81 protein-coding genes and 3 pseudogenes are annotated in these 91,903 nt (G+C 48.6%); 46 read left to right on the forward strand and 38 right to left on the reverse strand.

What is annotated here, in order from left to right; translation table 11 throughout:
• The coding region (locus tag S7335_RS23775) for an RICIN domain-containing protein (RefSeq protein ID WP_038020049.1) at positions 1-465 on the forward strand (465 nt) is incomplete at its 5' end.
• Between the two features lie 196 nt (positions 466-661).
• Here S7335_RS23775 and S7335_RS23780 read toward each other — a convergent pair.
• Entirely contained in the window at positions 662-1,318 is a 657-nt protein-coding gene (locus tag S7335_RS23780) for a hypothetical protein (protein ID WP_006458597.1), read from the reverse strand.
• A 269-nt stretch (positions 1,319-1,587) separates the two neighbouring features.
• Here S7335_RS23780 and S7335_RS28190 point away from each other — a divergent pair, with 269 nt between their 5' ends.
• Both S7335_RS28190 and S7335_RS23790 read left to right on the forward strand, forming a co-directional pair.
• Positions 1,588-1,845: a hypothetical protein gene (locus S7335_RS28190; protein WP_006458611.1), complete on the forward strand. Its 258-nt coding sequence runs from the start codon at positions 1,588-1,590 to the stop codon at positions 1,843-1,845.
• Positions 1,846-2,430: 585 nt separating this feature from the next.
• A complete protein-coding gene (locus tag S7335_RS23790; RefSeq protein WP_006458519.1) occupies positions 2,431-2,682 on the forward strand; it encodes a hypothetical protein in 252 nt (83 codons plus the stop codon).
• Between the two features lie 343 nt (positions 2,683-3,025).
• Here S7335_RS23790 and S7335_RS28195 read toward each other — a convergent pair whose 3' ends face one another.
• Positions 3,026-3,343, reverse strand: a complete 318-nt coding sequence (locus S7335_RS28195; protein WP_006458645.1) for a hypothetical protein — start codon at positions 3,341-3,343, stop codon at positions 3,026-3,028.
• Positions 3,344-3,349: 6 nt separating this feature from the next.
• Here S7335_RS28195 and S7335_RS28200 point away from each other — a divergent pair, with 6 nt between their 5' ends.
• The 4 genes from S7335_RS28200 to S7335_RS26445 all read left to right on the forward strand — a co-directional run bounded on the left by S7335_RS28200 (position 3,350) and on the right by S7335_RS26445 (position 5,601).
• Positions 3,350-3,484, forward strand: coding sequence for a helix-turn-helix domain-containing protein (locus tag S7335_RS28200; RefSeq protein ID WP_227500114.1), 135 nt, complete (start codon positions 3,350-3,352; stop codon positions 3,482-3,484).
• A 120-nt stretch (positions 3,485-3,604) separates the two neighbouring features.
• Positions 3,605-4,312: an SDR family oxidoreductase gene (locus tag S7335_RS23800; RefSeq protein WP_006458506.1), complete on the forward strand. Its 708-nt coding sequence runs from the start codon at positions 3,605-3,607 to the stop codon at positions 4,310-4,312.
• A 74-nt stretch (positions 4,313-4,386) separates the two neighbouring features.
• Positions 4,387-5,055: an NADPH-dependent F420 reductase gene (locus S7335_RS23805; protein WP_006458565.1), complete on the forward strand. Its 669-nt coding sequence runs from the start codon at positions 4,387-4,389 to the stop codon at positions 5,053-5,055.
• Between the two features lie 201 nt (positions 5,056-5,256).
• Positions 5,257-5,601 carry a hypothetical protein gene (locus S7335_RS26445; RefSeq protein WP_006458529.1) on the forward strand — a complete coding sequence of 115 codons (345 nt, stop codon included), beginning with the start codon at positions 5,257-5,259 and terminating at the stop codon, positions 5,599-5,601.
• Between the two features lie 122 nt (positions 5,602-5,723).
• Here S7335_RS26445 and S7335_RS23815 read toward each other — a convergent pair whose 3' ends face one another.
• Positions 5,724-6,509 carry a filamentous hemagglutinin N-terminal domain-containing protein gene (locus S7335_RS23815; RefSeq protein ID WP_006458568.1) on the reverse strand — a complete coding sequence of 262 codons (786 nt, stop codon included), beginning with the start codon at positions 6,507-6,509 and terminating at the stop codon, positions 5,724-5,726.
• Positions 6,510-6,721: 212 nt separating this feature from the next.
• On the opposite strand from S7335_RS23815, the gene S7335_RS23820 reads away from it, so the two are divergent.
• The 4 genes from S7335_RS23820 to S7335_RS23835 all read left to right on the forward strand — a co-directional run bounded on the left by S7335_RS23820 (position 6,722) and on the right by S7335_RS23835 (position 9,806).
• The gene (locus S7335_RS23820; protein ID WP_006458528.1) at positions 6,722-7,939 is read left to right on the forward strand and encodes a hypothetical protein; all 1,218 of its coding nucleotides are present in this window, start codon (positions 6,722-6,724) and stop codon (positions 7,937-7,939) included.
• A gap of 103 nt (positions 7,940-8,042) precedes the next feature.
• The gene (locus S7335_RS23825; protein WP_157620712.1) at positions 8,043-8,525 is read left to right on the forward strand and encodes a hypothetical protein; all 483 of its coding nucleotides are present in this window, start codon (positions 8,043-8,045) and stop codon (positions 8,523-8,525) included.
• Between the two features lie 133 nt (positions 8,526-8,658).
• The gene (locus S7335_RS23830) at positions 8,659-9,369 is read left to right on the forward strand and encodes an IS6 family transposase (protein ID WP_006458525.1); all 711 of its coding nucleotides are present in this window, start codon (positions 8,659-8,661) and stop codon (positions 9,367-9,369) included.
• A 68-nt stretch (positions 9,370-9,437) separates the two neighbouring features.
• Complete coding sequence (locus S7335_RS23835) at positions 9,438-9,806, forward strand: hypothetical protein (RefSeq protein WP_006458685.1); 369 nt, start codon at positions 9,438-9,440, stop codon at positions 9,804-9,806.
• Between the two features lie 7 nt (positions 9,807-9,813).
• On the opposite strand, the gene S7335_RS29065 is transcribed toward S7335_RS23835, so the two are convergent.
• A complete protein-coding gene (locus tag S7335_RS29065; protein WP_006458539.1) occupies positions 9,814-10,893 on the reverse strand; it encodes a hypothetical protein in 1,080 nt (359 codons plus the stop codon).
• Between the two features lie 208 nt (positions 10,894-11,101).
• Between S7335_RS29065 and S7335_RS23845 the strand changes: the two genes are divergently transcribed.
• Positions 11,102-11,368, forward strand: coding sequence for a hypothetical protein (locus S7335_RS23845; protein WP_006458673.1), 267 nt, complete (start codon positions 11,102-11,104; stop codon positions 11,366-11,368).
• A gap of 14 nt (positions 11,369-11,382) precedes the next feature.
• Here S7335_RS23845 and S7335_RS23850 read toward each other — a convergent pair whose 3' ends face one another.
• The 3 genes from S7335_RS23850 to S7335_RS26455 all read right to left on the reverse strand — a co-directional run bounded on the left by S7335_RS23850 (position 11,383) and on the right by S7335_RS26455 (position 17,081).
• The gene (locus S7335_RS23850) at positions 11,383-14,061 is read right to left on the reverse strand and encodes a CHAT domain-containing protein (protein ID WP_006458648.1); all 2,679 of its coding nucleotides are present in this window, start codon (positions 14,059-14,061) and stop codon (positions 11,383-11,385) included.
• A 183-nt stretch (positions 14,062-14,244) separates the two neighbouring features.
• Positions 14,245-14,694, reverse strand: a complete 450-nt coding sequence (locus S7335_RS28210) for a hypothetical protein (protein WP_227500115.1) — start codon at positions 14,692-14,694, stop codon at positions 14,245-14,247.
• A gap of 329 nt (positions 14,695-15,023) precedes the next feature.
• Positions 15,024-17,081 carry a S8 family peptidase gene (locus S7335_RS26455; RefSeq protein ID WP_006458601.1) on the reverse strand — a complete coding sequence of 686 codons (2,058 nt, stop codon included), beginning with the start codon at positions 17,079-17,081 and terminating at the stop codon, positions 15,024-15,026.
• Positions 17,082-17,396: 315 nt separating this feature from the next.
• On the opposite strand from S7335_RS26455, the gene S7335_RS23865 reads away from it, so the two are divergent.
• From S7335_RS23865 to S7335_RS23885, 5 genes are all read left to right on the forward strand, one after another.
• The gene (locus tag S7335_RS23865; protein ID WP_038020057.1) at positions 17,397-19,559 is read left to right on the forward strand and encodes a filamentous hemagglutinin N-terminal domain-containing protein; all 2,163 of its coding nucleotides are present in this window, start codon (positions 17,397-17,399) and stop codon (positions 19,557-19,559) included.
• Between the two features lie 149 nt (positions 19,560-19,708).
• Positions 19,709-21,382, forward strand: coding sequence for a ShlB/FhaC/HecB family hemolysin secretion/activation protein (locus S7335_RS23870; RefSeq protein ID WP_038020059.1), 1,674 nt, complete (start codon positions 19,709-19,711; stop codon positions 21,380-21,382).
• Positions 21,383-21,448: 66 nt separating this feature from the next.
• Positions 21,449-22,111, forward strand: a complete 663-nt coding sequence (locus tag S7335_RS23875) for a response regulator (RefSeq protein ID WP_006458543.1) — start codon at positions 21,449-21,451, stop codon at positions 22,109-22,111.
• Between the two features lie 128 nt (positions 22,112-22,239).
• Complete coding sequence (locus S7335_RS23880; protein ID WP_006458691.1) at positions 22,240-24,192, forward strand: CHASE2 domain-containing protein; 1,953 nt, start codon at positions 22,240-22,242, stop codon at positions 24,190-24,192.
• 99 nt (positions 24,193-24,291) lie between these two features.
• Complete coding sequence (locus S7335_RS23885; RefSeq protein ID WP_006458515.1) at positions 24,292-25,113, forward strand: DUF928 domain-containing protein; 822 nt, start codon at positions 24,292-24,294, stop codon at positions 25,111-25,113.
• A gap of 1,004 nt (positions 25,114-26,117) precedes the next feature.
• On the opposite strand, the gene S7335_RS23890 is transcribed toward S7335_RS23885, so the two are convergent.
• Positions 26,118-26,606 (reverse strand): hypothetical protein, encoded by a 489-nt coding sequence (locus S7335_RS23890; protein WP_006458554.1) that lies wholly within the window; start codon positions 26,604-26,606, stop codon positions 26,118-26,120.
• Between the two features lie 150 nt (positions 26,607-26,756).
• Here S7335_RS23890 and S7335_RS23895 point away from each other — a divergent pair, with 150 nt between their 5' ends.
• From S7335_RS23895 to S7335_RS23905, 3 genes are all read left to right on the forward strand, one after another.
• Entirely contained in the window at positions 26,757-27,653 is an 897-nt protein-coding gene (locus tag S7335_RS23895) for an IS6 family transposase (RefSeq protein ID WP_006458584.1), read from the forward strand.
• A 161-nt stretch (positions 27,654-27,814) separates the two neighbouring features.
• Complete coding sequence (locus tag S7335_RS23900) at positions 27,815-28,774, forward strand: ParB/RepB/Spo0J family partition protein (protein ID WP_006458651.1); 960 nt, start codon at positions 27,815-27,817, stop codon at positions 28,772-28,774.
• A 732-nt stretch (positions 28,775-29,506) separates the two neighbouring features.
• The gene (locus S7335_RS23905) at positions 29,507-30,316 is read left to right on the forward strand and encodes a matrixin family metalloprotease (protein WP_006458495.1); all 810 of its coding nucleotides are present in this window, start codon (positions 29,507-29,509) and stop codon (positions 30,314-30,316) included.
• Between the two features lie 243 nt (positions 30,317-30,559).
• Here S7335_RS23905 and S7335_RS23910 read toward each other — a convergent pair whose 3' ends face one another.
• Complete coding sequence (locus S7335_RS23910) at positions 30,560-31,912, reverse strand: hypothetical protein (protein WP_006458562.1); 1,353 nt, start codon at positions 31,910-31,912, stop codon at positions 30,560-30,562.
• A 414-nt stretch (positions 31,913-32,326) separates the two neighbouring features.
• Between S7335_RS23910 and S7335_RS23915 the strand changes: the two genes are divergently transcribed.
• Positions 32,327-32,563 carry a WGR domain-containing protein gene (locus S7335_RS23915; RefSeq protein ID WP_006458618.1) on the forward strand — a complete coding sequence of 79 codons (237 nt, stop codon included), beginning with the start codon at positions 32,327-32,329 and terminating at the stop codon, positions 32,561-32,563.
• A gap of 311 nt (positions 32,564-32,874) precedes the next feature.
• Positions 32,875-33,033: a ParA family protein gene (locus S7335_RS23920; protein ID WP_006458590.1), complete on the forward strand. Its 159-nt coding sequence runs from the start codon at positions 32,875-32,877 to the stop codon at positions 33,031-33,033.
• A gap of 52 nt (positions 33,034-33,085) precedes the next feature.
• Here S7335_RS23920 and S7335_RS23925 read toward each other — a convergent pair whose 3' ends face one another.
• Positions 33,086-33,835: an IS6 family transposase gene (locus tag S7335_RS23925; protein ID WP_227500116.1), complete on the reverse strand. Its 750-nt coding sequence runs from the start codon at positions 33,833-33,835 to the stop codon at positions 33,086-33,088.
• A 12-nt stretch (positions 33,836-33,847) separates the two neighbouring features.
• On the opposite strand from S7335_RS23925, the gene S7335_RS28645 reads away from it, so the two are divergent.
• From S7335_RS28645 to S7335_RS23940, 4 genes and pseudogenes are all read left to right on the forward strand, one after another.
• The gene (locus S7335_RS28645; RefSeq protein WP_198011496.1) at positions 33,848-34,027 is read left to right on the forward strand and encodes a hypothetical protein; all 180 of its coding nucleotides are present in this window, start codon (positions 33,848-33,850) and stop codon (positions 34,025-34,027) included.
• A 208-nt stretch (positions 34,028-34,235) separates the two neighbouring features.
• Positions 34,236-38,153: a calcium-binding protein gene (locus tag S7335_RS23930; protein WP_038020068.1), complete on the forward strand. Its 3,918-nt coding sequence runs from the start codon at positions 34,236-34,238 to the stop codon at positions 38,151-38,153.
• 148 nt (positions 38,154-38,301) lie between these two features.
• Positions 38,302-38,727, forward strand: a pseudogene (locus tag S7335_RS23935) (IS6 family transposase); the annotation flags it as partial.
• Positions 38,728-38,864: 137 nt separating this feature from the next.
• Entirely contained in the window at positions 38,865-39,407 is a 543-nt protein-coding gene (locus tag S7335_RS23940) for a hypothetical protein (RefSeq protein ID WP_006458609.1), read from the forward strand.
• 111 nt (positions 39,408-39,518) lie between these two features.
• Here the strand turns inward: S7335_RS23940 and S7335_RS29635 are convergent.
• Positions 39,519-39,623 (reverse strand): annotated as a pseudogene (locus S7335_RS29635) (IS6 family transposase); the annotation flags it as partial.
• Positions 39,624-39,730: 107 nt separating this feature from the next.
• Positions 39,731-41,602 carry a DEAD/DEAH box helicase gene (locus S7335_RS23945; protein ID WP_006458552.1) on the reverse strand — a complete coding sequence of 624 codons (1,872 nt, stop codon included), beginning with the start codon at positions 41,600-41,602 and terminating at the stop codon, positions 39,731-39,733.
• Between the two features lie 187 nt (positions 41,603-41,789).
• Here S7335_RS23945 and S7335_RS23950 point away from each other — a divergent pair, with 187 nt between their 5' ends.
• The 4 genes from S7335_RS23950 to S7335_RS23965 all read left to right on the forward strand — a co-directional run bounded on the left by S7335_RS23950 (position 41,790) and on the right by S7335_RS23965 (position 43,907).
• Positions 41,790-42,134 carry a hypothetical protein gene (locus S7335_RS23950; protein ID WP_006458531.1) on the forward strand — a complete coding sequence of 115 codons (345 nt, stop codon included), beginning with the start codon at positions 41,790-41,792 and terminating at the stop codon, positions 42,132-42,134.
• A gap of 625 nt (positions 42,135-42,759) precedes the next feature.
• On the forward strand, positions 42,760-43,308 hold the full coding sequence (locus S7335_RS23955) for a hypothetical protein (protein WP_006458602.1): 549 nt from the start codon (positions 42,760-42,762) through the stop codon (positions 43,306-43,308).
• The gene (locus S7335_RS23960) at positions 43,301-43,642 is read left to right on the forward strand and encodes a hypothetical protein (protein ID WP_006458555.1); all 342 of its coding nucleotides are present in this window, start codon (positions 43,301-43,303) and stop codon (positions 43,640-43,642) included. The genes S7335_RS23955 and S7335_RS23960 overlap by 8 nt, the downstream gene beginning before the upstream one ends.
• The gene (locus S7335_RS23965; protein ID WP_050766052.1) at positions 43,635-43,907 is read left to right on the forward strand and encodes a GIY-YIG nuclease family protein; all 273 of its coding nucleotides are present in this window, start codon (positions 43,635-43,637) and stop codon (positions 43,905-43,907) included. Before S7335_RS23960 ends, S7335_RS23965 begins: the two co-directional genes overlap by 8 nt.
• A 462-nt stretch (positions 43,908-44,369) precedes the next feature.
• Here S7335_RS23965 and S7335_RS23970 read toward each other — a convergent pair whose 3' ends face one another.
• Positions 44,370-52,583 carry an Ig-like domain-containing protein gene (locus S7335_RS23970; protein ID WP_006458659.1) on the reverse strand — a complete coding sequence of 2,738 codons (8,214 nt, stop codon included), beginning with the start codon at positions 52,581-52,583 and terminating at the stop codon, positions 44,370-44,372.
• Between the two features lie 707 nt (positions 52,584-53,290).
• Between S7335_RS23970 and S7335_RS26460 the strand changes: the two genes are divergently transcribed.
• Positions 53,291-55,792 (forward strand): DUF6851 domain-containing protein, encoded by a 2,502-nt coding sequence (locus S7335_RS26460; RefSeq protein WP_006458665.1) that lies wholly within the window; start codon positions 53,291-53,293, stop codon positions 55,790-55,792.
• A gap of 472 nt (positions 55,793-56,264) precedes the next feature.
• Entirely contained in the window at positions 56,265-57,761 is a 1,497-nt protein-coding gene (locus tag S7335_RS23980; protein WP_006458697.1) for a peptidoglycan-binding protein, read from the forward strand.
• An 81-nt stretch (positions 57,762-57,842) separates the two neighbouring features.
• On the opposite strand, the gene S7335_RS28215 is transcribed toward S7335_RS23980, so the two are convergent.
• The 6 genes from S7335_RS28215 to S7335_RS24000 are packed head-to-tail and all read right to left on the reverse strand — an operon-like array spanning position 57,843 to position 59,878.
• Complete coding sequence (locus S7335_RS28215; protein ID WP_006458623.1) at positions 57,843-58,016, reverse strand: hypothetical protein; 174 nt, start codon at positions 58,014-58,016, stop codon at positions 57,843-57,845.
• A 32-nt stretch (positions 58,017-58,048) separates the two neighbouring features.
• Complete coding sequence (locus S7335_RS23990; protein ID WP_006458603.1) at positions 58,049-58,711, reverse strand: hypothetical protein; 663 nt, start codon at positions 58,709-58,711, stop codon at positions 58,049-58,051.
• Positions 58,704-58,994, reverse strand: coding sequence for a hypothetical protein (locus S7335_RS29070; RefSeq protein ID WP_227500118.1), 291 nt, complete (start codon positions 58,992-58,994; stop codon positions 58,704-58,706). Before S7335_RS29070 ends, S7335_RS23990 begins: the two co-directional genes overlap by 8 nt.
• 29 nt (positions 58,995-59,023) lie before the next feature.
• The gene (locus tag S7335_RS29075; RefSeq protein WP_227500119.1) at positions 59,024-59,242 is read right to left on the reverse strand and encodes a hypothetical protein; all 219 of its coding nucleotides are present in this window, start codon (positions 59,240-59,242) and stop codon (positions 59,024-59,026) included.
• Between the two features lie 6 nt (positions 59,243-59,248).
• Positions 59,249-59,632 carry a type II toxin-antitoxin system death-on-curing family toxin gene (locus S7335_RS23995; RefSeq protein WP_006457785.1) on the reverse strand — a complete coding sequence of 128 codons (384 nt, stop codon included), beginning with the start codon at positions 59,630-59,632 and terminating at the stop codon, positions 59,249-59,251.
• A gap of 18 nt (positions 59,633-59,650) precedes the next feature.
• A complete protein-coding gene (locus tag S7335_RS24000; protein WP_006458091.1) occupies positions 59,651-59,878 on the reverse strand; it encodes a hypothetical protein in 228 nt (75 codons plus the stop codon).
• A gap of 414 nt (positions 59,879-60,292) precedes the next feature.
• Between S7335_RS24000 and S7335_RS24005 the strand changes: the two genes are divergently transcribed.
• The 3 genes from S7335_RS24005 (at position 60,293) to S7335_RS24015 (ending at position 62,247) form a co-directional block, all read left to right on the forward strand.
• Entirely contained in the window at positions 60,293-60,541 is a 249-nt protein-coding gene (locus tag S7335_RS24005; RefSeq protein WP_038020071.1) for a hypothetical protein, read from the forward strand.
• 4 nt (positions 60,542-60,545) lie between these two features.
• On the forward strand, positions 60,546-61,049 hold the full coding sequence (locus S7335_RS24010; RefSeq protein ID WP_006458585.1) for a hypothetical protein: 504 nt from the start codon (positions 60,546-60,548) through the stop codon (positions 61,047-61,049).
• Between the two features lie 178 nt (positions 61,050-61,227).
• Positions 61,228-62,247, forward strand: coding sequence for a tyrosine-type recombinase/integrase (locus S7335_RS24015; protein ID WP_006458663.1), 1,020 nt, complete (start codon positions 61,228-61,230; stop codon positions 62,245-62,247).
• 91 nt (positions 62,248-62,338) lie between these two features.
• Here S7335_RS24015 and S7335_RS24020 read toward each other — a convergent pair whose 3' ends face one another.
• From S7335_RS24020 to S7335_RS24035, 4 genes are all read right to left on the reverse strand, one after another.
• Positions 62,339-65,398: a pentapeptide repeat-containing protein gene (locus S7335_RS24020; RefSeq protein ID WP_006458698.1), complete on the reverse strand. Its 3,060-nt coding sequence runs from the start codon at positions 65,396-65,398 to the stop codon at positions 62,339-62,341.
• Between the two features lie 116 nt (positions 65,399-65,514).
• Positions 65,515-65,871: a CU044_2847 family protein gene (locus tag S7335_RS24025; protein ID WP_038020074.1), complete on the reverse strand. Its 357-nt coding sequence runs from the start codon at positions 65,869-65,871 to the stop codon at positions 65,515-65,517.
• Positions 65,872-66,161: 290 nt separating this feature from the next.
• Complete coding sequence (locus tag S7335_RS24030) at positions 66,162-67,271, reverse strand: ParB/RepB/Spo0J family partition protein (RefSeq protein ID WP_006458629.1); 1,110 nt, start codon at positions 67,269-67,271, stop codon at positions 66,162-66,164.
• On the reverse strand, positions 67,264-68,067 hold the full coding sequence (locus tag S7335_RS24035) for a ParA family protein (protein ID WP_006458500.1): 804 nt from the start codon (positions 68,065-68,067) through the stop codon (positions 67,264-67,266). Before S7335_RS24035 ends, S7335_RS24030 begins: the two co-directional genes overlap by 8 nt.
• A 287-nt stretch (positions 68,068-68,354) precedes the next feature.
• Here S7335_RS24035 and S7335_RS29080 point away from each other — a divergent pair, with 287 nt between their 5' ends.
• Complete coding sequence (locus tag S7335_RS29080; protein WP_006458499.1) at positions 68,355-68,777, forward strand: reverse transcriptase domain-containing protein; 423 nt, start codon at positions 68,355-68,357, stop codon at positions 68,775-68,777.
• Between the two features lie 8 nt (positions 68,778-68,785).
• Here the strand turns inward: S7335_RS29080 and S7335_RS29640 are convergent, their stop codons facing one another.
• Entirely contained in the window at positions 68,786-68,920 is a 135-nt protein-coding gene (locus tag S7335_RS29640) for a hypothetical protein (RefSeq protein WP_369791698.1), read from the reverse strand.
• Positions 68,921-69,166: 246 nt separating this feature from the next.
• Between S7335_RS29640 and S7335_RS24045 the strand changes: the two are divergent.
• Positions 69,167-69,876, forward strand: a pseudogene (locus S7335_RS24045) (IS6 family transposase).
• On the opposite strand, the gene S7335_RS26465 reads toward S7335_RS24045, so the two are convergent.
• Positions 69,841-72,327, reverse strand: a complete 2,487-nt coding sequence (locus tag S7335_RS26465; protein WP_050766053.1) for a M12 family metallopeptidase — start codon at positions 72,325-72,327, stop codon at positions 69,841-69,843. The pseudogene S7335_RS24045 and the gene S7335_RS26465 overlap by 36 nt on opposite strands.
• Before the next feature lie 308 nt (positions 72,328-72,635).
• Between S7335_RS26465 and S7335_RS24055 the strand changes: the two genes are divergently transcribed.
• Positions 72,636-73,835, forward strand: a complete 1,200-nt coding sequence (locus tag S7335_RS24055) for a transposase (protein WP_006458635.1) — start codon at positions 72,636-72,638, stop codon at positions 73,833-73,835.
• Positions 73,836-74,494: 659 nt separating this feature from the next.
• Here S7335_RS24055 and S7335_RS24060 read toward each other — a convergent pair.
• From S7335_RS24060 to S7335_RS24100, 9 genes are all read right to left on the reverse strand, one after another.
• Complete coding sequence (locus S7335_RS24060) at positions 74,495-75,181, reverse strand: class I SAM-dependent methyltransferase (protein WP_006458624.1); 687 nt, start codon at positions 75,179-75,181, stop codon at positions 74,495-74,497.
• A 110-nt stretch (positions 75,182-75,291) separates the two neighbouring features.
• On the reverse strand, positions 75,292-75,936 hold the full coding sequence (locus S7335_RS24065; RefSeq protein ID WP_038020076.1) for a VOC family protein: 645 nt from the start codon (positions 75,934-75,936) through the stop codon (positions 75,292-75,294).
• Between the two features lie 6 nt (positions 75,937-75,942).
• Positions 75,943-76,563 carry a class I SAM-dependent methyltransferase gene (locus tag S7335_RS24070; RefSeq protein ID WP_006458684.1) on the reverse strand — a complete coding sequence of 207 codons (621 nt, stop codon included), beginning with the start codon at positions 76,561-76,563 and terminating at the stop codon, positions 75,943-75,945.
• A gap of 48 nt (positions 76,564-76,611) precedes the next feature.
• Positions 76,612-77,571 (reverse strand): NAD(P)-dependent oxidoreductase, encoded by a 960-nt coding sequence (locus S7335_RS24075; RefSeq protein WP_006458610.1) that lies wholly within the window; start codon positions 77,569-77,571, stop codon positions 76,612-76,614.
• Between the two features lie 67 nt (positions 77,572-77,638).
• Complete coding sequence (locus tag S7335_RS24080; protein ID WP_006458542.1) at positions 77,639-78,166, reverse strand: hypothetical protein; 528 nt, start codon at positions 78,164-78,166, stop codon at positions 77,639-77,641.
• Positions 78,167-78,185: 19 nt separating this feature from the next.
• Entirely contained in the window at positions 78,186-78,830 is a 645-nt protein-coding gene (locus S7335_RS24085; protein WP_038020078.1) for a class I SAM-dependent methyltransferase, read from the reverse strand.
• 65 nt (positions 78,831-78,895) lie between these two features.
• A complete protein-coding gene (locus S7335_RS24090; protein ID WP_006458677.1) occupies positions 78,896-79,330 on the reverse strand; it encodes a DUF6326 family protein in 435 nt (144 codons plus the stop codon).
• On the reverse strand, positions 79,327-79,593 hold the full coding sequence (locus tag S7335_RS24095; protein ID WP_050766054.1) for a hypothetical protein: 267 nt from the start codon (positions 79,591-79,593) through the stop codon (positions 79,327-79,329). Before S7335_RS24095 ends, S7335_RS24090 begins: the two co-directional genes overlap by 4 nt.
• Positions 79,594-79,727: 134 nt before the next feature.
• Positions 79,728-82,502 (reverse strand): LuxR C-terminal-related transcriptional regulator, encoded by a 2,775-nt coding sequence (locus S7335_RS24100; RefSeq protein ID WP_006458530.1) that lies wholly within the window; start codon positions 82,500-82,502, stop codon positions 79,728-79,730.
• A 452-nt stretch (positions 82,503-82,954) separates the two neighbouring features.
• Between S7335_RS24100 and S7335_RS28220 the strand changes: the two genes are divergently transcribed.
• Entirely contained in the window at positions 82,955-83,104 is a 150-nt protein-coding gene (locus S7335_RS28220; protein WP_157620718.1) for a hypothetical protein, read from the forward strand.
• Complete coding sequence (locus S7335_RS29335) at positions 83,097-83,225, forward strand: hypothetical protein (protein ID WP_006458572.1); 129 nt, start codon at positions 83,097-83,099, stop codon at positions 83,223-83,225. Before S7335_RS28220 ends, S7335_RS29335 begins: the two co-directional genes overlap by 8 nt.
• A gap of 160 nt (positions 83,226-83,385) precedes the next feature.
• Here the strand turns inward: S7335_RS29335 and S7335_RS24110 are convergent, their stop codons facing one another.
• Positions 83,386-84,063, reverse strand: a complete 678-nt coding sequence (locus tag S7335_RS24110; RefSeq protein ID WP_227500121.1) for an NAD(P)-dependent alcohol dehydrogenase — start codon at positions 84,061-84,063, stop codon at positions 83,386-83,388.
• A gap of 55 nt (positions 84,064-84,118) precedes the next feature.
• Between S7335_RS24110 and S7335_RS29645 the strand changes: the two genes are divergently transcribed.
• Positions 84,119-84,301, forward strand: coding sequence for a hypothetical protein (locus tag S7335_RS29645; protein ID WP_369791700.1), 183 nt, complete (start codon positions 84,119-84,121; stop codon positions 84,299-84,301).
• Between the two features lie 42 nt (positions 84,302-84,343).
• On the opposite strand, the gene umuC is transcribed toward S7335_RS29645, so the two are convergent.
• A complete protein-coding gene (umuC, locus tag S7335_RS24115; protein ID WP_006458524.1) occupies positions 84,344-85,621 on the reverse strand; it encodes a translesion error-prone DNA polymerase V subunit UmuC in 1,278 nt (425 codons plus the stop codon).
• Between the two features lie 392 nt (positions 85,622-86,013).
• On the opposite strand from umuC, the gene S7335_RS28225 reads away from it, so the two are divergent.
• Entirely contained in the window at positions 86,014-86,625 is a 612-nt protein-coding gene (locus tag S7335_RS28225) for a thermonuclease family protein (protein ID WP_157620720.1), read from the forward strand.
• Positions 86,626-86,726: 101 nt separating this feature from the next.
• On the opposite strand, the gene S7335_RS24125 is transcribed toward S7335_RS28225, so the two are convergent.
• Positions 86,727-87,872 carry a transposase gene (locus S7335_RS24125; RefSeq protein WP_038020082.1) on the reverse strand — a complete coding sequence of 382 codons (1,146 nt, stop codon included), beginning with the start codon at positions 87,870-87,872 and terminating at the stop codon, positions 86,727-86,729.
• Between the two features lie 274 nt (positions 87,873-88,146).
• Between S7335_RS24125 and S7335_RS24130 the strand changes: the two genes are divergently transcribed.
• Positions 88,147-88,683, forward strand: a complete 537-nt coding sequence (locus S7335_RS24130) for a GNAT family N-acetyltransferase (protein WP_006458574.1) — start codon at positions 88,147-88,149, stop codon at positions 88,681-88,683.
• Between the two features lie 155 nt (positions 88,684-88,838).
• On the opposite strand, the gene S7335_RS24135 is transcribed toward S7335_RS24130, so the two are convergent.
• A complete protein-coding gene (locus S7335_RS24135) occupies positions 88,839-89,465 on the reverse strand; it encodes a hypothetical protein (protein WP_006458650.1) in 627 nt (208 codons plus the stop codon).
• Positions 89,466-89,830: 365 nt separating this feature from the next.
• On the opposite strand from S7335_RS24135, the gene S7335_RS24140 reads away from it, so the two are divergent.
• From S7335_RS24140 to S7335_RS24150, 3 genes are read left to right on the forward strand one after another with little or no spacing between them, the layout of a single operon-like run.
• On the forward strand, positions 89,831-90,217 hold the full coding sequence (locus tag S7335_RS24140) for a MerR family transcriptional regulator (protein WP_006458191.1): 387 nt from the start codon (positions 89,831-89,833) through the stop codon (positions 90,215-90,217).
• Complete coding sequence (locus S7335_RS24145; protein ID WP_006458384.1) at positions 90,201-90,644, forward strand: carboxymuconolactone decarboxylase family protein; 444 nt, start codon at positions 90,201-90,203, stop codon at positions 90,642-90,644. The genes S7335_RS24140 and S7335_RS24145 overlap by 17 nt, the downstream gene beginning before the upstream one ends.
• A gap of 14 nt (positions 90,645-90,658) precedes the next feature.
• Entirely contained in the window at positions 90,659-91,636 is a 978-nt protein-coding gene (locus tag S7335_RS24150; RefSeq protein ID WP_006458179.1) for an aldo/keto reductase, read from the forward strand.
• The last annotated feature ends 267 nt before the right edge of the window (positions 91,637-91,903 follow it).

Consider the following 91,903-nt stretch of genomic DNA (forward strand, 5'->3'; position numbering starts at 1 on the left):
GTAGTCAACAAATCCTTTAATCCGAGTCCCGCGCCGAGGTCTGGTATCTATCGTGTTCTACAAGAGAGTACGGGTCGGTATCTAGATGCTCACGAATCATCCGCTCATGATTTCTCAGCGGTACTTCGACCATTCCAGGATAACGATACCCAGCGGTGGGTGCTGCAAAAGGAAGAGGACGGTGAGTACACCATCCTTCAAACGAGCAGTGATCGCTACTTAGATGCCCATGAGTCGTCGGCGAATGACTTCTCAGCGGTGACTAGACCGATGCAAAACAACGATACTCAGCGATGGGTGATTGTACCGCAGCGCTTTGCTGGCCAGTTTAGAATCAGGCATAAAAGCAGCGGTCGTTACCTGGATGCGCATGAATCGGCAGCGAATGACTTTTCTGTCGTCACACGCATCGCTCAATCAAACCTAACGCAGATATGGCGACTGGAAGCGGTTCGCTTCTTCTAGAGAGAAAGTTAGGAGTTAAGATAGACAGAAAGCTATCAGTAGCTAGCATAGTGATAACTTTCTGTCTGAACAATCATCGATTGGTTCAGACGATTCCCCACCTCTGATGAATGTAAGTTACGCTGCTCACCGGCTTAGCCAGTCGCCATACGTCTAGCTGCGGAGCTTAGGACCTGCAAACATCCTAGTTAGAGAGTCACAGCAGCAGCTGTAGCTTATCGAAGCACTTAGGACAGCTGAAGTCAGACGGGTCACAGGTGCGCCAGCCCCAGCTACCGGCTTTGGGCTGCTCGCCGCAGAGAGCGGGTGCATACCATCGCCCCGACTTTGGTTCAGCTTGGGCAATCGCATGGACCTTACGATTGATCACCGTCGCATTGCTAGCATCCTTGAGCACGTACTTGATAGTCAGCTTAGGCTTCTTGCTGGCCGCGCTCTTATTCTTTGCCCGTTTGGGTTTAGTTGTAGCGTCAGCTTTCTTCGACTTCCTTTTGGTGAACCTCTTCTCTTTTTTCACCAACTGCCTATTTGCTTCCACTTCCCAGATGATAGAACTCGCCACATCCGCTGCCTGCTGAACCAGCAATAGACACTGCGCTACCCTGGCCTTCTGGTTGCGAGCCGATATCTTCTGCTGCCATTCCACTACTTCCTCCTCGCCTAAACGCATGGTGCGATTGCCGTTAGGCAGCGTCATGCCTTTGGGCGCTCGCAGCCTGGTGTAGGTACTGCCGTTGCCAGGACTGTGCTGCTCAATCGTCAGGCCCAGCGCCTGCTCATCGACTGGGATAGCGTCACGCAGTGCTTCCAACTGTTCGACTAGGTGAGACAGCTGCTGTACTAAAGAAGGCATATCTACTATCAGACAGTTTGGTGAACACTTTCAATGCTAACACCCATATCGCTAGGTGGTGAACAAAACTAAAGTACACACCAAAATCGGCAGTGATAGGGCTACCAAGCTTCCGACTATCCTCCGTGTATCAAAAAAAAGGATAGCTTAGAGCAACCAGAGATTTCTCTCTAAGTCAACAGCAGACGGTCAGTTCGCTTCACTTTCTTCACCGACTTGGTATACTACTTTGGCAACAACTTCCTCTCGAAGCAACGAGGAGCAAACCAGTGGAAGAACACGCGAGTATTGAACAAGTGGATAAAGCGATCGCCTGGTATCGCCAGCATAAGGATGAGATCGTTCGTTTGCTTCCTCTTTCAGTACCTGGCCTAACGTTTAAGAAGGGATGTATCGATAGTTTGGAACGACAGATCGAACGGTGGGAAGATCCGAGTCATCCAACTCCTTTGAATCTGGCTTTGGTATACATTCATCGTCCAATACGTATATTTAGAATGGCACTTAAAGCGTCAAGGCATACATAGAGATAGAGCGAACGAGTAGGAAAGTTTTTCATGATCATAATTGAAACTTTGGAAGCGGAAGACGTATGCTCACAATTGCCTGGGGCCTTCAGGATTGGCCGAAAAATTGTGGTGTATCTGCGTGGAGATCTTGCTGCCGCAAAGTTAGCGCTAGCGCTAACAAATGATCAAAATTCAAAGCGGAGGATTTTTGATTATAGTTCAACGAGGCTGATCGCAATTCTCTTTATAACGTTTGTATATCTAGTTTCATTTAATTCCATTATTCGCTGGTACAGTGTAATTCTACAATTAGAGATAACGCCGGAAATCCAATACTCGCGCTCGGCTATAGCGTCGCTTTGGCTGTTTCTCTTATTGTGGAGTGTATTTGTCCGCACGTTACAGGTAGCACACTTATCTCGCATAGCTAGATTCGTGTTGCTGGGACTTTCTGGATGTACATTTATCCTAATTGTTAATTTCTTTGTTTTATCTGTCTTATCGATTTCTACTTGAAGCCGAGCTAGCAGTAGTTGACGCGACGGGCCTGGTCAATATTCGATATCTGCTGTAGAAGGGAGTGGTTGATTATTCATTCACGCAATGCCCAGCTCGATACGCAGACCGACCTATAGATCGTTTATCCCAGCGCCGCCGACAGCTATTCCTGTAGGTAAAACGACAGCGCCTTACTCGCAGTCAGCTTTTAGCCGCACAGGACAGCCTGGTAACTCTCGACTGGATAACCCCAACTGGAAGCCCTATCGCAATAGCCAGGAGTTAGCGCTAAAGGTCTACGAGATGACCCATCCGCAACAGCCTAGTGTTGACGACAATGGTGTGGGGCTATCCTAGTCGGTTGAGGAGACCGTTGAATGTCCTAGATATCGACCTCCTGATGCAGCAATCACTGCAGTACGCTGTTGGTATGCAAGCTTTCGACGTGATCGCTGCATCAGGGGGCTATTGAATTCGGCTTTTTACCAAGGTAGCTTTTTCTCCCATATCAGTTAGTTCGCTACCGGATATTCCAGCCATCGAGTTCTGGGCTGTTGATGGTAAGACTGTGCCATCCTACTCAAAGCTAATTGTGACTGTGGCTTCGATTACTCTGAATGGGAAGGAAGAAAAGCCACAGATGCAAAAACAGATCTTTCCCAGTACCTGAATAAACCTTACGATCAACTTAAGCATCAACTTAGTCTGAAGTATCCTCATCAGACCAACCTAATTTTTGAGCGATCGCTTCCAACAGCAAATGCTTCTCGGCCATCATCCGCCCGAACGAGCGAGAGCACATGATGTTTTTCTTGGGCTGGATCTCTTCTAGTCCCAGACAAGCGGTTCCGCGTAGTTCATGAACAATACGCTCTGCAACAACGTTGAACACCTGGCGAATTGTCCTTGGCTCAGCGGCTCGCAAGTCAGCAGCAGTCTCAATACCAATCGCATTGAGCTTGAGCGTCCACCGTCTACCGATGCCCCAGATATCCCCAACTGCAATAGTAGGAAGCACCTCATCTTGGAGAGTGCGATCGCACTCGCAGAAGCGGGCGAGCTGACGATCAATGAAATCTGCGAGCAGGTGGGTTGTAGTCGTTCTACTTACTATCGGCAGGTTGCGTCGCGTCTTGACTCTAGCAGGAATAGTAACTGAGTTGACTTTGGCGTAGCGCCAGCGCGGTTGTGGATAATAAAAATTAGTAGCCCGCTGATACGATGCAAATGGCTGTAGAAGGTTCTCTTAGCCAAGTTGCAAACAAGGGCATAAGGCTGCATGAAAGATAAAAAAGTAGTAATCGTCGGTGCCTCTTCAGGAATCGGAAGATCGCTCACTAAAATGTGTTCTGAGCAAGGCGCTATAGTTCATCTACTGAGTAGAAGTGAGGCTAAGCTTGTCCAGGTACAGAAAGAGTTGAACGCTCCATCATATGTACACGAAATGAATATGTTAGATGAGGAATCTGTTAGTCAGACATTTGCTGATATCGGAGAGTTTGACTACTTATCTTTTACAGCGGTAGCTGATGAGCTGAAACTGATGTCACCAGTCGAGTCGATGACGACCGAAGTCGCACATCGGGGCATGGAAAAGTTTTGGGGCACGTTTAACTGCTGCCGAGCAGCCACACGAACAATTTCAAAAGATGGTGCGATGGTTGTCACTTCGAGTATTGCTATTGATCGTCCGGCAAAGAACGCCTCTATCATGAACGCTGCAAGCGCGGCTGTCGTCTCCTTTGCGAAAGCGCTCGCCTTAGAGATTGCGCCTACTCGAGTCAACATCATTGCGCCGGGTGTTGTCGGGACAGGTGTCTGGACTGAAGAGCAGAGAAAGGAGAACGAGTCGTGGGCCGAAAAGAAACTGCCGGTCGGACATCTGGGAACGGCTGATGAACTGGCCCAAGCTTATTATTCGGTTCTAACTAATTCGTACATGACGGGCAGCGTGGTCTCGGTTGATGGTGGACTTACGCTGGTGTGACTAGGACTGCTTGCTCCATCAGTTTCGGACATATACCCTACAATCATGACGAACATGACCTGAGGAAATTGACTGTGAAGATAGGCTTTTGGGGCAGTGGCAATATGGCTCGATTGGTTGGCGGGGCCTGGTCAGTGACAGGGCATCAGGTCATGTTCGGCTCGCGTAACTCCGATAAGTCTCAGAGTATCGCTGAGGAAATCGGCTCTGGTTCAACTGGTGGAACAAACGATGAGGTTGCATCAGTTTGTGAAGTCATCGTCAGCACTGCGCGAGCAGTGCCTTCTAGCTTCCTCAAATCAACTTCTCCACTGAAGGATAAAGTTGTGATTGATTTGAACAATAGGGATTTTCCTCGGGATTTCAAACCAGACGAGTTTTTACAGTCTTTAGCAGAAGCGACTCAGCAAGATATACCTGAGGCTAAGGTTGTTAAAGCTCTGAATAATCAGGCGATGCAGGTTTTTAATTGTGATGCAGCGGCGTTGAGAGAAGCCGGTATACAGTCATTCATCGCAGGAGACGACGATGGTGCCAAAGTCATCGTCAGCGAGTTGTTAGGTGATATCGGCCTGAAAGCAGTTGATTTTGGCGCGCTATCCAACGCATGGCTACTGGAGCTTCAGGCCGATATCCTGAGAACTTATATGTTTGCTACTGGGAATGCGCTAGTGACGCCAGCCCTGATTGAAGCGCCTAAAGCTGAGCCAAGGTTTGGTGAGCGTAGAAAGGGTACTTACTAAGTCTCGATAATAGCTATGATCGCTGCCTCACTGTATATGTTACCTACGCTATGTAGAGGTTTTGGACATCAGACCGTTTGCGCCCCCGGCAACTAGGCAAGCGGCATCAAGGTTTTGTCCGCAACGTTTGTGGATATACTGGCTACTTCAACTCTCTTTACAGGGCTTGTGATTTAGTTCTCTTTGGTTGAAACCTCCAACATGTCTTTTGAATCAAAGCGACTTGCCTACGAAACAGTTAACAAGAAACATGCAGCTGAGGTGGAAGGCATCTTGTGCGACCCAGCCATCTATACGCATGTTGACGATGGTATTGCACCTTCTTTGGCTGAGCTAACAAAAGACTTTGCCTCAAGCGAGAAAGCAATGTTACATCCCAAAGATGATGAAGTTTGGTTAGACTTCATCATCAAAGTAAAGGCGCTGAATAGGCCCTTTGGTAGTAATGGAACAGAAACGCACGCTAAGGCTGAAAGTATTGCTATACAAGCTTTTTGCTATAGGTCTTTTGAACTACCGTTGAGACGCTATTTCTGTACCAGTTGATCCTTTCTAGCGGAGGATGAGTGAAACCCTTGATATACCGTTCCAAAATCTTGTACCAATTAGGGTAAGGTTCAACTGGTACAGCCCCCTATGGGTGCTTAGCGTGCGATCCTGTTCCGATGCTACTGATACCCCTTATCCTCGACTAATCTTACAGCGCCCACTGTTCTTAGTCCGCCGATATCAATCCGGCCACCAAACGCCGCGAGTCCACTAGAGGCAGCTTTCATATTGATATCGCCGCCGACCAGTAACAAATCTTCCCCGTCGGGGACTCGTAAACCGGCTGTCGAAATGTTGTTGTTTGGGTCGGTAGATAGGGACTGAGACTGGTTGGTAATGGCTGCGCTTTCAGCCTCATTGAACAGTAAAACGGATGGTGCAACCGACAACAAAGAAGAGACTGCTGCGGGATTGGTTGCACTATAGTTTCCAGCGTTGCCGAAACCAATAGAATTGGCCGTAGAGATTACCAGCGAACCACCCACATCCAGACTAGACTGTGGCCCTAACAAAACCCCGTTGGGATTGATAAAAAACAGACCGGCGCTGCCGTTAGTGGCCAATGTCCCCAAAATATTAGAGCGAACACCCCCCGTAATTCGGGCAAAGATATTGTTGATAGCGGCTGGGTTGTCGAAAGTTGCTCGCCAGCCTTCATCAATGTTGAACGTCTCAAAGCTATGAAACAAATTTTGACTGCGGATAGCGCCGCCAGTAATCAGCTCAGCGTTGGGGCCGTCCGAAGCGACTTGCGATCGCTCCACACCCCCCAACGTATCATCCGCCACAACTTCGTTCTGAGCTCGCGTCGGCAGCTCCCATGCCAGTAACGCGCTCATCATCAACGCAGCGCTAGAGAGGCTTTTGGCCCAACGACAGAAAGAGGTTAGAGAGTGTGATCGCATATGGCCTCCTTCAGTGATGAAACCCTTAATTCATCAAAAATACTTCATTACAACGTAACCGATCACAGCAAGGTAGCAAAACGAAAACTTTAACTGTGCACCTACCGAAAACGGCAGTGGTTTATACCAGAACTACTCTCGTGTGCACCAACAAAGCTGAATACGATAATCCCAGCGTCCAATAAAACTACTAACGTTAAGAGGACATCCACATGGAAACATTTACTTCTACCAGAAGCACTGACTCAAGTGCTGCATCAGGGCTTAGCAACGATCCGGCTAGCTACGGTAACATCGCACTGTCTGATTTAGAAAAGTTTTCTAGTATCAGAGACCATCTGGCTGGCAGTGGCGTTGATTTCTCCTCTCTCTTAAGGTGGGTAGAATCGATGAAACAAACCATTTCGGAATGGCCTTCTGAATGGTCTGAAATGCGAGGTGATACGGCGCTAAGTGACTTTTATACTGCCGTTCGCCAGAATTTTAGTGCGGACAACGGGTCATCGGCAGATACAGAAAGGGTTTTGGATGCGATCACCGCCATCGACAGCATTACCGGACAGCCTACCCAGACAACAGCTACAACGACTAGCACCCCCTCCCACTCGACAGTTGCCAGCTGGTCGCGCCGAGCGTCAAACCTAAGCACCATCGCCGAGGCAGTGTCCATTGCCACCGACGAACTCACCGACTTTCGAGGCAGCGCTGATTTCTACGACGATATGACCACTGCCTTTGGAGAAGGCATCACTCGAACGGCGGCGCTAGACGCTATTAATAGCATTATTGAGGACACCGCTGACATTAGCTTTGAAGTGGCTGATATTGATCAGTATGGCGCTGATGCAGCCTATGCAGCTGCGACAAGCACTATCTATCTGTCAGAAGATTTCTTGAGACAGAATGAAAACAATCTAGACAACATTGCTAACGTGATTATAGAAGAATGGGGTCACCACGTTGACGAAGTACTCAACAGCGCCGATACCGCTGGCGATGAAGGCGAAGTGTTTATGAGTTTGGTGAAAGATTTCAACTTCGATTTGGCTGATCTTAGAGCAGAAAACGATCAAGCCACTTTCGAGGTCAACGGACAGAGCGTTTTGGTAGAACAAGCCTTTGGTACAGTTAGTTTACCAACCACCTGGGTGATTTTTCGTAGCGATCGCGGGAGCATTCTGGCCTTTAAGCGAGATGCCACAGTCAGTGCCCTGACTGACGTTTACTTCCGAGACGCCAGTTCTCAACAGGGCAGAGTATTCGAAAATCTACAGTCACCGCTGAATATCTTTGGTGGGCAATTTAGCGTCACCACCCGAGTCAACAACCTCACACCCAGAATAAGACCCGACGGCACAATTGGATTTAGGTCTGGATTCATTCAGCCTCGCCTGCGGATGAATGCCCCTCAGTGGACACGCATTCGATAGAAACCGTCAGGACTGAGTAGCCAAAATTGGGAGCGGCCATTGGCTGATAGGCTAGGTGCGATCATCTCGTTCAACCGCCTCCTGACAGATTCCTATTTTCTAGTTGAAAAATGTCCAAGCAGAAAAGAAACGAAAAGCAATGAAAACACAATTAACCTTTCATCGAATCTCAAAATATTTTTCAACATTGATTTTTGCATTGTTGATCTCTATTCTACCTACCTCAAAAGCTCAAGCAGGAGCTTATGGAGATACTATCTCTCATCCGTGTAGTAGTGCTCTTGGTTACGGTTGTGGTACTCCAGTGAGCCCATATACCGACATGCCTGCGATATATTCTGATATGCAAAGCGCGATTAATTCTATTCACAATGCCTATCGTGAGAGCTATGGACAATCTATTCCTCTTACAGATCACAACATCAATGAAGTGATGCGAGTAGTAGGTGCACAGTCCTCTGACCGCCCTTTTGTCGTTAATCAACTTCGTGGTCTGGCAAGTCTTGATAATGATCTAGCAAATACATTGCGAATTCTTGAATGCACTGATGCCTATGGAAATCCAATTAATTCGCCTAGCTGCTGATTAAAAGGCTTCATAGGGTTACCTTAGAAGGTTGTATTCCTCTTCCTTCTAGACTTGACATGATATTTGGCTGTGTTGCAAAAAAGCGTAGGCTTTCCTTGGTATTCTAAAATGCCTGGTTCGCAGACTCGCTATGTCCTCCTCAAACCCGTTCAAATGGCGTCACTTCCATTCAGGCATCATCTTACTGACGGTACGCTGGTATCTGCGCTATGGCCTAAGCTACCGGGACATAGAAGAAATGATGCAAGAGCGGGGCGTTAACGTAGATCACACGACCATCTACCGCTGGGTGCAGGCTTATAGTCCGGAGCTGGACCAGCGGTGTCGCCTCCACCTGAAGCCGACCAATGACTCGTGGCGGACTGACGAGACATACGTAAAAGTCCGAGGAACGTGGAAGTATCTCTATCGTGCGGTCGATTCTGAAGGCAATACGCTGGACTTTTTGTTGAGTGCCAAACGTAATACCAAAGCAGCCAAGCGGTTCTTTAAGAAAGTACTCAACGCCTCTCATACGATTGAACCGAGAGTGATCACTGTCGATAAGAATGCGGCCTATCCGCCTGCCATCAAAGCCTTAAAGCAAGATAAATCTTTGCCTAAAGCGACGAAAACTAGGCAAATAAAGTACATGAATAATGTAGTCGAGCAAGACCATCGCTTCATAAAACGCCGCACCAAGCCTGGACTTGGGTTTGGCTCATTCAACACGGCTAGGCGCACGCTCAAAGGGTACGAGGCAATGAACATGATTCGTAAGGGACAGGTTGAAGGAGCTGAGAAAGGAGATGTCATGGGACAGATCTCATTCATCAACAGAATCTTTGGTGGGGCGGCATAATTGAGGGCGGATGGATAGAGAATCTCTCTTCGATTACTTTTTGCAACAGAGCCGCTGGTACGATTGCTTTGCTCAATGATGGCGATATTACAACAGATAGTTTGGGCGACGGTGGCAATATTACGCTCAATGCTGTTGTCATTGCGCTAGAAGATAGTGATATTTTGGCGCGCTCTGAAGATGCTAGAGGCGGCAACATTGCCACTGGTCCATTTTTTAGTGCTACCCTTCCTATTGGTGCTGAGTTACCACCTGACAACAATGGCCGGGTGAATGTAAGTGCGGATGGTGCGATCGCTTCTGGCAACATCATCACGCCCGATACTCGCTTTTTAGAAAGCAGCTTGACCCAGCTGCCTGACGTGGTTATAGATACAACAAGATTAGTCGCCGGTAGCTGTATCGCTCAGCGCAGTGAGTCGGACCTGATTGGCTGACAAAAGTTTAGTCAAGGAGAAACTTGACGGTGATCACCATGAAATCAAGGCGATCGGCTTTTTGATGGTGTTGCATCCTGGAAGCCATCGCCGGTTCAAGGTCAATGTGAGAGGTAAAACAAACCTGTTGAATCACCTGCCAGCCATTGAGCAGGGCCGCTTTCACCCACTCTAATCCGATGCGGAAATAGCTGTTGCCCCTATCCCAGTGGGTATCAATGCATCGTCTACGACCTGATTGGACAACCTCTACCCCTTGAGCGGTGACGTAGAGGGTTGCCACTGCAAGAACAAACCATAGCCGAGAGAGATCAGTAACGCAACGAATCTCAGAGCGCTGTAGATTCCAACCGCCCGATTGGTCATCTAAGAATCCTTCCTCAATATCAAACCTCAAGGCGTATTCGATAAAGGTATACGGGCTAGTTGGCTGGTCACTGACAACGACCCAAAACTCTCCATTGATGTTGTTGCGACCGATAATGATATGCACAGGGCCGTACTTTTCTCGACGATGCAATCTGACGTTGTGGAAACATAGTGCTTTGCCCCGCTCTAAGTGGAATGAGGTCGGTTGACACCAACCGGAACTCGGTCGCCGAAGCCATGCGTCACTTTTGAGGCGGATGCGATACTGCCAGCCAAGGTGCTGCATGAGCAGCATCGCACGGGTATGCACAAAGCCCCGGTCAGCCAACAGAATCACCTCTACGTTTGAAGGCAAGTAGTGAGCGGCGTGCTTGAGCATCTCTTCGTACGCTTCAAACGCAACCGAGGCCCTGCTATGCTCTATCACACGCCAAGCTAGCGGAATAGAGCGGCCTCGATAGACCACGGCTAATCGGATTAAGCAGTACTGCTCCCAAAATAATGAGGTGTCTAAACAAAGATAAAGACGCTCGGCTTCCCAAGTCGATAAGGCTGCTTGAATCAGCGGTTTATACAAGCGGTGAATGTTGATGCGGCTATTGCCTAGCCAGCGCCGTACCCGTCTTTGTTTGCTCTGGGCGTAGAGACCTCGACAGGGCAAGTAAGTTGTCCATTTACTCAAGCTGACGCTGCCGGTTTGAATCAGCGCAAATACCATCCAGCAGCAGGTCGTTAGGTGGCTTAGATGGGCCCATGGGCAATCTTGACCTAGCCAGACTTTCAAGGCATCGTAAAGGCGGGAGTTTTTTTCACAGCGTTTCTAGGGTTTGAGTGGAATCTAATTTTAGAACGCTGGCTCCCACTTCTTTCCTAAAGGCTCTGAATCCCACTATCCACATCGGTCTGACAGCATCTGAACATATGTTTTGTCAGCCAATCAGGAGTCGGACAGTCGCTTCATCATCACCCGTGCAGACAGCTTGCCACAGCAGCCGAATAGCTCAGCCCAATCGCAATATGCCACTGACACAGTGCGTTCTACAAACCGCTCTACTACGAGCCACTCTATACGGCATGTTGAAGACACCAGCGATCCTGCGGCGAGCTGGCAGCTAGGAGAACCCATTGCAGAGCCAGCTGGCATCTATCAGCTAGCAGGCGGGCGAGTCGTCCTCAGTCATGAGTGCTCGTAAAGACAACAGAACAGCTACTGCCAGTTGCCGACTAAAATCAGCGGTGCCCAGGTGCCAGGATTGGCGTTTCTGTCTCGCTCAATAGCACTTATCTGAGCCTGCTGAAGAGCCTGTGCTTTACTGAGTTCTGTGTCTTGCAAATTGCGGTAAAACGCGTTGACAAGTTCTGCTGAACTATTGTCGTCGAGCTTCCATAAAGAGGCGATCGCACTGCGAGCTCCAGCGCGAATAGCAACGCCTGCAAGCCCTAACGTCGCACGATCATCGCCTTTGGCAGTTTCACAGGCCGTTAGGGTAATCAGATCAATCGACGCTGTGTTAGAAGAGGCCTGTTGAATAATAGTTTCGAGTTCACCAAATGTGAGCTTTCCTGAAACACCATCTTCGCCTGAGCCTGTAATGATAAAGGTCTCTTCTGGAAGGGTACTAAACTGCCCATGGGTGGCAAGATGCAAGATAGAATAGCTCTCTTCTTCTAGCGCGTCGCTCAGCGTTTCAGTCGTAAAGTCTTCATTGAGCAAAACTTTGCTGCCTGGAAGCTGGGCATAAACAGAGTCTAGTTCATCAGGAACGGCGAGAAGTGCTGGAAAGTCTCGACCGTTTTCAATCACGGCCTGCTGGCTTAATCCAACAGCCAAGGCTCTGGGAGTGGCTTTGTTACGCTCTGAGGTTGCGGTTAAATTGAGTGAAGGGGTAGTAGCGATCGCATAGCTTTCAATCAGGTAGCGATCACCGTTTTTGAGCGCGGCCATTGGAATGTTGCGTAAGAATCCGTCTTGAACAAAGACCAACGTTTGAGTATTCGTTCTAGCCAAGCCAGATTCCAAAGGTTCAATCAACTGCTGATAAAGTGCCTGAGCAGGTGCACTGTTGTACTCTCGGACAATATAACGTTTGAGCCCGCTACGAAACTGGTCTGCGGTTTCTATGATCCGGTCTAAGTCTCGAATGTAGACTACTTCGGTGGTGTCGTCGGGAAAGGTAGCCAGTAGAACAACCGAGTCTGACAATACCACAGAGCTAATCACTGTGGTGAAAGGATCGTTGGTGAGTAGGCGATCGCGCGCGCCTTGTGAGGCTACCAGAACGCAGTCGTTGCCAAAAAAGTTTTGCAGCTCTGCCAGCCGTAGTACGTCCACCGTTTTGAGGATTTCGCTGACGTTGCGATCGGGTAATCTTTGCGTTTGCTTGATGGCGACTTGATTGGAGGGTTCTTGGAGCTGTAGCGTAATGTATTGGCGGTAAACGGGTTCTACGGTGTCGCGAAAGTCGAACTGTAGATCGCGATCGGCAGTTAGGATGTCGCTACGAATAGTTTCAAGTGTGGTGATCGCCTGCGTATAAGCGGCCTTAGCTGATTCCAAATTGCCTTGCGCCAGGTGAATGCGACCCATCTGCCATTCCCATAGGTAAAGACTATCGGCAGATTCTAGGGCATCTCCGGCAGCGAGCTGTGCCTGCTGCGTCAGCTGAGTGGCCACGTCTAACTGACCTCGGCATTCTGCTAAATTGCCCAGCTCTCCGAGTGCGAAAGATTCTGCCCTGGCATCTTGGATGGTTGCTGCGATCGCCTGACCTTTCTCTAACCAAATCTGTTGCTGGGCAACGTCTTGATACCCTTTGCAGCTAAAGTCTCGCTGTGGCACACTGTACAATTTGGCTAACGTGACCGCAGCATAGGCACTCTCGCGGCTTGCAGGCAACTGTTCAATTAGAGCCGCCACTCGCTGACGCACGCGGCGTACTTGAATAGAGCTACGCGGCGTCGAGTTTTGTGGTGTCAAGTTCTGTTGAGACAGTAACAACAAATTCAGCTGTGCTCGCAGTTCTGACACATTGTCGTTATTCTCGCTGGCGATGGTGGCCGCTTTGTCGAAGGACTGACGGGCGAGGGTGTTTTGTTCTGTTGCCTCATTTTGTGAGTCGGTTTGTTCTTGTGTGAGGTTAAACAGTGCAGCTGACTCGGCTCGTCTAGCGGCAATGCTAGAGAGTTGCTTGTGTACACTGCCCAAACTGTTTCGCATGGCAGTTTCAAACTGGGTCAGATTGTTGTTTTTAACTAGCTTAATGCCGATGGTTAAAAGCTGCTGCGCTTCTAAATAGCGACCCCGCAGCCTTTGGGTTTCGGCCAGACTGCCTAGCGCAGCTGCCTGACCGGTGATGTCTTGGGTGGTGAGTGCGATCGCATATGCCCCCCCGTCACAGGCTACCGAGCCACTTTTTTCGACGTCACTCTGTTCGCCTGGTTCAACGGTTGGTTCAACAACCGGTTCATTGCGACACAGCAGGGCAATGGCCCTTTGGTGTTGCCCACGACTGATATAAACCTGGGCCTGTTCACTTAGCATCCGCCCAAATTGGGTGGCATTGCCGCTGGCTTCGTAGTCTGTCGCCGCCGCCGCCCAATAGTTAAGCGACAAAGCCGTTTCGCCAATTTGCTGCTGCGCTCGCGCGATATTTTCATTGACCAAGGCCCGTTCAGACAAGGCCTGCTCAGACAAAGGACCAGGATCATATTGATCCAACGCTTCGGTCCAGTAGGTAATGGCCTCCTGGTAGCGACCTTCGTTATAGGCGTTGACGCCGCTTTGGATAGGGGTCTGTGTCTGGACCGAGGCTTGTGCCTGTATCTGAACCTGCTGCTGTGGAGCTGGGCGACTAATAGAGGGGCTAGGAGACCCTGCCAGCAACACGAGGGATAGCCCGAAAATGAACAGGGCTTTATAGCAGTGTCGGCTGTTTAAAGGTCGACTTAAAGGTTGGCTTAAAAGGCGACGTAAGGGGCGATACATCGGCAGCACTCTGTGAGTTGATCATTCGCCTACCAAAAGAGGTTTTGCTATCACCTCATGGCAGATCACAGTTATGAAAATAACCTAAAAGAAAGCCTGCTCGATGTGCGTTAAATCAAACTCTATAATTTGTTCTGGCGCGACAGTGATTGACCGATAGCTGCCATCACCCTGAAAGGAGTTAAGGTATAGGGATTCGTCATACTGTGCGAGGACGGTGTATTCGCTGGGGGGCAGCTGAATTTGGTAGTGGCCTGCTGCATCGCTTTGGGTAGTGCATACCAGGTTGGGATGCTGCTTGGCTTCAGCGATGGGCCAGTAGGGAGAGCCGGGGCCGGGGATGCGATCACTAAACACCCAAACCGTCGTTGAAACGGGTTCTTCTGTGGCGCTAGGGTTGGGGCTATTGCTGGGCATTTGATTGCCGCTCAGCTGACTGATGGTGCCTTTGATTCCCTGTGAGAGGGTGGCTGGGGCTGTTGAGTTTGTTGCTGTTTGGGGAGGTGTCATGGTGGTTGCGGTGGTAGAACACATCGCAGTTTCTGGATACGCTGCGCATCCAACAAAAATGAACAAAAAAGAAACGATGCCTAAACGCGTTGTCCAACGTGAATAGCAGCTGCTCACTGTACGATTGCTAATTATATGATTGCTCACTGCACTGTTGTTGGTTTGCATAAGCGTTGAGGCTAACGATGTGAGTTGATGACAGCAGTCGAGGATATCGAGAGAAAAAGCTGATCGAGCATATGGTATTAAGCGGTTGGCCACCGAGCGATTGGGAGTCTTCTGGGAGCCTTCTCCCATCACTCGGTGGCCAGTATTGTACAGCTTGTAGCCTGATGTTAGAGGCTGTGGGAGATTTATGCGATAGCAGGTGCTAGCAAATCATCCGCGAATGAATTTTCTAGCTGAGATCTCCAGCTATCGATAGACTGGCTGCCGCTGGTAATGTAGTCGCTATACATTGAACGACCAGCCAACAGTCGCTCGATTGAGGTGTCAACATCCTCTACAGCCTCTTCTACTGCGTCGGTCACCTCACTGGCAGTATCTGCATCGATAGTGCGAAGGGTCTCACTGAGCCCTGCAAATGTCTCGGAAAGATCAACGCCGAGGTCCTGCCACTGCTGGGGAACGTACCCGCTAACACTATCTGTGCTGCTGACTGATTGAGTAGTCTGAGTACTAAAGGAGGTACTGGTATTGACAGAGTGGGTGCCGTTAAGGACTGCTGTGCTGGTGAGGATTTGGCGTACCTGAGCGTGGGTCAGGTTGGGGTTTGCACTGAGCATAAGTGCGACAACGCCGGCGATATGTGGTGCGGCCATTGAGGTTCCGGGCATGTAGTCATAACCATTGTTAGGCATGGTGGAGTAGATCGCTTCACCTGGGGCCATGACGTGCTGCATCCGGCGATCGCTACCTGCGCGGTTAGAGAAGCCTGAAATTCGACCAGTTCTACCGACCGCGCCTACAGAGATACCGTAGTCTGTGGCATAGCGAGCGGGTGTGCCAGGGATGGGTTGTGTATTGTTACCCGCTGCGGAGACGGTGATGACATTGCGAGACGCCGCATATTCGAGAGCTTGTTGGACTCTGCCATCAGGATCACCCCCGCCTATGCTCATATTGATAACGTCTGCGCCATTGTCTACTGCGTAGCGAATAGCGCTAGCCAAATCACCCCCATTGGTAAACTGACCTGTGCTATTAACGTTGCCCAATCGAATGGCCATAACGTCAGCGCCATGTGCAACGCCAGTCATTCCAAAGCCGTTATTCCCGGCTGCGATAGTGCCTGCTACATGGGTGCCGTGACCCTGAGCAGAGACGGTAGTGCCCGGTAAAACGTTGTTGTTGTTTTGCCCACGGCCAAAGTTCCAACCGTAGCGGTCATCGATGTAGCCGTTGCCATCATTGTCGATGCCGTCGCCCAGGATTTCGTCAGTGTTTTGCCAAATGTTGTTGCGCAGGTCTGCGTGATTGATATCGACGCCGGAATCGATCACTGCGACTGTTACGCCTCGACCGGTGTAGCTGCGAGCCCAGACTTCTGGGGCGTTGATCATGTCGTTGTTCCATTGATTGCCGCCAATGTCTTGAACGTTGGAGAAGCGCGATTGCCCTATTGCAGCCGCGACAGCCGCCGCAGCATCTACCTGACCATAGCCGTAGAAACTGCTGTAGCGGTTTGGTGTGGGTGTGGGTGTGGGTTGCGGCGGCGGTTGGCTAGCGCTAAATTCAGCAGAAAAGCTGTAGCTGCCGGTCGCAAATTGGTAGTAGCTGGTAGCTCTGACGATGTAGCGGGTGTTGGCAGTGGCATTAAAGCTGATTTGAGCGTTGGTGCCAGGACCGCCGTCGTCATCATAAGCCAGTACTCTGCCAGTTCTAGAATCGATGACTTGTAGGTAGGCATCAAAAGCCGAAGAATTCAGATTGAGCTGAACGCGGCCAGACGTTTGTCGGGTCAAAACGTAATCGTCTTTGTAGGCGCCATTGCGAGTCGGGTTATGAGCATCGAAGCGACTTAATTGACCATAAAGGTTTGAGCGGCTTTGAGTGGAACCAGATTGAAGTACGCGAGCTTCTGTGTCTCCTAACCCGGTAATCTCGTCTGTGTCTGTTGCGGTGCTACTGGTAACTGTGTTAGATGAATGGCTGTTATTTTGAAATATAGTGGTGATAATAGATTCTGATAAACCAGCAATCGTAGGCTGTGCGTTGCCTGATACAACATTGTCAACGCTGGTAATATTTGCGATTTCTGAAGACTTACTAATGGCCGCCGTGGCAGAGGGTGCGCTACTGTTTGTCTCTAGGCCATAAGCAGTTGCGGGTGTTTCAAAGTTGCTGCTGATGGCGTCTAAACGTTGGGTGCTGAAAGTCTCTAGCTCATCTGTTGACAAAATGGTAGACATAGTAAGTCTCTCCTAAGCTTTTAGTGAAACCGTTTGAGGGCTTGATTAAAAGATAAGATTTTCGATTTATGTAATCACTCGTACTTTCAGACAAGCTGATTGATCTTTTGTCGGTCGTTTTTGGCATGAACTGATTATCCAAGGTATCGGTGAGTGGCAGGTGGGTCTGCCGTTTTCTGCAAGGTGAAGTTGCCGCTTTTTTCTGCAATGCGGTTTTTGCAATGCAGTTTTTGCAAGATGGTTTTTCGCCCATCAAAGTGGGGCGAATTTCAAGCTGGACTTGGTTTATGATGGTCAAAATTTTGGGTCAGTCTTATGAGTCGTCACCCTTGGTTCGTTGCGATCACGCTCCTGCTGCTCAGTGCCAAAGCTTCAGCACAGCCCGTTCCAGACGCAAATTTGGGCAATGAGAGCTCAACGGTGAGCAGTGATTTTGTCGGTGGATTGCCTGCCACTGTGGTGAGTGGGGGGGCGAGGCGATCGCAAAACCTATTTCACAGCTTTCGTCTTTTTGACGTTGAGGCCAGCCAGCCAGTGTACTTTGCCAATCCTGTGGGTGTGGACAATATTCTCGCGCGCGTGACCGGTGATCAGCGCTCTGACATTAATGGTACGCTGGGCGTCAATGGCACTGCCAACCTGTATTTTCTCAATCCGAATGGTGTCGTTTTCGGACCAACTGCCCGTTTGGATGTAGCCGGTTCAGTGCTTGTGAGCACTGCCGAACGTCTGAGGTTTGCTGACGGCAGCGAATATTCCGCTAACCCTACGCGGGTTTCGGACGTATTGACGGTGAGCATTCCGCTGGGCCTGCAACGACTAGAGCCATCAGATTTGCCCCAGCAAGGCCGCATAGAAAGTGCTGCTGATTTGTTGCTCGCTACTCAGCCGTCTTTCACGCTATTGGGTAATGAAATAGACATAATAGGTTTTGGGTCGCCCCAAGCCCCCACCAATATTAACTTTGTTGCCACAGAAAATATTACGTTACGCGGTGCAAATACCTCTGTTCGATCTGTGGGAGGCGATGTCACTTTGCAAGCAGGCAATCTAATTTCTTTAAGCGATGCGGCTCAGGTTGATACCAGCGCACTGTCAAGTGGCGGTAGGCTGTCTGTCGCGGCTGATCAGCTACAGCTGACGGGAGGCTCGCAGCTGCTGGCGGGGTCTTTTTTGGGTGGCAGTGAAGGTACTTTGTCTATAGTAGATACCGATCAGATCACGCTATCTGGCGAAGCGACAAATATTTCTGGCCGCCAGATAGAGATTCGCACACGACGCTTGGCTTTGACCCAAGGTGGATTTCTAATAAGTTCTATTTTGCTAGGGGAGGGGACGGGTGCTGTAGATATTAAAGCAACCGAAAGTATTGAGATTGGTCGTGGCAGCTTCTTAACGTCGGAAAGCTTTAGTCCAACGGCTGCCGGAACCAAGGTTGATATTCGCACTGGGCAGCTGACAGTCGATGGGGGCTTCATTTCGACCACGAGTTTTGACGCGGTGCGCAGTGGATCGCTAGACATTCGCGCAGACGCTGTAAATATACTGCGTGGTGGCTCTATTAGCACAGGCTCACAGCTGAGTGCGAGAGAAGGCGGACCGCTGACCATTAGCGCCTCCGAGATTTTAGTCGATGCTGGCATGATTACGGCCAGTTCTGTGGGTGACGGGGGGGCTGGCAGTGTGACTTTGCGAGACGTGGATACGCTGACTGTGCGCAATCGGGGTGAGGTGAGCGCCAGCGGAGTGTTAGAAACCTCTGGTGCCGGAAATGTGGTGATTGATGCGAATTCTATTTTGTTAGCAGATGCTGGCGAAATTACAACGGTAGCGCCGTCTAGCAATGGTGGCAACATTTCCCTGACAGCTAACCAAAATTTGGCCTTGCGGAGGGGATCGTTGATTTCAGCAGAGGCGGGTACGGCAGAGACCAGCGACCTGCGGAACCCGACGGCTGGGCTGGGTGACGGGGGCAATATCACAATCCAAACGCCGTTTGTGGTAGCGCCTGCGGATGAAAATAGTGATATTAGTGCCAACGCGTTTGTTGGAGATGGCGGGGCGGTGCAAATTTCGGCGCGAGGGATTTTTGGCCCAGCGTTTCGAGATCGTCGTACACCAGCTAGCGACATTACTGCGAGTTCAAAATTTGGTGCGGATGGACTAGTGGATTTGCAGGTACTAGATACAGACTTTGTGCAAGATAGCGTCGTCGCTCTGCCAGAAACGCCTGTGGACACAGCGCAGTTGCTGGCGGGTAGCTGTTTAGCTCGCAGTGGTGATGACGATGGCTCGTTTGTCATTAGTGGCGCGTCGGGAGTGTCTGCCTCGCCTGCTGAAAGCTCGACGGCGGTGTTTGCAACGGACACAGTGCGTGAGTCTAATCAGCCGGGGGCAGCGCAGACCAGCGTTACAGAACCCTCGGGTCTGTACGATTTGGGGGGAGGCCGCCTAGTCCTTAGCCGTGAGTGTTCCTGATTCAATATTGTCTATGCAATGCAGTTTTTTATACAATCTTTTGTTGATTTTTCCGTCAGTTTGGTTGGCCAAGTTTGGTTTTTTTGTTTGCTTAAAGCCTTGTTTTCGCTAAGCCCCGTTTTTGAATAAAGCCCTAGCGAGTTGTGGTTATGAGATGTGCTTCTATCGTTCGTTGGTTATTGCTCGCGAGTTCGTGTTTTTGGGTATCGCTGCCTGCTCGGGCGCAGCCACTACCTGATCCTGTGCAGGAAAGTTTGCCAGGAACGGTTGAGCCTATCCCGGTGCCAACCCCTGCGGAAGACCCGATTGAATTACAGGAAGAACCGGTGCCTGCGTCTGATCCGTCTAGTGATATTCCGACAGAGACTTTCCAAGTACGCGATATCCAGGTAGTGGGGAATACGCGCTTTGAGAATGAAATTGAAGCATTGGTCTCGCCGCTGGAAGGTCAGGAGATTTCGCTGGCTGATTTGTTGAGTCTGCGTACTGATATCACTAATTTATATCTTGAGGCGGGCTATCTTTCTTCTGGGGCGTTTGTACCTAACAATCAAGATCTGACAGATAGTACGGTTCGGATTCAGGTGGTAGAAGGGGCCGTTGAACAGCTACAAATTTCAGGATTGGGGCGGCTGCGAGAGGGGTATGTGCGAGATCGAATCAACCGTGCGACCAAAACACCCTTAAACATAGAACAGTTAGAAGTAGGACTTCAGCTATTACAAACGGACCCGCTACTGCAAAGCGTCGATGCTGAGCTAACCGCAGGCAGCGGCCCCGGACAAAGCCTGTTAATTGTAGAGCTAGAAGAAGCCGATCCTTTTTTCGCCACGCTCTCAACCAACAACTACCGCGCCCCCAGCATTGGCTCTTCTCAAGCTAGCGCCGGGTTAACTCATTTGAATGTGCTGGGGATCGGCGATCGCCTCAGCGTGGGCTACAGTTTTACCGAAGGTCTTAATAACTACCAGGCCCACTACACCCTGCCACTCAACGGGTTGGATGGCACGCTTCAGCTCAGCTATCAAAATTCTGACAGTGACATTGTTGAGGAGTTGTTTGCCGATGCGGGCATTCGTAGCGAAAGTGAAACCTGGTCAGTGAATTTGAAGCAGCCACTGGTGCGCTCTGTAGCTCAGGAGTTTTCGCTGGGATTGGGGCTAGACGTGCGAGAAAGTCGCAGCTTTATTTTGGATGATATTCCATTTTCTTTTTCGGTGGGGCCTGAAGATGGGGTGTCTAAGGTGAGCGTGCTGCGGTTTTCTCAGGAGTGGGTGAATCGAGATATTGATACGGTACTGGCGTTGCGATCGCAGTTCAACGTAGGGCTCGATATCTTTGATGCCACAGTCAACGATACTGGTACAGACGGTCGCTTTTTCTCCTGGCTAGGTCAGTTTCAGTGGGTCGAACAATTTTCGGCAGGTAAACTGTTGTTAGCCCGGCTAAATGCCCATCTGACGGGCGATTCTCTTTTGCCGCTGGAGCGATTTAGTGTGGGTGGGATTGACACCGTGCGAGGCTATGCCCAAAATCAGTTAGTGACCGATAATGCGGTCACCTTTTCAACAGAAATGCGTTTCCCCATCTTTGCAGACTTTCAGCTAGCGCCCTTTGTCGATACTGGGGGCGGATGGAATAATAGAACGGCTAATCCGGAGACCTCTTTTTTGTTGGGCACAGGTTTGGGGTTGCGCTGGCAGCCCAGCGATACGATTAACTTTCGCCTTGACTACGGCATTCCGCTAATTGACGCTGGCGACGAAGGCAATTCTTTACAAGAGCATGGGCTGTATTTTTCGATTAATACCGTACCGTTTTAATAGACGCTTTTTAGTAGACCTTGTTCTAGGGCATCTCTGCTTTTAGACACCTTTTTAGACATCGCGATGAAGAAAATGACCACTCCACTCAGACTGTTGGTTGTCGATGATCACGAAGCTGTTTTAGCTGGCTTAGTGAGCAACTTGCAGGCAGAATATGAGACCGCAGATATTCGCCAAGCAACCACTACGCAAGCGACGCTAGATCAGCTAGCTGATACGCTGCCCAACGTTCTGGTGATTGATTTGGCACTACCAGAAAATCCGGGCGATCCGTCTGAAGTCGATACTGGGATTAATTTGCTGCGGCAGCTTTTAGCGCAGTATCCTGAACTGAATATTGTGGTACAAAGTGCCAACATAAAATCGCTGGTACGATTAAAGCCCGCGATTGATAGTCACCAAGGCGGATTTACCATTATTGACAAGCGGCTGCCGATGAAGGAGCTGCTTGTCAAGGTAGATTGGGCGCTTCAGGGGGTGATTTATACGCCGCGTGATATGCGCAATGGTGTAGAGGTGCGGCCAGAATGGTTGGATGTTTTGCAGCTGGCCTTTAAAGAAGGATTACAAGATAAGGCGATCGCAGAGCGCATGAGCGTCGCTGAAAGAACGGTTCGCTACTATTGGAGCAAGCTGCAAAATGCGCTGGATGTATATCCAGAAGCTGGCAAGAATGTTCGCATTCAGACCGGGATTAGAGCCCGAGAAGAAGGATTAATTGATTGAACCAATTAACCCATTGATGGCGGGTTAAACCGTTTGAGTTACTCTTGAGTCACTACCACAGGGACGCCATAGAGGCACTATTGAGACGCCACCATAGAGACGCCACAGAAAACCATAGAGACTTTACTATGAAAAAGAATCAGCTGGCCCGGTTGGCCTGGAAACAATTGCAGCAGCCGGTATCGGGCGTGTATTGGCGACGACAGCTCTTTCCTGGGCTGACGGTTGTAGGTTTGGTATTTCTGGTTAGGCTGTTGGGTCTTCTTCAGGTGTCGGAATGGAAAACGTATGATAACTTTTTGCGATCACGCCCCGCAGAACCCACCGAAGACAGAATTCTCATTGTTGACGTCACCGAAGACGATATCCAACAGATGAGCACCTATCCCATTCCAGACAGAACCATCTCGGCGCTGTTAGAAGAACTATCGCAGGCAAACCCTCGGGCAATTGGGGTTGATATTTATCGAGATTTACCGGTTGAGCCCGGTCACGATGACTTAGTAGCAATGCTATCAGGCTCAGATAATATTGTTGGAATCGAGTCAATTACCGGTGCGCTTGTGTTGCCGCCGCCTGCACTACCACCAGAACAGGTTGGCTTTGTGGACTTTCCATTAGATGCCGATGGCTTTGTGCGGCGCGCATACTTGGGGGCACTGCCACCAGAAGGGTATTTGGGACCTTCAGATGATTTTCGATTTTCTTTTGCCTTTACCCTGGTAGAGATTTATCTGGCGGAAGAGAATATTCTGTTGGAAAACGGGCTCAAAAATTCTGACAATATGCGATTGGGAAAAACAGAGTTTTTTTCACTCTCGCCCAATGCGGGTGGCTATGTAGGCACTGAAATCGGTGGAGAACAGATTTTACTGAATCCGCGCAGTGGGCGATCGCCCTTTGAACGGGTGTCGATGGGGGATGTGTTAGCCCAGCGAGTCCCTGCCGACAAAATTGAAAATCGGGTGGTGTTGGTAGGTGTGACTGCCTCGAGTATTAAAGATGTGCTGAACTCTGGGGCGGTCAGTACGGCAAATCCTGGACTGGTGGATGGGGTAGAGATGCACGCCCATATGGTCAGCCAACTGCTGAGTTCGGTGCTGGGTGATCGCCCACTGATAAAAGTATGGCCTGAGCCGGTTGAATACCTTTGGATTTTGATGTGGGGCGGGGTGAGCGTAATACTGGTGCGCTGCATTCCCAGGCCCTCTTGGTACATGCTAACGGTGGGTGTGATCAGTCTGGGGCTGGTGGGAGTAAGCTTTGGTTTGCTGTGGTGGGCGTGCTGGTGGGTACCTGTGGTACCTGCGCTAATTGTCTTTAGCGTAAATGGCTGGGTGCTACCGGCTTTTTATCTGTACGATCAGGCGTGGCGGGCACGTGTGGATGAGCATCAGCGGGTGATCAAACAAACCTACGATACTATTCACAACGGGCCGTTGCAAATGCTGGCGCTGCTGCTTCAAGACAAGCGCAGCCTAAAACCACAGACGGCGGTTCAGTTAGAACAACTCAATGACGGGCTGCGCCAAATTTATGATCGACTGTTGCAAGAAACGCTGTCGCCAACCGACAAGATTCTGCTGGGTAATCAAAGTGTGGTTGACCTGCGCAGTCCGCTACATGAGGTTCTATACCAGGTTTACAAAGAGACGTTGACCCGCTCATTTCCTGGCTTTGCTGCGCTGACAGTGAAAGTGGTTCGCTTTGACCCGTTTCAAACTGGCCAGCTGTCTTCGGATCAAAAGAAGGGACTCTGTCGCTTTTTAGAAGAAGCGCTTTGCAATGCGGGCAAGCACGCGGTGGGTGCCAAACGGCTGTGTGTGACCTGTCTAGCAACTGAAACTGAAAATTTGATTCGTGTTGAGGATAATGCGCCTGCTGGTAAAAAGGGTGGTGTGCTAGCGGGTGGGCGTGGTACTCAGCAGGCCAAGGCGCTGGCGAGACAGCTGCAAGGGTCGTTTCAGCGCGTGGCGGATAATGCAGGCACTCGCTGTGAGCTGCGCTGGCCGCTAAAAGGGAAAAGAAGTACGATCGCATTGCCGAAACTGATAATGACTTCGTCTGATAAACGCAGCTAGTTTTGCTCGGAATTATAGATTATCAATAGTAGTGATCCAGTAGGATATGAACTATCGAATTGAAGTATTGATGACGTATTCGACGACAGATATCAAGCGATGAATTTACTCTCTCAGCAGCGATCATTTGGCCCTATCTGCAAGTTTGCATGCGTGGGGGGTATCGCAATGACAACTGCAATGACAACAGTGTTGTTATCTCCGAATCATGTGGCGGCAAAACAGCTCAACGTGGTGGATGCCGTTCAAGCAGATGTGGCTACGGGTGATCTTCTGTTGGAGTCAACCTTGCTCTCACAGCACCGTCGTCGCCGGAGGTCGTATCGGCCGCCTGCGGACTCTCGGATTCCCCGTCGTGACCATTCTGGCGGTGGGGTTCGTGGCTGCGGGGAAGATATTGCTGCGATCGCGCCTCGCTTAAGCGGCATTGGTCAAACGGTTTCAACCCATCCGACGCTGGTGTGGTACACCGCAAGCGACATTCCTTCGGCCTTAGAACTTCATCTCTATCGCTACACCGCTGATGATCGGCTAGAGACCGTTTTCATTAAGTCAATTGGAGACAGTCAAAAAGGCTACATGGCCTACACGCTACCTGAAGATGAGCTGGGGTTACAACCGGGCGAAACCTATCTGTGGCAAGTGGTGCTTTTCTGTGACGAGAACAGAGAAGAAGTGGGCATGTGGACCGCTGCTGATATTGAACTGGCACCGTCTGCGGTCGCGGTAGAGCCTTCGATGATAGATCCTTCACAAGATTCTCTGAGCATTGCTGAAACCTATGCAAACTTAGGAATTTGGTACGATGCGCTCGCTCAAGTATATGATGCAACCTCTGTAGAAGAGAAAGAATTTCTCCAGACACTGCTGCTTGATCTCGCTGAGTTGGAAGAAAGTGTGGAACGCAAAGAAGACTCTTAAATAGAAGATCCTCAAATAGAAGATTAATTGTCAGGACTCAGTAGCCGAAATCAAGCAGTGGCCAAGCTGCTGCTAGGCTAAGACGGCCGCCCTTTAAGGGAGAGTAGAAAAAAGTGGGGGAAACGTTGAAAACTCGTACGGTAGCATGAGAGCATGACCAACGCACTGCCCCCAATCACCTACCAGTTCAAGGTTTTCCTCATGGGGCTTTTTGCATAACCCCCCGAAAAGGCGCAATCCAGATCGAGACACTTAAGACTCAGAGCTAAAGGCAAGTTTATTAGTGCATTTGTTCTTTGTCATATTTTGCTGGCGCAGAGTATAAATAGTACTCTGTATGAAAAGTCATGTTCGGCAAGAAGTATACTGTCTTTACAAGCTTTATTATCGACTCTTAGAAACGTATTTTGAGATACCGCTTTTGGTTGCTTTTAACGGCTTATCGATAGGCTTAGATTCTTGCCAGAGGCAATTTTTTTATCTACTCGTAGCTTTTTCCAGCTCTGGAAAAACACTATGATATCTGCTGTTCAGTAACTTTATGAAAGTATTAAGAGAGTTCTTTTGCCGATAGTAAGTTCCGAAAACTGAGGCAAGATGCTATCGAAGAAACCCTCTATAGTTCTGCGCTCACACAACTCAGATTCATTTAGCTATCGCATTAGCTGAGCGAAAGCATTGATAGATAGTGATCGAATCTTATCAATACTTGAATAAGGATTAATGGCCTATCGCCTTGGTGAGTGGCGCATGATCGCATTCGGCACCAGAGTACGCTCAATATGGCTAGCTTAGTCCCAAGTGCGTTGGCGGATAGGAGATGAAAGCTCATGGCGCTCAGTCAGACGAAGCCTGAACATGCTGCTGTCAAAGAAGTCCTGAACTAAGTCTCAAACGTATTAATGTGGAATATACCTTTTCGGGGGGTTATGCAAAAAGCCCCAACACCTGCTGCTCGACAAACTGCTAGAGCGCTGTCAAGCACCTGATTGGCTGACAAAAGTTTAATCAGGAACAAACTTAACGGTAATCACGCTGAAATCGAGCAAGCGCCCGGACTTCTTGTTGTGTTGTGGCCTAGAAGCCATCGCCGGTTGCGGATCAATGTGAGAGGTAAAACAAGCCTGTTTAATCACCTGCCAACCGTTGAGCAGAGCCGCCTTAGTCCACTCCAATCCGATGCGAAAGTAGCTGTTGCCTCTATCCCAGTGTGTGTCAATCCATCGCCTACGGCCTGATTGCACAACCGCTACGCCTTGAGCCGTGACGTAAAGCGTGGCTACTGCCAGAATAAACCATAAGCGAGAGAGGTCAGTGAGGCCTCGAATCTCAGAGCGTTGTAGATTCCAACCGGCGGACTGGTCGTCTAAAAATCCTTCCTCGATATCGAAGCGCAAGGCATATTCCATAAAGGTTTGCGGGCTAGTGGGCTGGTCGCTGACGACGGCCCAAAGTTCACCATTGATGTTGTTGCGCCCGATGATGACATGCACTGGGCCGTACTGTTCGTGACGATGGAGTCTGATGTGGTGGAAACAAAGTGCCCGACCTCGTTCTAGGTGAAACGATTTAGGTTGACACCAGCCGGAACCGGGTCGCCAAATCCAGGTGTCACTTTTGATACGGATGCGGTAGTGCCTTAAGTGTCAGGACTGAGTAGCCAAAAAGGGGCTCAGCAAACTGATAGGGTAAGTGCGATCAGCTCATTTCCCCGCCGCCTGATGGATTGCCCGCATTGCCAATCGCCCCGCGTCTCTCTGCTCCAGCGAAAAACCAATCTGGGCTATGACATGTTCCGCTGCAAGCGCTGTCGCCGGACTTTCAACGAGCGCACGGGCACACCGTTTAATTTTATCGAAGTCCCTACCGACATTATCTTTCAAGTGTTGCTTTGTCGTGTCCGTTACAAGCTCAGCTACCGGGATGTTGCCGAATTCTTCTTACTCCGAGGTTTCCAGTTCACCCATGAAACTGTGAGAGATTGGGAAGCAAGATTCCTCCCTCATTTTACGGAACAGATTCGGACGAAACGGAAAGGTAAAGTCGGCAACGTCTGGTTGATCGATGAAACATTCATCCGAGTAAAAGGTGTGTGGTGCTACCTTTATCGGGGCATCGATGAGGATGGCAATCTGATGGATGTCCGTCTTAGCAAAACTCGCGATATGGTTGGGACGAAAGCCTTCTTCGCTCAGGCGCTCGGTCTTCACGAGGACGCCCCTGAGAAGATCGCTACTGATGGCCTAGCGTCTTATCCACGAGCAATTAAGGAAGAACTGGGCAAGAATGTTGAGCATGAAGTTCGCCCCTGCACCGCCAATCCAGTCGAACAAAGTCATCGGCGCATCAAACACCGCTATTATCCGACACTTGGATTTGGAGAGTTTGAAGCAGCTCAAAGATTCTGTCGAGCGGTGGACGAAGTAGGCAACTTTTTGAGGCCACGAACTCGAATGGCAGAATTCGTCTGTCCAGATGATCTCAGACAGAAATTTATGCAAGGGGTCGGGGAATTGGAAACCTTATTCAAGGCCGCTTAAGCTGAGATAGCGACAGGGAGCGATCGCGTTGCTAGAGATTCAACGTAATTTGGCTACTGACTTCTGACAGTTTCATCCTAGTAACCGAATTTACAAAAAGATTGCGAACACTATAGCTGAGGAGATGCAGTAGAGACATGGCACGAATGAGCAAACGACCCATGACAGCAATGTTTGGAGGAGCAGTGTCTGCCCAAGAAGGTGAGACAATTACCCAGCTAAAAGAAGAAATTGAAAGCTTAAAGTCTTTATCGGAGCAATCTTTCAAACTACCAGTAGACGATATACAGCCACTTCAACTACCTGGAAAACTGAAGCAGCCAAGGCTTTACTTCGATCCCCAGAAAATGGAGAGGCTCAAGCAATCTATCCAAAAGCATGGTGTACTAGAACCTATTTTGGTAAGACCGAGTGCTAAGGGTCGTTACGAAATTATCAGTGGTGAAAGACGCTGGCGTAGCTGCCGTGCTCTGGAGATGGAAGATATCCCAGCCATTGTGCGGGATATGAGCGATGCGATCGCTCTCGAAGCGGCATTAATTGCTCACCTACTTAACGAGGAAATCACTCCTGTTGAGCAAACGGAGAGCATCCTTAATCTGCTTTCACTTCACCTGAACATGCCTATTGAAGAAGTAAAAGCCAATCTCCATCGAACAAAAAACGTGAGTGCTTCAGTCTCGAATAAGGAAGGATTTGAAGAAGATGCTCTCAGGGTTGTAACCGAAACGCTTAAAGAATTTGGGATGAAGCTTTCTAGCTTTGTCTCTAACCGGCTACCCATGCTTAACTTATCCCCTGAGATATTGGATGCTGTACGGGAAGGTAAGCTCTCACCTACGAACGCTGTACTTCTAAACAGGCAACCTTCTAAAATGCATGCAGAGCTTATTGAAGATGCTGCCGGCCTCACTAAGCAAGACTGTATGGCACTAGTCAGAGATCTAGAGAAAGAAAGAGCACAGAAACAGCCATCATCACCGTCGCCAATTTCTGATAGAGTCTTTGCTCGTATCAAGGCGGTTAGAAAAAAGAAGTCATTATTACAACTAGAACAAGCACAAAAGAAGCTCGAAGAGATTGATCGGCTCCTACAGGAAATAGAATCACTCAGTCCTTGAGCAGACCACAATTCTAGACTTGTAGTCAAGTACATTTGTACGCATCAGGCCATTTCAATAGAAAGAAAGGGGGTGGTTCGCATATGTATAGAACCGGAACAATTTTGGCCTTTAAGCTCAAAAGCCTGACCCTGAAAGGGTTTTAAGCTTAAGCATTTGTACTCGGTCTTGGTGGGCTTTATTCAGAAGAAAAGCTTGAAAGCATTGAAAACTCGTTAGGCATAGAGCGTCAAAAGTCCTTATAGGCCAAAATTTCTCCATGTCTATACAAAGGCCACATCTGTAAGCGAGTTGGCATGAGCCGTGCTAGCTATTACCGACTTGTTGGAGGGTTGCAAGCGTAGCTGTCATAAAGTGCACTAAGTACTAAGGCGAAGCCTGAAACGTCGAGGACTCGTTAAAAATTTGGCTAAAATCTAGGTTCCTCCTGAAAATTAAGTACAAATAAACCACTCTAAAAACCTTGTGCATCAGTACTTTCGAGCTTATTTAACTGATTCGAAAATACGCTTGTACTAAGCCTGATTGAGATTTTGACTCAACATCTCTATGTGTTGGTTTGCTCGTAAAAAGAGTTGTGTTGTGATTTACTACTTCAGTAATAAACTTTTTTCTCAAGGGTAAACAGGAAACTCATGCTATGTGAGAGCTTCCTAAAAAGTGACATCTATTATCTATTGGTCAGAATAGTGATAAAGGGAAAAATATCTTATAAAAGCGAGGAATTAGGAAATGGAAAAATCTAGTATAGATACTTCTTTGATAGCTGATGGAACGCAATCTCAATTGATTCAATTTCGACAGTCGAAAGGTGCACTGCCTGATATAGAATCGACAACTCATATCTATGGGTCTAACTCTAGCGTAATGTGCGATACCGATGCTCGTGGTCATGCTAAGCCGAAAAGTAGTAGAAGAAATCTAATAGAGGCAGTCCTAGATGCTTCCGAAGGTGTCATACGATTATGGGCACCAAATACAATATTGAGATGGAAATTTCAGGAGCGTTCTATAGCCCTTCTAGAGGATCCTGAAGCCGCTAAGCTTGCCATAAAGGAGCTTTTAGCGCAAGCCCTTTTAGCTTGGGGCGACGCAGCTCCTGTCAAATTCACACAAAGAGAAGATGCGTGGGATTTTGAGATAGAAGTAAGAGAATCTGATAAATGTCGTCGAACTCAGAATCAGGAGAAAGCTTGTGTTTTAGCAAGTGCTTTCTTCCCTGATGCTGGCCGCCATGAATTGGTTATTTACCCAAAGATGTTTACTCAGAGCAGAGAAGAGCAAATAGATACACTTATTCATGAGCTTGGGCATATTTTTGGGCTGCGACACTTCTTCGCCAATGTTAGAGAAACAGCATTTGCAAGTGAAATATTCGGAACACATGACTCATTTAGCATTATGAATTATGGTGACGAAAGCCGCTTGACCGAAGCTGATAAGGCTGACTTAAAAAAACTGTACCAAATGGTTTGGAGTGGTGAGCTCTCAGAAATTAATGGTACTCGTATCGAACTCGTTAAACCTTCGCACGCTTTGTAGGAAAATTTTTAGTTGTATTCAAATATCCCGTGCTTTAACTCAGCTTATAAGCTGAGTTAAAGCACGGGATATTTGAAATCGCGAGAAACAAGGACACACGAAAACCGTATATATGGTCTTGGAAAACCCTGAAATATTTATAGAATTGAACCAATTGGGGACGGGCATAGCGGCTTTCATCGTGTCCGACTTAAGCAGTGCAAGAAATGCAGACACTGCTATTTCCGATACGTTTAGGAAAACTCATCCTCGCTGCAAATACTTGGTGATGCAGTGTGCAGCCCCTAAATTTGCGGCAAATGGATGAAAATCAGGCAGTTGCCGTACTTCATAGCCTAGAGATTCCCAAATTTCTTTGTTTTTTTCATCTGTTACTGAAAAATCTGCCCAGAAACCGTGGGCATATGTAGGAATCCAGACAATTTTAGGGGAGTCTTGTAGTAGTACGTTGTTTGATGTTGCAAAGTACCAATACCTAGTTTTATTGGCATCATCATCATCATAAGCCATTGGCATTGGGTTTCGAATTACTTCAAACCCTAGCTGCTTTAGTTGTCTTGAAATATCGTCAAAGACTGGCTGCATGGCCCCTTCAGGCAAAGGTTTATCGAGTAGTTCATATGCAGATTTTGGATCAGCTACTAAAACTCTATACTTGCCGTTTTCATTCCGGCCTGCAAGGCTAATAAACATATCAATATGGAATAGCGGCTGAACTGTTCCCTCACCATTTCCAAAAAACAATACTTCTGTCCACATCTCTTCTCCTATAAGAATTGGACGAGTTTGTGTTGACGGGACAGGGACTCGAGAACCCAAAACGATAAGACGCCGATCTTTGTCTAGTTTTTCGCCATAAACTCTCTTTACTGCCTCTCTTTCGGATTCACCTTCCTTTTGTTGTATAAATCCAAGGTCTATTGAATTTGAGGGATAATCTGCACCAATCATCCAGAAGTCATCACCGATGAGAATATTTCCACCCTGGAAATAAAGTTTTACCTGTGTTGATTCTATATCTGTCTTAACTGAAACTTTGTCGGCGATATAGGCATCATCGGCTCTTCGGAAACTTGCTGGCTCAACAAAGTATTTTTCCTTGTCGTTCAGATCATTGCAGATACAATATGCATCTTCGGCCCATACAGTGAACCTGATATCTCTAGATACCGTAATAATCTCAAAATTATCCACCAACCCAAATTCATTCAACCATTTCTTTAAAGTGTTCTCGGCCACTTCGTGGGTCAGTATAGTGCGGACTGTTTTGGATGGGATGGTACGAAGAATAGCTCGAAAAACATCAGCATATTTTTTGATGACTAAACTTTCTGAAGGTGCATAGATGTTTTCAGGATTATATGGATCGTTTTTTGGGAAAAATACCCAGTCAGGAATAGTAAACAATAGTCTCTCAAGACTGCCATGCAAACTAGAGACCAAAGAAGGATTTTCAAGACTGGCTATGATCTCTGATTCCAATATTGAGAAAAGATTGCCACGTGACCTAAAAGCCTCTAAAGTTGCAGTATTATCTTGTTCAGTTCTTGGTTGAACAAACCTTGAATTAACGTATCCATTAGCAAGGCGCTGCATAATTATTATTTTCCTTTTTAATATAAGTTAAACAGAACTGATAATAAAGTAAGTCGATATACGACAGAAAACTAATAAATTTCAGGAATTGCATGAAAACGTTAACTGAAGACTGAAATTATTTGACTAGCCGGAGCATGCACGCAAAAGTTATGATTTTGGCCTGTCAAGAAACTTAGAATGGACCACTGAACTTTCTTTTTATTTTTGGATGAGTTTCTTAATAATCCTCGGGGCCTAATTTGAAGAAAAGCCCCAGTATAAAGAAAACGGTCGTTAATTTTATGGTACTTATGTACTTCTTGGAGAGTTGCTTTAATGCCGCCAAGTCGAGCCTTGACGTTATGTGATCGCACCTTCATTCGATAAAGCGGTAATCTTGAGCCAGAGCATAGGCAAACGAACAAGCAGGCGATGAACTACGAAGTAGAGCGCTGGCATCGGCAAGACTGGCAAAAGGGAACGCGTTTCTACTCCTGCCAGCTATGTCAGAACTTATTTGGTGAGTGGATCGTGCTCCGTCGATGGGGGCGAGTTAGCGCCTTAAGCGGTCAAAGCTTAGAGCACGTCTGTCATACCTATGAAGAAGGTTTAGAAATAGTAGCCGCGATTGAAAAACGGCGGCGTCAGCGTGGTTATGCTGCCAGATAAGTATTTGCCTTGCTTTCACGACTTAAGGCTGTGTCTTGAAACAATGAGAACCAACTAGCTGTATGGATAGCAAACAGCTATCCATACAGCTAGAAACCAATATCCAGAAAATGGTTTCTGGATATTCTCGATTTGGAGAGGCTGAAGCATAGGGTATTGATTTTGCCTAAAGCCTTTCATGTGGGCTGCTTAGAGTTCTTTTTCTGGACTTAAAACGATGAAACCATTTACCAAAAACCATTTTATTGTTTCCAAAAACCATTTTTTGGATTATCGTATATGCCATCAGTAAACTGCTAAAAGCGCTGCCTATGAAATACGTCAGTTTCGTTTCTAAAAAAGGTGGTGTGGCAAAGAGTACAAGTGCTATTCACTTTGCTTACTGGCTAACCCAAGAGGGCTACCGTGTAGCACTGATTGATGATGATGCTAATCGGACAGCACTGAAGGAATTTGTCAGGACTGAGTAGCCACAATTCACCTGCTCATCAGTAGTGTGATCGCACCTACCCCTATTTCTGTTTAGGAAGCTTGGAACAGATCTTCCAATTCTTCAACTCCCTTCAGTAACTGCGCTCTGCGATCGTCAAGGCACACGAATTCTGCCATTCGGCTACGAGGCCTCAGGAAGTTGCCAACTTCATCGACTGCTCTGCAAAATCTCTGCGCAGCCTCAAACTCACCGAACCCCAGGGTTGGATAATAGCGGTGTTTGATGCGCCGATGACTTTGTTCAACTGGATTGGCTGTGCAGGGGCGGACTTCATGCTGAACTTTCTCACCTAAGTCTTCTTCAATCGCCCGTGGGTAAGATGCTAAGCCATCGGTCGCGACCTTGTCAGGAGCGTCCTCGTGCAGATCGATGGCTTGAGCAAAGAAGGCTTTGGTGCCAGCCATGTCGCGAGTTTTGCTAAGGCGAACGTCTACCAGATTGCCATCTTCATCAATGCCTCGGTAGAGGTAGCACCACTGCCCACAGACTTTCACGTAAGTCTCGTCAATCATCCATAATTTGCCGACTTTGCCCTTTCGCTTTGTTCTAATCTGCTCTGTAAAATGAGGTAGGAAACGTTCCTCCCAATCCCTTGCAGTTTCGTGGGTAAACTGAAAGCCTCTAAGCAAAAAGAACTCAGCCACATCCCGATAGCTGAGCTTATAGCGGACGCGGCAGAGCAACACCTGGAAGATAATGTCTGTTGGGACTTCCACAAAATTAAATGGCGTATCTGTGCGCTGATTGAACGTCCGGCGACAGCGTTTGCAGCGAAACATGGTATAGCCTAGATGGGTTTTGCGCTGGAGCTGCGAGATATGAGGCGAGTGGCAATGCGGACAATCCATGAGGTAGAGGTAGAGCTGATCGCACCTAGCCTATCAGCTGGCCGAATCCTTTATTTTGGCTACTCAGGGCTGACAGTATCCTCCGAGCACCTGGATGCCAATATCTTGACGATCATCAGGTGAGAGGCTGGCGGCAATAGAAAGAGCTGGACTCATGAGGGTGATCGTAGGGGAAGATGACGACCAAGTTTTAGACGAGCTGATCACACCAAAGTGTCACCCTGTTTTTAACCATCCCCTAATTGATATTGACTATACCTTCAGTTTTCAGAATCTAGAATGTAGAATTTCTGTAGAAAATAGCTGGATCACTTTTACTGAATGAGGCAGTATGAATATAAATTTGGACCGGTGGGCGTGGCGCACAAAAGAGTTGGATGCCAAAGATGCAGTGAAGGTTAAGAACGCACTTAAGGAAATTGTCAATAGGCTTGATGATGCCCCTATTCGGTTAAATAATAACAATACTCATCAAGATGTATTGGATGATTTAGACAATCCTAATTACCTTAACGAACAGATATTATCTAAGGTCAATACAACAGCAGAAGATCTAGAGCTATATGCTCGCAGTAGAGCCATCAATATCTTTCCTGACTATGCAAACCATCCCAACCACCTCTATGCTGTCGATAAGTATCATATCGAGTCGGGGATTGAACGAAAGACAATTTCTTATTTGGTTAATGATCTGGGTTTTACTGGAACACAAGAAATACTACATTTAGCATCAAAAAATCGTTATGTCCAAAAAGGTAGCTCAGGGCACGATATTTCTTCGATGCAAGATATCATTAATAAGGATAAAGCGGCGGATGGAAAATCCGACTCAGTAGAAAGTTTAAACAAAACCTTGTACGGATCTGAAAGTATCGAGTTGTCTGCTGCTTTGATGGCTCTGAACGCCTATGCTAAATCTCTCGAAGCCTTTCTTATCCCTCCAAGTGAAAATATTGCTAATTTTTTAGATGTAGATGAGATAAAACTATTGGAACGAGGTGATTTAGAGCGAGAGTATTATCAAACTATTACCCATTTTGGCAATATGGGGGCTAGCTTGGGAGCAAAGTTAGCTTATTACTACGGGAATGAAGAGATTGCAACGCAAATAATTACGCAAGCTTCGGTTAAGACCGTTGGTAGCTATTTAGGAGATTATGTCAACTATCAGGCAGCTGGCTTACCCCTGCCAGCCCAACAAGCCTACCAACGCATTTACAACAATATTACTCAAACTGCTACAACCTTTGTTACTAATGCTATTGTCGACGTTTTTAACGAAACTTTTGATATTGAAGATCCGCTAGGTCATTTTTTAACAAGTACGATTGTGACAGGGGTAACAAATTCTTTATTAGGTGAAATTGCTACCACAGTGCTGCCGAGCGATGCAAGACTTGCTAAGCAATATATGCAAAAATATCTCGGAATTCATGATGGTGCGAAACTGGGCCTTTCAACGGAGGCTGTTACTGGTGAAATTATAAATGTCTTTGAAGGCAGCATCGCCTCTTTTGCTACTAGCCAATTGTTTAGTTATCTAGATGCTGCCTGGAGCGATGTACAGTTAACGAATTTAGGCTCTACTGTTGGAGGTGTAGTAGGCAACTTTTTATTACCTGGCATCGGTGGGTTTATTGGCCAAGTCGCTGGTGGCCTAGTTTTCGATCTTGTTGAGAATAAAGACCCACGCTCTTATCATAGCGTGTCACTGGACCCGAATACAGGATTGTTTATTAGTCAGTTTTCTTATGAAAAAGATGGAGGAAATCGCGGACTATCTGAACAAATGGGACGCGGTGCTAGAGATAATATCGAGCTTGCATCGTTATATGTGGGTGGGAAACCGCTAATTATCAATAATTTTGAATATGGCCACCATAACGAAAAAATGGTGTTCATTTCCGATGTTACAGGTCGTCGTTCCTTTGATACAGCTGAAGAAGCATTGCGCTCTGGCGTTGTCACACAACTAAAAACTTATGAGGTGGAAGGTGGTAATGCCTATGCCGTTGATCTGATTCACCGCGATTCTTATGACCCGACATTAGATCAGTTATTCATAGATCTCAATACAGCAGATGAGTATGAACTTCATAAGGTGAACCCTTTCCTCTATGGCAGTAGTATTGCGAACATGAATGATAACGATGCCAAAGAATTTTTGCTAAAAGATTGGATATCAACATTAGACGAGGCGAATCGTCTAGGATTTGACATCTTGCCATTTAATGATGGTGGTGAATTCTTGCCGGTATTAGATGATAATACGCGCACCGTTAAAGGCGGCGCGGGCGACGACTTTATATATCGCTATTCTGGAAAAGCAAGTCTTTACGGTCAGGAAGGGGACGACACCATACGGGTTGATGTAAATATTTTAGATAACAATAGTTTTGATGTCATTAATGGTGGCGATGGTTTTGATACTTATATAGGGCGATACGATACCTATGTGTTTGATGCTAAAAAGCCCATCGGCATTGTTCTAGACCCCTACGGACATAACGGCTATTTAGTATCTTCCCCGGAACCAAGATTAGAAGCTCGTATTTATTTCACCGAGCGTTTGGATATCACTGCTACTACCTATAACGACGAATTTACTCTAAACAATTCAACTAATGTTTTTGACGGGCACAGTGGCATGGATACTATTTCGCTCTCCTTAGGCGAAGCCACGGAAAATGTTGAATTTAACTTATCTAGTAAAGAAAACCAAATCTCCTACGGTTCATCTGCTTTGTACAATTTTGAATGGGTTGATCATCTTATTACGGGCCTTGGTAACGACTCCATTCAAATCGATAAAGCACTACTACAAACTAATGATTTCGGTATCATTGGGATGGGTGATGGAATTGATACCTTTAAATCAGATCTAACTGATGCCTTCAAAACATCAACAGGAATTAATCTTTCCCGTTATCTTGGTAGAAGCCACTTGCTCTACCACAATGACAAATTAAGGTGGCGTCTAAATGATGTTGAGCGTTTTGAAATTACGGGAACCCGTTTTGACGATCAGTTTGAGTTAACAAACTCTTATCAAAAATTTGATGGTGGTGCTGGTTTCGACACTATAGAGATCGATCTAAGTCATGCCAACAGCGATGTGCTGTTAGACCTCAGCAATAGCGAGAATCAGCTTGTTTACAATGCTTCCAGCCTTGCAAATTTTGAAAATGCTCACAAGGTTTACACTGGTTCCGGAAATGACTCTATACAAATTGGTGCTATTCTCCTCACTAATGAAAATTTCGATATTATCAATTCTGGAGAAGGCCAAGATAAGTACATCGGCAATTTCTCAGACTTGAAAACAACAACTGGATTAGAGTTTATTGATTATATAGGTGATAGCATTCTGTTATATCAGAACAATAAATTGGAGGCCAGGTTATATGGGTTTGAAGAGTTTTATATTACTGGTACCGCTAAGGACGACAAATTCAAATTCGATATCGGAGACCACACTGTCGATGGGTTCGGAGGTGCTGATATTATCACAACCAATGTGGGTGACGATACTATTACTCTAAGAAAAAGTTCTGATGGCAGTGTAATCCTTGATAAAGGAGGCGATGACAGCCTAGTTATTCAAGATATGTTAATCACCAGCAATGATTACAAACGTCAGGAGAAAGATTTTATCATTTATCTTGACAAGCAACAGAAAAGCAGTATTGTTATTGAAGAATTCTTTGACGAGAATGGTTCTGCTGGTTCTGGGTTTATTGAAACAATTAATGGTCAAAGCTCGAGAAGATTTCTTGATAACTTGGGTGGCATAAAGGATGCTGCTAATTCTAAGGTCATTAAGAATGGTGGCAACGGTCGAGACACACTAAATGGTGATGCTGGAGACGATATCCTTAATGGTGGCAACGGCCAAGATACACTAAATGGTGATGCTGGAGACGATATCCTTAATGGTGGTAAAGGCCAAGATACACTAAATGGTGATGCTGGAGACGATATCCTTAATGGTGGTAAAGGCCAAGATACACTGAGAGGCAATGATGGACACGATGTCTTTGTCTTAGCTTTAAATCAAGGTCAGGACAACATTTTAGACTACAGAGATGGGTTTGATTTTCTAGGTCTGTCGAATGGTCTAACTTTCAAAGATTTAGACATTATTGCTAGTGGGAATAACACGCTGATTCGATACAACCGTAAAACTTTAGCCAGTCTCTCGAATGTTGATACTAATATCGTTGGTTTAGAGGACTTTGTGAGCATCTAAACTGACTTTCGAGAAGAAAAACTGTGGAATCGGTGTCGCGGGCTAATTGCTTATAATAACGGGGAAGGTTATTCATGGGTAACAAATAACGGCTTTGTCAACTTAGCGAAGCTTGACCGTATACCGGTGATTTTGGGAAGCTGCATCCATGACTAATCCCTACCGTGGCCATCGCTTCCCAGCCAAAATCATCAGCTACTGCGTGTGGCTGTACCATACGTTTCCGTTAAGCTTTCGTGACATCGAAAAAATGATGCTTTATCGCGATGTCACAGTCACCTATGAAGCGATCAGAGGGTGGTGTCTCAAATTCGCTCAGAGCTATGTCAATAAAATCCGTAAGCAGCGGCTCAAAACCGGTGATAAGTGGCATCTTGATGAAGTGGTAATCACCATCAAGGGTGAGCAATTCTACTTGTGGCGCGCCGTTGACCAGCATGGCACAGTGCTCGATATCCTGATGCAGCGCCGTCGTAACACAGCCGCTGCGTACAGATTTTTCCGCAAACTACTCAAATCAACCGGCTTTGCACCCAGAGTCATCATCACAGATAAACTCAAAAGCTACAGTGCGGGCTTCTCCATCTCGGTGTGTTCGAGACTTCGCGTTTTTGACTCAATAGAGCGATCACATGACTATAGGGATGGTATCTAGTTCTTATTCGCTAATCATGTTGCTACTATAAGAGCGGAAAAGCAACACTTATTTAGATGTCGGCCACAGTATTACCCCAGCTCAAAACTGTCAGTTCCAAGTTAGAAGCTGAAGCAGCGTCTATCGAACAGCAACTATCGATAGTACGAGAGAAGCGAAAGGCTATTCTCTCAGTCATCGATATGTTTGATGCTTCACCTGCTGCCACTGAAGCAAAAGATGACCTCACTGATGAAGAGACTGCTTCCCCTACTGTTCAACAACCAGAAGAGAAGACTGAGAAAGCGACTAGAACTAAAAAAGCTACCAAGGCCAAAAGCACGAAGCGGAAGAAAGACGGACGCGCAGGGAATTGGCAAAAGTATCTGCTTCCTGCCATGAAAGGCTATTCGCTACCTGATGCCGTACAGTTAGTCCTCGAACAAGAGCCGAAGAAGGACTTCAAGATTGCCGAGGTGATGTCCGCTTTGTTCAAAGAGAACATGCCCAAAAGTCAGTATCTAAAGGCTCGAAACCGTGTCTCGAACATCCTCTCGGGAGGTGCTCGCAATGGCGACTGGCATAGAGGGGAACGCAGCTCCTATCGCTTCTCCAATTGATATGCTCTCTTGCACAGGCATCAACTACCTCTTGCAACCCAAACATCCTACGTCTGGCCCTTGTTTGCGAATCTAGTTAGCATAGCCCTGAGCAAACTTTAGACACTATCCTCTGATCGCTTCGTAGGTGACCATGACACCCCGATAAAGCATCATTTTCTCGATGTCACGCAAGCTTAGTGGGAAGGTGTGATACAGCCAGACGCAGTAGCTGATGGTTTCAGATGGGAAGCGGTGCCCCGGTAAGGATTAGTCATAGATGAAGCTTCTTAAAATCAGCAATTCACAGTCAAATCTAGACAACTTGACGATGCCAGTTCGCTTTATATGATTGATGTGATTGCGGTCCTTTGTGCGGCTTCCTTCAGTCGCTCCACAAACTCCGACCTGCGATCGCCTGTTAGCATCAACCGCTCAATTGCCCGCGTCATCGCCACATACAGTAAACGCGCTTCGTCACCAACATCTCCCGTCCGGTTAGGCAGAAAGCCTAATCCAGGAATAAAGACGACTGGAAACTCTAGCCCTTTACTACTGTGCATCGTCATCAGTTTGACACTTGGGCATAGCGGGTCATAGTTACGACTGCTGCTGTTTTGATTGAGCCAAGCTACTGGGATACCCGCTTGCTGTAGCTCGGCAAGTGCTTGTTCTCCCATCCAGTTGGTGCGGTAGACGACGGCCATCTCGTACCAAGGAATACCGCTCTCGTGAAGCGCTTGGGCTCTTTGCGCAATATAAGCGATCTCCGCTTTGTAATTCGCGCACTTTACCAACTCTGGCTCTGGGCCTTCGCGCCCTGCACTATCAGGAACTATCAACGGTGGCCTGTCTTCATCAACGCTGCTCGTCGGTGGCATCATCTCTTTAGCAAACTCATAGGCCAGCCTCAGCACCTGAGCAGTGTTGCGGTAGTTCAACTTCAGAATCGTGGTTCTACCCTGCGCTTTGATACCCAAACTTTTGAAGCTGAACTGACGACTAGCCCGTTTGCTGTAGAGGTTCTGAGCATCATCGTAAAGTACGAGCAGTGAATCGGTGGCAGGATTCACCATCTGCGCGACTAGCTTCAGCCATTCGGGAGCAAAGTCATGAGCTTCGTCCACCATCACCGCGCCATACTGACCTTGAGGAATATGACCTGCTTCAACAGCGGCAATAACAGCTTGCTCTAGCTTCCTGATGTACTCGACACCTCTGTAGCGTCTGGCATCTGGACGTGCGATACCGTAGCGTTTGAGCATATCTAGACACCATCCGTGGAAATGACGCACCGTAACGCACTGGCTTTGGTTCTCGTTCACGATGAGCGATCTTAACTTAGCGGCTAGCGCCACGTTGAAGCAAAGTACGAGCACTGACTGATTTGTCTGCGCTAGATGTTGACAGCGATAGGCCAAAATCAACGTCTTGCCACTACCAGCTACACCATGAATCACTCGATGGCCCTTACCGAGGTTGCGAGCGAGCTGCTCTTGCTGTAAGTCCATGACCTTGAGTACTTGAGGAATGGCGGTTTGCAGCCTCTCTTCCAGTTGCTCGTCAAAGAACGAGAGCGGCTTAGTCGAAATGCGCAGCTCTGGGTAGAGGTGCCAGCGAACGCGATCAATCTGCTCAGCGGTTAGGGAGCTGCCGAAGTTGTAGTGGCTCATGGCCCAGAGCTGCTCTTGAAAGGTACCTGCATCAACGCTCTGCGTCATCTCGTCTTTGCAGATGACCAGATGAGCGTCTATGACCTGAGCCAGGGCGGGCTGTGAGTCGAACATACGACGGGTAATGTTGGGTAGCACCACGCCATAGGCATAGGGACAAGAGAGCTTGCCTTGGTAGCGGCCTGCCATCTGTACCAGCGCCTCATCTTTCTCCAGCATCGAACAGATAGCTAGTGCGTAGTTCCTAGCTTGGTGTAGTGGGTTAACCACCTTCTTAAGGCCAGAGGGGGTAGCAATCTCACAACTTCTGGGATCAACAGATTGAATCGTGTTCAGTTTCCAGTCTTTGACTTCTAGGACAAAGATGCCGCGTGAAGGGTGCAAGATGATGAAGTCGGGATACAGACGTTTTAAGCCGACTGGCACGTCGTACCAGAGCAGGTAGTCGTCTTCGAGATTCGCTTCTAGCCGCTGTGCTAGCCGCCGTTCTCCAGAGGTCATTCGGCTGGCAGTACTGTGGTAGGAGGGAATGAGCGTAGCCATTGTTTGGAGTCGGTAGTGCCCCTATTATGCCCACTGCCTGCAATACAAGGATCGACTCTTGCGACCACAGCCTGAAGGGAGAGCGACTCGATGTATCGAGGTGACTAGGTTTTGTTTACACAATGGTTTTCCTTTTCTGCGCAGATGGGTGTTCTAAGAGCGAGACACTCTATTCCCCCCACTTACCATGCGCTTCTTTGTTAAGCTAATCGGCTTTGGCCTACTGATGTTCAGCATCTATCTGCTAGGCAACAACATCTTGTTTACGACTAATGTTTATCCGTACTGGTGGCGAGGAATCGCCGCTGACGCATCTATCTTTTTTCTAGCAATCGGCGTGCTGTCGCTAGTCTTTCTACCCAGTGAGTTTAAGGAGATTGGTTGGGTATCGACTGCCCTTGGTATCTTAGCCGTCTTCATAAGCAGCCGAGCTATCCTGAATCCGACTAGCCTATGGGAGTTCTTTCTAGCCTTCATAGTGATGGCGATTGGCTACAAACTGTTTTCGACTGGTCGCATACCCCTGCTATAGAAGAATGTCAGCGAAGCCTATCCAAACGCCGAGGCGATCACATACCAAGATTGTCTAGCCATCTAGTTACTAACCAACCCCCAACCGTCGGTCGGGAACAATATCTTATGTAACTTATAGTCTTTCTCAAAATCATTAAAGTTACATAAGAAAAAGAGAGCGCTTCAGACTATCAAGCAGTGATGAGCCAACGGATCGAGAGACAACGGTTGCTCATAGGGTTGAGTACGATTGCATAAGCTGAGCAGATAGCACCTACTCAATAAATCTGTCTTGAAATTGACCCGTGCATAGAGTTGAAAAAATTCGGCTTCTAAGCCTGAAGTCCCATCATGTCAATGCTTCTCCGGTTGTGTAGAAACAGGATGAACCTGTGAGTGCAGATACTGTGAGTGCAGATACAAGAAACTTTTCTAGAAAGAAGAGAGCATACTGAATTGTTTAGCTTGCATCAAGAACGATTGAAGCTTCTAGTCTTAACTGACATAGGCTATGGACGTTAGCGTTGCTTCTAAGTTAGAACATGGGTAAGGAAATATAGAATCTATCTTTGTTCCATCTGCAGAGCTGCTATGAGCTTTCAATGGTGTGAAGTAAGATTCGCGTGATATTGAAAAGAACATAGATGGTTACTCAGCAAACGACAGCGCAAACCCTAAGAAGTTCGGTCAGACTGACTAAGCCCGAATTACTAGCCCAAGTGCCTGATGGCTACAATCGTCGTCAAGCCTTTAATTTCCTGCGTCATAGAGCGACTAACTACGAGGCGCTGTTAGAGCAGTATCGCCAGCAGTACGGTAACGTAACGCCGAAGGAGAACAAAGCAGCTGTCCAAGGTGCCGCCGATGTCATTATTAAAGCCTTGCGAGATGAGAATATAGAGCTAATTCAAGGTAGAAGCAATACGCCGTTTGCCAAGTTTGCACGCTCTTTGGCAGAGCTACTAGGGCTAGATTCCGGTGTGGATCTAGCGATGATTCATGAAGCGACCAAAACCCTGAAGCGTTCTCAGACTATGTACAAGTCGTGGAACGAGCGCTATCGCCGTCAGCGTGACCTTGTTCTAAAAGCGATAGAAGCTGCTAGCCCAGAAGTACGTCAGCAAGTGCAAGCGATCTACAAAGCTACCTCAAAAGATAAGTTAGACGCACTAGAGAAGCGTTTCAATGGCTAAGAAGAAGACTTCTACTAACCAAGCTGTCAGTCTTAAGCAGATGAAGCTGATTGCGATCAAGCAGGAGTGCTACGCCATCTCAGGTGCAGCTACGACACCTGCGCTTAAAAAGCAGTACCCAACGCTATCGAAGAACCGAGACTTTAGAACCAGAAAAGCGTGGGAGTATGTACTCAAGCGATTGCGTCGTGACGGCGAGTGGCTAGGAATCAAAGTGACAGAGTTAGAGTCGTTGGCTGAGAAGCAGCGTAGCGCAAAGAAAACCGAACTAAAGGGCCTTACCTTTTCACCTGAGCGGGTAGCGATGGATCAGGCAGCTGAGAACGATGACTAACTTATTGAATCTACCGGCTATCAGCGCAATCTACCGGATATGGCACCGTGACGAAGTGGTTTACGTTGGCCAGACTAAGAACCTAAGACAGCGCTGGCGGCACCATCATATTTTGCCGAAGTTAATAGCTTGCTACGGAACGGACTGGCGGCTTGATTGGATAGCAATTGAGGAAGCGAATCTAATTCGTGCGGAGGCGTTTTCGTACCGTTGTTTCAGACCACTGCTAAACCAGAGAAACCCTTCCGAGCAGCTAGGTTTGTAGCCATAGTTGATGAGGTTGAAGACTACGATGACAGGGTATTTCTGCTACAGAGTATTAGGAGGTCTCTGTAGCAGCAAACTATGACTTTAGCCCAGCGGCTGCTGACTGAAGAAACGCTATGTCCCCTGCACATCAAGTATTTCAGCCTTTTTATACAACGCCTGAACCTATATTTGAGCAAGGCGAGAATAAAATCTTAGGCTCTGAAACCTCTATATATCAATGGATGTAGCCTTAAAGGACAAAATTGTTCCGATTCTATACGACACTGTTGGCGAACTCCACAATAGCCGCTCAAACCCAGTAAATTCATTCTCAGCTTCTGTCCTAGACTAACGAAAACTCGTCGGTTCAGCGTTGAAGATTTGGTTCGCCAACAGTGTCCTATACATAGGCGTATCTCGCTTCAGGCGAGTCTTACGGCCACAACTGGTAAGCACTTCTTGAATTCGCCAACAGTGTCTACGCTTTCAGTACCCCATTTATGTCATTGCCAGGATCAGTCGTACTACTGCCTGTTGCCGTAGCTTGAGCCGCAAACGTATAGCCAGTATTCTGATAGGGGAACGAAGTCAGGACACGAGCGAAGTAAGTCCCGGCTGAGAGCGCAGTGTTGATGAAGCGGTCATCTATCGAGCCAGAAGAGTTGTTGATAGTGTCGTCTTCAATAATCTCATTCGTTTGGAAGACACCATCGCCGTTGACATCAGCAACAATCTGTAGCTGTGCAGGTTCTGGGCCAAGACCAGTCAGACCAAGACTGACATCACTACTCTCAGTCAGGGTGAACTGGTAGAAGTCGTCGCGGTCTGTCGGGTCAACGCTACCGCCGAAGGTTTGCAGCGCACTCAAAGTACCGATGTCTAAGGCCGTGTCGTAGGTGTTGCCAGGGTCACTAATATCACCGCGAGCAGTTGCCTGGGCACTGAGCGTGTAGCCAGTATTCTGATAGGGGAACGAAGTTAGGACACGAGCGAAGTAAGTCCCGGCTGAGAGCGCAGTGTTGATGAAGCGGTCATCTATCGAGCCAGAAGAGTTGTTGATAGTGTCGTCTTCAATAATCTCATTCGTTTGGAAGACACCATCGCCGTTGACATCAGCAACAATCTGTAGCTGTGCAGGTTCTGGGCCAAGACCAGTCAGACCAAGACTGACATCACTACTCTCAGTCAGGGTGAACTGGTAGAAGTCGTCGCGGTCTGTCGGGTCAACGCTACCGCCGAAGGTTTGCAGCGCACTCAAAGTACCGATGTCTAAGGCCGTGTCGTAGGTGTTGCCAGGGTCACTAATATCACCGCGAGCAGTTGCCTGGGCACTGAGCGTGTAGCCAGTATTCTGATAGGGGAACGAAGTCAGGACACGAGCGAAGTAAGTCCCGGCTGAGAGCGCAGTGTTGATGAAACGGTCATCTATCGAGCCAGAAGAGTTGTTGATAGTGTCGTCTTCAATAATCTCATTCGTTTGGAAGACACCATCGCCGTTGACATCAGCAACAATCTGTAGCTGTGCAGGTTCTGGGCCAAGACCAGTCAGACCAAGACTGACATCACTACTCTCAGTCAGGGTGAACTGGTAGAAGTCGTCGCGGTCTGTCGGGTCAACGCTACCGCCGAAGGTTTGCAGCGCACTCAAAGTACCGATGTCTAAGGCCGTGTCGTAGGTGTTGCCAGGGTCACTAATATCACCGCGAGCAGTTGCCTGGGCACTGAGCGTGTAGCCAGTATTCTGATAGGGGAACGAAGTTAGGACACGAGCGAAGTAAGTCCCGGCTGAGAGCGCAGTGTTGATGAAGCGGTCATCTATCGAGCCAGAAGAGTTGTTGATAGTGTCGTCTTCAATAATCTCATTCGTTTGGAAGACACCATCGCCGTTGACATCAGCAACAATCTGTAGCTGTGCAGGTTCTGGGCCAAGACCAGTCAGACCAAGACTGACATCACTACTCTCAGCCAAGGTAAACTGATAGAAGTCTATCGGGTCGGCTTCGCTAACAAAATCTTCTAGTATTTGTGTTTTGCCGAGGAAACCGATGTTAAGGGCATCATCGAGTGTTTCTCCTGGATCTATAGTGGCGGAAAAGGATAGTTCAACTGCTTCCGTCAGTGTATTACCTGCGTTATCCGCAATCATTTCAGGAGCTATTGAAAGCTGGTAAGTTCCTTCTTCCAATACTTCCTTTGGAAACAATAAGAGACGTTTAGCAGAAGTCGCGTCAAATGATTGAACATCCACTGCTGCATCGTCTCCACCACCAATCAATCCATCCGTGCCTAAGTTCGTCAATGTAAAACCTGATAGATTCAGGAGAGATGTATTAATTTCTTCATCAAAGCGTAGCTTAATGCGTGAGACGTTGACTCCTGCGCCGCCGTCAACAGGATTAGTACTTACGATGCTTGGAGTAAAAGTATCTTCAACGAGATTGAAGATAAGCTCGTTAGACAAAGTACTATTTCCGCCAGTGTCTGTTGCGCGGACCTGGATAGAAACAGTATTGCGATTTGCTGTGATGTTTGGTGCAATTGCGGACAGCGCATCGAATGGGAAAGATACGTCATTTCTTACTACTTCTCCATTCAGCAGCAGCTCTACATTACGAACTTGAACATCGTCTACTACATCTGCTGTGATCGTAATCCTAGAACCTTCCAAAATTTGCGCTCCAGAAGTGCTGTTGTCTAGATCAGGAGTGGTAGAGCTAATGCTGATAGTTGGGGTTTGACCTTGGTTATCAAAGGGCCTGTAGTTAATCACTTGTAGACCTGCTGAACCATCAGCGACATAAGCAATACCTGAGGCAATAGCCACATCGTATGTAAAGCCAGGAGTATCGAATGGTGTCAAGAATGCGTCGGTGTTTTGCAGATTAGCTGTGCTGTAGACGTTAACTCCTTGCCCTTCCGCTGCAATCAGCCCAAGCCCAGAGCCATTTAGCGTAATTCCGCGAGCTGTAAAGAAATTATCAGCATCACTAATCAATTGTGGATCACTAGGATCAGATACATCAAACGTTCTCAATCCACTTCCTGCTAGATACACGACGTCGTTCGCAGCAAAAACATCTACAGTCGAAGATGCAATTGAAGAATTAACTTGACCAAGCACAGTGGCGGCTTCTGGGTCTGAGATGTCAATAACGGAGAGAATGTCTGACCCGCTGACGTAAGAGTATAGAGTATCTCCTTCTCGTGCTAATCCTGTCACTACACCAGAACCTGGAAGCGTCAGCGACTGAAGATTTTCTCCAGTCAGCAAATCAACAGCATAAAGCGTGTTGCGAGACGAAACGTAGGCGATTCCGTTGTTTACTTCGACTTGTTCAGCTGAAATATTAATTGTTTCTCTCAACCTTGGCAGCATTGGATCAGATACATCGACAAGATGCAGCCCACCAGCCTTGCTCGCTACCGCCGCAAGTGGTAGATCAGAAGAAATGTCTATATCTGAACTATCTCCAGGCAAGTCAATTTGGCCAAGTAAAATCGGACTGTCAAATTGAGAGGCATCCACAATAGCTAATCCATAAGAACCCGTGGCAATATAAGCAGTCTGCTCTTCTGAATTTAGTGTAGAGCCTTCGATAGTAATTTCTTGACTTTCACCTTGAAGGGGTAAATTAGATATTATGCCAGTAGGGAAGCCTCTTTCTCCTAAAGGATCCAGTCCCTGTTTGATTTCAGCTAAATCATTAATTCCATCTCCATCAGTGTCTGGATTATCTGGGGATGTCCCTATTGCTTGCTCTCCAGAATCAGACAAACCGTCACCATCATTATCAGTATTGTCCTGTTTGAAAATATACCGAATGGCGTTTGATTCTATCCCAGAAGAACTCGTACTAAAGTAATCTTGCCAGCTCAGATTAGTTTGCGGGTCATAGTAGAAAACCTCAAAAACGGAATCTTCTGAGAACGCCGAATTCCACGAACCATTTTGGTCTAATCTTCCTCGTGAGATCACGTCACCAGCGAGAGTCTGAACCGAGTAGAAGCCGTCTGAAACGGGTGCTGACGCTGACTCAAACAATGACTTTAGTCTTTTGCCAAATTCTTCTACTTTAGCTCTGTCCTGCTCGACAATATCTCTTATACTTGCTTGCCCGAAACTTTCAAGATACTCTAGAGATTTTTGAGCTTTCTGAAGAGAGGGTATAAGAGCAGAGATTTGATTAGAAGATAAAGCAGTTGTAATTTGTTGAGCTCTCTGTGCTTCTTCGGGACTTTTGTCAAGTCCTCCTTCTTCATTAAACAAAGATTTCGTCTCTTCAGCTACAAGTGCCCCAAGCTCAAACATAAAATCAATGACATTCTCCCCAGCTTCAACGACTCCATCTACTATACGACTCCCAACATCTTCTAGTGTGTCACCCCATTCCTTTAATGCTTCACCTACAGTAATTGCGACTTCTGACAACTCTTGTCCTACGCAATCTGCAAGGTCCATAAGAAATTCTGGACTAGCAGTCAATCGATTCAACTCATCCCTCCACGAATAGCTATCCCAAGCAACTGCGGCAGCGGCAACATCTGCGGCGTTAGTCGCTACCCATCCAACACCAGGTATCCATCCAACCTCAAGATTTACATAGACTGCTGCTAACTGGGCTAAAGTCGCATCTTGTAGTTGTTCCTCTCTAAGTAGGTCGGCGGCGAGACCTGTTAGTAGCGAAATAGTATTAAGGCTTTGATCAGTAATTGATCCTACTAAACTTCCAAGGGCTGTTCCTGGTGGGCCTGCGATAGAGCCGCCAGTAGCTCCTACAGTTTCCCAAGGAACAAGATCAATCATTCCAGTCGCAAACGAGATCGTCGATAGAATTGCTGTCCCTGCTTCATTTATTGAGTTGATCGTCCTACCACCAAGCCCTTCGCAGTCGTTTCTTCTAGCCATTTCACCGTGCTGTGCGGAGGAGTCTACGAAATGCCAACCTGGTGCCCTAATTCCAACTCCTTCATCTGAAACAATAGACAGACCGTCTTCAGTCACTGTCCCAGTCCCAATAATTTCCCAATCACCAGCATCGTGATTAAATGTCCACAGTAGACCTTTTTCTCCAGGTGATAGGCCATCTAGGTTAGGAAACTGGATGGGAGCAGGCACATCGAAATTCGTTGCGCCTCCATTTTCCTCACGATTAAACCCATTTTCTCCACCAGCTTGTATCGAAATCACTAGCTGTGGATCTACGTTCGGTGGCAATGGAGCAGGTAGGCGGTTAGGGTTAACAGGTACTATCATTGCCTGCGTCGCCTCATTACCCTGATCATCCTGAGCAGAGCCTGCCACAAACGTTACTTGAGTTCTCTGCCATACATCTGGGTCAACATCAGGGAACTCCTGTTCTAGAAATGCTTGTGCGTTAGGTCCAAATCCAACATTTACATCTTCAGCACTAGATAGCGCTGTAATATCTTCTCTCGACATCGTTGGGAGATAAACGCTAAAAGTCTCACCATCCATTGATAGTTCCGTAGCTTCTCCAGGCAGGCTGTGGAAGGCTTTGCCCAAGCTTGCATAGCGAACCCCTTCAGGCACATCCTCGACCTTAGAACCATCAATGTATACGTAAAAATCTGGTGCAGGAACATCTTCTAAAATGAAGTACCCGCTTTCATCCGTCACCGCCACCACTTCTGGCAGCGCGTCAAGCCGAATCTCTACCCCTTCTAACGGAATATCCGAACCGTCTGGATTCTTGTTATAAGAATCAAACACATATCCAAAAACGTCAGTATCTGGAATTCGGGTGATTGGTAACGTTCTAAAATCAGCCGTTAGCACCCCGCCTGGAACACCGTTATTGTCCGCATCTATCGCGACACCATCCCGACCGATAATTTGACTTCCATCTACCCGAATCCGCACTTCAGTGCTGGGATTCCACGGCTCGTCGGGGAAGAAAGTAGCAAATTTCTCGGTAGAGCTAACCACCAATCGGCCCGAAACCTCTTGACCTAGCGCGATCACTTTTATTGCATCCTTGGTCACTGTTGAAGGATCAACTGGCTGGTCGAAGCGAATGATCGCTTCACGGGTCAGCGTTACCATCTCCTCTCCATCTGTAGGAGAAATCTCAACTGTATTCAACGACGAGGCAATATCTAATGACAAGGAGAAAGCATTTCCCGCAGTATCTGTTACCGCTGGAGCAACCGTTATTTCATACCCCTCAGCACCAATCGATTCTTCTAGATTTATGCGAATGCTGTTAGTACCAATCGTTTCAACAGAACTGACCGCAATTGTTTGCCCATTTCGAGGTCCCGTCGTTATAGCTACCGTATAGTTTTGAGCATTCAGCGATGTATCAATTATTTGCTCTGAGAAAGTGAGTTCTACAAAAGCATCTCCTGGACTAACTGCACTTCCAAAAGAAACAAACGGCCTCACTGTATCTAACGTAAATGCTGTTTCCACAACTGCTGATTCATTACCAGAAGCATCCACAGCTTGCAACTTCAGAATCAACGGCCCATCTGAAAGAGGCTGACCATTGATCGCTTCTAAGACATCTTCCGTCAGCGTGAAGCTTCCATCTGGCTGGAGCGTATCTGTAATATCAAAAGATGGAGAATCTTCAAAGCCTGCCCTTAGAGCAATAATTTCATCATCATCAGTCACACTACCCTGGATGACCGGAGCTGCCGTAATGCTATCTGTAGTACTCACACCGGTATCATTGGATAGCGCTGCTACAACCACAGGAATAGCCGTGTCACTGACAACGCGGGTGATACTTACAGACGCCGTGGCCAAATTACCTGCCTGATCAGTCGTTGTGACCGTAAAGGAATTCTCACCCAAGGCCACAGAAACATCCGAGAAAACAAACTGTCCTGTTTCATCAGCAAGCGCTGTAGTATCAGGGCCGCTCAGGGTGACGTTTGTTGCGGGCTCTGTCTGGCCTATCAAAGTCACCGAGGCACTTGTTGTTTCATCATCCCCTACAGGCTCGCTGTCCGAATCAGGCGACAGGCTGAGAGTCAGTGGCGCTGAAGCTGTATCTAACGTGAAGCTGATAGAGAATTGACCAACATTCCCGGACGCATCTTCGGCCTCTAAACTTAGGGTGTAAGCTCCATCAACTAACGCTGCACCCAAAATATCTTCTAATTGAGCCTGGTCTAGACCAAAACCGTCGTCTGATTCCAGCTGAGGCAAGGTATCTACAAAGCTATCGCTTCCATCAAAGCGAGCGCCAAACCGGACGATAGCATCTGTATCTCTTACGCTACCTTGCAGTTCTGGCACACGGGTTATACCGTCGCTACTGCCAACACCCGTATCATCTGTCAACTCAATAGAAATGACAGGCGCATTCGCATCGGTAGGAATGCGAGAGATCGTCCTAGATATCGTCGCAACGTTTCCAGCGACATCAGTTGCAGCAACTGTAAAGACATTTTCGCCAAGTACTAGCGCAACATCAGCAAAAGAAAACTGACCGCTGCCATCAGCATTCAATGTCAGCCCAGATTCGACTAACTCTATTTGGGCATTCGGCTCTGTCTGTCCAGCAAGAGTAACGGCTTCAAACGTTGTTTGCTGGTCGCCAACTACACCAGAATCAAAACCAGTTCCCAATTCAAGGGTCAATGAGCTAAAGCTAGTATCTAAAGTAAATGCTAGATCAAACGCACTAGATTCATTGCTTGATGGATCCGTTGCCAGTAGCGTTAGGGATTGTGGTCCATCTGTGAGGGGCGCACCGTTAATCGCCTCCAGAATCGACCTGTCCAAGACAAAGCGATCGCCTTGGAGTGCAGAACTAACATCAACGAAGTCTTCGATAGCCTGAGAACTGAATCCAGCAATTAAAGAAGCAACACCGTCACTATTGCTCACAGCACCTTCGATAGTGGGATCAAAGGTTATGCCATCTAGCGCGCTAGTACCAGTATCGTTCACCAAACTAGCTATAATAGCCAGTGGGGGCTGTACCAGAGGAGTAATAAAATCACTTGATGATAGATTTATCCTCCCCTCCACAATGGCTAATGTTTCGCTGCCAAATTGGATTAGTGTATCTTTGCCTACTATCTGAAAATCTATATCTTCGAATGTCAGGCCGCCAAGCAGGAGAATGCGATCCCCGCCGTTTCCGAAATCAGTAATCGTATCTGTTCCATATCCTGGTGCTAGTACAAAGATGTCAGCGCCTGTACCACCCGAATAATCGTCACCCGTTAGGATGTCGTCTCCTTCACCTCCGAAGAAGACATCATCGCCATGATCCCCCCACAGCGCGTCTTGCCCTTTATTACCGAGCAGCCAGTCATTTCCTGCCTTCCCGCCAAGGCGATCGTCCCCGTCCCCCCCAAACAGCAGGTCATCGCCACCAATGGTGCCACCAGAGCTCTGAGAATTGGAATCACCGCGGATGACATCTTGACCAAGATTTCCCATCAAGAGATCATTGCCCAGGAATCCAGCCACAACATCATCCCCGCCCCTGCCTAGAATGGCCAGATCTAGGTTGCTGGTACCCACGAGAGTTTCATTCTCATCAGAGCCCTCCAGCGATGGATTTTGAACAAGACTCTCTAAGAAAGCAGAACCTATAGCGTTTCCCAGATTGTTATCAAAACTGGTGAGAAGTGCCTGGTCGGGAAAGATAGTCTGAGGCGCAGTCTGAAAAAGAGCGACTGGGAAAGCGCTAAGTTCTGAAGAAGACATAGTTCAGGTCAATAGGAGATTAAATAGAACAACGCATACGAAACAAGAGGGCCTCAAGACGAAGAATGAGGTCAACTGTTCTGGTCAGATATGGACAGAAGATTACTGAGTATCTAAGTTGCCTAGTTTCGGCAGGCAACTTAGATACTCTTCTATACTGACTTTGAGAGAGAGATTAGTCCTCAACAACTTAATTGCTTTAAGATTGCTTAAAGTCAATTGAGTATTGAGGATAGCGCTAATTAATAAAGACAATTTGATGCACGCGGTGCGATAATATCATCGCCATTCTGTAAAATTACTGTGTAGTAGATACATTTAGCTAAAGTTAACAGAAAAGACGGATTCAGCTTCTAAATGCATCCAAATTCGCTATTTCTACGAAGCAACGGAAAGGTTTAACAAATCTTTTATTGAGGTTTTCATAACACCAGTCTTTTACACTTTGTGTTAGAAGCTTTACTAAGGCCAGGCGCCTACAACTTTATAAGAGCTTGACCAAAGTCTCACAAGGTACGCTTGCTATCTTGTTCTTTCTCACGCTTATTATTACTTCATAAATCACGTAAGCTCTGTGGCTTTTTCCAGCTTCAGCCAAGGAGCAAAAGCAATAAGCTGCTGAAACCAATGAGCGTAGATACCGAAATTCTGGTGCATCCTTAAATAATTCTGAACTAACAGGTAAGAATCTAGTATTTCTTCAATTAATGACTAACCCTCAGCTCGTTCTCAACCCTAGAACTCAATTTGTCACGGTTGAAGACGCCTCTCCGACTGTTTCAGTTCGATGGGATCGCGTCGTACAGAATGCCGTCATCAATACGGGCGTCGGGCCTACAATTGCGTCGCGTGCCTATGCCATCATGCATACGGCCATGTATGATGCCTGGTCTGCATACAGCACTGATGCCGTTTCTACCCAAACTGGCGATAGTCTACAAAGACCTGCTTCAGAACATACTGATGCCAACAAGACTGAAGCCATGAGCTTTGCCGCCTATAGAGTCCTCTTAGAACTATTCCCGGAGGCGGAAACCAGTCTTCTGTTTGACAACCTGATGACTGAGTTAGGCTTTAACACTGGCAACAAAACTGTCGACCCTAGTACTGCTGCTGGTATTGGCAACCTCTCTGCTGAAGCTTTAATGGCATTTCGCCGTACGGATGGGTCAAACCAGATCAATGGATACGAAGACACTACTGGCTACGAGCCTGTCAATAAAGACGTAGATAGTATTCAGAACCTCGAAAAATGGACACCAGAAACGATCCCTATTCCTAGTGCTGGATCATCTGCAAACACTTCGAGTCGTATGCAGATGTTCCTGACTCCGCAATGGTCGGTTGTGACACCCTTTGCGCTAGAGTCATCTAGTGCTCTTAGACCTGAAGCTCCCGAACCATTCTTGCTAGTCGATGCCTTCGTCGATTTGGAGTCTAGGACAATCACCTTAGCAGGTGAGCGCGAGGCTAGAGTCATCACTGCTGACATGGTGGGTAAGGCGGGTGAGCCGGGTAAGTTCATTAATCAGCGCTTTATAGATCAAGCTGAGCGTGTTGTACGAGCTAGCGCAGCACTGACGGATATACAAAAGCTGATTGCAGAATTTTGGGAAGATGCAGGGGGAACCTCCTTCCCACCCGGCACTTGGCATACCTTTGGTGAGTATGTTTCTGCTAGAGATAGTCATAGCCTAGATGAAGATGCGCTGATGTTCCTTAGCCTTAGTAATGCCATCTTTGATGCCGGTGTCGCAACCTGGGAAGCAAAAGTCTTCTATAACTATGTTCGTCCGATTAGAGCTATCAGAGAACTTGGCATGCTAGGACTGCTAAACGATGGCACAGTAGGTAAAGACGAAATCACGGGTGAAGAGGGCTTTGTAATTGAAGCCTGGGGTGGGAGTGCTCAAGGAACAAGAACGATTCTAGCCAACAATTTCCTTACCTATCAGACACCTGACGGAGATCCTTCTCCACCCTTTGCAGAATATACCTCCGGTCACAGTTCTTTCAGCGCAGCGGGGGCAGAGATTCTAAAGCGATTCACTGGCGAAGATGATTTTGGAAGTTCGATCACCTTTGATATCGGAACTTCTCGCTTCGAGAATTTGTTCACTCCTAAAGAAGAGATTACGTTAAGTTGGGATACATTTACAGAAGCTGCTGACGAGGCAGGACTCTCTCGCATCTATGGTGGAATTCACTTTGAAGACGGCGATCTAAACGGTCGGGCGCTGGGTAGACAGGTTGCTGAGAGTGCCTGGAATAAAGTTCAAGACCTTGCGAATGGCGCAGATGTTGTTACCCTCGACTTCACAGCAGATGAGTTCAGTGCTGACTCAGAAGTGGGCTGCTTTGTCGTAGATGATACAAATGGCACTATGGATGGCCTTTCTCCCGATGATGCAGGCTACCTTGCTGTAGCGATGGCTCGTTCTTCTGTTTTGTTCTCTGCGCTTCCTGAAGATGCCGATGTAGAAGCTCGTTTCGAGGCTATCAGCACGCGCTCTTTTTTGCAGGGCAGCTATGTTAGGTTTTTCTCGATTAGTGCTGGAACGGTTGATACGTTTCTGCATACTGGCAGCGGACAGGTGTCACTGTCTGGCATCGAACGGATTGATGAAACGAGTAGGCTAGAGCTAACGCTAGCTGATCTCAACATGACGGCTTCGCTAGCAGAGTCGACAGGAATAGGGACCGGTTTGCAGGGCAGTGCCTCAGCAGAGGTCCTTGACCTGACGAAGTTAGAGGCTGCTACGGAGGCTACCTTTACGGTTCAAAGAGAAGCTGCTTTTAACAACGTGGTGGGATTCTATCTCATCGACGACCTGACAGGGAGAGTCATAGACTCCGAGGGTAATGTTTTCGACCCAGAGAACACAACAGACTATGTCCAAGCTGCCCTTGCGAACCGGATCACCGAGCTCTCACTGTCTTCTTTGAATAATGGAGTCAGCACATTTTCCACGACGCTAGAGGCAGGTCAGATTTTGGCTCCTTTCATAGTGGTAGACGGCACGATTGACGAACTGATAGATGAGGATGCCAGTAACGATCCTGCTATCTACACTCCATTCTTAGGCGCAAACTTAGACAGTGCTGACCATGTTCGTCTGTTCGGTAACAACACCTTTGGTTTTGAAGATTTAGTCAGTGGAGGAGATCAGGACTTTGATGATCTTATTGTTCAGGTAGATTTTCTTTAGTAAGAAAGGCTTAGAGAACAAAAAAGGGAGCGTAGAGATCGATGCCTTATCTGAGATCTTGCACCAATCTCAGTAAGGGTTGCGTTGAGGTCCAAAATCTGAAAGAAAGGGCGTAGTAAAACTAAGAAGACGGTCATCAAAACCATGCTTCGACACGCCCCAGGGCTAGTGTATAGCCTAATTTCTCTGATGCCCAGCGTCTATCAAAAAGCCAGTCTCAAAGCCGTTCTAGGGGTACTGCAAGCGTAGCTGTCACGACCCCTAGTACACTACTGATTTTCAGTCTCAAAAATGACTGTAACCCGCATCTTCTCGTTGAATAGTTGCCATCCGCGCAGCTAGCTTAATAATACAAACGAACTAAATTGTCCCATTCCGCTGCTTCGCTACTTTGGGCCACATACGGCCTTCCATAAAAAGAATATACGCGACAACGGCTTAAGAATATTTATTCAACTAAATCAGGAGTGCTATGTCTCATCCCAATGGCGTTTGGATCTGGGTACTCTCAGAAATTGACAGGAACTATCTTGAAAAACTGAAAGAACGTGGAGTGGAGAGAGTATACCTAAAAGTATTTGACGGTAAGAGTAATCCTAAATTTTGGCGTTTCCAATGTACATCAGAGATCATTGAGCGGTTCAACAATGAAGGCATAGAAGTGTACGGATGGGGCTATCACTACGGAACTCAAGACATTACTGCTCAAGTGTCTGCCATTCAAGAAGCTCTCGATTGCGGCATCAGTGGCTATGTCATAGACATAGAGACAGAAGCTGAAAATGTAAACACTCATCCCTACGTAGGCAGTTTGTTAGAACAATTACGACAGCACATTGGGTCTCGAAAACTAGGCTATACCAGCTTTGGTCATCCCCAATTTCATCCTAATATTCCTTGGAAGCTATTAGACCAGCACTGCGATCTAGCTTTTCCTCAAATCTATTTTGAAAAATTTCGTTTTGCTTCGACTAACGAAGATGAAGTTCAAGCATGCTTGAAAGCTCACAGAGATCTCAATCTACAGAAGCCCATCCTCCCAATTTGGGGATCTGAAAGCGACGCAAGAGCGCCGTCCTCAGCCGGTGAATTACAGTCATACTTAGCTCGTTTCCCTGGCTCTTCTGTTTGGAGGATTCCTAGGGTTGGCGAAAGAGGGCAGGCCTGGAACCTGAGTTACAAAGACAAAGTATCGCAACCGGTTGGCGGAAATCCATCTGAGTTTGAACTTCCTTCTCTCTCAAGAATTCTCAGAAGAGGCTCTGTTGGAGAAGATGTAAAAGCCTTGCAACGGGCATTAAACGCGCTTGCCTTCGAGGCAGGTAATACAAACGGAGAATTTAATACTCAAACTGAACGTGCTGTTACCAGGTTTCAGCAAAAGGCAGGTATTACAATAGATGGAGAGGTCGGACCCGAAACTTGGAGTGCTCTTGGCGGTGAGCTTGGCTTAGTCAATAGACCTGATCAAGGCATCCTTCAAGAACTAGGAAACTTTGCAGAGAGAGAAGCTAACCGTGATCTCCAGTGGACTAGTCCTACTAGTGAAGCTGAAAAATATTTAGAGATATTTCGAGAGCCTATGAATAATCTTGGCCAGATCGGCACAGCTAAAGTATTTTATGACTGGTGTGGAGCATTCGTGTATTATTGCTGTCGCGAGGTTGGAATACAAGTACCTATACAACCGAACGAGTTTTGGGCAACGATGGCCCTTGTCGAATCGTGGAAATTCTGGGCAAGGAGGAAAGGATACTGGTTTCCAAAAGAAGGCTTTATACCTAAGAGAGGAGATATTCTTACTTTTGATTGGGATGGAGATAGGTTTTCTAACCATATTGGCATCGTGAGAAATTACACAAGAGGAAGCAATGTAATTGGAACGTCGGAGGGGAATAAGGCTAATAGAAGTGGAAACTTCGACAGAGATCTTAGACATGTAGAGGGATTTATAAGAATTTCTATTTGAGATAGCTGAAGGGCATTGTCAAGTTGAGCCCGATGAGCTGATTTAAAGACAGATTTATTCAGTAAGTGTCATCTGATCCGTCTATGCAATCGCACTCGATCCCGTCAGTGATCGCCAACTTTCGATTCGTCGACACATGGTTTCTCGATAGTCTGAAGCGGTTTGTTTATGTTGGTGAGGATAGAAGTGACCGCGTATCGGTTCAAAAGCTGACAAAAAACGCTGCGCCTGGCCCACTGACTTGAATCGACCCATTCGCCGTTCTCTGATGCGAGTCGGACGATGTGTTATCCACTCCTGCTGACCCAAACTTCCTGTGTCTGGTAGAAACTACCGCGCTGTTCCATCTCGAACCCACCTAGCAACGCCGCAATCCACACCTCTATCAGCGGCACCCCTAGCTGCTTTTGCAGATCAACCAATCGCTGCGGTGAGCCCGTCTGTTCATTTGCCAACGCCTTCACCCAGTCAGACACATGCTCAGCATGCGAGACGGCCAGCGCCTGACTCTTGAGCCCAGCATCCTCCAACGCTTCGAGCATGTCCAAGACCGACAGTTTCTCTACATCACCTGCAACAGAATCCTCATCAGTTTTATCTTCATTGGCTAGCTCACTAGTCGTGCGATAGAAACGATTCACTAATTCTGAGAAGTCTAGCTCCTGGGTCTGTCTAGTCACTCCCTGAAGCCAGTCGCCATCCATAACTGGCCCTTCTGCGTTGTTCGCATCCTGCCAATCTTCCCAGAGTACTTCTGACTTGGTTTCACACAGTCCAGCTAGCTGCATCAGAACATCGCCAGCGACTCGAAGGCGATCGCGCTGCTTTAGCTCAGATAGTTCTTCTTCAAACTGCTTCCACAGACCAAGGACATCTGCTGTCTCTGGAACCGTAGCCGCTTCCTCGATCGCAACTTCCAGATTCAACTCTAGCTGCCGCACACTAACCATGCGCTACCTCACCTAGCTCAAACCGATCGCCCCACGGACACCCAGCGATCGGACACTCTATCGGTTCTAAACGAATCTCATCAGCAAAGAAGGAAATACCAAACCGCGCACTCAGTAGCCCATTACCTCTTGTTGAACATAGCGTTCTACTGTCGCTCCGATAGCCTGCACAGTGAATTGCGGCACTTCCACACTTTGGCACCGTTTGAAGACAGAAGCAGCGATCGCATGGACGGGTGCATCTTCTTTTCTCTCGCCAGATGTACAGGTTGGCGTAAGGCATCGACCCTCGGCCACGACAGCGATACTTCTCTACCTGTCCCTTTTGGAAGCAGCATCGGAAACCTGTTGGTATTCCAACCGCCGCTTTTCATTCAGTTGCTGACGATTGCGATAGTGAGACCGCTTGCGTGGACAACGCTTCTCATTCCAACAGCCGTCGCCCTCCTTCCCCTTTCCGTGCAGCTGCCGCGCATCTGACGCAGAAAGCTGGGCACAAGCGACGCATTTCTTATCAACACGACGAGGCATGAGTGCTCACCCTCCTATCGCAACGGCATGATGCCGAAAGGCTTCTTCTATCGCATCTCTTAACAGGGCACCGTCCGCAATCTTCAAAAACATATCCACTAGCGCTACATTTTCCATTCTTAGCTGCCAGCCGTTGATCAATAGGAACGTCTCTGATACCGCTGCGGCAACCCGTTTATTGCCATCAATGAAAGCATGGGCCATGCAGAGGTGATAAGCATAGGTCGCGGCGCAGGCAATCACATCAGCTTCCTCGTAGTAGTGCCGGTTCTCAGCTGCTTTCAAAGCAGATTCCAGCAACCCCTGATCCCTCAGCCCGGACTGACCACCCGTTTCAGCCACAATCAGTCGATGAATCGATAAAACGTCAGATAGCGTTGGAAACTCCATTACGCCTAGCCCGCTTCCCTAAGCCAACTCTCGGTAAGCATCGCGGCGCTTGTCCATCACGCCCTGAAAGGTCTGCACAAACTCAGATTCAGAAGGCTTTTCCTCTGGTGGTACAGATACCATCAGAGATTGCCCTACCACTGTGACCTCTACTTGGCCGCCTGGTTGCAGCCCGATCGCTGCCAGTGCGTCCGCAGGTATCGGTAGCAGGGTTTCCCCATCGACCGTTCTGATTTGCTCAAGCATTCTGCTGCTCCAGTCAGTATTTGAACCTCAGCCCTGTTCGCCAACTCAGCCTGCTACAGCCTAGAGGCTAAAAAGCTGATGGCGACTGGCTTTATTGTACCCTAGCCAATCCAGTTTTATTTGTAGTGTAATTTTTAGTGTAACCCAAATAAATGTAATTATTTGGGGTTAGGCATGCTACGTTAGGAGCGACAACGCAGTAGTGCGCCTTTCAGAAAGCACTACTGCTTAGAAATCGGGAGCATTTTCGCAGCGGTTTGGGCTGCATTTTGAAATTGATGATGGCTAAACCTAATCCAGTGCCAACGTTTATGGGATCGTGACAGCTATGCTCGCGCGAGATCTAGAGCAGCAAACGCAATCTACTTGTCAGTTGACAAGTAGAAAATTATTGACTACCGTAAGGGTATGTGAATGGCGAGGAAGAAGCACCCAGACAAAGAGATTGAGGCAGCACTGAAGTACGCAGAAGCCCACGGCTGGGAAGTTATAGATAGTGGAGGACATTGCTGGGGGAAGGTACGATGTCCGGTCAACGACTCGGCTTGTCGTAACGGTAATTTTTGCGCTAACTCAATCTGGAGCACTCCCAAAAGTCCACAAAACCACGCTAAGAAGATTCGCAAGTGGGTTAACGGCTGTATTCACACTCAAGAGGACTAGAACCGTGAAATGCTATGACTTTGAACTATCTTTCAAGCTCCCCGGTGTCAACGCTGACGGTGACCAGTATTTAGACGCACTGTTTGAGGCTGGTTGCGACGACGCCACAATCGGCACCGGACGCAGAGGGTTTATCGGCGCTGACTTCAGCCGGGAATCAACGTCGCTAGAGTCAGCGGTTGAGTCTGCAATCCGAGACGTTGAAAGTGCTATTCCGGGTGCGCGGTTAATTGGCGCAGGGCCGGATCTAGTCGGGATTTCTGATATTGCGGCAATCCTCGAATGCTCTCGTCAAAATATCAGACAACATCTGTTAGATGCTAGTGCCCCCGTTCCTACTTACCAAGGCAAGCGAGACATGTGGCACTTTGGAGAGGTGCTGATCTGGTTGCGAGACGCTAAGGGGGTGCAAATCGCGCCAGAGCTGATAGAGGTTGCAGCCTACGCTATGCAGTTTAATGCTGCACAGGAAACAGAAAAGGCTGAGAAAGTCGCAACGCTGGTTTAGACCGCACATCCACACAGATACACAGCGTCCCTGCAAGGTCTCGACCAATCAACGACCCGCTGCTCGCTCGGTTGAGAACAAACGCAGCCTAAAGGACGATATCGAAGTGGTGGGTGTTTCAGAAAGTTGAGTCGCTTCGATATTGAAAGTGTTTTGATCGCGTTTTGGGGGGTGAATTATGGCTAAACCTGATCCTGTTCCGACGTTTATTGAGGTGGGGGTGAATGCGAAGCCTGCTGTGCCTGCTGAGGATGAGTCGGAGAAACCGCTGCAGGGGGACTGGGTGGATGAGTTTCTGGGCGATCGCGAGATTAGGCCCAACACGAAGAAAGCTTATACGAGACAGCTACGAGGCTTTCAAGTCTGGTGCGAGTTCAAGCATTGGGGCGACGTTGGCGAGGCTGATGTGAGTCGGTACAAGGAGCATCTGAAGAACAAACCCACTAAAGCGGGGAAAATAGGGCTATCTCCGGCTAGCGTTAACCAGGCAATCGCTACGCTTCAAAGCTTCTTTAAGTGGTTGGCGACGAAGCGTTACATCACCTACAACCCGACGTTGAATGTGGAGAAGGTGCCCGCCGCGCCGACTGAGACGAAGGATATAGAAGTAGCGGCAGTGCGGCAGTTAGCAGAAGGACTGGAGTATCGGGGACAGCGTGAGCAGCTGAGTACTAGAGACACGGCTATCTTTGAGTTGCTGAAGCATGGCCTTAGAGCGACAGAAGTTAGCAAGCTGAACATCGGGGATTACAACGGTCAGGCCGTTCAGGTCAGTAAAGCGAAGTGGCGCAGCGATGGAACGGTACCGCTAGCGCCGAACGCTCGTCAGGCGCTAGACAGCTATCTGGGTTGGTGCGTACGCAAAGGGTTTGATACTAGTTCAGGTGAGCCACTGTTTAGAAGCCTATCGAGGAACGGTTATGGGAAGCGGCTGGGCTACTGGGGCATCTACGAGATGGTGAAGGATTTGGGTGTGATCGCAGAATCAACTGAGAACGTACATCCGCACCGATTGCGTCATACGTTTGGGACGCAGCTCGTTCTGAATGATATGTCGCCGGATTATGTGCGGAAGTTGATGCGGATAAAGTCGCCTGTGACTTCTGAACGGTACACCAAAAGAGCGCTGGAGAAGAAGGCTGAAGATGCGTTCAACGAGTTGATTGAGCGCTCTGAATCGGGTAGTGGTTTGTTTTAGACAAGAACTAGCTCGTTAAAGCGAGCGAGATTCTCTCATGGGGATAGAGAAGACTTATGAGATGGTGTAAGCAGTACGCAGATAAAATTGCCTATTCCCATGTTTTCTGTCGAGCATTTAATACGTAGTCTTCAGCCTCTTTGAGGGTCTCGAAACCGCTTGGATATCTTTCAATCAAAACAGCTGGTAGGCGATCGCAGTCCCGGTTCACGCCGCCCTCTAGTTCAATATCGGGTGGAAGCGGAGAATTGCAAATAAGTGGCTGCTGGGCGTTTGCTAGCTGCTGTGGTTTCATACTTTCATTTAGACGTAAGTCTGTATTAAGCAGAATAGTTTGGCGTAAGTCTGTGCTGTTGAGGTCGGCGTCGCGGAGATCTACGTGGCTGAGGTCTGCGTCGCTGAGGTCGGCGTCGCTGAGGTCGGCGTCGCGGAGATCTACGTGGCTGAGGTCTGCGCCGATGAGGTCGGCGTCGCTGAGGTTCGCGTAGCTGAGATCTGCGTGGCTGAGGTCTGCGCCGATGAGGTCTGTGCTGTTGAGGACTGCGAAGCTGAGGTCTGCGCCGATGAGGTCTGTGCTGTTGAGGACTGCGAAGCTGAGGTCTGCGTTGAAGAGGTCTGCGTTGAAGAGGTCTGCGTGGCTGAGGTCTGCGTGGCTGAGGTCTGCGCCGCTGAGGTCTACGTGGCTGAGGTCGGCGTCGCGGAGATCTGCGTCGCGGAGATCTACGTGGCTGAGGTCTGCGCCGCTGAGGTTTGTTTGTTCTAACGATCGACAGTTTCCAAACCGACGTTCTAGAAGATATCTAGGAACGTCTGCTGAATATCGCCTTTGCGCCCAACAACCTGCTACCAAATCCTGTACAGCTTGCTTTTGTTCTATCTTATTGTCACTACCCAAACTGACGTAATTTGATTTAACTCTAGTCTCGCGCACGTTGTACTCTACTAACCCCACGACTATGACTGCCGGGATAATCAGCCAGCTAGCGGTCTTCAACCGACTTCTCCGCCTGTACCATACGCTCTTTTTGATAAACGCTTTAGCTGCCTCTGATAGGGGGAAGGCATCCGCCTGCTGCTCACGAAACTGAATCGCTTCTGCCAGTGGTATTCCCTGCAACAGGTAACCACGCGCCTGCTCTCTCGCCTGCCATGTCACCGTACTAGCCTCGATTCGTCGCTGCTGTCTGAGCAAATCGCGATTCTGCTCTATCCACTGTCTGAGCAATCGCCAGTGACGAATCAGTGCTTCATGGGCCACATCTACAATCGCTCGGCGTTCTAACGAGCTACCTTTACTGACCACTTCACTAGTGACCAGCAGTCGGTTCTTTGGGTTGGCGAGAGTATCCACAACAGACCGTACCCGCTGAGCTGAATGTAGCGGTTCAGCAATCAGGTTCTCTAGAAAAACGCGACGGCGAGTATCTTCAGTACCTTCCCCTAGCTGAGTTAGCTGCTGAAAGATATGCTGCACAGTTCGCTTCTCATCGGCGTCAAAGCGGTCATAGACCTCAGTGGCTCTTTGATCTAACGTGCCTTCTATCCCGCCTAACGTCAGATAATCAGACAGCCTGAGCTGACCATCTGATTGCCGCTGCCAGAGCGCTTTAAGCGTATATTGCAGCAAAGGCAAACTACCGGGTGCCGCCTTCGTCTCTTTGGTGATGGCCGCAACCAGGTCTGGCTCAACGCTCAGCCCCACTTGCTCAGCCGGTTTACAAATAGCTGTCCGTAGCTCTTCTGCGGTCAACGGCAGCACGCTAACCATGTTCTGCTGAATCTGCTGAGCTAACCCAGCGTAGTCTTGAGCCAAACACTTCCCTACAAAGTCTGCTCGCATCGCGATTACCAGACATAGCTGGTCGCCACAGGCAGACAGCACCCCGATCAAACAGTCAAAAAACTGCAAGCGGTCCTCGTCATCCTCACAGCGCGTAAACACCTCCTCGAACTGGTCAATCACCAGCACAGTACGCGGCGCGGTAGAGGCTTGTACCAATCGCTGTAAGCCCGCACTCCCTTCTTTCAACAAACCCTCGGCCCGTCCTAGCGCTTCGGCGCGATCTAGCTGCGAACCCGACAACGGCACAAAGGCCGCAGCCAGGTTTTTCATCGGCTGTGCGTCTGGCCGAGTAATCAGAATCTGCCACTGCTCGCTGCCCGCTACCCGCTTCCCTAGCTTGAGCTGATGGATGAGTCCAGCTCTCAAAACAGAAGACTTACCGTTGCCAGAGGCACCGACTAGCGATAGAAACGGGCGGGTTCTCACATGATTGACTAGCTGACTGACCAACCGCTCGCGGCCAAAGAAGTATTGAGGATCTTCGTCATTACAGTCAAAGAACTCTAAGCCTTTGTATGGACAGATGCCGCTGTCTACCTGTGTAGCTTCTGGCTGGGGCCGGGTAGCCTGCCCGCTTCTAGTCAGCTCAATCGCTTCACCGAAGCTAGTACAGACTGGCGTTTGCAAATCGCCCTTAAGTGCCCGACTAACATGGGCAACTAAGTCAAAGGAGTTAACGCTGTTTTCAGACAGTCGGTCTGGCTCTAGCCCTGTTAGCAACGCTTTGGTTAAAACACTGTATGGACTGTTGAGGTCTTCCCACGAGCTTTCAAAGTCACGAGAAGAGGCAATAAAACAGCGATGACGACTGCCGCCACTGCCGGGGTTGGCGGCATCTACATTGACGATTAGCGAACCGCTATGGCAGCAGTCTAGCCAGATGACTTGCTGTCTGACTGGGCTTGCGGACAGCAGCCAGTGCAGCCAGCCTAACGGCAGTCCAGGAACCGGGCTGTTGGGGTCTGTATCGCTAGTAGCTAAGTAACCTTTGTCATGGCCGTCATCACTGGCTAGGCCATGACCGGAGAAGTAGAAAAGCGCCGTCTCTGGTAGCTGCTGACTGTCCGGTAGAAACAGCTGCTTCAACACTTGCTTGAGCTGTCGCTGGGTTACTGGCTGCGTTGCGGATACAGCGGGTTCTTGCTTTCCTTCTCCAGCTTCGAGGATACGCTCTGGCAGCCGCTGCACTTTGAAGTCACTAGCTTGCTCTAGCCGCTGCGCGATCGCCTCAGCGTCTTTTACAGGTGCAGTGAGTGGACTTAACTGTTGATAGCAGCTAATACCAACAACTAGAGCGTTACGACTCATGAGAGAAAGCGCCGTCGTCAGAATAAAAAACAGTTTATGGCTCGGTAGAGACAAACCGACTGTCTACACTGGATTTCTTTATCTGCTTTCCTGAAGATCTGCGCTCTTTAGCTGTTCTATGGTTGCTGGCCGTTCTGAAAAGAACACTCTACGGTGATTTTTAAGTTGCATTCGGCGTTGCTTTTCGTGATGTAAGGAACGCCTGCTTCTCCAGCTACTTTTACACCAAATTCGAGAGTGACTTTATCGACGTTGGCGATCGCCATTTCTCTAAACGCATCGAGCGTTTGCCTGGTATAGGTACGAATCGTATCTTGCATCGCTTGGAACTGTTGCCTAGTTTGTTGACCAGCCCCCTTTGCTGTGCGGGTAGTCTCGCCAGTGATAGGCGTCTCTGGCACGAGGGCGGTCTCTTCCGCTTCGATATAGATAATCGACCCGTCTTCTAGTTGAAGGGGAGCTAAGTGAGTCATGCGAGTACCAACAAAAGGACCAGGAAACAAGTCTTCTGCTGTAGTGTATCAGCGCCCAATCCCTATAGCTCTGCTCATAATTCTTCCTGCCGAAGCAGCGGACACCTGTTAAAGCGAGGAGATACTGAGCAGCAACTCGCTAGCTTAAGTTAACTGCACCTTAGATCAGGTCTTTTTCAGGTAAGGCGATCGCGCTCTCGATATCAAAATGGAAGAAGCGTTTGACGAGCTGTAAAACTCCTCTAAATGTGATTTGTCTGACCGAATCCAGTCCAGCCAAGGGTCAGTGCTCATAGCAAAGCCTCTACTTGCGCTAGCTTACTTTTTAGAGTCCTTTGCAAAGCGAGCAGGTCTTCTTTCGAGGCTGTCTTTAGGTTTTTCTCGTTCAGCTTCTCTAATTTTTTCTCTACTGACTGAATAGCTTTTGAACTAGGTTCGGTAGAGTCTATATATTTAGCCTTTATCTGCTTGAGCATTTCGCGTGTCTGGGTAACTGTGAGACCTTCCTTCAACACCCTCTCAGTTGCATCAAGCCGTTCTCTGCGAGCTTGACGCTCGCTGACTTTTAGGTTCTTCCCAGATAGACTAACCAGCGCCGAAGCATGAGCAGCTTTTAGTCCCTTCTCACGAATGGCCGTCTTTAGATCCAGTGGCAGCGATAGCATAGACATTAAATTGGATTTAACAGAAGGCGGATAGAGAGCCAGCTCAAGGATTGAAAGTAGCACCATCTCTTCATCTGGCCGAATTCCTAGCTGACTGATAGTTTTCTTTTGCTCTTCCCTAGAGGCACTAACCAAACCATTCAGTTGCTGAACTTGATTGTGCCTTTCTAGTCGTCGCAAGACAGTAGATAGTACAACGGGAATGGCCTCTTCCTCCAAGCCAGCGGCAGAAGCAACCTCCTTCACGATCGCCTCTGCCTTATCAAGGGGATTAAGATCTTCATGGTGGACGAAAGTGAGTAGCGACTGACGATGTAAGTCATTGGGCATAGGTGCGATAACAGCCCGGATTGTCTCCCACTCTAGATATTTGGCTGCTGCCCATCGACGCTGCCCATCCCAAAGCAAATAGCGTTCGCCAGAAGGAATAAGGATGATAGACGTAATCTGACCGTCAGCATCTAGAGTATTGGCCAAAGTCCGAACGCTAGAAAGCGGAATGGTCTGTCTTGGCTGAGATGGATTAGGGTCGATAAGAGAAATAGAGATATCCTGCTCTCCAGACTGCGCTTCGAGTTGTGCTCTCAGGACGCTCAGCTGCTTCTCCAAATCAGGCGACTGATTTCTGCGCAGCTCTTCAATCTGAGCCTGAAGAGTGGCAACTTCTCTAGCATGGTCAGTGGCCGTTACAGCTTGATCGAATCGACCGACGAGACTAGGTAGTTTTCTAGGCATTCAACTTCTCCTTTGAAAGCATAGCTATATCACGAGCTAGAACTTGAAAATCCTGACTAGCTTTGTGCTTTGGTCGGTGCTTTTGAATCGGCAAACCTAATGCGCTTGAATTCTTAAACTCAGCGGAGTCACGAACCTCTGGGTAAACCTTGATTCGTAACTGTTGAGCCACCTCTGGCAATTGCTGTAGGTATTGACGGTGAATACTCTTTGTCTTGTCGTAGAGACTAGGAACTAATCCTAGAACCGGCGGCGGCGGATCGAGTTGCAGCTCTTCTGTAATTCCTATCAGCCACTGAACTAAGTCTGCGACACCAGATATTGATTTCATCTCTAGCTGGATTGGAACCAGCACATGAGTGCTGGCGGCCACAGCATTCTCACAAATCTTCCCTAACGTGGCGGGGCAGTCCAGTATCAAGATGTCGTGCTTTGTAGGGCTTGATTTCAAACGGTCAGCAAGAGCATACTCTCCTCTACGCCTAACCACTAGCTCATCTGCCATCTGAGACATAGCCGGATGACCTTGGCATATTTCTATCCTGTCACTGCCCCATACTGGAATAAACGATAAGGGTTCGCGTTGACCTTTGACCAGGGCTTTAGCTATGGAGCGGTCATAGTCTGCTGGGGGAAGCCCACAGAAAACATCCAAAGCTCTTTGCGGATCAAGGTCTATCAAACCAACAGAAAGCCCCATCTCCGAAAGTGCTTGAGCTAGGTGAACAGTCAAAGTCGTTTTCCCAACGCCTCCTGCATTAGCGAGAATGGCAAGAACAATTTTTAACTCAGACATAATTGAGTTCTGCTTGTGTCGGATTTTAATATACGACAACAATGGCATCATGTCGAATTTTGAAATTCGACATGATGTTGGAATTCAAATGACACATTCATTACCTGACTAAGGAAGCTGGCCGGACAGGGTTGTAGGCGTTGCTGAGCAAATTAAGATCAAGACCCATCGGAGTTTCCCCTTCACTGACATGGCGATTTTCAGTATGCGAATGCAGGTGATTGGTCGCAGCGCAGGCAGAAGTGCGACAGCTGCCGCTGCGTATCGGTCGGGTGAAGAGGTGAGGGATGAGCGGACGGGGAAGCCCTCAAGGCTCCATTTCATCGCCTGTAATCGCCAACATCTTCCTAGACCACGTATTGGACAAATGGTTCACCGAAGTGGTGAGCGATCACTGCCAAGGCTACTGTGCCATTGTTCGATACGCTGACGATGCCATTCTGTTGTTTGAGAGAGAGGACGATGCCCACCGCTTTATGCGGGTGCTGCCACGACGGCTGGATAAATATGGCCTTCGTCTCAACAAGCGTAAAACTCAGCTACTGGCTTGTGGAAAGCGCTATGCCCGGTACTGTTTCCAGACCGGACAGCGGCCACCAACCTTCGATTTTCTAGGGTTGACCCATTACTGGGGCCACAGTCGTAAGGGCTATGTTCGATTGAAACGCAAGACCTCAAAAAACGGTTACGTCGTGCCCTGGTCGATTTGACCAAATGGTTACGCCAGGTCCGCAGTCAGTATAAGCTGCCTCAAGTCTGGGTGGCGATGGGGCATAAGCTGCGCGGTCACTTCAACTACTTTGGAGCGACTGACAACAGCCGAGCCTTGTACATCTTTGAACGGAGGGCTCATGAGCTCCTGTTCAAATGGTTAAATCGCCGCAGTCAGCGACGTAGCTTTACATGGGAGCGTTTTCTTCGATATCTAACAAAGTATCCTCTACCCCGACCTGGGCGTCCAGTCTCGCTCTATCCGAGCTGGGGAAAGGCTGTATGAAGAGGCTTGTGCGAGAAAACCGCAGGCAGGCTTCTGGGCTGTGTTGCAAAAAACGCATAGGCTTTCCTTGGTATTCTGAGATGCCCTGTTCACAACTGCACCATGCTCTCCTCGAACCCATTTAAGTGGCGTCACTTCCAATCAGGCATCATCTTACTGACGGTACGCTGGTATCTGCGCTATGGCCTCAGCTACCGGGACTTAGAAGAGATGATGCTTGAACGGGGCGTCGCGGTTGACCACACGACGATTTACCGCTGGGTGCAGGCTTACAGCTCAGAGCTAGACCAGCGGTGTCGCCGCCACCTCAAGCCGACCAATGACTCGTGGCGGACTGACGAGACGTACGTAAAAGTCCGAGGAAAATGGAAGTATCTCTATCGAGCGGTCGATTCTGAGGGCAATACGTTGGACTTTTTGCTGAGTGCCAAACGCGATGCCAAGGCAGCCAAACGCTTTTTCAAGAAAGTACTCAATGCCTCACACACGATTGCACCGAGAGTGATCACTGTCGATAAGAATGCTGCCTATCCGCCTGCTATTGAGGCATTGAAGACAGACCAGTCCCTACCGAAAGCAACAAACATTCGGCAGAAAAAATACTTGAACAACATAGTCGAGCAAGACCACCGATTTCTAAAACGCCGCACGAGGCCAGGCTTAGGATTCAGTTCATTCAACACCGCCAGGCGCACGCTCAAAGGCTATGAAGCGATGAATATGATTCGTAAGGGACAGATCGAAGGTGCTGAGAAAGGGGATGTTAGGGGCAGATCTCATTCATCAACCAAATCTTTGGGGTCGCTGCGTAATTGAGAGGAAAGCGGTAGAGCTTTTCTCTTCTCAGTGACTTTTTGCAACAGCACCCTTGAATGAGCGTGGAATCTTTGATCTAGCCGACTACCGCTTGATACGCCGTTTGTCGTGATGTTGTGAAGCGTCACCGTCTTAAACAAGTCAGACCCTTGTGCGTCGTCTAGGATGCCAAACATCAGCTCAGGTCGAGGATTGCTATCGGTGTTAAATAGAGCAACGCCAAATCCGTCAGCACGATGGCTGAGTCCGTCTTCCTGAAACGGTCCGCCCCAAGTAAAATCGCCCAAGTTAGTCATGTTGCGACCGACAATGTACTTAATAGCGTTCTGTCCTTCAGGATCATCGTAAATACCAATTATCACTTCATCTTCGTCACCAGGAACGATATCCCCGATCGCAACACCTAAACCGTCAATACTGTTGCCGAGCGATTGTCCCCCGATTGCTGTTCTACCGGAAAAGCATCTGCCAAGTCGTTCCTCAGCAAAGTTAAGGCAGATACGGTACTTCACCTGATTACCTGTGTCGTAGGCAGCAACCAGCATGTCATCACCCTGAAATCCATCCAGGTTACCAAAGGCAATACCCGCACCTTCACCGCGGTGCCCGAGACCACCAAGCTTGATTGAGGACTCGCAGGTTGCACGACTGTAAAAGCTACTGAATTCGCAAATGCGGAGTTTGAACTCATTCTCTCCTTCAGCATCGTCATAAGTCATCAGGACTATTTCGGGCTGAGCGTCGTTGTCGAGATTGGTTAGTGCAATGCCACCGCCGTGACCACGACGAGACTGAGCATCAACCTCTTCCACAGTTGGGAGCATGGCATTCAGGGCAGCAAGATCGCCATCGGAAAATTCGTCTGAGAGCGGTCCTATCCGCTGTCCCTCGACGATGGGTACGAGAGTGGGTTGGCCATTGCGACTGAAGCTGCGCGAACCATAGTGCATGATAGATTCGATATCGTAAGCACCCAGCTCAATGTGGTGCTGTGTGCGCTTCTCAAAATTTCCTTTAGCGTGCGGATATATGGCATTCCAATTGACGCGCACATGATTGTCTCGGTCGATGCGATTCTGCTCATGACCAAGGCCCATCGCATGGCCCATCTCATGAACAAAGGTTCCCTTACCTAAAAGGTTCGGTGCGTTAGCACTTGGAATTGTGAAGCTGATGAGCTGCTGTCCGCCCTTCATACCTACCCATGAGGTGCCACAGGTAATGGGTTGCTCTTTCTCGTCGTCTAGATATTCGCAGGGTGCTTCAAATCCCTGAAATTTGACATAGTTATTGTCGCCTGCTCGGCGTGGCCGCCACCTAAAGGGAGTCTGAGTGTTTACATAGTCAATAGCACTCTGAAGACGCCGTCGGGTCAGTATTTTCGCATCCGCCAGCGTACGAACCGTTCCACGGCGGTCTCGAAGTTCAATCTCACTGTCATCTAGCCCAACCACGAGTGAGTTGAGTTCAAGCTCGTAAGGCACCTCACCATTTGGCCAGAGTCGCCCTCCATCTGCGACTGCAAGTGCATAGGAAACATTGGCTAGAGCCTGGGGATTGGTCGGCAGCTCTGCTACGGCAATGTCTCCCTCGACGGTCAGCGTATTCTCCCGTTTACTGACCATGCGAGTAGTTGCGGTGTTTTCACCAATTAGGCGAACTGGTATGTTCTGTCCGAGTGGCAGGGCTAAGACACTCTCAAGATGCTGAAAATCGCTCCGACCCGAGATCGCAGGTGTATTGTTGAAGCCCATACTGAAGTTACCAGCCGCACGACGCTGTCCCTTAGGCATGGGCACTAAAGGCCCTGTAACGAAGTTGGGAGATGCCGTAACGCGGGTACCCCAGTAAACATAAGAGGCAACTGGCCGTTTGCCACTTTGAAAAGCAGATTCTACATAGAAGATAACTTTGTCATCTACAGTACGCAGGTAGTAGCGACGGCCTCTTGCATCTTCATAGCTGCCGTCGGTATCGTTGCTAGACTGAGCGCGAAATCCGCTATCCGTTTGTAGTGGAAGGCGATCCTTAATCTCTGTCATGCTCTTTGGTTCGAGCTGCGTAAAGGGTAGATTATTTTGGGAACCGTCGAGGTGAAGCATACCGCCAGTACCTATGCGCATCGTCACACTGCCCGTAGCGGTTGACGTGTATTTGGGAACTGAAATGAAGCGACCACGGATGTGTGTGCCGTCACGGCGACCACGGAACACGTGGGCGTAACTGCGTCCAGGGTGTTCTGCAAACCAGTACACGATATCTCCCTGCTGTTTGAGGTAAACAAGGCCACCATCGTCAGCGACGAAAACGGACGCAACCTCTGCTGTATTAAGGTCAACAGGGTTAGCGAGTTCCTCAGTCTGAGCACGTAGGGCGAGTGCTAAAGCGAGTGTAAAACTCAGAATAGCTAGGAACAAATTCCGTAAGACTATAGGTGTGATCCGCATTTCAGCAACCTAAATAGGTGACTATTGCTCTCTATGGGGTTAAATTATCGAGCTTTAGGTGCCTATCCGACAGTACCCTGTAGTGTAATTTATCAATATGTTCCACAGTTGTTAGAGTTAGACACTACCCTAAGTAAGAAACAGTCAATGGTACTTGGGACGCGAATTTACTAGCAGCACTGCCAAGTGTTCTACAGAGCGAAGCCGAACATCTGCTGCTTAATAAACTGCTCGAGCGCTGCCGAACTCTCAAGCTAGTCAAAGCAGGCGGCGCACAGCGCACGGACTCGACACACATCCTGAGTGCAGTGCGAAACTTGAATCGCCTAGAACTGGTTGGCGAGAGTCTGCGAGCGGCGCTCAATGACCTGGCGGAACTCGCACCAGAATGGTTACAACAGATAGCTCCCGACGACTGGTACGAGCGCTATGGCCGTCGGATAGAAAACTATCGCCTGCCGTCCAAAGAGTCCGAGCGGGTGGCTTACGCGCAACGGATTGGCGAAGATGGTGACTACTTGCTGAAGTGCCTAGCTGACTCAGAAGTCGCCGCAGAAGGCCAAGCCCTGGAGACCGTTCAAACGTTGGTAAGTCTCTGGCAGTATCACTACAGCGAAGGGGAAGGGGAGGATGGCAGTGGCCTGCGTTGGAAAAGTAGCCGAGAGCTGAATTCTCAGGCAGATTGCATCGAGTCACCCTACGATACCGAAGCACGCTACTGCCGTCGCCAAGGCATCAGTTGGGTGGGCTACCGGACTCACCTTAGCGAGACTTGCGATAGCAACAGCGTTCGCTTGATAACGCATGTAATGACCACCGATGCTCGCCGCCACGAAGCCCTCTGCATCGAGGGCATCCACGACGCACTTATCGCGAAGCAACTGCGGCCTGCTGAACACTTTGTAGATGCGGCCTATGTTGATGCTTTGCTACTGGTGAGTGAACAAGCCAAAGGCATCGAAACCGTCGGCCCTGCACGGTCAGACCCCAGTTGGCAGCATCGAACTGAAGGGGCATACGGCATAGCAGACTTCCAGATTGACTGGCAACAGCAACAGGTAAGCTGTCCGCAAGGGAAAACCTCTAAAGCCTGGATGCAGTATCAGCGTCCCTCTGGCGACCCCTACCTATTGGTTAGGTTCAGCAACACTGACTGTCGGCAGTGCTCGGCTCGTCATTTGTGTACGAGGGCGAAGCCGCCAGTCGGTCGCACCTTGCATCTGCTACCACAGGCGGCACACGAAGCGCTGACCCGAGCGAGAGCCATCCAAGCAACCACGGCTGGTCAGAAACGCTATCGTCGTCGGGCGGGCATCGAAGGGACGATAGCGCAAGGCGTTGGCAGCTATGGGCTACGCCGTTCTCGCTATATCGGACAAGCGAAGACGCATCTACAGAATATGGCGGTTGGCGCTGCGCTCAACATCGACCGTTTGTTCAACTGGTTCCAGGGCGTTCCGAAAGCCAAGACAAGGATCTCGCACTTCAAAGCTTTGAAGACAGCTTAGGACAACAACAGTATCTAGAATCAGATGAACAACAATTTATGACGTAGGCGAAAGCCCTATGTCACAGTCTATCCAGCTTAGTAGTGGTTATCTTCTATCCATGACTGCTTTACTGATGTTCATGCAACAGTTCAAGAAGCAACAACAGTGTATAGTCTGAGTTCGCCAACAGTATCCTTAGACTTCTGAGAAAGCCTTTCTGATACATGAACTGAGACACACTCTCATTGGGGTATAGAAAGGACTAGATAATGAGAAGATCAAATATACAGTTTTCGAGCATTTCTGCTGGCACACAGTACGTCACCTACTCTGCGTCAGCAGACTATCGCTCAATAATGACTTTGGGAATTGTATTGCTGAAAGTAGCGAAACTTCGTAGAAGTTGTTGCTCTCATGGAACGAGTTTGCGTCGCTTCAGCCACTATTTTCCGAGAATCAATAAAGAGCGCTATGGCTAAGACTGTATGTACTACTTATCCAAAAGCCTGGGCTAGCTGGGTATGAGCATGTTCTTAAGGTGTGACCAACGAGTTTCTGGGCTTTCCCACACTTTTTTTGTCTCCTTCTTCTGAGGTCAGTTTTCCACCTCTTTCAGTTCAAGCTCGTCGACAGACCATATTGGTTTAATACAGTGGCTTTCATCATATTTTGACTTTTTATCTTCGTTTAATCCCGACTGCGGCTTGGCACATCCATCTCGACCAGCCAGTACCATAGTCAAAGGATTTAACCGCCTCAAGTCCAGCTGCTTTCAAGAAAGCGTCCAGCTGGTGGGAGGTGTATCCTCGATTTTGCCAACGCAGGGATAGGAGGAGTTGACCCAGACATTTGCGTGTCACTGAGCCAATTAGAGGGGCGCCCGGTTTCAAGACGCGAGCCATCTCTCGTAAGGTTTCTACAGGTTCGACTAGGTGCTCCAAAACATGGGCAAAGATGACCGCGTCAAAAGACTCATCAGCAAACGGTAAGTACCTGATATCTCCCCATCGAAAATCAAGCGTTGCACAGCGATGTTTCAAATTCTGTTGAGCGTGGGTCAGCATCGGGTAAGAAATATCGACGCCGGAGACACGGACGGGCTGATCGATACTGTCCAACAGTGCCAGACTAAAAGCGCCTGTTCCTATGCCACAGTCGAGAATATGCGACGTTGGGTCAAGATATCTTAAGCGATCGCCCACGACCGGATCTTCAAACAGCAGCTGATAATCATGGAGCTGACCCAGACGGGTCAAATTGTCGTGCCATTGATCGGCAGAGGCATCGTAGAGTGATCGCAGGGTGTCGATGCTAGGGGCAGTTTCCCAGTGGTCTAATGTAGGAAGGGTTGTATTTAATGGCATGGCTAAATCGACCCTCTGGTTGCAGAGGGCTCTACGCTTTGTTGATTCGATTCAATGGATGGAAAGAATTAAGGCTGGTGGGTAGTGCCCACTCTACAGAGGGTGTGAGGTTACCAACGCAGGATTAGTGGCAGGGCCGGACGATAATCTTCTGTGCGCCCTGAGGCATGATGATCCAATGTGATTTCCAGGAGATGTTCGTGGCCTGATCGCATCGAGAGGCGATCGGTTTGTGAAGCCAGCGCCAGCACGCCTTGTGTATCGGTTGAGGGGGTGGAAATAATCACCTCACTAATCGTCTGAGGGTTGCGATGAGACTGTGGTCGGGGTACGCCCGGATTATGGAATGGGAAATAGAAACAGAGCGGTTCTAGCAAGGTTTTAGAATTGGCACCCACATGGAACCCTTTTGGGAGCGGGAAGTAAGCGGGTTGGTAGTGCCAGCCGGGGAAGGGCATGTCGTGACTGACATTGACTTTGCAGGGCACAAAAATAACGCCAAATGGCGAGGCGCTGGGATCTTCAGCGCGTTCAGAAAAGTGCAGGTTTCGGCCTGGCCCATTTCTCGCTTCATCGGTATCTCGCACCCAAATCAGCTCCAGCATGCCGTTGGCAAAGTAAAACCGACGGTTGGCCGTGCCCTGACCGGAATGGGTATTGCTCGGTCCTTCTCGAAAGCCGTGTTCCAGCAGCCGATCGCCCACCTGAGCTTCCGGCTCAACCAATATAAAAACGTGATCCAGCGTCATATTCATGGTCGTTTACGCAGGCTTTTTGGCCACAATGAACACCGCTTTGTCCTTACCGGGTTGCCATTGATAGTCCAGTTCAAATCCGGCATGGGTCAGGCTATCTGCCAGCTCTTCTGTGGTGAAGATAGCGACAAAGGGGAAAACCCCGAAGAATCGACCAATAGGCACAATGAGCTTAAACCAGCTCATTGTGTCTCCTATACAGGCGGTACTGGTGACAAAAATGCCCTCTGGTTTGAGCATTTGATAGACCCGAGCGATCGCCGCTTCCTTATCTTTCAACAAATGCAAAATGCTGAGGCCCAGCACCGCATCCAGGCTCTGATCCGGAATATCGAGGTCTTCAATGATGGCTTGCTCAAAGGTGACGTTATCGATGTGCTCAGCCTCGGCTTTTGCTTGGGCGATCGCAATCATATTGGCCGAGAAATCGATGGCGCGGATATCCTTCACGTAAGGAGCATGGAGGATGGCCGTTGACCCAGTACCACAGCCGATTTCCAACACCGACCAATCGGGCTGAAAGTAGTCGCGGGTAACCGCCAGCTTTTTCTGATAAGCGGCTTCATCGGCGATGGGCTGCTTCGAGTATTTCTCGGCTATCTTGTCCCAAAATTGACTTTTCTGCATCGTTTTCCTCACGGGTTTTCAACAACACGGTGGCAACTTCTGGTCACCTCAGAGCGCAGCGCTAAATCCTGGGTGTTTGGGTTGGGCGCCCAGCATGGCTTGAAACCCTACGTGCCAGTTTGAGTAACGAGGCTGCCAGCCTAAAACTTGTCGCGCTTTTTGATTAACGGCCCCTTGTTGTTGCGTGGCAAAGTAGAGCGAAACGGGATCGAGCTGAGTGCGGGCCATTTCCGCTGAGAGCACAGGCGGGGCAGGGGCTTGGAGTAAGCGACTATAGTCTGAGAGCCATTGCCGCATCAGCACAGGTGCATCATCAACGATGGTATAGATACCCGCTGAACCTTGGGTGATCGCCTGTACCGTTGCCGTTGCGGCATCTTCAATCTGAACAAAAGAGCAGGTTCCTGCCTCCTGATCAACAATGGGATAGAGCCCTTGGCGAACAGCCGTAGTGATCACACCATCGTTGGCGTAGTATGTGCCCGGTCCGTAGAAGTGGCCGTACCGCAACACCACTCCCGTCATTTCCGTTAACGACAACACTTGGTGTTCTAAACTCGCAACGGCCTCAACAACAGACCTTAGAGGAGGAGGGGCATCCCGATAGAGGAGCGTCGCTTCATGGGTCAGTTCACCATCGGGAGATTGACTCAGGAACGCCACGCTTTGGGCAATAAACCGTTGAACTGAGGTACGCTGGGCGGCATGAATCAGATTAGCTGTGCCCTCGGTGCGGAGGCGATTGGTTTCAGTGAAGGGATCTTGGGCCTGATTTCCCAGACTGGTGAGCTGATGAATTACCACGTTCGGCGCCGCGTCAGCCACCAGCTGGTTGAGATGAGGACGATCAAAAACATCCCCGAGTACTGGTGTTGCCCCCATCTGTTTCAGAGCGTGGAGCTTTTGCGGTGTGCGAGATAACGCTGTAACCGCATAGCCAGCCTTGACTAATTGAGGAATCAATGCGTGACCCATGGTGCCTGAGGCACCGGCAATAAAGATCTTCATGGCTAGTTTCTAAAAAAGGTGGTTGAACGGGGCCGTCTGCCATATTCCTTGGCGACTGCCCCAGAACTTATATCTGGAATTCTGCTGCTATCGTTTTCCAGAACTGGTCGATATCCGAGCGTGATCGCAGATGGTAGACCTGCTTTGTTGCCTTCACTTGCGCTACATACTCTCGATATTTTGGGGTTAGTTTGGCATGGCACAACCGGACGGTAGGGTAGGACTTCAACGTCCCTTTCAATAACGAGCTGCCCTCTGGCCAACCAGCAGGCCATGCCCAAGCCCCTTGTAAGAATCGCTTCGTCACCCACCAGTAATGCCGCCATACGGGCATGTCGAGATACACCAAGGTATCGGCCACTTTCAGTCGTTCCCAGACGGTATCTATAGAGCCGAAGCCATCTACAATCCACTGGTCTTGCAGCAGCAGTTCATCATGGGCCGCTTTGAACTCGGCGGGGGGCACTTCGGTACCACCGGGCCGGTATTGGATCGAATCGAGTGGCACCCAGGGGAGTCCGGTCATGTTTCCTAGACGCCGGCTGAGGGTGGATTTGCCAGCCCCCGCATTGCCAAATACAGCAACTTTTTTCATCGGAATTCAACCTTCAACTCTACTCAGTCTTCTTAGTCACAATGAACACGATTTTCGCGTTACCGATGGGCGATTTGTAATCCTTCGGTTGCCATTGGTTGTCAATTGCAAATCCCGCATCGGTCAAACTGTTCTCTAAGTCTTTGACTGTAAACACCTTAATTGACGGAAACAGCCCCAAGAATTGACCCACCGGGGCAACCAGCTTGAACCAGGCCATCGTATCCCCTAGGCAAAATGTACTGGTGATGAAGACTCCGCTCAGTTGGAGCAGGTCATAGACTTTAGCGATCACGGCTTCCTTATTGGCGAGCAGATGCAGCACATTCAGGCCCAATACGGCATCGTAAGTTTGGTCAGGGGCGCTTAGCTCGTCAATGCTGGCTTGCTCAAAGGTGACGTTTTGGATGTTCTGGGCGTCCGCCTTCCCTTGGGCGATCACAATCATGTTGGATGAGAAATCAATTGCTCGAATATGTTTCACATAAGGGGCATGGACAATAGCGGTCGAACCAGTGCCGCAACCAAATTCCAGCACGTTCATACTGGGCCGCAAATACTCCCGCGTGACCTGGAGTTTCTTTTGGTAGGCTGCTTCATCCGCGATTGGTTGTCTTGCATAACCTGCGGCGATTTTATTCCAAAATTTAGCTGAAGTGTTCATCACATCCTCGTTAATTTAATTAAACGGTTTCTTCATTTCTCACATCTGAGGCACGTCCATAAAAATCATGCTTCCTGACTAGTTGAGTATTGCTTGGGAGCCGAGTTCCGCCATCGCCAGGCCAACCAAATTATGAATAACAAAGCGACCATCTTAAGAATCAGATGAAAGGTATCGTCCAGATCGGTAGTGCCATTGTTGAGCTCAAACGCGAGGGTAATCACAGCGGCAATGATGTTAGCCCAGCGATTTGTGCCATAGGGCAACAGTCGAGAGAGGAGAACCATAGAGATTGGCACTTCAGCGACGAAACCACCGAAGAGCAACAGATTTTCTGTTATTTGAATGCCATTGAATGTCCCGGTCATCACTTGTTCAATGAATCCAGGCTCAATAAATTCATGGATATCTCGAAAAATGGTGTTAAAAAGATAAAATATCCACAGGTTTGATAGCTTGGCTTTCATCTCCATTGCCAGTATTTGTTTCTGCAAATTCATGTTTGTTCTCCTTTGTCCAAATTTTCTGTTTGGGCTGGCATGACCGACACCAGTGGTAGCCCCAAATCACGCACCTTAATCAGCAGTCCATAGAGCGCCGCCTGATCAACTACTGGGCCAGACAATAGCGTTTCACCGTTGTCTTTGAGCGCGATCGTGAATCCCTCAAACCAATGGCTCCAACGACGACCGAGATGTCCTTTGACACAAATTTCGTATTCAAGTGGGTGGTGACCGTTGGCTGAACCGCGTAGTTGACTCATGGAAGTTGCAATCACCTGCTCTAATCACGGCTTGCCTGAACAACTTGAAAATACAAACGAATATGGGGAGCTGTTGTCCCTAGATGTGGGGATTGGATGTGGGGATTTATGGAGAATCTTGCGGGGATAAACGCCTAAATCAGCTCTAGCTCTACGGCTCGTTTCACAGCGGCTCGGCGATTGGTGACATTGAGTTTGCTGTAAATCCGCTTGGTGTGGGTGCGCACTGTACTCAAGGCCACGACGAGTTCACTGGCGATTTCTGGGCCGGATAGTTCGGTATTGAGCAATCGGAGAACATCCAGCTCCCGTTGGCTAAGGGGTTCAATTAGGGGTGGGGGAGAGGGGGAGAGGGGGAGAGGGGATGGCTCTTTAGGCTTTTGTCCCCACGTTTCTAAAGTGGTCAAGAGCCGCTGGCTGTAGGTTACTGTAATACCGCGAGTCATGGTCTCTTGCAGCAGTTGTCTCATCGGGGTTCCAGATTCTGCAAAGATGCGAACATAGCCCTCCGGTTCGGCTAGGGTAAGGGCGCGTTCTAGGGCTGTGATCGCCGCTGAAACATCACTCTGAGCCTTTTGCGCCAAGGCTAGAACCACCAAAATTTTGATGCTGCTGCCAGTTCTCTCCTCAGCTTCTGCCGCTGCCAGTAATCGAGTCAGGAGACCGATGACCCGATGCATTCCCTCGCCCGTCTCATTGCACCCACCGCTATCACGCTCGTACTGAGCGATCGCAACTCTGGCTAGGGTCAAGTGTTCGTATTCACGTAGATAGTCTGGCTTATCGTCCATCGATAAACCACACTCTCGCACCCAGCTTAGGGCTTCAGTCAGTCTGCCTTGCCGCAGCCACAGCCGTGCCCTCAACGCTGGGATCGGGCGCACATCTGGAACTGGCATAGGCGTTTGGGAATAGATCCGTTCAGCCTCGTGAAGCTGGTCGAGGGCGGTCTCTAGATCGCCCTTGGCAGCTGTTAATCGTGCTTGCACTACCCACCAAAGATATTTAACCCCCGATAGCGAAGCCTGCTGACGTAGGGTTTCACCGCTCAGCAACAGCTGGCTGGCAGCCGCCAAATCGCCTTGTTCGTAGCGCACTTCGCTCAAGCCCAGATACAGTTCTGGTGTGCCCGCCCGCACCGGGCCGTCCTGCTCTGTCGCTAGTTGTAAGGACTGCTCACAAATATTAATTACCTGGTGAAGACGCCCTTGGGCTATGCTCATCTGTGCCAGGATCAAGGTGCCGCCAATAGCCATCTGTGGAAGGCCCATCTGCTTAAAAATTGCCAGACCCTCGGCAAAGGAATGATAGCCGGCTTCTGGCCTGCCGCTGGTCCAGAAAGCGAGTCCAAGTAGGGCTGCGGTTGTGCCTCGCTCGTACTCTTCATCTTCTGGCAGCAGTTCTAGGGCCTGCTGAGCATAGGTCACAGTGCTAGACGCATCCTTCAGCGCTGTCGCCCGGTAGGCGCGGGCATTGGCGATAGAGGCAGGTAAAGACCGCAGCTGTGCGTTCTCCGTGACAATGCTTTCAACGGCTAGCGACTCCCGTGAGTTTGCGGCTGCTTCCAAGCATCTTTCTGCGTCTTGTAGGCGAGATTCAACCGCCTCTAACTGCCCATCGTTCAACAGCACCAAGGCGTAGGCAACGCTGAGGACAGGGCGGTGGCGAATCAGCGAATCAGGGAGTGACGTAATCCAGCCCAGTACAGTGGTTTGTCGCTGACGCTGACGCATAGTAGGCCACACTTGCTCGATTAGACTTGCCGCTCGCTCAAAATCTTGGGCGGTTAGAGCATGACGAATCGCATCAGCGAACAGATCATTCTGCTCGTACCATTCACTTGCCTGTGCATGCAGGCTAGCCATTCGTTCTGGCCATTCCATCTGAGCATAGGCCTGAAGCACATCGGCAAACAAGTGATGGTAACGGTACCACTGACGCTTGTTGTCCAGCGGAATGATAAATAGGTTGCCTCGTTCCAGCCTTTCCAACATTCCCTGACCATCGGTTTGGCTGGTGAGCGCATCACACAGAGAACCGTTCAATCGTTCCAAAATGGCAGTTTGTAGCAAAAAACGACGGACGTGTTCGGGCTGCCGTTGCAAGACTTCTTCCATCAGATAGTCCACAATGTAACGATCGTCGCCTGAAAACGCTGCAACAAAATCAGCGACATCCTTTCGCCCTTGCAGAGATAGGGCTGCGAGTTGCAATCCGGCAATCCAGCCTTCAGTCCGCTGCTCCAGAGCAGTCACTTCGTCCGGCAAGATTGATAATCTCATTCTTTGGTTCAAGAAAGCGGCCGCTTCATCCGGCGTAAACCGCAGATCGCTTGCCCTCAGCTCGCTCAAGTCTCCATGAGACCTTAAACGCGCCAGCGATAAGGGCGGGTCGGTACGGCTGGCAATAATTAGATGCGCTTGAGGCGGCAAATGGCTGATCAGAAAGCCGATTCCGTTATGAATGGCTTGGGTTACGATCACATGATAATCATCGAGGATCACGACAGTATTTTCAACGGCAGTCAGTTCATTGAGCAAGGTTATCAAGACTGACTCGATGGGGGGTGGCTGTGGCGATCGCAGTAATGAGAGCGATCGCTCCCCTAAACCAGAATGAATGTTTTGCAGAGCGGTGATTAGATAGGACCAGAAAATAGCCGGATCGTTGTCACTCGGATCTAACGAAACCCAGGCAACTGATCTGGTGGATAAGGCTGCGATCCATTCTGCTAGTAGCGTCGTTTTGCCAAAACCGGCCGGGGCTGAAACCAGGGTCAACTTGCGCTGTGTGTGGATGCGGTCAATTAATCGTGGGCGCGAGACCCAGTCAGCAGACCATTCTGGGAGGTAGAGCTTGGTCTCCAGGAGAGGGATTTTTGAGTTGATTAGTCCCGCCGAGCCAATCATAGATACATTTTCAGGCTTTAAGAAGCACCCTAAAAAATGGTGAATAGTTTGAATTCAGAGCTTTTTCACTATGCAGAGATTGGATTTTCCATACGTATACCCATCTTTTCACAAGGATGCAAGTTGGAAATCAAACACTAATCTCTTCGAGGCCGATTCTGAACAACAGCGATCATGGGTGCTGCTGAGTGAAATCGAGCCCTAAAGCGTTTGAGTGAAGCGAAGTAATACCCTGTCCGCTTATGATAGGCGACCGTCATGTTCAGATTAACGGGAGAGTGTTTAAAAATTTGCGTAAGCGCTTGTTTTCTTACAGGACAAAGCGTTTTGGGAACAGAATAGCAAAATGTGAGGGCACTGCCTTCCAGTTCTTAATCGGTTGGCCCCACTTCTTAGCAATGTTGTTCTTCGCTAGGCACATCTATCTCAAGACAGCTTCTTTGTTAGGAAAGATGACTTTGATCTTGATGAGCTTACGTAGCGAGCGATTGAACGATGAAAGCGCCTGTGAAAAGGCAGTTGGGGGTACAAGCGCCTTCTATGCAGGTCTAGTCATTGCTAGTGGGATGGTGGCAAACATTGGCGCTAGCGTAATTGTATGAAACATACGGTAGAGATCCAGCGCAGTCTGCATCGCTTTGGCTGACCATGCATTTTGTCGTCGATGGCTTAGGTGGCGGTAACGCAATTGTAGGTGGACTGTGGGTTTTGCTCATTAGCTAGGCTGCGCTGTCACACAACCAACTCTCAAAAGCGCTGAGCTACTTCGACATTGCCGTAGGCGCTGTAGGCGTCATCACCTTTATTCCTGCGCTCACAGAATTAAGTGCTGCTTATGGCCTGAGAAGCATCGTGTGGTTTCTATGGGCAAGAAAAATTCTAATTACACACTAATCGCGACTTTCCCCTTAACCTGTCTTTCTTCTACATTGTGAATTGCCGTAGGCACCTCTGCGAGCGAATAAGTCCGATCAACAACCGGCTTGAGCTTACCTGCTTCAATCCAGTCTTTTAGTACAGTCAGATCAGCTTGATTAGGCGCTGAAAGTAAACACTTCACCCTACGACGACTAGCCTTAGGTTTCCATCGTTCAGCAAAAGGCCCTAAAAGCATAGAACGAAAGAATTCTGAGGTAGCGCCACCCACCATTACATAGGTTCCGCCGGGTGCGATCGCACCCAAAAAATCAGAAAACGGTCGATAGGCCGCTGCATCTACAATCAAATCGTAGGGCTGCACTGGCTTTGTCGGATCGCTCTGCGTGTAGTCGATCACGTAGTCCACGCCCAGCGACTTCACCATCTCCATCTTGCTAGTACTGCAAACCGCTGTCACTTCAGCGCCCAACTCTCTTGCTAGCTGCACCGCGAATGAACCCACACCACCAGAGGCTCCATTGATCGGAACCCTTTGTCCTGGCTGGATTTCTCCATAGTCTCTTAGTGCTTGCAGCGCAGCCAACCCAGAAACGGGGACTGTTGCAGCTTCTTCAAAAAGATAGATTGGTGGGCTTTTGCACCAGTGCCTTTTCGGGAACAGAAATATATTCGGAGAACGCACCAAATCCGCATTCTGACAAATCGACAAAGACCTCATCATTTGGAATACCGTCTACATCGACAAGGTCGTACAGCAGCTTAGAAAAGAGGGCTACGAAATTTCTGACGATGACCTCAAATCAGTCTGGCCGACTAGGCAAAGGCACCTCAATGTTTACGGGGCCTATCTCTATGAAGCCGAATGGATTGGTCAGCAGCTAGGCCTCAGACCCCTGCGCCAGCCTGACTCTCAGCCTTAAAGGACAAAATGGTTCCGATTCTATACATAGGCGACAGTACCTTCAGCACCTAACTCTCAGAATCTCCTTGAGCCGTGTCGTATACCGAGGCGATCGCCACTGCTGTCTCATCCCCCAAGACTTTCGCTGCTTGCCCTTCTCTAGTCCTTGAGCTGCAAAGCGAACTGTACCTCTACCCATCTTGGCGTTGAGCGAATCCATCAGCACCATCAGTTCATCGGACTGCTCGTGATCAGTAGAGCAAAACAAGTTTCCCTGTACGGTGGTGGCCGGGGCCAGGTCAACCAGCATAACGCCGCACTTGTGGTACTCAAACCCAGGTCGATACAGCTGTGCCATACATGCCCTGGCTGCATGGATAATCTCGCGGCTATCGCGGCTAGGTACTGTGAATGACCAGGTGCAGCTATTGCTGTACTGCGCCTCATGCTGACGGAATCTATTGGTTTGCAAGAACACCTGCAACCCCCCACAGCGACTGCCCTGGCCGCGTAGCTTTCCGGCTGCTCTAGCGGCATGGTCAGCGATCGCTTCCAACAACAGATGTTTCTCAGCAATCATCCGCCCGAACGAGCGCGAACACATGATGTTCTTCTTCGGCTGAATCTCTTCTAATCCCAGACAAGCCGTTCCGCGCAATTCGTGAACGATCCGCTCTGCGACCACGTTGAACACCTGTCGAATTGTTCTTGGTTCAGCGGCTCGCAAGTCAGCCGCAGTCTCAATACCAATCGCATTGAGCTTGAGCGTCCACCGTCTACCGATGCCCCAGATATCCCCAACTGCAATAGTAGGAAGCACCTCATCTTGGAGGGTGCGATCGCATAGGTTGAAGACACCGCTTGTTGTTCGTTTCTTAGCTACATAGTTAGCAACCTTAGCCAGCGTCTTAGTTGGGCCGATGCCTACACCGATAGGTATACCCGTCCACTGGTGGACTTTCTTTTGCATCTGGCGTCCGTAGTCAGTGAGGTCGAGGTGAGCAAAGCCGTCCAGTTGTAGAAAAGCCTCATCAATTGAGTAAACTTCCATATCCGGCGTAAACGTGCCTAGACAGGCCATTACTCGCTGAGACATATCACCATAGAGGGCGTAGTTAGAAGAGAAAACTACAACGTTGTGCTGAGCGCAAATATCTCTATACTCATGCCACACAGCACCCATCGGTATCCCTAAGTCTTTTGCTTTGACAGATCTTGATATGACATTCGCATCATTGTTGGACATCACGGCGATTGCACGATTGTTCAGCGCGGGCTGGAAAACTTGCTCGCACGAAGCATAAAAATTGTTGGCATCACAGAGCGCAAAGATCGGCATGAGTAACAGGTTCACTTCATCGAGCGAATAGTGTGAATGACAACACCCCGGCTGAAACCGGACAGCTATAAAGCGGCAGAAGATGCGATCGGTAGGGAATTAGGCAAAGAGCACCAGCGACAATCATAGATTTTTAGCAATGTGGGAGGACGACATCGGTTGTCACATAGGATCACTGATGGTTACGCGACAGGTTCTTTAAAGTGAGCTGGAGCAACCTGATAATTCCCTGAATCATTAAAAAATCAGTACAAATGAACTAAAACTTAAGAGTACTGCTACGCTTATTAGAAATCAAGCCCTTCTTCTGTAAGGAGTTTGAGGAAAGTTCGTACAGTACTAGTAACAGGGCATTATAAAGTAGTCCACGAGGCGCCTCATCATTCATCCCTATGCAGCTCAAACCGTTGCTTTCTCTATCTATCCTCGGCATACTACTCACTGTTGGTAGTGGTGCAGCTGCACACTCGGGAAGAACGAACGCTAGCGGATGCCACAACAACCACAGCACCGGAGACTACCATTGTCACAACAGTGGAAGTTCCTCTAGCCCAACTAGACAAACCGTGCCAACTTCAACACCTGCTGTTACACCCTACTGGCGTGTTCTATCGGTGGGAGACGGCGATACGCTGCGCGTCACAACGGGCACTGAGAATGCCACCATTCGCCTTGGCTGTGTCGATTCTCCGGAACTAGCTCAAGATTTTGGGGAAAGCTCGAAAGAGTACCTGCAAGCGCTGCTTCCTATCAATACGCCTGTTGCTTTGCGTACTGTTGCCACTGACCGCTATGGTCGCACGGTTGCTGAAATATTCAGTCAGGGCCGCAACATTAATCTTAGTTTGGTTGAGAGTGGCCATGCCGTCGCCTATCGTCAATACCTTAGTCAATGCGACCAAGACGCCTATCTAGAAGCTGAAGCGATCGCACGGCAGAATCGTCTAGTGTTTTGGTCAGTACCTAATCCTGTAATGCCTTGGGATTTTAGGAGGCAACGTTGACGACTTCAAGCGGAAAGCGATCGCACACTATGCTCAACGTTTGAAGGAACTCGATCAAATGTCCTATAAGATGGGCAAACTCAGATCTTGCACCAGTCTCATTAGACAGAGCTAGGCAGAGACTTGAGAACAATCTCAAAGCCGTACTGGGCAGGCATACCAGTATCACGTCTGATGTGCTTAAGTAGTAGTGCCCAACGAACGGAAGGCAACAACTTCTCTATCGTTAGCCGCGAGGTTGCTTTCCAGTTCAACACAGGTGGCCACGCCCATAGGTCAATCCAGTGAGCCAGTACATAGGCAATGAATGAGAGCATCAGCCAACGGTAAACGCCTAGCTTTGTTCCCTGGCCAAAGCAGTGTAGACCAAACTGATGCTTTACTGTTTTGAAGAAGCCTTCTATCGCCCATCGTTTGCGCCCTAGTCGAATCAGATAGATGCCCGTGTAAGGATAGGTAGAAGCGACAAACCGTAGCTCTCGTTTGTCGTCTGCACGTTTGAGCCAAAACCAGGAAATGGTAAGCGGGTAGTCGATGTCCTTTAGCCGGACTTGTAAGCCTCGTTTTGCACATCTCGGTAAGTCCTTGAGCCTACGCCCATCCTGCAATAGGCGATTGTTCCTGACACCCACAACGGCTCGCCATCGCCGTCGCCGTACGGCATTGAAGAAGGCAACGGTGCCGAACTCTGTGTCTCCTTGTACGATGACAGTGCGACCTTGGATGAGTCGCCTTGGAACCGTTGCCAGGAGCTTACAAGCTAGTTGCGATGGACTCGCTTCTCCTTTGCCGTGCCAGATACGAAAGCTCCAAGGAATGCGCCGTTCGCCGATGACCAGATACATTACCACTAGGTGCAGCCCTCGTTTGCCGTTTAGCATTCTCACCCAAGGTTCTGGCGCATCGACATCCTCAGTCGGTGTACTCAGATGCCAGAACTTCCCAGTCTTTCTCAACGTTGTCAGGTCTATCAATAACCGAACGGGCACGTTTGGCCCCACCGGATGAACGGCTAGCTGGTCTAAGATTGCTGCGCGAGTGGTACGAATGACTTGGCGGGTAGACCAGCTATAGCGATTGAGGAAGCGGCTGAGCGAGCTAGGCGATTTGAGCGGTGTATGTTCAGGTAAAGCGTGGCCTTGTTCTGAGAGAAATCGAGCGAACAGAGCTTTGAGACTGGCTGTTTGATAGTGACTAGGCATGAGTGAAATTAGGCTATAAACTAGCCTTCGGGCGTGCTGAAGCATGGTTGTATTGACCGTCTTCTTTTTTACTTACGCCCTTTCTTTCAGACTTTGACCCGCTACGCAACCCTTTCTGAGAATGGTGCAAGATCTCAGCAAACCTAAACGATTGCTCCTATGAAAAACAGCTACAGTGATAGCAACAGAAGACACACCATCGCTTCAAGCAACACTAGCGTAAACAGTCGATAGTGATCGCTATCAACATCACTTCCCTCTCAAGAGTGCTGATACCTAGATAACATGCTACTAAGCGAACGTGTTCTAGGAGCTGATCATGACTCTGACGAGGGAGGCAACTTACGATGATATACCTGTCATTGCACGAGTTCACGTAGACACCTGGAGAGACACATATTCAGGCATCATTCCAGATGAGGTGCTAGCCGATTTATCCTACGAGAAACGAGAGAATTCATGGCAAAGAGTCTTTGCTCAGGCGGCTGACTCAAACGGATTTACCTACGTTTCAGAGGATGAAAACGGCCAAGTCGTTGGATTTATAGATGGTGGTAGAGAGCGCACAGATGACCGACTTTACCGAGGTGAAATCAACGCTATCTACATTCTGAGCAGTCATCAACACCAAGGGATTGGCCGCGAACTGGTTCGACTGGCAGTAAAAAAACTGTGGCAGATGGATATTCAGTCCATGTTGGTCTGGGTGCTAGAAGATAATCCTGCTTGCAAATTCTACGAAGCGTTAGGAGGGCAGATCGTACGGAGTAAAAGTATTGAGATGAGAGGTAGCACTCTCATTGAGTATGCCTACGGGTGGACTGATACATCACTCCTATTGAGACCTGTTGATTGATTGACAAAGAGCTACTACACAAAGGTTATTTACACTGCACGCAGCCAGGCCAACTGTCTATAACCTCTGCCATAGTGCTTGTTGGACAGTACTAAAAACCTTTCCTCAATTGTTACAGGAAAGTAGAACGGTATATCAAGGATCTCAGCCCTCTTCTACCAAAGGGGTTCAACTGGTACAGTCCCTACGGTGCTTAGCGTGCGTTTCTGTTCCGATGCTACTGATAGCCCAATAGGAAGGCAACCACCGGACTTTTCAAGCTGCTGCCATGCCCACTTAATTTCTGAGCGGGTGACACACCGTGCTTCTGAAGCTCGTTGAGATAAGAATCTATCGACCAGAGAAAAGCGCTGCTGCCACTGGTCTAGTTCGCTGAGCTGCTCCGCCAGAAGCAGTACATCGTTACCCCACAGTTCTACGAGATCGATAACGCCTTCACCAGGCTCCATAAAAGCGCCATGGAAAAGTTCGCGTGCGGCCCAAGGCAGAAGTTCTATCTCTACACAGTGCTGGACACCATGATGTTTGACAAGGAGTGGAGAGCTTTGCAAGCTAACTGCGAAAGCCTGACAGCTCATGTTTGTCGTTCTATCTGTTGTTTCTGTAAGTTGTAGTTTGTCCCCAAAACCGATGATGATGACAACTCGACTTTTGACAACTTCGAGGCGGTGGACGACTTGTGCGGTCATTTCAGAGTAACCACTGTAGGAACAGACCCGGTCTTTCAGGCCATTGCCAGGACGTCCTTCAGCATATTCCCAAAGTTTTGGCTGAGCATTCATACCTTTCTGCATTCCCAGACATTTTGGCTCTTCCCGGTCTAGCTATTAGACACTATTTATCAGCTAAAACACAACACGCTAACAGTCCCAAAATCCCTAAGTAATGGGCCTAGGTCTTCTACGACTGCTATAGGCAGTACGGAAAAGCTCAGAGTATAGAAGCTATAGAAATTACGGTACTTTCTGGAGATGCTGCCTACCGGAGCCGTTCGAGGATACAGCCTTCCTGTGATGAACACTGTATGTGGCATTTGCTTGATACCCGTAGGTTAGTAGTAGATGCTGATTCGCTTCTTTTCGTCTTAAACGAGCTAAGTAATTGACTGACTTGACTTAGAGCGCACTCTAAGAATTATGGTGTTTGCATGGTTACAGAATTATCGATTCAAGAAGTTGCAACGATCACTCAACTAAGCGCTCATACTCTTCGCTACTACGAGCGAATTGGACTGCTCGATCCAGTGGGTCGAGCGTCGAGCGGACACCGCCGATATTCAAAACAGGATATTGGTTGGATTGAATTCGTCACTCGATTGCGAGCGACAGGCATGTCAATTCGAGATATGCAGCAGTTTGCCGAACTACGACGGCAGGGAGATCGTACGTTTGCTCAGCGGCGTCATCTACTAGAGGCGCACCAACAGCAGATAGCTCAGCAGATAGCAGCGCTTGAGCAAAACGCAGACGTTTTAGCTGAGAAGATTCAACACTACAAACAATTAGAGGAGGAACAGGATGTCAGTAGTCGATGAGAAAGAAAACAGTGATGTTTCACAGAAGAAGAGTGAACGTTACCGCCGGGGCTGGCAAAAGCTGAAGGAGGTCGATGGCGAAGCTGGTGAGCAGGTGATTGAGAGCCTGAAGGGTGTCGCCCCTGACCTAGCTCGTTACACTGTTGAGTTTCCCTTCGGAGATATATATAACAGACCAGGACTAGATTTGAAGTCTAGAGAGATTGCTACAGTCGCTGCATTGACGGCACTTGGAAATGCTCAACCACAGCTGAAAGTTCATCTTCACGGTGCTTTGAACGTAGGGTGTACTCGTGCAGAAGTGATTGAAGTGATTATTCAGATGGCCGTCTACGCTGGCTTCCCCGCTGCGCTGAACGGCATCGCTGTGGCGAAGTCGGTTTTTGCAGAAAGAGATGAGATTGCAGATAGAAACAAGAAAGAGTAAGGAGAAAAATGACTATGGAGATACGTCATCTTGGCACTGAAGGACTAACGGTATCGGCGCTAGGACTTGGTTGTATGGGTATGAGTTCTGCCTATGAAGGTAGAGAAGATGCACAGGCAGTTGAGACAATTCATCGGGCGATTGATCTAGGCATTACGTTCTTCGATACAGCAGAAGTCTATAACGACAACGAGCAGCTCGTTGGCAAGGCTATCGAAGGACGGCGTGACCTGGTTACGGTTGCGACTAAGTTCGGCTTCAAAATCAACAACGGTAAGATTTCTGGCCTTGATAGCACTCCGGAAAATGTACGCCGAGTCTGTCATAACTCGCTACAGCGGCTGGGTGTCGATTACATTGATCTGTTTTATCAGCACCGTGTAGATAAGGCGGTGCCTATAGAAGAGACGGTAGGCGCAATGGCAGAACTGGTAGCCGAAGGAAAGGTTAGGTACTTAGGACTATCAGAAGCAAGCGTAGACACCATTCGTCGTGCCCATGCCGTTCATCCTATCAGCGCCCTTCAGTCCGAGTACTCATTTTGGGAGCGAGGCGTAGAAACTGAGGTATTGCCCCTATTGAGAGAGCTGAAGATTGGCTTCGTACCTTATTGTCCCTTAGGTAGAGGCTTCCTAACAGGAAAGGTTAAGCGAGCAGAGTCATTTGAGAGTGACTATCGCCGTCAAGACCCTCGGTTTCAAGGAGATAGTTTTACGAAGAATATGAAGCTGGTTGAGCAGGTTGAAAAACTTGCGAAAGAGAAAGAGACAACACCCGCTCAAATTGCTTTGGCGTGGTTACTGCATCAGGGGAAAGACATTGTTCCTATTCCTGGAACAAAGCGACCTGCTTATGTAGAGGAGAATGCAGTTGCGACTGAAGTTGCGTTGAGTGAAGAAGACCTATCGCGGCTAGAACGCATTGCTTCCGACAATGCTACGTCTGGTGAACGCTATGCGGAAGAACGGATGAGCTGGCTTGACGCTAGTTGATATAGATTGCCTCCTGAAGTACATATCTACTAGTCAAAACTCTTCGTTTTTGGCACTATTGAGAGCAGTTTTCAAGTCCTCATAGTGCCAGTAGGCACTGTCAACTTAGCGAAGCTTGACCGTATACCGGTGATTTTGGGAAGCTACACTCATGACTAATCCTTACCGGGGCACGCTTCCCATCTGAAACATCAGCTACTGCGTGTGCTGTACATACGTTTCCGTTAAGCTTTCGTGACATCGAAAAATGATGCTCTATCGAGGCAT

The organism is Synechococcus sp. PCC 7335, assembly GCF_000155595.1.
In the GTDB taxonomy this organism is placed as follows: Bacteria; Cyanobacteriota; Cyanobacteriia; order Phormidesmidales; family Phormidesmidaceae; genus Phormidesmis.

Excerpts from the sequence above, each read along its gene's own strand:
- S7335_RS23900 (WP_006458651.1), top strand. The coding sequence starts at position 27,815 with ATGACAGCAATGTTTGGAGGAGCAGTGTCTGCCCAAGAAGGTGAGACA.
- S7335_RS23990 (WP_006458603.1), bottom strand. The coding sequence starts at position 58,711 with ATGGTTAGTGTGCGGCAGCTAGAGTTGAATCTGGAAGTTGCGATCGAG.
- S7335_RS24090 (WP_006458677.1), bottom strand. The coding sequence starts at position 79,330 with ATGAATTTGCAGAAACAAATACTGGCAATGGAGATGAAAGCCAAGCTA.
- S7335_RS28645 (WP_198011496.1), top strand. The coding sequence starts at position 33,848 with ATGGGTTTTGCGCTGGAGCTGCGAGATATGAGGCGAGTGGCAATGCGG.
- S7335_RS24140 (WP_006458191.1), top strand. The coding sequence starts at position 89,831 with ATGGTTACAGAATTATCGATTCAAGAAGTTGCAACGATCACTCAACTA.
- S7335_RS24075 (WP_006458610.1), bottom strand. The coding sequence starts at position 77,571 with ATGAAGATCTTTATTGCCGGTGCCTCAGGCACCATGGGTCACGCATTG.
- S7335_RS29065 (WP_006458539.1), bottom strand. The coding sequence starts at position 10,893 with ATGGTATTTGCGCTGATTCAAACCGGCAGCGTCAGCTTGAGTAAATGG.
- S7335_RS23870 (WP_038020059.1), top strand. The coding sequence starts at position 19,709 with ATGAGATGTGCTTCTATCGTTCGTTGGTTATTGCTCGCGAGTTCGTGT.
- S7335_RS23995 (WP_006457785.1), bottom strand. The coding sequence starts at position 59,632 with ATGGAGTTTCCAACGCTATCTGACGTTTTATCGATTCATCGACTGATT.
- S7335_RS24135 (WP_006458650.1), bottom strand. The coding sequence starts at position 89,465 with ATGAATGCTCAGCCAAAACTTTGGGAATATGCTGAAGGACGTCCTGGC.
- S7335_RS24100 (WP_006458530.1), bottom strand. The coding sequence starts at position 82,502 with ATGATTGGCTCGGCGGGACTAATCAACTCAAAAATCCCTCTCCTGGAG.
- S7335_RS24125 (WP_038020082.1), bottom strand. The coding sequence starts at position 87,872 with ATGCTTCAGCACGCCCGAAGGCTAGTTTATAGCCTAATTTCACTCATG.
- S7335_RS23925 (WP_227500116.1), bottom strand. The coding sequence starts at position 33,835 with ATGTTTCGCTGCAAACGCTGTCGCCGGACGTTCAATCAGCGCACAGAT.
- S7335_RS23905 (WP_006458495.1), top strand. The coding sequence starts at position 29,507 with ATGGAAAAATCTAGTATAGATACTTCTTTGATAGCTGATGGAACGCAA.
- S7335_RS29640 (WP_369791698.1), bottom strand. The coding sequence starts at position 68,920 with ATGAGCCCTCCGTTCAAAGATGTACAAGGCTCGGCTGTTGTCAGTCGC.
- S7335_RS23880 (WP_006458691.1), top strand. The coding sequence starts at position 22,240 with ATGAAAAAGAATCAGCTGGCCCGGTTGGCCTGGAAACAATTGCAGCAG.
- S7335_RS26465 (WP_050766053.1), bottom strand. The coding sequence starts at position 72,327 with ATGCGGATCACACCTATAGTCTTACGGAATTTGTTCCTAGCTATTCTG.
- S7335_RS24035 (WP_006458500.1), bottom strand. The coding sequence starts at position 68,067 with ATGTCTGAGTTAAAAATTGTTCTTGCCATTCTCGCTAATGCAGGAGGC.
- S7335_RS28210 (WP_227500115.1), bottom strand. The coding sequence starts at position 14,694 with ATGTGTTCTACCACCGCAACCACCATGACACCTCCCCAAACAGCAACA.
- S7335_RS23940 (WP_006458609.1), top strand. The coding sequence starts at position 38,865 with ATGTCGGCCACAGTATTACCCCAGCTCAAAACTGTCAGTTCCAAGTTA.
- S7335_RS23915 (WP_006458618.1), top strand. The coding sequence starts at position 32,327 with ATGAACTACGAAGTAGAGCGCTGGCATCGGCAAGACTGGCAAAAGGGA.
- S7335_RS29080 (WP_006458499.1), top strand. The coding sequence starts at position 68,355 with ATGAGCGGACGGGGAAGCCCTCAAGGCTCCATTTCATCGCCTGTAATC.
- S7335_RS24025 (WP_038020074.1), bottom strand. The coding sequence starts at position 65,871 with ATGACTCACTTAGCTCCCCTTCAACTAGAAGACGGGTCGATTATCTAT.
- S7335_RS23930 (WP_038020068.1), top strand. The coding sequence starts at position 34,236 with ATGAATATAAATTTGGACCGGTGGGCGTGGCGCACAAAAGAGTTGGAT.
- S7335_RS23970 (WP_006458659.1), bottom strand. The coding sequence starts at position 52,583 with ATGTCTTCTTCAGAACTTAGCGCTTTCCCAGTCGCTCTTTTTCAGACT.
- S7335_RS23980 (WP_006458697.1), top strand. The coding sequence starts at position 56,265 with ATGTCTCATCCCAATGGCGTTTGGATCTGGGTACTCTCAGAAATTGAC.
- S7335_RS23800 (WP_006458506.1), top strand. The coding sequence starts at position 3,605 with ATGAAAGATAAAAAAGTAGTAATCGTCGGTGCCTCTTCAGGAATCGGA.
- S7335_RS26445 (WP_006458529.1), top strand. The coding sequence starts at position 5,257 with ATGTCTTTTGAATCAAAGCGACTTGCCTACGAAACAGTTAACAAGAAA.
- S7335_RS23885 (WP_006458515.1), top strand. The coding sequence starts at position 24,292 with ATGAATTTACTCTCTCAGCAGCGATCATTTGGCCCTATCTGCAAGTTT.
- S7335_RS23965 (WP_050766052.1), top strand. The coding sequence starts at position 43,635 with ATGACTAACTTATTGAATCTACCGGCTATCAGCGCAATCTACCGGATA.
- S7335_RS23780 (WP_006458597.1), bottom strand. The coding sequence starts at position 1,318 with ATGCCTTCTTTAGTACAGCAGCTGTCTCACCTAGTCGAACAGTTGGAA.
- S7335_RS23950 (WP_006458531.1), top strand. The coding sequence starts at position 41,790 with ATGCGCTTCTTTGTTAAGCTAATCGGCTTTGGCCTACTGATGTTCAGC.
- umuC (WP_006458524.1), bottom strand. The coding sequence starts at position 85,621 with ATGCCGATCTTTGCGCTCTGTGATGCCAACAATTTTTATGCTTCGTGC.
- S7335_RS23960 (WP_006458555.1), top strand. The coding sequence starts at position 43,301 with ATGGCTAAGAAGAAGACTTCTACTAACCAAGCTGTCAGTCTTAAGCAG.
- S7335_RS23875 (WP_006458543.1), top strand. The coding sequence starts at position 21,449 with ATGAAGAAAATGACCACTCCACTCAGACTGTTGGTTGTCGATGATCAC.
- S7335_RS23945 (WP_006458552.1), bottom strand. The coding sequence starts at position 41,602 with ATGGCTACGCTCATTCCCTCCTACCACAGTACTGCCAGCCGAATGACC.
- S7335_RS23815 (WP_006458568.1), bottom strand. The coding sequence starts at position 6,509 with ATGCGATCACACTCTCTAACCTCTTTCTGTCGTTGGGCCAAAAGCCTC.
- S7335_RS24085 (WP_038020078.1), bottom strand. The coding sequence starts at position 78,830 with ATGAACACTTCAGCTAAATTTTGGAATAAAATCGCCGCAGGTTATGCA.
- S7335_RS24015 (WP_006458663.1), top strand. The coding sequence starts at position 61,228 with ATGGCTAAACCTGATCCTGTTCCGACGTTTATTGAGGTGGGGGTGAAT.
- S7335_RS23955 (WP_006458602.1), top strand. The coding sequence starts at position 42,760 with ATGGTTACTCAGCAAACGACAGCGCAAACCCTAAGAAGTTCGGTCAGA.
- S7335_RS28220 (WP_157620718.1), top strand. The coding sequence starts at position 82,955 with ATGACTTTGATCTTGATGAGCTTACGTAGCGAGCGATTGAACGATGAA.
- S7335_RS24095 (WP_050766054.1), bottom strand. The coding sequence starts at position 79,593 with ATGAGTCAACTACGCGGTTCAGCCAACGGTCACCACCCACTTGAATAC.
- S7335_RS24000 (WP_006458091.1), bottom strand. The coding sequence starts at position 59,878 with ATGCTTGAGCAAATCAGAACGGTCGATGGGGAAACCCTGCTACCGATA.
- S7335_RS24030 (WP_006458629.1), bottom strand. The coding sequence starts at position 67,271 with ATGCCTAGAAAACTACCTAGTCTCGTCGGTCGATTCGATCAAGCTGTA.
- S7335_RS24005 (WP_038020071.1), top strand. The coding sequence starts at position 60,293 with ATGGCGAGGAAGAAGCACCCAGACAAAGAGATTGAGGCAGCACTGAAG.
- S7335_RS24130 (WP_006458574.1), top strand. The coding sequence starts at position 88,147 with ATGACTCTGACGAGGGAGGCAACTTACGATGATATACCTGTCATTGCA.
- S7335_RS24065 (WP_038020076.1), bottom strand. The coding sequence starts at position 75,936 with ATGAATATGACGCTGGATCACGTTTTTATATTGGTTGAGCCGGAAGCT.
- S7335_RS23830 (WP_006458525.1), top strand. The coding sequence starts at position 8,659 with ATGTCCTCCTCAAACCCGTTCAAATGGCGTCACTTCCATTCAGGCATC.
- S7335_RS23790 (WP_006458519.1), top strand. The coding sequence starts at position 2,431 with ATGCCCAGCTCGATACGCAGACCGACCTATAGATCGTTTATCCCAGCG.
- S7335_RS23820 (WP_006458528.1), top strand. The coding sequence starts at position 6,722 with ATGGAAACATTTACTTCTACCAGAAGCACTGACTCAAGTGCTGCATCA.
- S7335_RS24020 (WP_006458698.1), bottom strand. The coding sequence starts at position 65,398 with ATGAGTCGTAACGCTCTAGTTGTTGGTATTAGCTGCTATCAACAGTTA.
- S7335_RS23910 (WP_006458562.1), bottom strand. The coding sequence starts at position 31,912 with ATGCAGCGCCTTGCTAATGGATACGTTAATTCAAGGTTTGTTCAACCA.
- S7335_RS24080 (WP_006458542.1), bottom strand. The coding sequence starts at position 78,166 with ATGAAAAAAGTTGCTGTATTTGGCAATGCGGGGGCTGGCAAATCCACC.
- S7335_RS29070 (WP_227500118.1), bottom strand. The coding sequence starts at position 58,994 with ATGCCTTACGCCAACCTGTACATCTGGCGAGAGAAAAGAAGATGCACC.
- S7335_RS23920 (WP_006458590.1), top strand. The coding sequence starts at position 32,875 with ATGAAATACGTCAGTTTCGTTTCTAAAAAAGGTGGTGTGGCAAAGAGT.
- S7335_RS26455 (WP_006458601.1), bottom strand. The coding sequence starts at position 17,081 with ATGTCTACCATTTTGTCAACAGATGAGCTAGAGACTTTCAGCACCCAA.
- S7335_RS26460 (WP_006458665.1), top strand. The coding sequence starts at position 53,291 with ATGACTAACCCTCAGCTCGTTCTCAACCCTAGAACTCAATTTGTCACG.
- S7335_RS29075 (WP_227500119.1), bottom strand. The coding sequence starts at position 59,242 with ATGCCTCGTCGTGTTGATAAGAAATGCGTCGCTTGTGCCCAGCTTTCT.
- S7335_RS28215 (WP_006458623.1), bottom strand. The coding sequence starts at position 58,016 with ATGGGTCGATTCAAGTCAGTGGGCCAGGCGCAGCGTTTTTTGTCAGCT.
- S7335_RS28225 (WP_157620720.1), top strand. The coding sequence starts at position 86,014 with ATGCAGCTCAAACCGTTGCTTTCTCTATCTATCCTCGGCATACTACTC.
- S7335_RS24150 (WP_006458179.1), top strand. The coding sequence starts at position 90,659 with ATGGAGATACGTCATCTTGGCACTGAAGGACTAACGGTATCGGCGCTA.
- S7335_RS24070 (WP_006458684.1), bottom strand. The coding sequence starts at position 76,563 with ATGCAGAAAAGTCAATTTTGGGACAAGATAGCCGAGAAATACTCGAAG.
- S7335_RS23865 (WP_038020057.1), top strand. The coding sequence starts at position 17,397 with ATGAGTCGTCACCCTTGGTTCGTTGCGATCACGCTCCTGCTGCTCAGT.
- S7335_RS24145 (WP_006458384.1), top strand. The coding sequence starts at position 90,201 with ATGTCAGTAGTCGATGAGAAAGAAAACAGTGATGTTTCACAGAAGAAG.
- S7335_RS24060 (WP_006458624.1), bottom strand. The coding sequence starts at position 75,181 with ATGCCATTAAATACAACCCTTCCTACATTAGACCACTGGGAAACTGCC.